A 112932-nucleotide genomic window follows, 5' to 3' on the forward strand; every position below is an offset into this window, starting at 1 on the left:
AGAAGGGCTCAAGACGCGCCATCTGCGCGTCTGTTAGCCAGAAAAGATCAGACATGTTCACCGCTCGTTTTTTGAACCGTGAATCATGCCGCCACCCAAAAATCAATGGGTCCTGACCCTAGTCTCTGAAGCGACTTCAGATGATATGGCACTGGATCTATTTTTGGAGCTAGTAGAACGGTTTCATGAGCGTAAATTTGGTCAAAAACCAGATAGAGTGGTTTAGAATTCGACCCCTATTGATTTCTCTACGCCACCAATCCGCACAACCAGCTCCTCTCCGACGACACCTACACCTACGCCTATGACGCGCGCGGCAACCGGATCAGCCGGACGGATCGGGTGACGGGCGCGGTCGAGACCTGTACCTACGATTCGCAGAACCGCCTGATCGGCTGGACCGACGGGGTCTCGGTGATCTCCTACGCCTATGACGCGCTCGACCGCCGGATCGGGGTGACCGTTGACGGCGTGACGGAGAGCTTCGTTTACGACCCCTGGAGCCCGTATTCCTCCATCGCCAACGACGTGCTGCTCGATTTCGAGGACGGCGCGCTGGTGCGGCGCTGGCTGCACGGGCCGGAGGTGGACGAGCCACTGGCCTACGAGCGCTATGCCGGGACCACGGCGGGCGGGAGCGGCACGGCGCTGGAGCTGTTCCGCAACCGCCTGGGCTCGGTGATCCTTGCGGTCTCGGTCGCGACCGGGGCCGTGGCCGCCGAGTACGACTACGACAGCTTCGGCCAGCGGCTGCTTGTGCAGGGCACGGAGGAGGTCTGCTACGGCTTCACCTCCCGCGAGCACGATGCGCTGACGGGACTGATCCACTACCGCGCGCGGGCTTACGATCCGCTGACCGGGCAATTCCTGCAGCGCGACGCAGTGGGTTTTGCCAGCGGAACACTGAATCTTTACGGATACGTCGAGGGCAACCCGTACAATTATCTCGATCCGAGCGGCCTCACCCCATCCTCCAGCTATGCTGCCCATGCCGGTCGGACGCCTGCGATGGCGCAAGGGCCCGTCGGAATCATCAGCCGGGGCCTGTTTTCGCGACTGAATTCGATGTTCGCGACACAGCGGTCGACCACCGCCCCGCGTGCGCTGATGTCGCAAGCCACGCAACAGACCGCGGTATCTGCAACATGGCAGCAGGCTTTGCGAAACTTCGGTGCCTCTGTCGACGATTTGATGCGCGCCGCGAACCAGCCATTGCGCGGAGGATTGACACAAGCAGGACGTGCGTTGACAAAACACGCAGGTGGGCAACGTGGTAGTGGGACGTTTCCGCCGCTGCGTGGGAATAACACACAGATCAGTCGTGATGCTGCAGATTTCGTGGAGAGTATCTTGAACAACCCTCTGTCTAGGTTTTCCATCCAGCCGAATGGAAGCGTTGTTGTGAGAGGGCCTACCGGTCAAGGCGCACGATTCATGCGGAATGGCCGACTCAGCGGTTTCTTGGATTGAGCTCTCCAATGGCGCGCAATGCAAAATGGGTGAGGGGCGAGCTCGAGGTTGTGCGGGTCAGCGCACACGACCTTGAGGAATTGGCCGTTGAGATATGGCAAAGCAACAACCCATTACTTCGAGTGGATCAGGAGTTGGGTAGCGATAACCTACGTGTGCTTCTGCTAAAGGATGCTCAACTCGTGGACCATGACATATATCTTGGTCTTGATGACCTGGAATGGTGCCTCGCTGCGGCCCGAGAGCGTCTTTCAGACACGTGACAGTGCTTGTCGAGGCAAGCTGCTTTCGGAATCCAAGGCCATCAGAGTGATCCTCGCAGGCTGATATCACGACAGCTTCGGGCAGCGGACGCTCGTGCAGGGCACGGAGGAGGTCCGCTACGGCTTCACCGCCCGCGAACACGACGCGCTGACCGGGCTGATCCACTACCGCGCGCGGGCCTATGACCCGCTGACCGGCCAGTTCCTGCAGCGCGATCCCATCGGCTTCGCGTCGGGCGACCTGAACCTCTACGCCTATGTGGAGAATGATCCGTACAATTGGACGGATCCGAGTGGTGAGGCTTCGGGCCAATATGGCAACCTCGCCCGTCAATCGGCGCAAATGGCGCGCAGTGCTGTTGGCAACATAAGTCGGGGCGTACTCGGGCTCGCAAATGGCATTCGGAACGCGCTTATCTCCGCTGGACCGACGATTGCTGCGGCGGATCGGGTTGCCCCTTGTGCGTCCGCAGTTGCCAATGCGGCGACGGGCAATGCCGGAGCCGCCGCTGCAGATGCCGCTGGATGCGTGGCGGGAAGCGCTGGAGGCCGCGCGGCTGGTGAAGCACTGCAGGAGGCGCGTGCAGCCCACAACGCGTTCCGAGACTCAATTGCAGATCGACTGATGCGTCGCGGATTCCAAGTTGCAACTGAGGTGACATTCCGTGGGGCTGGCGGTCGGGCGACCCGTCTTGACTTGGTGTATAGAACCCCGTCTGGTGTTGTCCGGGCCATTGAGATCAAAACAGGTGCGGGGCGGTTGACACGCAATCAACGGGACATCTTCCCTGAGATCCGGGCTGGAACGGCCAGACCTGTCGGCCAGAATGCTGGCGAGTTCCCAGGTTTGGATGTGGGTATTCCATCGGGCCCCATTCAGGTCGGGACCATCCGCTTTGGAGGGCGTTAAGCCGATGAACACCGCCGAGGTTGCCAAAAAGTTCAAGGATTTGGGTTGGAAAAACGGTTTGGACTATGATCGTTTCTCATTGCGGGAGCTAGAAGACCGGACTGTAATAACGCTTTGGAAGTTGCGGAACTATGGACCGACGATTCCTCAAGTTCTTGAGACCCAGAACAATCTTCAGGTCTCGTGGTTTAGCGATGCGGTTAAAAAAATTTCAACTCGGAAATCGCCGTATGAGACCATGCTTCGGCACAACAAGTATAATCGTACGAAAGGGCAGCCGGTGACGCCCGATATGGTGGAGGCGGCCGCAGAGCAGGCGATCGCCTGGGCCAAGGTGCAGGACCTGGACGCGCAATTACAAGCCTATCGGGTGCGCCCTCTGCATCTCACATTTGATGAATACGGTCCCGCTCACCTTGCGGCCCGAGCACTGTGTGGGGATATCGACCAGCTGCGACACTATCAGGATCGCTATGCCGCCGGACATCTCGAGGAATTCGGCCATGGTGGGCACATTCACCCAAACCGACTGCATATAAACACCGACACCATTGCTCGGGCGATCGAATACGCCGAAGGTATGATCGCGCGTGGGGAAGCTCGGTCACCGACGGTGGCGCCCTCGTCGTAAACACGTTGCTTGGGCGGGCGTGTCACGGCGCCACGAAGCAGCTGAGCAGGCCGTCCCCGCCGACCCCTATTCCTCCATCGCCAACGACGTGCTTCTCGACTTCGAGGACGGCGCGTTGGTGCGGCGCTGGCTGCACGGGCCCGAGGTGGACGAACCTCTGGCCTATGAGCGCTATGCCGGGACGACGGCGGGCGGGACCGGCACGCCGCTGGAACTGTTCCGCAACCGCCTGGGCTCGGTGATCCTCGCGGTGTCGGTCTCGACCGGCGCTGTGGCCGCGGAGTACGACTACGACAGCTTCGGCCAGCGTATGCATTGCAGGTTTTGCAGCGGACGTAGAGGCAGTTTGACAGGCAGAACTTGGGGGGTGACACAGTTGCACAATGCGGTCAGACAGGCGATCAGAAACGGGGCGTTCAGTCGAATACCATGAATGAGAAAACCGACTATTTTCTAGTTTATCTCAGCGGGACGCACGGCTCGACCGGTGTGAACCGCAATGACTATCATCCGTGGATGTGCAGAACGTGCCGGTTGCCCAGACCGGACGTGACATCGATTGATTTTCAGATCGACTCACGTTCTCCGGAACTTCCCTACATGGATGCCGATATCTATATGGAGGTTGCCTTCGCACGCAGGGACTTTCTCGAGCGCATGGGGCAGGACGTGATACGCGAATACCTCTACCTCGGAGAGCTGCGCAATTGTGATGGGGATCTATTGGAGGACTGGGTGACCTTCAGAGGGAAGAACCGCATCTTGCTTCGGGGAAGAAAGCGCGTTCACAAAGGGAAAACCGTTACCGGCTATCGGTGTTGTGACACATGCGGAGCCATCATGTATCATGGAGAAGCTCCCCACTACCTATGTCCGGCCCCGCCAGCAGGTGTAAGGATTCTCGAAGGCGGCGCCGGAACACTTGTTGTGACCAGAGACCTCTTTGAAAAGCTCTCACCGAAGAAGTCTCGCGACCTTGATTTTTATCAGCTTCCAGTCTTGGAAGAACCGCTTGATGATTTGCCTGTTGAACTCAAATGTCCGAAGCCGGACTAACTTTGATTTAGAGTGGCGAACCTTCGACGTCTTCGCCTTTCGAGCATTTACGAGTACACAGCCAATGACCCGAGACTAGTCGATTAGCGTTATCGGTCGCTCCTCTCGGACGACAGCTACACCTACGCCTATGACGATCGCGGCAACCGGATCAGCCGGACGGACCGGGCGACGGGTGCGGTCGAGACCTATACCTACGATTCGCAGAACCGCCTGATCGGCTGGACCGACGGGGTCTCGGTCATCTCCTACGCCTATGACGCGCTCGACCGCCGGATCGCGGTGACCGTGGACGGCGTGACGGAAAGCTTCGTTTACGACCCGTGGAGTCCCTATTCCTCCATCGCCAACGACGTCCTGCTCGATTTCCAGGACGACACGCTGGTGCGGCGCTGGCTGCATGGGCCGGAGGTGGATGAGCCGCTGGCCTACGAGCGCTACGCAGGCACCACTACGGGCGGGACCGGCACGGCGCTGGAGCTGTTCCGCAACCGCCTGGGCTCGATGATCCTCGCGGTGTCGGTCTCGACCGGGGCGGTGGCGGCGGAGTATGACTACGACAGCACCGGCCAGCGTATGCATTGCAGGTTCTGCAGAGGACGTAGAGGCAGTTTGACAGGCAGAACTTGGGGGTGACACAGTTGCACAATGCGGTCAGGCAGGCGATCAGAAACGGGGCGTTCAGTCGAATACCATGAATGAGAAAACCGACTATTTTCTGATCTACATGAGTGGGACACACTTCTCGACTGGTTTGAACCGCAATGACTATCATCCGTGGATGTGCAGAACGTGCCGGTTGCCCAGGCCGGACGTGACATCGATTGATTTTCAGATCGACTCACGTTCTCCGGAACTTCCCTATATGGATTCTGACCTTTTTTTGGAGGTTGCCTTCGCACGCAGGGACTTTCTCGAGCGCATGGGGCAGGACGTGATACGCGAATACCTCTACCTCGGAGAGCTGCGCAATTGTGATGGGGATCTATTGAAGGACTGGGTGACCTTCAGAGGGAAGAACCGGATCATACTTCGGGGAAGAAAGCGCGTTCACAAAGGGAAAACCGTTACCGGCTATCGGTGTTGTGACACATGCGGAGCCATCATGTATCATGGAGAAGCTCCCCACTACCTATGTCCGGCCCCGCCAGCAGGTGTAAGGATTCTCGAAGGCGGCGCCGGAACACTTGTTGTAACCAGAGACCTCTTTGAAAAGCTCTCACCGAAGAAGTCTCGCGACCTTGATTTTTATCAGCTTCCAGTCTTGGAAGAACCGCTTGATGATTTACCCGTTGAACTCAAATGTCCGAAGCCGGCCTAACTTTGATTTAGAGTGGCGAACCTTCGACGTCTTCGCCTTTCGAGCATTTACGAGTACACAGCCAATGACCCGAGACTAGTCGATTAGCGTTATCGGTCGCTCCTCTCCGACGACACCTACACCTGCGCCTATGACGCGCGCGGCAACCGGATCAGCCGGACGGATCGGGCGTCGGGCGCGGTGGAGAAGGTGCCAGGGAACCAACCGAAGAAAGCAAGGCTCTGGTTGAGCGACGGATCATGCAGTCGAGCACGCCCGGCACCTTCCGAGCCGCGTGTCGCCGGTGCCGTTGCCCGCGATGCGCTGGACAGCGGAGACCAGTTCGTGGTCGTAGATGCGGCCATAGTCGGGGCCGGTCACGGCGCGCAATTCCGTGCGGCCATTCGCGACTTCCATGGTATTGATCTGCTCGGCCCGGTGGTTCGTCAGCCCGTATTGCAGGTTAATGCCCGCCAGAGGGGCGGGCAGCTGCCGCAGATAGGCGGCAGGTGCGCCGACCAGGCTGGAGAGCTGGCCGAAGGACCAATGGGTCGGTGCGATGGGTTCATCCGCGCCGGGCAGGACCAGCCCCAGCTTCTCCGGGTTGTCGCGATGCGCCTCGACCCGGATCGCTACCGTTGCTTAGAACAGCTTGCCGCCTCGACCCGCTGCAAAAGACGCAAGGAGATCGACATCCGCGCGACTAGAGCCTCCTCCACCCGCAAACGAATAATCTTGCTTCGCAAGTTCAGTGATTTCGGTCAGCAACTCATCCGTCGGTGTCACAACATGGCCCGCGCCAATCCCAATGAGGCGAATATTCTCAAGGAGATCGTCAGATGCCATGCCTACGGCGAATTCCGCGATTTCCATTGGAATGCTGCTCACATCAGCAAGGAAGCCTGGCGACGGCAAGCTGATCCGAACGCTCGATTTCCCCATGATCGGTCCTTTTGTCGAGTTTATTGCGACAAACGCACGCAAATCGTCGTCGGGAGAACGAACCGATAACCGGTCTATGCTCAGGTGCGGAAGTTCGTCGTCGGCAAGACTGTGCTTCTGGAGCGCGCGGGTCAGCTTCCCGTTCGCGTTCGCAATGAAATCGAATTCGCTGTCGAAGATGTGCTTTGCGTCGTCCTTGATGAATGCGCTGAGCATGAACGGTTCGGTCGGATCCATCTGACCGTCTTCTTTCCACTGCTGGAAAACGCGAGCGTGAAAAACCAGTTCGACGAGATAGCGCGTCAGGGTCATGGCGTTGATCTCGCGCACCTCTTGAAAACCGTAGATACGGAACAGCGGCAGGTTGGCCTGTTGGCAGATCGAATTCTTCTTCGCGTCGTTTGACGGGTCGTGCCCCGGCCCGTCGAATTCGATTGCGACGACCGCGTGCTGATCCTCGTCCGTTATCGGAAAGTCGAAATGCGCCTGCAACGCATAGGTGCCCAATTCGCGCCGGTCGAGTTTGTCGATGTCCACGATATCGGCGACACGCACCTTCTCGTGCAGTTCAGCGCCGTGCCCCTCGATCACCGCACGGATCTGCTGTTGGATTTGGTCTTCGCTGCTATTTCTAAATCTCTTCAGCATCTCATAGATGTAACGAAATCAATGACGTCTCCCAAGCCGTTTCAGCACGACACGCGCCAGGTCGACAGGCTCGGTCTATATGTCGAGACCATGGACCCCGGCCGCGTGGGTGATGATCATCTTGATCACGCCGATGTCGATCCCGAGACTGACCGGGCCCGCACTTTACTCCGCACGCATCTTGCCATAGTCGATCAGCTTCTGCCGGTCGAGGTGCCCGATCTTCTCCTTGACCAGATCGCGCTTGAGCGTCGTGAGCGTGGCGGCCTTGGCTCGCGACGCGGCGGTTTCCCTACCTCGCACATATCGGCTATATGAAGATCGATGAGGTCGCCAAAGGTCTGGAGGCGGGAAACGGACGACTTGTTTGGCGCCAGCCCCTGATCGACGCAGGGCTCGCCGCTCGGGCAGGGCCCAACGATGGGCGTCGTCGCGGCGGAGGAACGTCTCGCTCGCGTAGCGGCCCTTTCGTCTGATCTGGACCCGGTATGCACCGGAGGGGAGCTTGGTGATGGAGGCCATTTTCGTCTTGCGGCTCATGTGTGCAATGAGTCGCCCAAAGAGGGGTAAATTCGGGGATATCGGGGCGTATTCCAGCGTGAGACACATCCGCCGCCAACAGTTTGAAGATGCTTGGAAAAATGCAAATAAATCTACACGCTAGATTATCCTGTGCCCCCATGATGGACTGGACCGACCGGCATTGCCGTTATCTGCATCGGCTCATGTCGCGGCATGTGTTGCTCTATACCGAGATGGTGACGGCGCCTGCCGTGATCCATGGCGATCGTGACCGCCTGCTCGGGTTCGACCCGGCGGAGCATCCCGTGGCGCTGCAACTGGGCGGGTCGGACCCGCGCGAACTGGCGGAGGCGGCGCGGATCGCGGCCGGTTACGGATATGACGAGATCAACCTCAATATCGGCTGCCCGTCGGACCGGGTGCAATCGGGGTGCTTCGGTGCGGTGTTGATGGAGCGCCCGGGCCTCGTGGCCGATTGCGTGGCGGCGATGATCGCGGCCAGCCCGGTGGAGGTGACAGTCAAATGCCGCATCGGGGTGGATGAGCAGCGGCCGGAGGAGGTCTTGCCCGCCTTTCTGGAGACCGTGCGGGAAGCCGGCGTGACCCGGTTTGCGATCCATGCCCGGAAAGCATGGTTGCAGGGTCTGAGCCCCAAGCAGAACCGGGACGTTCCGCCGCTGGACTATCCGCTCGTGCATCGCATGAAACGCGACTTCCCGGCTTTACACCTGTCGGTCAATGGCGGCATCACCTCGCTGGAACAGGCGCAGACGCATCTGGCCGCGGGAATGGATGGCGTTATGGTCGGCCGGGCAGCCTATCACGACCCGTCCAGCCTGCTTCTGCCCGCAGATCAGGTCATCTTCGGCGAGACACGCGCGCCGCGAAGCGCCGAGGAGATCGTGCATCTGATGCTGCCTTATATCGAGCGGCATCTGAGCGCGGGTGGCAAGCTGGCGCAGGTCACGCGCCACATGCTTGGCCTCTTTCAGGGGCGCCCGGGGGCCCGGGGGTGGAAGCGCGCGATCTCCGAAAACGCACATAAACCCGGCGCCGGGCCCGAGGTCGTTCAGGCGGCGCTGGACGAGGTCCGTCTGCGCGCGGCCTGAAAACCTCACGGACTGCGCGGGCCCGCCATCGCCATGCTCAGGTGCCGGGATTTCCGCACGCCTGAAGACCGGCGGCGCCCGAAGACGCGGGTGTCTTGGCAATACCCGGTGAGGGGGATAAGTCCCCATGCGACGCGGAGCAGGGGGAACGGACATGCCGGATATCGGCGATCTGATGACGATGGGCGCTTTGGTTCTGGTGATCGGCGCATTTGCCGGTGTCGTGGCAGGGCTTCTGGGCGTGGGTGGCGGCATCATTCTTGTGCCCGCCTTCTTCTTCGCCTTTTCCTATCTGGGCTATGACACGGCAGATCTGATGCAGATCTGTCTGGCGACATCGCTGGCGACGATCGTCGTCACCTCGGCCCGCTCGCTGTCATCGCATCACAAGAAGGGCGCGGTGGACTGGGACATCCTGCGGTCCTGGGCTCCGGGCATTGCCATCGGGGCGGGTTTGGGGGTGGTCGCCGCAAGCGGGCTGCGCAGCGAGGTGCTGATGGCCATCTTCGGCGGGCTTGGGGTGATCGTAGGGCTTTACTTCGGGTTCGGTCGCCCGGACTGGCGGCTTGGCGACGCAATGCCGACAGGGGTCGGGCGGGCCGCACTATCGCCGGTGCTCGGGTTTCTGTCCGTGCTGATGGGGATCGGAGGGGGCAGCTTCGGCGTCCCGCTGATGAGCCTTTACAACACGCCGATCCATCGCGCCGTCGCAACGGCGGCGGGCTTCGGCATGGTCATAGCTGTGCCCTCCGTTCTGGGCTTTCTGTTCGTGCAGGGCGATCCGGCGGGCAGGCCGCCCCTTACCCTTGGCTCGGTCAATCTGGTGGCCTTTCTGATCGTCGTCGCGATGACCCTGATCACGGCGCCCTGGGGCGTGAGGATGGCCCATGCGCTTGACCCCAAACCGCTCAGGCGCATCTTTGCCGTCTTCATCATGGTCATGGCGCTGAACATGCTGCGGAAGGCGTTCGGCTGGTGAGCTGGCTGCGGCGGGGATGGCAGGTTTTCGCGCCTGAACCCGCGCTTGACCGTTGGCTGGCGGCGGTGGCGCCCCACGCGCTTGCCTGCGCCGAGGATCCGTCTCTCACATCCAGATGGCTGCGTCATGGCGGAACATGGTTCGCAGGTGTCGATGTGCTGGGCAACAATGCCGATGGCGGGCTTGCGGGTTCGGGTCCGCTCCGCTGCGCCGCCCGTGCGGAGGCGGAGCGTATCGCGGGGCCGCTGCCGCTCCATCGGGGCCAGGTCTCGGTCACCTATCCTGGCTATCCGGGCCGGGACCCTGGCGAGAGCGAGGCCCGGCATCACTATCGCAGGCGGCGCGATGCGGCCCATCTGGACGGGCTCCTGCCGGTCGGGGAGAGCCGCCGTCGGATGATCCGCGAGCCCCATGGATACATTCTGGGCCTGCCACTCACCGCCTGCCCGGCGGAGAAGGCGCCGCTAGTGGTGTGGGAGGGCAGTCATGAGCTGATGCGCACCGCGATGACAAAGGCGCTGGCCGGGCGTCCCCCTGCAAGCTGGGCGAATGTCGATGTGACCGAGGCCTATCATGCCGCGCGCAAAGCCTGTTTCGAGCGTTGCGCCCGGGTGGAGGTTTCCGTGAGTCCTGGACAGGCGATCCTGTTGCACCGTCTGACGCTCCATGGCGTGGCACCCTGGCGCGCCCAAAGCCCGCCCGACGATCGGCGGGCGATCCTCTACTTCCGCCCGGAATTGCGCGGTGGGGTCCGGGACTGGCTGATGCAGCCCTAGGATCGACCGGGAAGCGCGCCCGCAGGACAGGCCGCGGTAACGCCCCACGCGATCCGGGCCGACCCTATTTTGCCAGACGCGCCGCGCGCCCGCCCCGGCGTTTCTTCAGCAACGGCGCGCGCGTGGGAAGTTCAGCCATGATCCGGGCGCGCGCATCCGGGGCCATCCTGGACCAGTTGGTGATTTCCTCGATCGACCGGTTGCAGCCGGTACAGAGCCGCGTCTCGGGATGCACCACGCAAATCTTGATGCAGGGGCTCTCGATCTCGTCGCGCTTCCAGACCTCCGGCCCGGAGGCGCGTGCATTCTGATCGTCGTCGGTCATGAAATGCCTCTGATATGGCGCAGCCGGTCCAGCGCCCCTTGCAAGATATAGCCTGCGGCCACATGATCAATGACCTCCGCGCGACGTTTTCGGGTCGTATCCGCCTCCAGCAGGGCGCGTTCGGCGGCAACGGTGCTCAGCCGCTCGTCCCAGAAGCTGATCGGAAGATCTTCGAGGCCTTGCATGCGGGACAGGTTGCGCGCGAAGGCCCGGGTCGATTGGGCGCGCGGCCCCTCCGATCCATCCATGTTGCGCGGCAGGCCAAGTACCAACCCGCAGATCTCCCGCGCGGCGATCAACTCGACCAGACGGCCGGCATCCACCGTGAATTTCGACCGCTTGACCGTCTCCAGTGGTGTCGCAACGCTCAGCGAGCGGTCGCTTACCGCCACGCCGATGGTCTTGGTCCCGAAATCAAGCCCCATCAGGGCGCGGTTCCGCGGCAGCGTTTCGGCGAAAGCCCCGATGTCGTCAAAGATCACTCCAGCGCACTTTCAAGGGTCGCGCCCGCAGGCCTGAGCACGGCCAGCGCCTCGGGCTGGCCCGCGAAGAGTTCAAGGGCCTCGTCATAGATTGCCTGCGCATCCTCCACCCGGCCCAGGACCACGAAGGCCCCGATCAGCCGGGCCCAATCCTCCGGCGGGCCGCCTTCGGTCGACAGGCGTTCGGCCAGACCGCTCACCATCCCTTCGATCATGGCCATGCGATCCTCCGGCGCCATATCTCCCGCCGCCTCGATCTGTTCTGCGGTGGGGCCGGGCCGGGGGCTGGTACTGGGCTGAGGCAGTTCGGCCAGCGTGATCGGATCGCCCGCCAGAAACGCCACCTCCTCAATCTGAAGGCGGATAGGTTCGAGCCATGGCGCATCCGGCGTGCTTTCGGCCAGCAGGTTGCGCCAGATCGGATAGGCCAGATCGGGCCGGCCCTGCTGCGCATACATCAGCCCCGCGTAATAGCGCGCGGTGCCGTTTCCGGGCTCGATCTCCAGCGCGGCGATGAGCGCTGCCTCCGCTTCGGGCGAGACATAGCCGCCCGCGGCCAGAACCATCATCTCGGCCAGATCCACGTAATGGGCGGCCGTCGCTTCGGCCCCCAGAAGGTCGATCAACCGTCCCTGGGCCAGACGTGCGGCACGGAAATTGCCCAACGCGGCCTCGTTCTGCGCCAGAAGCGCCAGACCTTGCGTGTCATCGGGCCGGCGTTCCATCACCGTGCGCAACTGCACCACCAGAGCCTCGCGCTCCGGATCGGGCTCGATCCGCGGGCGAACGGTCACGTCGGTTTCGGCCTCGGTCTGATCGGGGCGGCTCGCGCGGGCCTCTTCCACCAGTTCGACCCGTGTCTGAAGCGGCAGGTCCGGATAGCCCGGCGCGCCGATCTGCCAGTAGACGGCGAATGCGCCGGCAATCGTCGCCACAAGCCCAAGACCCAGAACAAGCGGGCCGCCGCGTGTGGCCGCGGTTCCTCCTGAACTGGCCTGCAGAGCGCGGTCGGCCTCCAGCACCCGGCGGGCGACCTCCGCCTTGACGCGGGTGGCATCCGCCTCGGACAACACCCCGCGCGCCACATCGCGCTCCAGTTCCTTCAACTGATCGCGATAGACCTGCAGATCATATGCCGCCGCCGGCATGTCGCTGCCGCGTGGCCGGAGAAATCCGGCCCAGATCGCCAGCGCCACAAATATCGAAGCCGCGCCTGCGACAATCCAAAAGCCCATTATGCGTCTCGCCCTCTCAAACGCCGTCCCGTATCATCTATGCCCTGACGCGCCGACACAAAAGATACAATCCGCCGCAGGCTGCGACAGGACCAATCTGCCGACCTGTCGCAATCCGGCCTTGAAATGCCGCGCGGGGTATCCTCTGATCCCGTCGGTTCCCGCACACCAATGCCAGTTCCAAGGGATGATCCGACCATGCGCCGCTATTCCGCCTTTGCCATCGTCCGAGAGGCTGCGCGCCACCATCTGGGGTGGGAACGGGCCTGGGCGTCGCCGTCGCCGAAAGCCCGCTATGACGCCGTGATCGTCGGGGCAGGGGGGCACGGTCTGGCCACGGCTTATTACCTGGGCAAGAACCACGGCATTACAAATCTCGCGGTGATCGAAAAGGGCTGGCTCGGCGGCGGCAATACGGGGCGGAACACGACCATCATCCGCTCCAATTATCTTCAGGACCCGTCGGCGGCGATCTATGAAAAATCCCGCAGCCTTTACGAAACCATGTCGCAGGATCTGAACTACAACGTGATGTTCAGCCCCCGCGGCGTCATGATGCTGGCCCAGACCGAGCACGAAGTGCGCGGATACCGGCGGACGGCCCATGCCAACGCGCTGCAGGGCGTGGCAACCGAGTTCATCGCTCCCGAGCGGGTGAGGGAGCTGTGTCCGATCATCAATATCGACGGTCCCCGCTATCCGGTGCTGGGCGCGCTCTGGCAACCCCGCGGCGGCACCGCCCGCCACGATGCGGTTGCCTGGGGGTATGCGCGGGCCTGCTCCGCCATGGGCATGGACATCATCCAGCAATGCGAAGTCACGGGCGTGCAATCGACAAACGGCAAGGTCACCGGCGTGCGGACCACCAAGGGCGATATCGCGACCGGCAAGCTGGGCATTGTCGTGGCCGGCCATTCGGGCGTGCTGGCCGAGATGGCGGGTTTCCGTCTGCCGGTGGAAAGCGTCGCCCTTCAGGCCCTTGTAAGCGAGCCGATCAAGCCTTGCATGGACGTGGTCGTGATGGCCAACACCGTCCATGGTTACATGAGCCAGTCCGACAAGGGCGAAATGGTGATCGGCGGCGGCGCGGACGGCTACAACAACTACACGCAGCGCGGCAGTTTCCACCATATCGAGGAAACGGTGCGCGCGCTGATCGAAACCTTCCCGATGATCTCGCGCCTCAAGATGCTGCGCCAATGGGGCGGGATCGTGGACATGACCGGCGACCGCAGCCCGATCCTGTCGAAAACGCCGCTTGAGGGGTGCTTCATCAATTGCGGATGGGGCACCGGCGGGTTCAAGGCGATCCCCGGTTCCGGCTGGGGGTTCGCCGAACTGATGGCCAAAGGTCACTCGCCCCTGACGGCGGCCTTCGGTCTGGAACGGTTCCGCGAGGGCCGGTTCGTCGATGAAAGCGTGGCGGCGGGGGTGGCGCATTGACCCGCAAGGCCACCGATCACGCATGCGCCGCGATCTTCCCCGATCCCACGCGGAATTGCGCGCCCCCGGCACCTTCCGGCCCATGGAATAGGTTCGAAGCGGCCCTTTTTGGCCGAGATCCCGCCTGTTCCCCGTCGTGGATTGAGCCTGCCCCCGCAATTGCGACGCTGATCCCCACAGAAACGGAGGATCTGTCATGTCTGACTACGATCAGAGAAACACCAACTACGATTACACCATACCGGACAGCGCGGGCAGCGCCTTCGGAACGCTTCTGGTGGTGCTGGGCATCATCGGCCTTGTTTTGCTGGCCACGATCTTCTTCGACGTCGAGGCGGGCGGCGAACGGCCATCCGATCCCGCGGCAGTCGCGACAGAAGGCGACCAGCAATAACCACACACTGAAGGCCGGGTATCTGAAGCGCGCGAACCAGTCGGCCACCGCCCGGGTGCTGGCCGGGGCGAACGGACACGACCCCGCGCCGATCCGCGATCCGGGTGCACTCAAAATGGTGCCCGAGAAGTTTTCCGGGAACCGGGACCGCATCTTCCACGTTTCTCCGCTGAACCACTTCACAGAGGAGAGACAGACATGTCCGACCAGTCGAACAGCAATTCCAACTCCGGCAACGGCGCCTTGGCGTTCATTCTTGGCGGCGTGGTTGTGGCGCTTGGTGTTATCGCCTGGGTTGTCTTCGGTGGCGGCATCGGGGACGACACGCCGGATGTCAGAATCGAAGTGCCCGGTGTCGGTGCGGTCGAAGGCACCGTCGAAGAAGGCTGACACCCCCCGCCCGAGGGCGGATCTCCATCTTTGCGCAGGCGGCTCCATCCGGGGCCGCCTTTTGCGTGACCTGTCCCGCGGGCTCTCCGGCCGGGTGACGCCGCGTTGCAAATTGCCCTGTCCCGAGGTGTCGCCATGCTGATCCTGACATGTCCCAACTGCGGCCTCACCGCCGATGAAACCGAACTCAGCCCCGGCGGGGAGGCGCATCTGAAGCGCTTCGGCCCCGGCTCGGAAGATATTGATTTCGAAGGATATCTTTTCCACCGCGCCAATCCCAAAGGGGTGCATTTCGAGCGCTGGCGCCACGCCTATGGCTGCGGAAAATGGTTTCTCGCCGCGCGGGATACCGCCACATTGGAGGTGTATGGCACCTATCCGGCGCAGACCACGGAACCGCCCGCTGAAATCATCGCCCGGATCACGGCCAGACATCCGGACTGGAGCCCGACATGAGCACCCGTCTCGCCACCGGAGGCCGTCTCGTCAATCGCGGCGCCCAGATCGAATTTTCCTTCAACGGCAAACGGTTGCAGGGCTTTCTTGGTGATACTCTGGCCTCTGCGCTGCTGGCCAACGGGCAAGTGCTCGTCGGGCGCAGTTTCAAGTACCACCGTCCGCGCGGCATCGTCGCATCCGGCCCGGAAGAGCCCAATGCGTTGGTCAATCTGGGTGAGGCGGGGCGCTTCGAGCCAAATCAGCGCGCCACCACGACCGAGCTGTTCGCGGGGCTGTCCGCCCGCAGCCAGAACCACTGGCCCAGTCTCGAATTCGATATCGGTGCGCTGAACAGCTATGCGGCGCGGGTCCTGCCCGCCGGCTTCTACTACAAGACATTCATCCATCCCCGTCCGTTCTGGAAACACGTGTTCGAGCCGATCATCCGTCACTCCGCCGGTTTGGGGGCGGCCCCGAAGGATCGCGACGCGGATCGCTATGAGCATTTCTATGTCCATGTGGATGTTCTGATTGTCGGTGGCGGCGTCGCGGGATTGCAGGCGGCGCTGAAAGCCGGAGCGGAGGGCAAACGCGTTCTCCTCATCGAGCAGACGGCGGCCTGGGGCGGCCGCGCGCCTGTGGATGGCGGCGACATAGACGGAACCATGGCGGAGGACTGGGTCAACGCCACACTGCAAACTCTTGGAAACATGTCTAATGTCACCTTGCGTCCGCGCTGCATGGGGGCGGGCGTCTATGACCACGGCTATGTGCTGGCCTATGAACATGTGTCCGATCACACGCCCGGAACGGACGCGCCGCGCCACCGGCTCTGGCGCATCCGCGCCGGTCATGTCGTCACCGCGACCGGGGCGATCGAACGCCCGCTCAGTTTTGCGGGCAACGATGTGCCGGGCGTGATGCTGGCCGCCGCGGTGCGGGACTATGTGGTCAATTTCGGCGTTTCGCCCGGCGACCGCACGGTCGTGGTGACCAATAACGACGATGCCTACCGGACGGCCATTATCCTGCATCAGGCGGGCCTGTCGGTGCCCTGCATCGTCGATGCGCGGCCACAGGCGGATGGGGAGCTGGCGATGCAGGCGAAGGCCCTCGGGATCCGGGTCGCGACCGGCACCGGTATTGCCGCCGTGAGGGGTGGCAAGCGGGTCACGGGGGTCGCGCTCTGCCGGCAGGCGGGTGAAGGTGCGACGACAGAGGAGATCGCCTGCGACGTGGTTGCCATGTCGGGCGGGTGGTCGCCGGTGGTGCATCTATGGTCTCATTGCGGCGGCAAACTTGTCTGGGACGAGGCGCGCGCCTGTTTCCGGCCCGATCCCGACCGCCCGCCGCGCGGCGCCGATGGCGAGGCTTTCGTCTCGGTGACCGGTGCCGCGAATGGCGATTTCGCCCTCGGGGAAATCCTGCCCGACGCAAGGGTGGAAGAACCGTCGGAGATGCCGCTTCTGCCTGTCTGGATGATGCCGCAGGGCGCGGGCATCGCGAAACGGGCCAAGATGTGGCTGGATTTCCAGAATGACGTGAAGGTCAGCGATGTTCAGCTGGCCGCGCGGGAGGGGTATGAAAGCGTCGAGCACACCAAGCGCTACACCACGCTCGGCATGGCCACTGATCAGGGCAAGCTCAGCAATATCAACGGTCTGGCGGTTCTTTCTCATGCTCTGAATGCGCCGATTCCGCAGGTCGGGACAACCACATTCCGCCCGCCCTATACGCCGATTTCGATGGGGGCCATCGCGGGCGAGGCGCGCGGCGACATCTTTCAGCCGGTCCGGCGCACGCCGATCCATGACTGGCATGAAGACAACGGCGCCGCCTTCGAACCGGTCGGCCAGTGGCGGCGGCCCTATTGCTTTCCGCGCGGGCAGGAGAGTCAGGCCGAGGCCGTGGCCCGCGAGATCACCGCGACGCGCAACAGCCTCGGGCTGCTCGATGCCTCGACCCTGGGCAAGATCCTCGTCAAGGGCCCCGATGCGGGCCGCTTCATGGATATGCTCTACACCAACATGATGAGCAGCCTGAAACCCGGGCGCTGCCGCTACGGGCTGATGTGCAACGAAAACGGGTTCCTAATGGATGACGGGGTCGTGGCGCGGCTGGACGAGGACATGTTCCTTGTTCACACGACGACCGGCGGGGCCGATCATATCCACGCCCATATGGAGGATTGGCTGCAATGCGAATGGTGGGACTGGCAGGTCTTCACCGCCAATGTCACCGAACAATGGGCGCAGGTGGCCGTGGTCGGGCCCAATGCGCGCAAGGTGCTGCAGAAGCTCGGAGGCGATCTTGACCTGAGCGCCGAGGCGCTGCCGTTCATGGGCTGGGCCGAGGGCCGGATCGGCGATTTCGATGCACGGGTGTTCCGCATCTCCTTCTCCGGCGAGCTGTCCTTCGAGGTGGCGGTCCCCGCAAGCCGTGGGCGCGCCTTCTGGGAAGCGCTGCACGAGGCCGGCGCGGAGTTCGGCGCCACCGCCTACGGCACGGAGGCCTTGCACGTGATGCGGGCCGAAAAGGGCTTCATCATGATCGGCGACGAAACCGATGGCACCGTGATCCCGCAGGATCTGGGGCTCGATTGGGCGATCTCCAGGAAGAAGGAGGATTATTTGGGCAAGCGGGCTCAGGCGCGCGCACACATGACCGATCCCGCCCGCTGGAAACTCGTCGGGCTGCAAACGCTGGACGGGTCGGTTCTGCCGGATGGCTCCTACGCGCTGGCGCCCGGACACAACGCCAACGGCCAACGCAACACCCAGGGCCGTGTCACGTCAACCTATCACTCACCGACCCTCGGGTACGGGATCGCCATGGGGCTGGTGCTGAACGGGCCCGAGCGAATGGGCGAGGTGCTGAGCTTTAACACGGTCGGGGACGCCACCGTCGAGGCACGGATCGTCAGCCCCGTTTTCTATGATCCCGAGGGGGAGAAACAGAATGTCTGAGATGAGCGCCTTGCCCGGGGCGGTGGCCGGAGGATTGGTCGATATCCGCGAACTGGGTCTGCAGGGCATGGTCACGCTGAAGGCCGACCTGTCGGCGCCGGAAACGGCTGCGGCGGTTCGCGCCGCGACCGGCACCGCCGTGCCGGACCAGCGCCGGATCATCGAGACGCAGACGGGGGCGGTCGCCTGGATGGCACCTGACGAATTGCTGATCCTCTGTGCCCATGGCGGGGCGGATTCAATGGTAAAATTGCTATGCAATGCACTGAAAGATATTCACTATTTAGCCGTCAACGTCTCGGATGCCCGCGCGTTTTTCGCGATTGAGGGTTCAGGCGCACGGGAGGTCGTCGCCAAGCTCGCCCCGGTCGATCTTCATCCCGATAGCTTCGGGCCCGGAGAGATGCGCCGCACAAGGCTGGCGCAGGTGCCTGCGGCGTTCTGGATGACGGGCGAAGACAGCATCCGGCTGATCTGTTTCCGGTCGGTCGCGCGCTATGTGTTCGACTGCCTTGCGGTATCCGCCAGAGACGGCGGCGAGGTCGGGTATTTCTGAACCGCCTGCCAGTTTCGGCGCGCGGGGGCGGAGACGGCCCTGCCGGCGCTGCGGAAAAATCGCGTTTTGCGGAACCTCTTGACCGCGCCGGGGTTGACCTTTCGACCCTGTGACCTCCATCTGTCACTCAATCGCTTGCACCAACAAAGAGGGGCCTGACCAATGGCATTCGAACTTCCCGATCTTCCTTACGCCCACGACGCGCTGGCCGATGACGGCATGTCGAAGGAGACGCTGGAATATCACCATGACATCCACCACAAGGCCTATGTCGACAATGGCAACAAGCTGATCGACGGGACCGAATGGGCCGACAAGTCGATGGAAGAGATCATCACCGGAACCTATGATGCTAACGCGGTGGCCCAAAGTGGCATCTTCAACAATATCAGTCAGTTGTGGAACCACAACCAGTTCTGGGAAATGATGGGTCCGGGCAAGTCCTCGATGCCGGGTGAGTTGGAAAGCCGCATCACCGATGCCTTCGGATCTGTCGACAAGTTCAAGGAAGAATTCAGCGCCGCTGGTGCAGGGCAGTTCGGCTCCGGCTGGTGCTGGCTGGTGGTCGACACCGATGGTACGCTGAAGGTCACCAAGACCGAGAACGGCGTGAACCCGCTTTGCTTCGGGCAGACGGCGCTTCTGGGCTGCGACGTGTGGGAACATTCCTATTACATCGACTTCCGCAACAAGCGCCCGGCCTATCTGACCAACTTCCTCGACAATCTGGTCGATTGGGAAAACGTGGCCAGCCGTCTCGCCAGCGCCTGACCCCCGACCTCCGCGAACATCCCCGAACCCGCCGGCGCCCCCGGCGGGTTTTTCTTTGGAACGCCCCTGCGCGATCCGGCGTTGCCTCCTATATGACTTGCAGGGACGGAGCATATCATGGCCGCGCGCGCACGATCCCGATACGGGCGGAAGGAAGCCGAGAAGAGTCCGAGCGACGACACGCAGGTCGCGCAACAGGGCCGCTCCGGTGGAACGCTGGCCCGCAAGATCGCTACCCGTGACAAGGAAAAGCGCGCCCATGAACGCCCTGCGGGTGCGACGCGCATCCGCAAATCCGACAAAACCGACAGCGAGCCGAAGGAGACCCCATGACCGATCCATCCATGACCCCGACACATGTCGATCAGATACGCCGCAACCACTCGCCGCTGACCAACGGCACCTGGGTTCTGGTGGCCGACGGAGAGAAGGCGCTCCTGTGCGAGAACATCGGCGATGCGGATCATCCCCTGCTTGAGGTGCGCCGGGAAGATCATCAGGAAAATCCCCCAAACCGCGATCAGGGCGCCCATAAACCCGGCCGCTTCAATGACGGGCCGTCGGTGCACCGGTCAGCGGTGGAAGACACGGACTGGCATCGACTGGCGCAGGACCGGTTCGCCCAGGATCTGTCGGAGATGCTCTACAAACGCGCCCACCGGCACCGGTTCGAACGTCTGATCATCGTCGCGGCGCCGCGCATTCTCGGCGAATTGCGCGGGCAGATCCACAAGGAGGTGGCCAGTCGTGTCATCGCCGAACTGCCGATGACACTGACCAATCATCCCCTCGACGAAGTTGCGACCCGCATCAGCGCCCGCCTGACCGAAGACACCAGCCCGCCGGACGGCTGAACCTGCCGCAGCGCCGCCTTGACCCGCCTGATCGTGCATGAAATGCCTGACCGAAGGCAGGTGTCGGGGCAGGTGGCATGAGCGAGGCGGGCAAGGGCGTTCTGGCGATGATCGGGGCCTGCATCATCTGGGGCCTTTCACCGATCTTCTACAAGCTTCTGTCGGATGTGCCGCCGCTGGAGGTTCTGGCTCACAGGACCCTCTGGTCCTTTGCGGTTTTCGGCCTCGTGCTGGCGCTCCAGCGCCGCATACGGGCACTGCCGCAGGCCTTGGCGGGCAGGCGGGCGCTGCTTCTGGCCTTTGCCGCGGCAATCATGATCTCGGGCAACTGGTTTCTCTTCATCTTCTCGGTGCAGGTAGGGCGCACGGTGGAGTCCGCCCTCGGCTATTACATCTTTCCCCTGGTCGCGGTGCTGATCGGCCGGGTCGTGCTCAAGGAACGCCTTGGCCGCGCACAGATACTCGCGGTCGGGCTGGCGGCTGTGGCCGTTGCGATCCTGACCCTGGGATTGGGCGTGGCCCCATGGATCTCACTCTCTCTCGCGACGACCTTCGGGATTTACGGCCTGATGAAACGTTGGACCAAGGCGGGCCCGGTCGTGTCGGTCACCGCCGAGGTGGCGCTGCTTGCACCGGTCGCGCTCGGCTATCTGATCTGGCTCGGGGCGGAGCAGGGCGCGTTCGGCCATGATGCGGTCCAAAGCACGCTCCTGATCATGGCCGGGCCGCTGACGGCCCTGCCGCTCATCCTGTTTTCCTATGCGGCCAGACGCACGGCGATGTCGACGATCGGCCTCGTGCAATACCTGAACCCGACCCTTCAGTTCGGCGTCGCGGTTCTGATTCTGGCGGAGGTCATCACCCTCTGGCACGGCATTGCCTTCCCGATCATCTGGGTGGCGCTTGGCATTTATTCCTGGGCGTCGCTCAGGCGCGCGCCGTCTCCAGCGCCGACATGATCGCGGGCACGGTGTCGATCACCCGGTAATACTCCTTCAGCGAGGCCTCGGCGAAGCCCTGCGTCACCACATGGTCCACCAGAGCGGCCAGCGGGGCCCAATAGGCGGCCGTATTCATCAGCAGGATGGGTTTTTCGTGCAGCCCAAGCTGCCGCCAGGTCAGCACCTCGAAGAATTCGTCCAGCGATCCGGCGCCGCCCGGCAGGACCACGATCGCATCGGAGTTCATGAACATCACCTTCTTGCGCTCATGCATGTTCTCGGTGACGATGAACCGCCCCAGATCGCGCTTGCCCATCTCGCGCGCCAGAAGATGGGTGGGGATCACGCCGAACGTATCCCCGCCGGCATTCTGGGCCGCCCGAGCGACCGCCCCCATCAGACCCACATCGCCCGCGCCATAGACCAGCCGCATGCCGGACTGCGCCAGCCCTTCGCCGAGGGCCGTCGCATCGGCCATGTATTCCGGGTCGGCTCCGGGGCGAGAGCCGCAATAGACACAGACGGAGAATGACAAATCTGGCGACCCTTGCACAAAGAGGTGTTTTGCCCCCTGATAGACCTGTTGATAACGTCACTCAACCCGGCGCACACGCGATCGGAACGCGACACGCTGCACCGGTGAGTAAGGTTGGATGGGGAAATGGCCTTAGGCACAGGCTCGATAAACAGCGGCTCGGCGCTGGCCATCGGTGTGGGCGCAGCAGCGCTTGCAGGGGTGATCGGCATTGTCATCTTCTCCGGATTGCTCGGCCCGGATCAGCCGGAGGGGGATGGCGTCCCCGCGCCGCTGGCCAGCCTGCCTGCGGCGGATGCGCCTCAGGCGGAAGACCCCGCTTCCCCGGTTGTGGTGTCGACGACGGTCCTGCCCGAACCGCAGGGGGAGACCCGCGCCGCCGCAGCCACAGCCGATGAGGCGGAGGCCGCGGCTGCCGCGGCCGGGGCACCCCAGGTCCAGATACGGCCCCTGATCGACCTGCTGCGGGTCGACCCGACCGGCTCGACCATCGTCGCGGGCCGCGCCGCGCCCGGGGCGGAGGTCACCCTGATGCTGGACGGTGTCGCGCTTGACACGGTAACGGCCGATGAATGGGGCGCCTTCGTTGCGATGGTGTCCGTGCCGCCGGCCGAGATGCCCCGCGCGCTGAGCCTGTCCATGGTGGAGGACACGGATGGCCCGCCGGTCGCTTCCGAGGAAAGCATCATCATCACCCCCACCGCAGCCTGGGTGGCGGCTGCAGGGCCCACACCTGCCGGCGCGGAAAGCGCCCCTGAGCCCCTTTCCGATAGCGGAGCGGAGGATGTTCAGCAGGCGGGCGCCGCCCCGGAGCCCCCGGCCGCGCCCCGGTCGCCGACCTTGCTGATCGCCGATGACAGGGGTGTGCGGGTTCTGCAACCGGCCGATCAGGCGCCCGCGGTCCTGGATCAGATCGTTCTGGATACCATCACCTACGACCCGGCGGGGGAGGTCGTGTTGTCCGGCCGGGGCCAGGCTGACAGCGGCTTGCAGGTCTATCTGGACAACCAGCCCGTGCGATTGGCCGAGGTCGACGCGGTTGGCCAATGGCGCGCCGCATTGCCCGAGGTCGATCCGGGCACCTATACCCTGCGGGTCGATCAGGTGGATGCCGCCGGACAGGTGGTCAGCCGGGTGGAAACCCCCTTCCTGCGGGAGGAGCCGGCCGTACTTGCGGCCTTGCCGGGTCCCGATGACGGGGTTTCGGTGGTGACGGTGCAGCCGGGCTTCACGCTTTGGGGCATCGCGCGGGAGACGCTTGGCGCAGGCATTCTCTATGTGCAGGTCTATCAGGCCAATCAGGATCTGATCCGCGATCCGGATCTGATCTATCCCGGTCAGGTTTTCGCGATCCCGGAAATGGCGTCGGAATAGTCCCGGCCCGTCTGGCCTTCTGCGGCGGCAGGACCTAGGTTCACAGCCTGGAGCCGCCAGCAGGACACCCGCCAGCCCATGCCAACCGATCTTTCGATCCCCGACACCTCGGAAGAGGCCCGCGAACGCCGCAGCGGGGTGCGCACGATCCGCAAGGTCGCCCCCTATCTGTGGCCCCGCGGGCAGGCATGGGTGAAGTACCGGGTCGTGATCGCGCTCAGCATGCTGGTGGTGGCCAAGCTGGTCGCCGTCTTCACGCCTTTCCTCTACAAGGCGGCGGTCGACGCGCTGGCCGGCGAGAGCGAAGGGTCCGCCGCGTGGCTGCTGGTGTTCGGCGCGGTCGGTGTGACCATCGCCTATGGCGTGGCGCGGGCCGCCAATGTCGGGTTTCAGCAGTTGCGCGACGCGATTTTCGCGCGGGTGGGTCAGCGGGCGTTGCGGCAACTCGCGCTGGAGACGTTCCGCCACATCCATGCGCTTTCACTTCGCTACCACATCACACGGAAGACGGGCGGTCTCTCGCGGATCATCGAGCGCGGGGTCAAGGGCGTCGACTTCCTGCTGCGCTTCCTGCTCTTTTCCGTGGGTCCGCTGGTTCTGGAGCTGCTTCTGACCGGGATCATTCTGGCGGTCGTCTTCGACATCAACTACCTGATCGTGCTCACCGTCACCATCGCGATCTACATCTGGTTCACTTTCAAGGTCACCGAATGGCGCGTGAAAATCCGCAAGCAGATGAACGATCAGGACACCGATGCCAACCAGAAGGCGATCGACAGTCTGCTGAATTTCGAAACCGTGAAGTATTTCGGGGCCGAGAACCGCGAGGCGATGCGCTATGACGGCGCGATGGAGGGGTATGAGGCGGCCGCACTCAAGACCTCCTATTCCCTCGCGGCGCTGAATTTCGGTCAATCGCTGATCATCACCACCGGGCTTGTGGTGGTGATGGTGATGGCGGCTCTGGGTGTGCAGGATGGCAGCCTGACCGTGGGCGATTTCGTGATGGTCAACGCCTATATGATCCAGATCACCATGCCGCTGAACTTTCTCGGCACGGTCTATCGTGAAATCCGGCAGAGCCTTGTGGATATGGGCGAGATGTTCGACCTGCTCGAACAGCCCGCCGAGGTCACGGACCGGCCGGATGCGCCGGCGCTGGATTGCCCACGGGGCGAGGTGGTGTTCGACAATGTGCTGTTCGGCTACGACACCGCCCGGCCGATCCTGAAGGGCGTGTCCTTCCGGGTCGGGCCCGGCGAGACCGTGGCGCTTGTCGGGCCTTCGGGGTCGGGCAAATCTACCATCGGGCGGCTTCTATTCCGCTTCTACGATGTGGATGGCGGGGCAATCACCATCGACGGTCAGGATCTGCGCATGGTGACGCAGGAAAGCCTGCATGCGCAGATCGGCGTTGTGCCGCAGGACACGGTCCTCTTCAACGACACGATCCGCTACAACATCGCCTATGGCCGTCCCGAGGCCAGCTTCGCCGAGATCGAGGCGGCGGCCCGCGCGGCGAAGATCCACGACTTCATTCAGGCCTTGCCGGAGGGGTACGAGACCGCCGTGGGCGAACGCGGGCTGAAGCTGTCGGGCGGGGAGAAACAGCGCGTCGGGATTGCCCGTACCTTGCTGAAAGACCCGCCCATCCTGCTTCTGGACGAGGCCACCAGCGCGCTGGACACCGAGACCGAGCGCGACATTCAGGAAGAGCTGAAGATGATGGGGCAGGGACGGTCGGTGATCACCATCGCCCATCGTCTGTCCACCGTGGTCGAGGCCGACCAGATCATCGTGCTTGAGCAGGGTGAAATCGTGGAGCGCGGCACCCATGAGAACTTGCTGGCGCAGTCCGGGCGCTATGCCGCGATGTGGCAGCGCCAGATGTCCGAGGAAGAAAGCGCGGCCTGATCGCGCCGGCGGCGCGGCGCGCATTCAACCTGCGTTCACCGGCCTGCCTTACCCCTCGCTGAGGCCTCATGCGGCCCGCCCTGGCGAACCGACTGGTGGAGACCCGCAGCGCACCCATGCCCCGCCCGGCGGACGTTCGGCCATATGCGCTGCCCCGCTTGCGGGCCGCGCCAGTCTGCTCAAGGCGCAATACCGGGCCTCGTGGCCTGCATCATCCCCCGCGCGACCGCGCGCCCCGGGCAAGTAAGGGAGCCGCGCCTATTCCGCCGCGCGTAAGGGCGGCCTCGGCTTGCCCTGATCGTCCTCGTCCTGCGCCACCCCCGGCAGGTCCGTGTCGTCGGGCCGGGGGCTTTCTGCGGGGGCAGGGGGCACCACGACCGCCTCGGTGTCGACCATCGGGGCGGGCGGAGGCAGGTCCTGCTCCCACAGGATGATCGGATTGCGGGTGTTCCGCGCCGCGCGCGCCAGGGCCCAGTCATGCGCCCGGCTGCTCATGCGGCCGGCTCCCAGCATGCCGAGCCCGCGGGCCAGCCACGACAGGATCGTGCCGGCCCAGATCCGGAGCGCAAGAAGCGACGGCGTCATCACCAGCGTCAGAACCGTGGCGAGGCCAAGCCCGAAGACCACGGCGGTCGCCAGCTGTTTCCACCATAAGGCGGTCGGGCTGTTCACCGTGTAGCCGCCGCCGCCGAAATCGAGGCTGATGCCGTACATCATCGGGGTGAGCCCCGCCATCGTCGTGATCGTGGTCAGCAGCACGGGGCGGATGCGCGCCTCCGCCGTGCGGGTGATCGCTTCCAGCCGCGGCATGTAGCGGCTGTATTCCTGATAGGTGTCGATTAGCACGATATTGTTGTTCACCACGATCCCGGCCAGCGCCACGATCCCCGTCCCCGTCATGATGATGGAGAAGGTCTGATCCATCACCAGCATCCCGATCAGAACGCCCGTGGTGGACAGAACCACCGCCAGCAGCACCAGAACCGCGTTGTAGACGGAGTTGAACTGCGCCAGCAGGATGATGAACATCAATCCAAGCGCGCCGAGGAAGGCCTGGCCGAGGAACGCCTGGCTTTCCGCCTGCTCCTCCTGATCGCCGCTCCATTCCCAACCGACGGAGCTGGGGAAGGGGGTCTCGGTCTCGATCCATTCGGTGATCCGCGCGATCCGCTCGTTCGCGTTCACGGCAACCAGGGTCAGCCCGCCGTCTTCCACACCGTCGATCAGCGTTGCCGGATCGACGCCTTCGGCCATGTGGAAGATGAGATATCCGGTGCCGTCCGGGCCGCGCATTTCGGGCGCGGCGCCTTCGGGCAGTTGTTCGATGATGCCAAGGGTCTCGCCTTCTTCGGTATCGGCGCGGAGCAGATCCGCCTCCACATCGGCCCTGACGTTGAAGACGCGGGACTGATCGACGCGGTCGATCACCGCCAGTTGCGGTGTGGGCTCGTAGGTCACGAAATTCGACAGCGGCACCAGCCCGTCGGGCGTGCGCACCCTGAGCGTATCGAGGGTGGACAGCACCCGTGCCTCGTCCGGGAAGCGCACGCGGATGTCGATTTCCTCGTCCGAGGACGGCACCCGCATCGTATCGAGCAGAATGCCGCGCGTGACGAGCTGCACCATCGCGCCCACGGTGGCCACATCGGCCCCGAAACGGCCCGCGGCCTCAACATCCACGTTGATCTGCCAGTCGATGCCCGGCAGCGGCAGCGTATCTTCGACAAGGGTCAGGGCGGGCATGCCCTCGAAATGCGCCCGCGCGATCCGGGTCGCCTCCTGAAGATCCTCCCAATTGTCGCCCGACAATTGCAGATTGACCGGTTTGCCATCGGCGGGCCCCTGGGCCTGCTCGAAAATCTCCGTCTCGATGCCCGGGATCCGGTCCAGTTCGGCTTGCAGGCGGTCGATGATGGCATTGCCGTCCCATTGAGGATCCACGATCGTGACCGGCATGGAGAACAGGCCCCAGAGCACCGGGCGCCAGACCACCGCAGTCGGGCGGTCTTCCCATGCGACCAGATCCATCTGCACCTGTCCGATGGTGTCTTCGGGCGCCGCCGCGCCGCCGGTGTTGTTGTTCAGCCCGCCATCGCCGGCGAATGCAAAGACATCGCGCACGCCCTCGGTGGCCAGAACCACCTCCTCGACCTGGGCAACCAGAGCGTCCATTTCGGGCACGGAAAGATTGCCGCGCGCGCGCACATAGACCACTGCGTTTTCCGGCTCGGTTTCGACAAAGAACTCGACGCCGTTGTTGTTATTCACGAACTGGTAGAAGACCACGCCGACAAACATCGCGATGAGCAGGAGCACGGCGACCGGGGCGACCGGATTTCCGACGATCGTGTGAATGAACGAGCCGAACCAGGTACGGCGGTATCCGGCTTGAATGGGCTTGGGCTTGCGCGCGATCTGGACCGACCCCAGCAGAACCGACATCAGGGCGGAGCTGAGAATGAACAGTGCGGCGCCCGGCAGCATGGCGACAAAGGCGGAACCCGAGCCCGGCGTGATCCCGATAATGCCGGGATTGATCGTGATCATCGCGGCCATGAACATCGCATAGCCCGCGGCCAGCGTCAGGATCAGGCGCATCCAGTAGGCCGGCACAAGCGCCTTGACGATCTCGGTGCCCTGTTCGGTGATCCGTGTGAACCGGGCCGCGACCCCGCCCAGAACAGGCAGGTAGATCAGCGCCACGATCAGCGAGGCGGACAGGACGAAAATCAGCGTGACAGGCAGCATGCCCATGAATTCGCCGGGCACACCGGGCCAGAACAGCATGGGCAGAAACGCGCAAAGCGTCGTCGCGGTGGAGGAGACCACGGGCCAGAACATGCGCTTGGCCGCATCGGTATAGGCCTGCATCGGCCTTGCCCCGGCCTGCAGGCGCTTGTCGGCGTATTCCACCACCACGATCGCCCCATCCACCAGCATCCCCACCGCCAGAATCAGACCGAACATAACGATGTTCGAGATCGAGATGCCCATCACGCCGAGCAGGATGAAGCAGAGCAGGAACGAGGTCGGGATCGCAAAGCCGACCAGCAGCGCCGAGCGTGTTCCGAGGGCCGCGAGAACCACGATCATCACCAGCGCGATGGCGGTCAGAACCGAGCCTTCAAGCTGCCGCACCATGCCGTCCACCGTGACCGACTGGTCAAGCGTGGTGTCCACCCGCACCGAGTCCTGCAACTCGATCGGCCAGGAGGCGCGCACGGCATCGACCTCGGCGCGGACCAGTTCCGCAGTGTCGATCACGTTGAAACCCTGCCGCTTGACCACCTGCAGCGCCACGGTGTTTTCGCCGTTGAACCGCGCGGTGCCGGTGCGGTCCTCGAAAGTCAGGCGGATCTCGGCCAGATCGCCCAGTGTGACGACCCGGTCGCCATTGACCGAAATGGCAAGGTTGTAGACATCCTCGGCACTGTCGAAGCTGGACGGGATCTTGACCGAGATGGCGCCGCTTTCGGTCTCCACCTCGCCGGCCGCGATCAGCTGGTTGTTGTTCACCACTGCATCGATCAGCTCCCGGGCGGTGACGTTATAGGCTTCCAGCGCAAGCGGGTCGATGACGACCTCCAGCATCTCGGCGCGGTCACCCGCCAGCCCCGCCTCCAGAATGGGCGAGAGCGCCTCCAGCCGGTCCTGCATCTCGTTGGCAAGCCGCAACAGCGTGCGTTCCGGGGCATCGCCCGACAGGGCAACGATGATGATCGGGAATTCCGAGAAGTTGATTTCCGCGATCTGGAAGCTTTCGGCGCCGGCGGGAAAATCCGCCTCGGCGGCATTCATCGCGTCGCGGACATCGGCGATGCTGGCGGATTTGTCCCAGCCGAACTCAAATTCGAGAAAGATACCGGCAAAGCCCTCGGCGGCGGTGGAGTTGATAGAGACAAGCCCGTCAAGGTCCTGAAACTCCGATTCCATGGGGCGGATCAGCAGCCGTTCGCTGTCTTCCGCCGAGATGCCGGGGAAGGGGACCGAGATGAACAGTCCCGGGATATCGATATCCGGCTCGCCCTCCTTCGGCAGACCCACATAGGCCGCCGTGCCGACGGTCAGCGACAGGATCACGAAGGCGATCACCATCCGGGCGCGGGATGCGGCCCAGTCGACAAGACCTGTCATTGGGTCAGCTCCTCATAGGTCACGTCGACGGGCACCCCGTCGGTAACGAACTCCTGCCCCACGGTGATCACCGTCGCCTGATCGGGCAGCCCGGTCAGCAGGACGCCGCGCGCGGTGTCGCGCAACATGGTCACCGGCACAAACTGGGCCCGGTTATCCTCAGTCACGATCCGCACCCCGAGTGTGCCCGCGTCGTTCAGCGTCAGCGACGATGTGGGCAAAAGATGCGCGGGCAGTCCCGCAGTCGAAATCATGATATCCGCGGTCTGTCCGTCGCGAATGGCCAGATCGGCATTCGCCACCTCGATTTCGACCCGGAAGGTACGGGTCTGCGGATCGGCAGAGCGGGACAGGAAGATCACCTCGCCCTGAACCTCCTCGCCGGTGGCCAGACGCGCGCCCGCCGCCGCCCCGACCTCAACCCGGTTGACCTGCGCCTCAGGGACGAACCCGACCAGCTTGATCGGATCGAGCTGGATCACGGTGGCGCACAAGGTGCCCGGCTGCATCAGGGAGCCAAGCTCGGCGGTGTCGCTTTCCAGCAGCCCTTCGAACGGCGCGCGGATCTCCAGACGGGTGAGTTCCTGCCGGGCCCGCTCGACCCCGGCCTCGGCGGAGCGGATGCCGCTCAGCGCCGTCTCAACCCCGGCCTCCGCCGACTGGATGGCGGCCTCGGCCGCGGAACGGGCCGCGGCGGTGCTGGCGGCGCGCGTTTCGGAGCCGAAGCCGCTTTCGCTCAGCCGCGAAGCCGCGTTGTCGTCAATCTCGGCCGCAGTCAGGCCCGCGCGCGCCTCCGCCACTCGCGCCCGCGCCTCCGGCAGACGGGACCGGGCCTCCGCCAGCCGCGCTTCCGCTTCCTCCAGCGCCGCGCCGCGCGTGCCGCGATCGATCTCGCAAAGCAACTGACCCTCTTCCACGAAGGCGCCCGCGCGGATCGGCGGCGAGATGATCAGACCGGATGTTTCCGATTGCACGTTGACCTGGCGCAGGGCCTCGGTCCGGCCGCGCAGCAAAACGGCGTTTTCCGCAATCGTCGCCTCGCTCCGCCGGGCAACCACATGAACCACATGCATGCCGTCGGCGGTCAGCTCCTGTTCGGGCGGGGCGTCGGTCTCGGCAACCTCCTGCATCTCGGCGGTGGCGCCGTCATCCCCGGTGAAGGCGCCGGCAAACCCGATCAGCCGATCCCGCTCCAATATCACCAGATAGAGCACCGCACACACAATGACGGCGGTCACAATCGGAAAAATTCGCATCAATAGCCTCACTCGCCCGCTGCCGTCGGGCCATAATCATTTGCGGTACATTTCATGACATACGCTGAACCGCTTCGTTCAGATTAGTATTTTGCTGCGCGACGCGCAAGACTGAACCGATCAGTTCAGAAATATCCGGCCATCCTGCTGACATTGGTGCCCTTTGAGGCGGGTCGGTGATGGCGGGCACCCCTGCGGGCGATCTCCGGCCTTGGCATTTCCCGGCGCTTCGCGCTAAGAGAACGGCGGGTAAGATACTTCGCCGCATCAGGGCAAGAAACGGGGCACGCGTCATGGCCAATTCCGACAGTTTCCTCAATGAGGTAAGCGAAGAAGTGCGGCGGGACCGTCTTTTCGCCCTGCTTCGCCGGTGGGGCTGGGTCGCCGCACTTGCGGTGCTGGTGCTGGTGGGCGGCGCCGCCTGGAATGAATACCGCCGCGCGCAGGCCAACAATCAGGCGCAGGCCTTCGGAGATGCGCTTTTGCAGGCGCTCGACAACAATGATGCCGATGCGCGGATGGCCGCCCTTTCCGCCGTCCCGGCCGAAACGCCCGAGGCCGAAATCATTCTGGCCCTTCTGCAGGCCGGGGAAGAGGCCGAAAGCGGGGCCGCCGCCGCCCGGCTCCGCGCGCTGGCCGGCAACCCCGATCTGCCGCGCCGCTACAGCGATCTGGCCCTTCTCAAGGCGCAGATGCTCGCCCCCGCCGAGCCGGGCGAGGCAATGGCGACCATGGACCGCTTGGCGCAGCCCGGCGCCCCCTACCGGGCGCTCGCCATGGAGCAGCAGGCCTATATCCGTCTCGGCGAGGGCGATTTCGAGGCCGGGTTGCAGATTTTGCGACAGCTTCAGTCCGAGCCGCAGACCACGCCGGGCTTGCAACAACGCACGATGCAGTTGATTGTAGCGCTGGAAGCGGGAGCCACGCTGACCGACGCCGCCGAGGCACCCGCCGCGACGGCAGAAGATAGCGTGACGGAGGGGGCGGACACGGTCCCGGACGACACTCCGGCAACGGAAGAGAGGACAAACCCGCCCGAAGAACAGACCGATGCCGACGGCACGGCGGGGACACCCGCAAGCGAATGAGCGGTATCGGGCACGGGCAGGAAGGGCAGAGGCAAATATGAGCATGTTCCGCATCGGATTTCTGGGGCTCGGCTTCGTGCTGGCCCTTGCAGGCTGTGACCGGGAGGTCATCTTGGAGGGTGAGCGGTTCGGCACCCGCGTGCCACTGGCAGAAACGCTGCCGGGCGAGGACGGCACCGTGCCGGCGGCGGACATCGCAGTCGAAGGGCCGCGCGCGATCTCCCTTCCGTCCGCCACGACCAATGCCGAATGGCCGCAACGCGCCGCGAACATCCGCAACCTGCCGCCTCATGTGACCCTGGCCGCCGCGCCGGCGGAGCTCTGGGCCACGGGCATCGGCAACGGCAACAGCCGCCGGACCCGGATCACCGCCGATCCGGTGGTGGCCGATGGGCGGATCTTCACGATGGATGCCGTGGCCGGGGTGCAGGCGACCTCCACCTCCGGGGCGGCGCTCTGGTCGGTCGATCTGACGCCGGGCTTCGAACGGGGCGGCGGCATCTCGGGCGGGGCGCTGGCGGTCGATGGCGCCACGCTTTTCGCCACGACCGGATATGGCGAACTGGTGGCCCTCGATGTCGCCACCGGCGCGGTCCGCTGGCGGCAACGGCTGGATGCGGGCATCACCGCGCCCACGATCGCGAACAACACTGCCTATATCGTCAGCCGCGACAGCCAGGCCTGGGCGATCGACACGTCGAACGGGCGCATCCGCTGGCAATTGCCGGCAGCACCCGCCGCCGCCGTGCTGACCGGCGGCGCGGCTCCGGCCATCACCGACCGTCTGGTGATTTTTCCCTTCGGCTCGGGCGAGCTTGTGGCCTCGCTCCGGCTGTCGGGCGTCCGGGTCTGGGGCACCACCGTCGCCGGGTCCAGGCGCGGGGTCGCCTATAACGATCTCAACGACATCACAGGCGATCCGGTCGTGCAGGGCGGTGTGGTCTACGCCGGAAACCAGGCGGGCAGGGTGGTCGCGCTGGAGGCTGCGTCGGGCGAACGGCTCTGGACCGCGACGGATGGGGCCTATTCCCCCGTGGTTCCGGCAGGCGACAGCATTTTCTTCGTCTCCGACCGCAACGAGCTGGTCCGCGTCGATGCCGCGACCGGGGAGCGTATCTGGGGCATCGAACTGCCGCTTTACGTCCGCGAGCGGGAGCGGCGCCGCAAGGCCGTCTTCACCCATTTCGGCCCGGTGCTTGCCGGCGGGCGTTTGGTGGTCGCGTCGGGCGACGGGGTGATCCGCATGTTCTCCCCCGAAAGCGGCGCGCTTCTTTCCACCCTGCCGATCCGCGGCGGCGCGGCGGCGAACCCGGTTGTGGCCGGTGGCGTGCTTTACGTGGTCAGCCAGGACGGACGCCTGCACGCCTATCGCTGAAATGTGGCGTCCTGCCGATGCGGCAGGGCTGCCCACCGGTCGAACCGCCGTCATGCGGCGGGCAGGAGGAGCACGAGGCATCGGCCCGGGTCGGGTCTTTCCCTGTCGAGTTATTGGGCAGCACCCCGGGCGCTGATCGGGTCGGGAGCGGTTTTTTCCCGAAAGCTGGGGGTTGGTTAACCTTTTGGTAACGAATTGCGCGTCAGGCTTGTTCAGGCGGGCACGCTCCGGCCCGCGCCACGTGTCGACGCCCTTTGCCCAACCTCGTCCCTCAGTATCCCCTGGCGAAGGGCGTCAGCGCGATGTCCGGCCACGGCACCGCGGGGTCATTCCCACTCGATCGTTCCGGGCGGCTTCGACGTGATGTCGTAGGTCACCCGGTTGATACCCTGAACCTCGTTGATGATCCGCGTGGCGGTTTCGCCTAGGAATTCATGGCTGAACGGATAATAATCCGCCGTCATGCCGTCGACCGAGGTCACCGCCCTCAGCGCACAGGCATAATCGTAGGTCCGCCCGTCGCCCATCACGCCGACGGTCCGCACCGGCAGGATCGCGACGAAGGCCTGCCAGATCTCGTCATAGAGCCCGTGGCGGCGGATCTGGTCGATATAGACCGCATCGGCCTTGCGCAGGATCTCCAGCTTCTCCCGCGTGATCTCGCCGGGGCAGCGGATGGCAAGGCCCGGACCGGGGAAGGGGTGGCGCCCGATGAAGCTGGCGGGCAGGCCCAACTCGTGGCCAAGCGCGCGCACCTCGTCCTTGAACAGCTCGCGCAGCGGCTCCACCAGTTTCAAGCCCATCTTCTCGGGCAACCCGCCCACATTGTGATGCGACTTGATTGTGACGGACGGCCCGCCGCTGAATGACACGGATTCGATCACATCGGGGTAGAGCGTGCCCTGCGCCAGATACTCCGCGCCGTCGATCCCGTCGGCATATCTCTGGAACACGTCGATGAACAGCCCGCCGATGATCTTGCGCTTTGTCTCGGGGTCGCTCACGCCGTCCAAGCGGCTCAGGAAAAGCTCGCTTTCATCGGCATGGATCAGGGGCAGATTGTAATGATCGCGGAACATCGTCACGACCTCGGTCGCCTCGTTCTGCCGCAAGAGTCCATGATCGACGAAGACGCAGGTCAGCTGCGCGCCGATTGCCTCGTGGATCAGCACCGCGGCGACGGACGAATCGACCCCGCCCGAGAGCGCGCAGATGACCTTCTTGTCGCCAACCTGATCGCGGATCTTGCGAATCGCCTCTTCGCGATAGGCGCCCATGGTCCAGTCGCCGGAAAACTCGGCCAGTTTCACGAAATTCTCGTACAGCGTCCTGCCGTTGGGCGTGTGATGCACTTCGGGGTGAAACTGCACCGCATAGAAATTCCGCTCCAGATCGGCGGTGATCGCAAAGGGGGCGTTGGGCGATGTGCCGTAAACCTCAAATCCCGGCGCAATGGCTGAAACATGATCGCCATGGCTCATCCAGACCTGCTCGCGCGCGTCGAGAAACCAGCCATTCAGAAGGTCGATGCGATCCTTCTCGGGCGTTACATAGGCGCGGCCGAACTCTGCGGTACCATGCCCCCGCTCGACCTTGCCGCCCAACATCTGCATCATGACCTGCTGGCCATAACATATCCCCAGTATCGGCACGCCCAGATCGAAGATGGCGTGGGGCGGTCGCGGCGACCCTTCATCGATTACCGAAGCCGGCCCTCCGGACAGGATCACGGCCTTGGGGGCGAAATCCTCCAGAAACGCAGGCGTGACGTTCTGATAGGGGTGGATTTCGCAATAGACATTCAGCTCCCGCAGGCGGCGGGCGATGAGTTGCGTGACCTGGCTGCCGAAATCGACGATCAGCAGGCGTTCGTGATGGCGGGGGATCGGTAAGCTGCTCATGGAACGGCAATAGGCAAGGCGGCCCGGTTCTGCAAGACCGCCGCGCTGGCTCCAACGGGCCCGTTGGCAAAAGGATCCCGGCACCAATCCGGAATTCTAAGGGTGGCAGCCGGCCGGCCCGACAGCGATGCGTGTTATCTGCAATATGCACCGACACCGCGCCCCGGACCCCGGAAACCAGGTCCGCCGCCGCCGATCAGGCGAATCGCTTCGGTATCGACCCGCTTTTCGTCGCTGAACTTCCGGATTGAGGCCCCCTTGGCGGTCCCGCACATCCCGATCCCGCCAACACCCCGTCTGCCGCACGACCAGGCGGGCGGTCATCCCGCCGGACAAGCCCGAAAGCCTTGCACACAAGCGGGTCCCGGGCGTGCGGCAAGCGGGGCAGCGCGGTCATCCTTCCGTCTGTGGGCATCTTCCATCGGGCGGCGGGGCCGTGGATGTCGCTTTCCCCCCGCAATCGCCGCAATCTGTCTGCGCACCCGACACCGGCTGAGCTAAGAACGATCCACAGGATACCCTTGGGGAGCGATCAGCCATGGCCGAACTACGGCGCAGAGCACGGGGCGGGGGCGGCGCCGCCCGGCGCGCGGAGCGGACTGCGGTGCGGATCGAAACCGCGCGCTTCATCGAACGCAACATCCCCGATCTGGAGATCCTGACCCCCGAGGCGCTGGAGATCATCGAGGCGAATGCCGAGACGATCCTGGAGGAGATCGGTGTCGCCTTCGTGGAAAACCCCGCCGCGCTGGAGCGCTGGCGGGAGGCCGGGGCGGATGTCAGCGGCGAACGGGTGCGCCTGCCCAGGGGCCTGGCGCGCACGCTTTGCGCAACCGCGCCGGCCCGGTTCACCCAGGCCGCGCGCAACCCCGAGCGTAACGTGGAGATCGGCGGGCGGAGCCTTGTCCTCGCCCCTGTCTACGGTCCGCCCTTCGTGCGTGATATCGACGGCGGGCGCCGCTATGCCACCATGGCGGATTTCGAGAAATTCGTGAAGCTCGGCTACATGTCGAAATGGCTCCACCATTCCGGTGGGACCGTGTGCGAGCCCACGGACGTACCGGTAAACAAGCGCCATCTGGACATGCTCTACGCCCATATGTCGCTGTCGGACAAACCCTTCATGGGCTCGGTGACCGACCCAGACCGCGCCAGTGACAGCATCGAGATGTGCGAGATCCTCTTCGGCAAGGAATTCGTCGCCGAAAACGCGGTCATGACCTCTCTGATCAACATCAATTCGCCGCTGACCTTCGACAATGTGATGATGGGTGCGCTTGAGAGATACGCCGCCGCCGGGCAGGCCTGCATCATCTCGCCCTTCATCGTCGGCGGGGCGATGGCCCCGGTCAGCGTCATGGGCACCCTGACGCAGGTCCTGGCCGAGGTCATGGCGGGCGTGGCCTACAGCCAGTTGATCCGCCCCGGCGCGCCGGCCATCTTCGGCGCGTTCGTCACCTCGATCGACATGAACTCCGGCGCGCCCACCTTCGGCACGCCCGAGGCGGCGCAGATCACCTATGGCGCGGGGCAGCTGGCCCGCCGCCTTGGACTGCCATACCGCTCCGCGGGCTCGTTCAACGGATCGAAACTCCCCGATGCGCAGGCCGCCTACGAGACGGCGAACTCGCTGAACGCGGGCTTGGTGTCGGGGGTGAATTTCATGCTGCACGCCTGTGGCTGGCTCGAAGGCGGGCTGGTGGCCAGCCCCGAGAAGTTCGTCATGGATGCCGACCAGTTGGGCGTCCTGCACAAGCTCGCCGCGGGCGTCGATATCTCGGCCGAAGCACAGGCGATGGATGCGATCCGCGAGGTTGGCCCGGGCGGCCATTATCTTGGCTGCGCCCATACCCAGGCCAATTTCAAGGCCGCCTTCTGGCGGTCGGACCTGCTGGATTACAAACCGTTCGAAACCTGGGCCGATGACGGCGCGCGTGACACCACGCAACTGGCCGCGGCCCGGGTCGAGAAACTGCTGGCCGATTACCAGCAACCGATGCTCGACCCGGCAACGGACGAGGCGCTGAAAGCCTATATCGCCAAACGCAAGGAACAGATGCCGGACGCGTTTGTCTAAAGCGTCGCGGCCAGCCGCGAGGCGGAATCGGCCGCGTTCAGCAGAACGGTCAACACCTCCACATGGCGGGTGGGCGAATAGCCGGCCTGCCCGGTGACACGCGCCTGATTGAGCGCGTCCTCTTCCTCCAGCAGCCAGTTCAGCCCCCGGGCGGCCACCGCATCCGGTTTTGTCGGTCTCCGGGCCAACGCGGCGGCCCCGAAACGCGCCGCCCGGACCAGCAGCTTCGGGCGGCGCAGAGTGGCAAGCGTGGCGGTGATATCGGACATCGAAAACCCCTTCCAATAGCAGATCAGACGCGATCAGCTTGGCCGCGGTCACGGGCCTGTTGCGCATTTTTCAAACCTGCGCACGGAGCTCTCCGTTTGTTTACAATTTGAAAACAATTCACAGCTTTTCCACAGATTTTAATCGTTCGGTAATCAATAAGGCCAAGATATGGCGAGGTCTTATCCACAGCATGTAACCGGAGGCGCACCAAGTGCCCCCTCAGAAAGATCAACGCGACCTGTCAGGCCTGCCCTCATGGCTGCCGCAGGGGCCGGAGCACTACTTGCTTCACGTTGCGCTCGGACAGTCGGTGCGGGGGATCGCAAGGGCGGTAAATGCGCATCCTTCGACCATTCTGCGACGCATCCGCCAGGTCGAGGCGGCCCGTGACGACCCGTTGATCGACGAAGCTCTGAACGCGCTCTCCTCGCCTTGTGTATCCGCAACGACCAAGACCGATTTTTCCAAGGAGCCCTCTGACATGACAGCCCCGTACCGGTCCCCGGTGATATCCGATGAACCGACCATCAACCGCGAGGCACGGCGGATCCTGCGCCGTCTCTGCGAAAAGGGCGCCGTGCTGGTCGTGGCGCAAGACATGGACAAGGCCGTGGTGCTGCGCCCCGATCCGGACGGCGCGCAGACCCGCACCGCAGTTGTCGACCGACCTATTGCCCAGGCTTTTGCTCTCAAAGAGTGGATCTCCACGGCGCGTCGTGGCCGGATCAGCACCTATCAGATCACGGGCACGGGCAAATCCGCCCTGAAGCGTCTGATCGACGAGGATCGCCGCCGCCGCCATGCGGGGATGGAGCTTGCAGAGGCCGCGACGCCGTTTCAGGCCCAGCATCAGGTCTGGGGGGAGCGCACGGTCCGCGACGGGGACGGCACCCGCCGGATGCGTGTCAACCTGTCGGAATCGCCTTTGGCCGGACTGGCGCGACGCAAGGGCGCGGATGGCAAACCCTTTCTGACCCTCGATCTGGTGCAGGCCGGAGAGAAGCTGCGCGAGGATTTCGAGCGGGCCCAGATGGGGCCGCGGGTCGCGCAGAACTGGCACCGGTTCCTGACCGGCGGGGATCGGGGCGGATTTCTGTCCGACAGCGGTCTGGCGGAAGGTCCGCGCGCAGCCCGGAAGCGGGTCAGCGATGCGCTGGACGACCTCGGTCCGGGGCTTGCCGATGTGGTGATGCGGGTCTGCTGTTTTCTGGAGGGGATGGAATCCGCGGAAAAGCGTCTTGGCTGGTCCGCGCGATCGGGCAAGATCGTTCTGAGGATCGGGCTGCAACGCCTGCTGCGGCATTACGAGCGCGCGCACGGCTTCGTCCCGGCCAGTTGCGATTGACCGGGCGGGCGCTGCGGTTTCCCTCGCAGGCTGAGCGCGCCCTGGCCGAGCGCGGCGCCGCCTGAAGTCGGCCAGACCGGGCCCATTTTTTTTCCGAGGCGCGCGGAGTTTCGCACAACCGCGGCGGAACCTTGCCAAGACCGATAAAACTGTCGGAGTTCCGTAAACCGGAAGTTAACGGAATCGGATTAGCCTCTCTGTACGTTTGGTGAGTGATACCGGTGTCAGCGTAACGGTAACAGAGTGAGAGAGGCGCCCCGAATGACCCAGTTTGCACCAAGCCGTGTCTGTAGATCTCTCTCCTCCGGACGTCATTCGGGGCCTCTTACCGGGCTGCTCGCCAGCACGATCCTTGAAACCGAAACCGGCTGGCGCGCGGCGGAGACGATCTGCGCGGGCGACAGGGTTCATACATTGGATGACGGTTTGCGCCCGGTCCGGCGCGTCGACCGCAACTTCTATGGCGGGGTTTTCGGCAAACCGGCAGTGGAGGTCATCCGCGTGGCCGGCGGTGTGCTGAACGCCTGTTCCGATCTTTACGTCATGCCCGATCAGCCCCTGCTGATCGACCACCCGGCGGTGGACGAGGTGCTGGCGTTGCCCTCGGCACTCGTGCCGGCCTCCGTCCTGTCCGGCTTCAATGGCTGCGGCCCGATGCGAAGCCAGACGCGGTTCGAAACCGTCTCCATCGCATTTGACGAAGACGAGATCATTTTCGCCCAAAGCGGCGTGAAGGTGCACTGTCCCGCCGCCAGGGCCGCCGAGATGGCGGAGGATCATTACATGTCGCTCAGCCCCGATCAGGCGCAGGCCCTGCTGGAACTGATCGAGGATGACGGCCTGTGGTCAAGCTGGTCCTACACCTCGGCCAGTCTCGCGCTCGACTAGGGTTCCCGCGGGCGGGCGGTGCGGATCGCCCGCAGAGCCGGCCCGGGCCTCTCCGCCATGGATGCAAGGCGCCCCCCCCGCTGATGCCCGCGACAAAACGGGGCTTGGCGATAAACCGGGGTTTGGCGAAAGAGTACATGGGCCGCCGGGCCGTTCCGCGCGCCTTTGTCATCCCCCGGCACATGATAGGGCTATTGGGTTCCCGCATCGTGATCCGACAGGGCGACCGGCACTCCGAGTACTTGGCCAAACCCGCGCCACGGGCGCAAGCCTTGCACGGGCTGCAGCCCACCTGTGCCAGATTGACAGGTTACATTGCCGGATTTCGGGGTTATTTAACGTTAAACAATCCAGCCGCCGCAGGACCGGAGACCCCCGATGCGCGATCTGAAACTGCCCGAACAGCGCCACCCGGAAAAGGCGCATCGTCCGGATAACGCTCAGCCAAAGAAGCCAAGCTGGATCCGCGTCAAGGCGCCCGTGGGCGAAGGCTACAAGCAGACCCACCGGATCATGCGGGAGCATAAGCTGACCACGGTCTGCGAAGAGGCGGGCTGCCCCAATGTGGGCGAATGCTGGTCTCAGGGCCATGCCACGATGATGATCATGGGCGAGGTCTGCACGCGGGCCTGCACCTTCTGCAACATCGCAACCGGCAAACCGCCCGAAGATCTCGACGTGTTCGAACCGGGCCGGGTGGCGGATGCGGTCAAGAAGCTGGGCCTGAACCATGTGGTCGTGACCTCGGTCGACCGGGACGATATCGAGGATGGAGGCGCCGAGCATTTCGCGCAGACGATCCGTGCCATCCGCCGCCAGTCGCCCGGCACCACGATCGAGATCCTGACACCCGACTTCATCCGCTGCGATCCCAGGGTGCTGGAGGTCGTCGTTGCGGCGAAGCCGGATGTCTTCAACCACAACCTCGAAACCGTGCCCGGTCTCTACCCCGAGGTGCGCCCGGGCGCACGCTATTTCCACTCTCTCCGCCTGCTCCAGCGCGTCAAGGAGCTGGACCCGAGCATGTTCACCAAATCGGGGATCATGGTCGGCCTGGGCGAGGATCGGCAGGCGGTGCATGCGGTGATGGATGACATGCGCGCGGCGGATATCGATTTTCTGACCATCGGTCAGTACCTTCAGCCGACCCCCAAGCATCATGCGGTGGACCGGTTCGTCACCCCCGACGAGTTCAAGGCCTATGAAAAGGCGGCCTATGGCAAGGGCTTCCTGATGGTCTCCGCCACGCCGCTGACCAGGTCGAGCTACCATGCGGGCGATGATTTCGCGCGGCTTCGCGACGCACGGCTCAAAAAACTCGGTCAGGGCTGATGGCGGAGGCGGCCCGGTTCGCGCTGGCCGCTCTGGGTGCGCTGGCCGGCTTTCTGGGGTTTCTCCTTCTTGACGGGATCGGCGCGGTGCTTGTGCTCGTCGGGGGGACCTTGCTTGGCGGCGTGATCGGGCATCTGGTCTTCAAGCGGCTCGCCACGCCGGAGCAGATCAAGCAGGATCTCCGCGCCCGGACCGACAGCGTCGACTGACGCCTATTCGCTTTCCGGCAGCGCCTTCAGATAGGCCGCGATCGCCGCGCGGTCCGCGTCCTCAAGCATCGCGAGATTGCGGATCACATCGGCCATATGTCCGCCCGCGCTGTCGAAATCCGGCGTGAACCCGTCCCGCAGATAGGCGGCGATATCGGCCTCCGACCATGACAGCCTGTCCGGGGTGATGCCGGGAATGCGCCCCTCGCCATTGGGATTGGGGGCGCCCGCCATCCACAGGTCGCGGTCGAGCCCGCCAAGCCTGTTGCGCGGGGTGTGGCATTCGGCGCAATGGGCCAACGCCTCGGAGAGGTAGCGCCCGCGTTCCGCCACCGGGTCGAGCGGCCCTGAAACCGCATAGCCGTCGGGCATGTGCAGGCGTTTCCAGACACCCACCAACCGGCGGATCGAAAACGGAAAGCCGACTTCGTGGGGCAGGGAGGGCTGGGCGGAAGGCGGCAGCGTGTCGATGAACGCGCGCAGATCCAGCATATCCTGCACCGTGGCCAGCCGGTAGGCGGTATAGGGGAAGGCGGGGTAATAATGCCGCCCGTCGGGCGAGACGCCGTTGCGCATCGCGTCCACGAAGGCCAGATCGCTCCAGCCACCGATCCCGGCCTCCGGATGGGGGGAGATATTGGGTGCGATGAAGGTGCCGAAATCCGAGGCGAAGGCCCGCCCTCCGGACAGGACCAGCCTGTCGTCGCCTGTCGCCTCCTGGGCCGCGTGGCAGGAGGCGCAGCCCCCCGCCCAAAACACCGCCTCGCCGCGACGCGCATCGCCCTCCAGCCCGCTCAGAAGCGCGGCATCGCTGCGCTCGGGGGCCGTCAGCAGCCAGAACATACCTATGGCGAGACAGCCCGCAAGCGCACATGACAGGATCAGCCGGCCCATCAGGTGTCGCCGGATCGCGGGCGCGGCCGGTTCAAGATGCGGCACCCGCCCCGGCGCAAGGACTCAGTCGGACGGCTGGCGGAAATCGTCATGGCAGGCACCACAGGCATTCCCAAGCGGCCCCATCGCACCGCGAAGCGCGTCCAGCCCGTTGCCCGCCGCGGCCTGCAGGCCGGTCACGGCCTCGCCATAGGCCTGCCAATCCGCGCCGAACCCGGCCATATCCTCCCAGATCGCGGGCAGGGCGCGCGTGTTCTCCACCGCACCATTGTCAGAGCCCGGCACCCAGTAACCACGCCCGTCGACCATGGCGAGCGCAGCCAGATTGCTGGCCGCCGTGGTCGCGGCCTCGGCATCGTATTCGGTGTTTCCGCGGGCCATGTTGCCCAGGATGCCGACATTGAAGGCCATGATCTGCATATGTCCCTGACGGGCGTTTATCGCCCCGCTGAACTCCTGCTGCGCATAGGCGGCGGCGCCGATGGCGAGCGACAGGATTGCGGCTGGCAGCGTGACGCGGCGGGCAAGTGACATGGACGTACTCCTTTGCAATGAAACGGAAGCATCTGCGACTTCATAGCACATCACGCCCCCTCTGGGCGAGTTTTGCCTGTGCGCAGGCGCAAGGTGGCGTGCCGCCCCGCGCACAGGCCGCGATCGCGCCGGGCACGGTTCTCAGAACCGCCAGCCGAAGGCCAGCTCACCGATCTGCCTGCCCAAAAGCTCCCCCGCCCCCAGTGACAGATAGGCGCCGCGGCCAAGCTCGTATTCCGCCTCGACCATGTAATAAGGCTCGTCGATTTCGGATATATCCCGCAGGGTCAGGCTGAGCGTCAGCGGTTCGATGGGCCGGAAAAACCCGCTTGCGGTGACCATGCTGACACGCATGCCGTCAACCTCGCCGATCTCTGAATAGATCAACTGCCCGCCATATCGGCCGTAATCCACATCGACCGACGCGAACATCGCCCGCATGTCACGGGTGGGCTCGGAGCTTTCCTCGTAGCCCGCGGCCAGGCTCAGCGTTTCGTCAAACCGATAGCGCGCCGCCAGCCCGACCGCGGTCATATCGGCATCATCGAACCGGTGCACGGACGCACCGAAGCTGAGATTGCCGATCTGCCCGTCATAGCGCAGGCCCCATGGCATTTCGTCGCCCTGCAGATTGGTGCGCCAGGCATTCGAACTGGTCAGGGACTGGGCCTGCGCGCCCACAAGCGAAAGGTCGTTGAACGGTGTGCGCGGGCGATAATCGTCGAATGCGGGGCGCGGAGCCCCGACAGCGAACTGTCCGATATCGGTCTCCATGAACAGGCTGAACCATGTGGCGGTGAGCGGATCGCCCGAATCCGCGCGAAAGGTCTGGATGTCCATATCGACACCCCAGGTCAGCGGGCCGCCCAAGGCTACATACCCCGCACTCAGATCCGCCCCGAAAAGGCGATCAATCGCAGTCATGTCGATATCCACGTAGGTAAGTTGCGCATGCCCGTCGATGTAGAAGCCATTGGCGTCCACCTCGGTCCAGGGCAGCGGTTGGGCACTGGCCATACCCGCGAGGGACAGGATGACGGCGGGAAGAAAGTATAGCAGTTTCATGTGAAAGCTCCGTTGCTGGTTCTGTCATTCGTCGCGACAGAACCGGCGCCGGTTCACTGAGATCGGCCGGGCTTCAGGAGTGTTGCAGAATTGTCATGCCGCGTCGCAAACGGCCACCCGGGCGCGGGCGCGCGCCATATGGCAGGTAAGACGGGGCCGGGCCGAGATGTGCGGGGGATCGACCCACCGGTTGTCAGGTAAACCGGACCGCGCCGATATAGGGCAGGTTGCGGTTGCGCTGCGCATAGTCGATCCCGTAGCCCACCACGAACTCATCGGGGATCTCGAAGCCGATCCAGTCGGCGCGCACATCCACCTCCCGGCGGGTCGGTTTGTCCAGCAAGGCGATGGTTTTCAGCTTCGCGGGTTCCCGCGTGTTCAGAAGCCGGGTCACATGGTCAAGTGTATGGCCGGTATCGACAATATCCTCCACCAGCAGCACGTCGCGCCCCCCGATCTCGCCGCGCAGATCCTTCAGGATGCGCACCTCGCGGGAACTTTCGGTGGCATTGCCGTAAGAGGAGGCTTCCAGAAAGTCGATCTCGACAGGCAGATCCAGCTCGCGCACCAGATCGGCGATGAACACGAACGATCCCCGCAACAGCCCGACCAGAACCAGCTTGTCCGTCCCCGCGAATTCGGCTTCGATCTCCCGGGCGAGGTCTTCGATCCGCGCGGCAATGGCCTTGGCAGAGATCATCATGTCGATTTCATATGGCTGCTGCGCCATTCCGCCCCCGTCGAACAGCTTGATTTTTCTGCCGAACTCTACGACATGACCCCGACACAGGAAAGATCAAAACCCAAAGCCCATGCCCAGCCATTCCGAAACCCGGCATCTGCCCTATACCGCCGATCAAATGTATGCGCTGGTCGCAGATGTGGAGCGCTATCCCGAATTCATCCCCTGGACCAACGCCGCGCGGATCAGGTCCGTCAGTCCGCTGACCGACGGCTCGGGCGAGGTGATGCTGGCCGATCTGGTGGTCGGCTTCAAAATGTTCCGTGAACGGTTCGGATCCCGGGTGACGCTGCGCCCCGAAATCCGGCGCATCGATACCGAGTATATCGATGGCCCGTTCAAGCACATGGTTTCGGCTTGGAAGTTCGCGCCTGCGAACGGTGGCTGCGAAGTCGGTTTCGAAGTGGATTTCGAATTCAAGAACCGCCTGCTGCAAGGCGCGGCGGGCATGTTCTTTCACGAGGCGATGCAAAGGATCGTGCGCGCCTTCGAAAGCCGGGCGGAGGCGCTTTATGGCCGCGCCTGATCGCCTGCCGCCGCGTGCAACAGCATGGCAAGCGCGTGGGCCACGCTGGCCGCGCGCACCTCGGCCCGTCCGGGCGCCCCGAAATCCACCGTTTCCGCAACAAGCGCGCCGCGCGTGGCCAGCCCGAAGCAGACCCGGCCTTCGGGCTTCTGCCCCGATCCGCCGGGGCCTGCGATGCCGGTGACCGAAATCGCGATATCGGCGGCCGAACGGGTCAGCGCGCCTTGCGCCATTTGCCGGGCAACCTCCTCCGACACCGCGCCGAAGCGTTCCAATGCCGGCGGCTCCACGCCCAGCATTTCGATCTTCGCCGCGTTGGAATAGGTGACAAATCCGCGGTCGAACACATCCGACGATCCGGCGATCTCGGTGATCGCGCCCGCGATCAGCCCGCCGGTGCAGCTTTCGGCGGTGGCCAGCATCCAGGCGCGTGCCCGCAAGGCGTCGATCACCGCGCGCGCCGTCATATCAGCGCCAGATGCGCGACCGCGGCCAGAACCGCCACCACAAGTGCGGCCATCCAGCCGGCCACAAGATCGTCCAGCATCACGCCCGTCGGCCCCTCCATCCGGTCGGCCCAGCCCACGGGGCCTGGTTTCAGAATGTCGAACAGGCGGAAGACGACGAAGGCCGCGATCAGTCCGGGCCACAGGCGCAGCATGTCGACCTCGGCGAACATCGCCCCGAAGGACACCGGCCAGAGCGCCACCCATTGGCCCGCCACCTCGTCGATGACGATCTCCGAGGGGTCATGATCCTCCGCGCCCCGCGTTTCCACCCCCGTCGCCCACCAGCCAAGCGCGGTGACTACCAGAGTGGCGGCAAGGAGCAGCCAGAACCCGCCCAGAAGATGCAGGCCATAGGCCAGCGGTATCGCCGCCAGACTGGCCCATGTTCCGGGGGCCGGACGCAGATGGCCGATGCCGAAAAGCGTGGTGATCGCGCCGGTCATGGCGCCACCAGCGTCACGGTGGCCAGCGCGGCGATCCCTTCTTCGCGGCCGGTAAAGCCAAGCCGCTCCGAGGTCGTGGCCTTGACCGAGACCCGGTCGGCCCCGATCCGCAGGATCCGCGCAAGCTCCGCGCGCATCGCCCCGGCATGTGGCCCGATCCTGGGCTGCTCGCAGATCAGCGTCAGATCCGCATGGGTGATCGCAAAACCCCGCTCCCCCGCCATCTCCACCGCATGGGTCAGGAAGACATGGCTCGCCACCCCCTTCCACTGCGGGTCGGAGGGGGGGAAATGGGTGCCGATATCGCCCGCCGCCAGCGCCCCGTAAATCGCGTCGGTCACCGTATGCAGGCCCACATCCGCATCGGAATGGCCCTGCAATCCGCGCGTATGCGGGATCGCCAAGCCGCAGAGCATCACATGATCGCCAGGCCCGAACCGGTGCACGTCGAACCCGTTGCCGGTGCGAATATCCATCTGCTGCCCCTTCACAAGACGTGCGGCGCGGGCGAAATCGTCCGGCGCGGTGATCTTCAGGTTATCCTCGCTGCCCGGCGTGATCGCAACCTCCAGTCCGAAGGCGCGCGCCACCTCCACATCGTCGGCAGCGCCGCCCTGATGGGCTGCATGGGCCGCGCGGATCGGGCCCAGCCGAAACCCCTGCGGCGTCTGCGCGCGCCAGAGTCCGGTCCGGTCCTGCGTGCCCGACACCATGCTCGCGCCGCGCCAAAGCGCATCGGTGACGGGCAGGGCAGGGGCCGCGCCATTATGGCAGGCCAGCGCGTCCAACACCCCGTCGATCACGTCGGGCGAGACCAGAGGCCGCGCGGCGTCATGGATCAGCACATAGTCCATCGCGTCATCGACCGCCGCCAGCCCCGCCCTGACGGACGCATCGCGGCTGTCCCCGCCGATCACATCGACCAGTGGTTGCCGCGTATCCGGCCGGGCGGCGGCAAAAAGATCGGCATCCTCGGCATGGCGGACCACGACGATCTGCCCGATTGCTGGATGGCCGGCAAAGGCGCGGAGCGTGCGGGTCAGCACAGCGTCGCCCTCCAGCATCCTGTATTGCTTGGGAATTTCTCCACCGGCCCGGATACCGCGACCGGCGGCAACGATAAGCGCGGCGGCGGTTGGAACCGGCGGATCTGCGGCGGGAACTGTCATGATGCCGTGATAGGGCTTCGGCGAGGCCGGCACAATCCGGGAGAGTCAGCCGGTCAAAATGACGGCGCTTTGCCTATTTCTTAGGCATTTGCGCATGGTCATCTTGATTTCTCTGGGGTTTTCTTTGCTCTCACGGCCCGCAGGCATTACCTCGAACCTTAATTGCACAAGGATTGAGCATTTGACAGTTTCACTGGCAGGCCGGACCCTTGCCCCCCCGGTGCTTCTGGCTCCGCTGGCCGGGATCACCGATCTCCCGTTCCGGCAATTGGTATCGCGTTTCGGAGCGGGGCTCGTGGTCTCCGAAATGGTGGCAAGCCAGGAAATGGTGGAGGCCAAGCCAAGCGTCCGGGCGCGGGCGGAACTGGGCTTCGGCCAGGCAAACACGGCGGTGCAGATTGCTGGGCGGGACGCCTACTGGATGGCCGAGGCCGCGAAGCTGGCCGAAGGGCGGGGCGCGCGGATCATCGACATCAACATGGGCTGCCCCGCCAAGAAGGTCGTCAACGGCTATTCCGGCTCCGCCCTGATGCGCGATCTCGATCACGCGCTCGGCCTGATCGAGGCGGTCGTCGCCGCCGTTTCGGTGCCGGTCACGCTCAAGACACGCCTTGGCTGGGATGACGCCTGCCTGAACGCCGCCGATCTGGCCCGCCGGGCCGAAGCGGCAGGGATCGGCATGATCACCATCCACGGCCGCACCCGGTGCCAGTTCTACAAGGGCCGTGCCGATTGGGCCGCCATCGCGCCGGTCAAGGCGGCGGTGGGTATCCCGGTCATCGCCAATGGCGACATAACCGATACCGCCACGGCGCGCCGGGCGCTGGCCGCCTCGCGGGCCGATGGCGTGATGGTGGGGCGCGGCGCCCAGGGCCGGCCCTGGGCGCTGGCGCAGATCGCCCATGATCTCTACGGCGCGCCCGCCCCCGATATCCCGCGCGGGGCTGCGCTGGCCCGGATGGTGACAGGCCATTACCGGGACATGCTGGCCTTCTACGGCAGGGATCTGGGCCTGCGCGTCGCGCGCAAGCACCTGGGCTGGTACATGGACGATGCGGGCACCGCCGCGCCGCTGCGCCGCGCCATTCTGACCGCGTCCGACCCCGCAGATGTGCTCGCGCGGCTGCCCGGGGCGCTGGCCCCGCGGCAGGACCGGGAAGCCGCATGACCGCCTGGACCACATCTCTCTGGGCCTCGCTTCCGGTGCCCGCCATCATCCTCGACCCCGAGGACCGGATCGGCGACGTGAACCCGGCTGCCGAAAGCTTCCTCAACGCCTCGCGCAAAAGCCTTGAGGGTCACCCGGTCTGGGACAAGGTGTTCGTCGACGCGCCGCTGGAAGAGGCCTTCGCCCGGGTCCGCAGCGGGCAGGCGCCACTATTCGTGAACACCGTCGATGTGGGCACGGGCAGCAAGAAACCGGTCGTCTGCGACGTGCAGATCGCGCCCCTTGCCGACCGGCCCGACCACGTGCTGGTGCTTCTGGAAAGCCGGGAGCTTGCGGGACGGCTGGACCGGGCCATGTCTTCGAAAACCGCGGCGAAATCCGCCATCGGCATGGCCGAGATGCTGGCCCATGAAATCAAGAACCCGCTGGCCGGCATCACCGGCGCGGCGCAACTGATCTCCATGCATGCCAGTGGCGAGGATCGGGAACTGACCGATCTGATCGTGGAGGAGACGCGGCGGATCCTGAAACTGGTCGATCAGGTGGAGGAGTTCGGAAACCTGCGCCCGCCCGACCGGCGCGCGGTCAATATCCACGATGTTCTCGACCGGGCGCGGAAATCGGCCATGGTCGGGTTCGCGGCTCATATGACCATCGAGGATGACTACGACCCGTCGCTGCCGCTGACATGGGCGGACCCAGATCAGTTGCTGCAGGTCTTTCTCAACCTTCTGAAAAACGCCGCCGAGGCCTGCAAATCCGGCGGCACGCTGCGCCTGCGCAGCTTTTACGAGTTGAGCCTGAAGGTGCGCCGCCGTGACGGGACGGGCGGGGCCGTTCCGCTCCAGATCGAAATCATCGATGACGGGCCGGGCCTGCCCGATGCGATTGCCGCCGACATCTTCGACCCGTTCGTGTCGGGCCGCGAAAACGGCACCGGCCTGGGGCTGGCGCTGGTTTCGAAAATCATCGCCGATCACGACGGATGGATCGCGGTCGACAGCGTTCCGGGCCGCACCGTGTTCCGCATTTCCCTTCCCGTCGCGCCCAAGGATGGCGCGCCATGACCCCGCGAGGAGACTGATCCAATGGACGGCACCGTTCTTGTCGCAGATGACGACCGCACCATACGTACCGTGCTGACCCAGGCGCTGACACGGGCCGGATGCAAGGTGCATGCGACCTCCAGCCTGATGACGCTGATGCGTTGGGTGGAGGAGGGCAAAGGCGATCTGGTGATCTCCGATGTGATGATGCCCGACGGCAACGGGCTGGAGACGCTGCCCCATATCACCGAAAAGCGGCCGGGCCTTCCGGTGATCATCATCTCGGCGCAGAATACGATCATGACCGCGATCCAGGCGACCGAGGCGGACGCCTATGACTACCTTCCGAAACCCTTTGATCTGCCCGATCTGATGAAACGTGCGGCGCGCGCGCTGGACCAGAAACGCCGCGCCCCGGCCTCCAAACCGGCCGACGCGCCCACCGGCGCGCAGGACGACCTGCCGCTGGTCGGGCGCACCGCGCAGATGCAGGCCCTCTACCGGCTGGTGGCGCGGGTCATGAACACCGATCTGCCGGTCCTTATCACCGGCGAAAGCGGGACCGGCAAAAGCCTGATCGCCAGGGCGATCCACGATTTCTCCGACCGGCGCACGCTGCCCTTCGTGGTGGCCTCCTCGGTGGATCTGGAAGGCATGGACAGCACCTCCACGATCCTGTCGCGGGCCCGCGGCGGGTCGATCCTGTTCGACGAGGTGGGCGATCTGGGCGACGAATCTCAGGGCAAGATCGTGCGCATGCTGGATGCCATGGGCGACGGCGCGCCGCGGGTGATGGCCACCAGCCAGAAGGATCTCATGGAAAAGATGGAGGCGGGCCAGTTCCGACAGGATCTGTTCTATCGCCTCGGGGGGGTCGCGATCAATGTACCGTCCTTGCGCGAACGGGTCGACGACATCCCGCTTCTGGCGACCCATTTTCTGACGCGCGCGGAATGGGATGGTGGCCCGCTCCGCCGGTTTGCGCCCGAGGCGATGGATCTGATCCGCGCCTATTCATGGCCCGGAAACGTGCGCCAGCTTGAAAACTGCATCCGCCGGCTGACCGTCACCAGCATGGTGGAGGAAATCAGCAAATCCGAGGTGGAGACGGTTCTGGGCAACCAGCCCGCGATCGAGCCGCTGATGGGCGGGGGCGAGGGCGACAAGCTCAGCGCCTCGGTCGCCAAGCATCTGCGGCGCTACTTCGACCTGCATGGCGGGCTTCTGCCGCCGCCGGGTCTCTACACCCGCATCCTCAGGGAAGTGGAAATGCCGCTGATCGAGATCGCGCTGGATGCCACCGGCGGAAATCAGGCGAAATGCGCCGATCTTCTGGGCATCAACCGCAATACGCTCAGAAAGAAGATCACCGATCTGGATATTCGCGTGACACGCCGCCGCAAATTGATGTAAAACCGCAACAGTGCCGTGGCCAATGGGGAACAACCGCGTCAGGGCATTACAAGGTTTTGCGGCGGGGCGATGAAATGCCCCTATATCAGGGGGGAACAGGTCCGGTGCGATTACCCGCTGGTGATGCGGCAAAAACCCCTTTCAACAGGCTCTTAGAGCTTCGCCAACAACGCCGCGTGCGCAATGCCGGCACGCTTGGGCTGGTGCTGCTCGGCCCCGCGCTGGCGCTGGCGACCTTCCTGGTTCTGGGCCCCTTGGGGGAAACGGCTGATTCCCCCGCGCTGCGCCTCGTGCTGCTCGCCAACATGATCTACATCCTGGTGGTGGCCGCGCTGGTTCTGCGCCAGGTCGCGCGCATCGTGGCCGCCCGGCGCGCCCGCTCGGCGGGTTCTCGGCTCCATATGCGGCTGACCGGGGTGTTTGCGATCGTCGCCCTGATCCCGGCGGTTCTGGTCGCGGTCTTCGCCACGATCACCGTGAATATGGGGTTGGAGGGCTGGTTTTCCGACCGCGTCTCGTCGGCGCTCGGCAACTCGGTGGATGCCGCGGAGGCCTATCAGCAGGAACATCGCGACGATCTGGCCGCCGATGCGGTCGCGCTGGCGGCCTATCTCAACCTCAACCGGCAGGCAGTGCCGTTCATGTCCGACGGAACGCTTGGCCAGCTTCTCCGGCAGGGCCAGTCCCGTATCCAGCGGGGCCTGCGCGAGGCGTTCGTCATCGACGGCGGCGGCGAATTGCACGTGCGCGGCGAGCGGAGCTATCTCTTCGATTATGAACGCCCCGACCCCGCCGATCTGGCCCGCGCGGAGGCCGGCGAACTGGTGATTATCGAAGACCGGGAGGTCAACGAGTTCCGGGCGCTCCTGCGGCTGCAATCTTTCGTCGACCGCTATCTCTATGTCAGCCGGGAGGTGGACGGCCAGATCATCGCGCTTCTCGATGATACTCAGCAGACGGTGCAGCTCTATCGCCAGCTCGAAAGCGAGCGGGGCCGGGTGCTGTTCAATTTCGGGGTGCTGTATCTTGGGTTCGCGCTGATCATGATCCTTGCGGCGATCTGGCTGGGCCTGTGGTTCGCCGAACGGCTCAGCCGCCCCGTGGGGCGTCTGGCCAGCGCCGCGCAGCGGGTCGGGCAGGGCGATCTGGATGTCCGCGTGGTCGAGGAACGCGGCGATGACGAAATCGCCATGCTGGGCCGCCTGTTCAACCAGATGACGCGGCAGCTCAAGGGCCAGCGCGATACGCTGGTCGAACAGAACGCCGCCACCGAAGAAAGCCGGCGTCTGTTCGACAGCGTGCTGTCCTCGGTCACGGCGGGGGTCATCGGGCTCGATGCGGAAGGCCGGGTCGATTTCATGAACCGGGCCGCGATGGGCCTGCTCGACATGGTCGAACAGCGCGATCACGGGCTGACGCTGGTCAATGCGGTGCCGGAATTCGCAAGCCTCTTCGAGCGGTTGCGCGAACGCGGCGGCGAAGCGGTGCAGGACGAGATCAAGCTGGCCCGGCGGGGCAAGCTGGAAAGCCTGCTGGTGCGCATGGCCACCCGCAGCAATACCGAGGGCGCGCTGGAAGGGTACGTGGTGGCCTTCGACGACGTGACAGATCTGGTCAGCGCGCAGCGGATGGCGGCCTGGGGCGATGTGGCCCGCCGGATCGCCCATGAGATCAAGAACCCGCTTACGCCGATCCAGCTTTCCGCCGAACGGCTGCGCCGGAAATTCGGCCCGAAACTGGGCGACGAGGCCGCCGACCTGGAACAATACACCGAGGTTATCATACGCCAGACCAATGACTTGCGGCGCATTGTTGACGAGTTTTCCAAATTCGCCCGTATGCCCGAACCCGAACGCCGCAACGAAGATGTGGCCAAGCTGCTGCGGGATTCCGTTACGCTGCAGAAGGCCGGTCAGCCGGGCGTTCGCTTCACCTGCGCCATCCCCGACGGTCCGGTCATGGCCGACCTCGATGCCACGATGATCGGTCAGGCCTTCACGAACTTGATGAAGAATGGCGGCGAAGCTACGGAAACGTTTATGGAAAAAGGCGCGCCTGAAGGCTATCGGCCGGAGCTTCGGGTGACCCTGGAGGCCGATGAGGGCGCCGTCACGATCCAGATCAGCGACAATGGCATCGGCCTGCCGCAGGACCGCGCGAAGCTGTTCGAGCCCTATGTGACCACGCGCGACAAGGGCACCGGGCTGGGCCTGCCGATCGTGAAGAAAATCGTCGAGGAACATGGCGGCACCCTCGATCTCTTGGATGCCGAACCATTTGCCGACGGCACGCATCGCGGAGCCGCCGCGCGGATCCGTCTGCCGCGAAAATCCGAATAGGAAAGGGAGGATCAATGTCTGATATTCTGGTCGTCGATGACGAGCGCGATATCCGCGAACTGATTTGCGATATCCTGCAGGATGAGGGGTTTTCGACCCGAATGGCCGGAAACTCCGACGATTGCATGGCCGAGCTGAACGCCGCGCCGCCGGGGCTGATGATCCTGGATATCTGGCTGAAAGACAGCAACATGGACGGGATCGATATCCTGAAACATGTCAAGCGTGACAATCCGGACGTGCCGGTGGTGATCATTTCGGGCCACGGCAACATCGAGATCGCCGTCGCCGCGATAAAGCAGGGTGCCTATGACTTCATCGAAAAACCCTTCAATATCGACCAGTTGATGGTGGTGATCCGCCGCGCCATGGAAACCTCTCGGCTCAGACGGGAAAACTCCGCACTCAGGCGTCAGGACGGCAAGACCGCCGAGATGATCGGGCAGGGCGCGGCCTTCAAGACGCTCAGGAGCCAGTTGGACAAGGTCACCAAATCCAATGGCCGGGTGATGCTGACCGGCCCGGCCGGCGCGGGCAAGGAGGTGGCCGCGCGCTATATCCACGGCGAATCCAACCGCGCCGATGCCCCGTTCGTCACCGTCAGTTCCGCCTCGATCCAGCCCGATCACATGGAGGAGGTTCTGTTCGGCCGGGAAAGCAGCGAACGCGGTGTGGAACAGGGGCTTCTGGAGCAGGCCCATGGCGGCGTGATCTATTTCGACGAGGTGGCCGACATGCCGCTCGGGACGCAGTCGAAGATCCTGCGGGTGCTGGTGGACCAGAGTTTCACCCGCGTCGGCGGCACCGCCAAGGTGCGCGTCGATCTGCGCGTGATCTCCTCCACGACCCGCGATCTTCAGGCCGAAATCGCCGCGGGGAATTTCCGCGAGGAGTTGTATCACCGCCTGAATGTCGTGCCGATCCAGGTGCCGAGCCTTGAGGACCGGCGCGAGGATATTCCCCATCTGGCGCGCCATTTCATCGCCCAGTTCAATTCCGATCAGGGCCTGCCGCTCCGCGATCTGGGCGAGGACGCGGAGGCGATGCTGCAAACCATGCGCTGGCCCGGAAATGTCCGGCAGCTCAAAAACGTGATCGAGCGGGTGCTGATCCTGGGCGAGGATACCGGCCCGATCGAGGCGCGCGATCTGCCGGGCCATGGCGAAGGCGCCTCGGAAGAGGAGGATATCGCCCTCTCCGCCGGTCTCACCACGCTGCCGCTCCGCGAGGCGCGGGAGCTGTTCGAACGCCATTACCTGATGGCGCAGATCAACCGGTTCGGCGGCAATATCTCCCGAACCGCCAGTTTCGTCGGCATGGAGCGGAGCGCGCTGCACCGCAAGCTGAAATCGCTCGGCGTGGTCACGACCAACAAATCCGGCGCCCGCGTCGCGCAGGTTGAAGAGAGTTAGGACGGGTTGACGATATAGGGCGTGGCCCCGCGGCGGCTGATCGCGCAGGTTTCCTCCGTCAGCCGGGGCATCACCGTGGAGGCGGCCACGGGCCCGTCCAGATTGCACGACGGCAGCGAAATCAGCGTGTAACCCCGCCCGCCCATGCATCCGACCACCGCCCGCGCCCGGGCATCGCGATTGAGATCGACCGTATAGATCTCCCCGCCCGTCCAATGGCCGGGCTCCAGCACGCACCGCCCCTCCGCGTCGCAGATCTGCCGGCCCGGGTGAAAGACACGCGGCCGGGTGCGGATCGCCCGCTCCACCGGAAAATCCTGCACTGCCGCCCGTTCGCACAGGGCAATGTCGCGGTCGCGCGTGGCAAGGCTGACGCCTTCGGCGTAATAGGTCTGCACGCCCGCGCAGCCCGACAGACCCAAGACCACAGCGCCCACCATCCCGATCCGCATCTCAAATCCTCACCATTCCGGTCGCAGGCGCAGTCTAGGCCATTTTGCGGGGTTCAGAAACGTCTCCGCCGCCTCCACGTGCAAAATACCGCCCGTCTCCGCGCCCGCCCAGGCCTTGCCGGCGCTCCGACTGCGATTGACGCCGCCTGCGCAACCTGCCAGACAAAACCTCTCGATTGGACCACATTGGGCAAAGGCACATGAAGGTCATCATTTGCGGCGCGGGTCAGGTCGGCTGGCAGATCGCGCGTCATCTTTCCGGCGAAAACAATGACGTGACGGTGGTCGACAACAACCCCGATCTCGTCCGCCGCGCCACCGACACGCTGGATGTGCAGGGTCTGGCCGGGTTCGCCTCCTATCCCGACGTGCTGGATCGCGCCGGGGCGCGCGACGCGGACATGATCATCGCCGCGACGCATTCGGACGAGGTGAACATGGTCACCTGTCAGGTCGCGCATTCTGTGTTTTCGGTCCCGCGCAAGATCGCCCGGCTGCGCGCGCAAAGCTATCTGAACGCGATCTATTCCGATCTCTACCGCCGCGATCATCTGCCGATCGACGTGGTGATCAGTCCGGAAAAGGAGGTCGCCGAGGCCGCGCTGCGCCGGCTGTCCTCGCCTTCCACCTTCGACACCGAAAGCTTTCTGGGCGGCGATGCAAAGATGCTCGGCATCCAGCTGGACGAGGATTGCCCGGTCCTGAACACGCCGCTCCGGCAATTGTCCGAGCTGTTCTCCACCTTGCGGGCCATCGTCGTCGGCATCCGGCGCGACGGCACGCTGTTCGCCCCCGAGCCGGGGGATCAGCTTTATGCCGGCGATCAGATCTACGTCTTCACTCATACGTTGGACAGCTCCCGGACCCTTGAGATTTTCGGCAAGGAGACGAAGCGTCAGGATCGGGTGGTGATCATTGGCGGGGGCAATGTGGGGCTTGCCGTGGCCAAGGAACTGGAGCAATCGGCCAACCGCATCCGCACCAAGGTCATCGAGCTCAGCCGCGAGAATGCCGAACGTGCGGCCGATGCGCTTGAACGCACCATCGTCCTGCATGGTGACGGGCTGGACATAGAGATCCTGCGCGAGGCGGGCGTCAGCCGCGCCGATACCGTTCTCTGCGTCACCGATGACGACAAGACCAATCTTCTGGCCTCTGTCCGGGCCAAGACCGCCGGCGCGCGTGTGGCCGTGGCGCTCGTGAACGACCCCACGCTTGTGCCGCTGATGAAACCCCTTGGCATCGACGCCTATATCAACCCGCGCACCACCACGGTCAGCTCGATCCTGCGCCATATCCGGCACGGGCGGGTGCGGGGCGTTTATTCCATCGGCGATGCGGAGGCCGAGGTGATCGAGGCGCAGGTTCTGTCAACCTCTCCCATCGCGGGGCAGGCGGTGCGCGATATCGACTTCCCCGAAGGCGTTCTGATCGGCGCGGTGCAGAAGGCCGGCAAGGTCATGCGCCCCTCGGGCTCCACCAAGATCGAGGAGGGCGATGCGATCGCCATTTTCGCCATGGCGGCGGATGTCCCGGCGGTGGAATCCCTGCTGCAAGTCTCGATCGACTTTTTCTGACTCGATGCGCGCCTATTTGTCCCGCCTGCCGCTGATTGTCGTGCTGATGGGGATCAGCGCGGCGGCGATGATGCTGCCCGCGCTTCTGGCCACCGGCATGGACGATCACTTCACCGGCCGGGTGTTTTTCTATTCCTCGCTTCTGTTTCTGACCCTGACCGGGCTCGTCGGCCTCGCCACCCAGACGATCCGGCCGGTCACGTCGCCGCGGGCGCATCTGATCGCGCTCCTGCTCGCCTATGTCGCCCTGCCGTTCATGCTCGCCTTCCCGCTGGCCGAGGCGGTGGGCAACACCCGCTATATCAACGCCTATCTGGAAATGGTGTCCAGCCTGACCACCACGGGGGCCAGTTTCTTCGACCCCGACCGGCTGGCGCCCGCGGTGCATTTCTGGCGTGGGCTCGTCGGCTGGATGGGCGGCTTTCTCATCTGGGTGACGGCGGTAGCGGTGCTGGCGCCGCTCAATCTGGGCGGCTACGAAGTCACGTCGGAGGCGCAGATCACCGGCCGGGTGCAGCCCGGATCCGGCCAGATGACCGCCGCAAGCCCCGCCGAACGCCTGCGGCGTCACGCGGCCCGCCTGGCCCCGGTCTATCTTACCCTGACAATGATCCTCTGGGTCGCACTGCTCCTGGCGGGGGAGTTGCCGCTGACCGCGCTGATCCACGCGATGTCGACCATGGCGACTTCGGGCATCAGCCCGGTCGGCGGGCTCGAAGGCCGCCCCTCCGGCGTCGCGGGGGAGGCGCTGATCTTCCTCTTCTTCATCTTCGCGGTGTCGCGCCGGTCCTTCGCCTCGGGGTTTTCGACCGATACCGCCCGCCGGATGGCCCGCGACCGGGAATTGCGGCTGGCGATCTTCGCGGTGGTGGTTCTGCCCACGCTCCTCTTCGTCCGCCACTGGATCGGCGCGCTGGAAGTGGATGAACTGGCCAATTCCGAAGGTGCGCTGACCGCCCTCTGGGGCAGCGTGTTCACCATCCTGTCCTTCCTGACCACGACCGGTTTCGTTTCCGAAAGCTGGGTGGAGGCGCGCACATGGTCTGGCCTGCCCACGCCGGGGCTGATCCTGATCGGGCTGGTGCTGATGGGCGGTGGGGTTGCGACCACGGCGGGCGGGGTCAAGCTGCTCCGGGTCTACGCGCTTTACAAGCATGGCACCCGTGAGATGGGCAAGCTGCTGCATCCGCATTCGGTCGCCGGGGCCGGGCGTCTGGGCCGCCGCATCCGCCGCGAAGGCGCCTATATCGCCTGGATCTTCTTCATGCTGTTCATTCTGACCATGGCGGTGGTGATGGCGGCGCTCGCGTTGACCGGGCTGACCTTCGAGGCCTCTCTGGTGCTGGCGGTCTCCGCGCTGACGACCACCGGGCCGCTTGCCGGGGTCGCCGCGGAAGCCCCGATTTCCTATATCGGGCTGAGCGATGCGGCAAAGTCGATCCTGGCCGCGGCGATGATCGTCGGGCGGCTTGAAACCCTCGTTCTGCTGGCGCTGATCAACCCCGGATATTGGCGCGCGTGATGCATTTGCAGCATAGCCGCGCTAATGCGCTGGAATCGGGGTGGAAATCTCCCGAACTTGCCCCCATACTCCATTCTGTCTGCTCACAGACTGTCAACGAACAAAGACAGCACCAACGACAAGGCAAGTTTCGAAATGGCCGAAAATAAGCAAAATCTGCAGGACGCATTCCTTAATCATGTCCGCAAAACAAAGGTTCCGGTCACGATTTTCCTGATCAACGGCGTCAAGTTGCAGGGTGTGATTACCTGGTTCGATAATTTTTGTGTTCTTCTGCGCCGCGACGGACAATCGCAACTCGTGTACAAGCACGCGATTTCCACCGTGATGCCTGCACAGCCGATAAACCTTTACGACGGGGAAGAGTGAGCGATAACTCGCTGAGCACCGACACCCAAGGCCCGATCATGCGGGCCCTTGTGCTTCACCCCGACATCCAGACCGACCGCAGCCGCCGCAGCCCCGGCCCGGCGCTGGAAGAAGCTGTGGCGCTGGCCGCGGCGCTGCCCGATCTGGTGGTCGCGGGCGCCGAGGTCGTGCGATTGCCCAAGGCGCAGCCGGGGCTTCTCTTCGGAAAGGGCAAGATCGCCGAGCTGAAAACCCGAATCGAGGAGCTTGAAGCCGGGCTGGTTCTGATCGACGGGCCGGTCACGCCCGTGCAGCAGCGCAATCTCGAAAAGGAATGGGGCGTCAAGCTGCTGGACCGGACCGGTCTGATTCTGGAGATTTTCGCGGATCGGGCCCGCACCCGCGAAGGCGTGTTGCAGGTGGAGCTGGCCGCGCTCAGCTATCAGCGCACGCGCCTTGTCAGGGCCTGGACCCACCTGGAGCGCCAGCGCGGCGGGCTCGGCTTTGTGGGCGGCCCCGGCGAGACCCAGATCGAGGCGGACAGGCGCGCGATCGACGACGCGGTCACCCGCATCCGCCGGCAATTGGGCAAGGTCGTCAAGACGCGCGCGCTTCACCGCGCGGCGCGGGCCAAGGTGCCGTATCCCATCGTGGCGCTGGTGGGCTACACCAATGCCGGCAAATCCACATTGTTCAACCGGCTGACCGGCGCCGAGGTGATGGCCAAGGATATGCTGTTTGCCACGCTCGACCCGACCATGCGCGCCGTGGTCCTGCCCGACGGGTCCGAGATAATCCTGTCGGACACGGTGGGTTTCATCAGCGATCTGCCGCCGCAACTGGTCGCCGCCTTCCGCGCCACGCTGGAAGAGGTGCTGGATGCCGATCTGATCGTTCATGTGCGCGACATCTCCCACCCCGAGACCGAAGCCCAGGCCGGGGATGTGGCCGCGATCCTGACAGAACTTGGGGTCAGGGACACCGCGCCCGCGATCGAGGTCTGGAACAAGATCGACCGTCTGCCGGCGGAGCGAGCCGAGGAACTGGACAGGATCGCCGCGCGGCGCGATGGCGTGCATGCGATCTCGGCGGTCACCGGGCAGGGGCTGGCCGACCTTCTGGCCGATATCTCGCACAGCCTCTCTCCGCCCCGCCACCGGACCGATCTGGACCTGCCACATGCGGAGGGCCGGAAACGGGCCTGGCTTTTCGAACAAGGCGTGGTGGAGACCGAGGAGCAAGGCGAAGGCGGCACCCATCTCGTCGTCAACTGGACGGACCGTCAGGAACGCGCCTTCCGGCGGCTCTGAGCGGCGTGGCCCGGGCGCTCGGTGTGGGGGCGCCGTCTGTCCGCGGCGGCTGTCGCCGCACACGCCCCGTCCGCCAGCGGCCAGCGCCGAATTGATCTACAATTGATATACCTTCACGGGCGGGGCGTCAGCATGGTCACCCCGATATTGCCGGCCCGCGCAAGCTCCGGATCCAGCGACATGGGGATGTATTCGCCCCGCCGCCACAGCTCTCCCAGATCGTCGTAATAGGGGCTGAGCGGGTGGCCGGATTGCCCGGTGGCGATGATGAAGACGGAACTGTCGGGATCGGCGAAATCATAGACGCCGCGATATCCCGCCGAATGGGTGTTCAGGAACGGATCGGGCAGGGTGCCCGGTGTCGCCGCCCGCTGCAACGTGAAGTCCCCACCCGATGTGGGTTGGCGGATGTTCACGACCCATGAAAACAAGGCTGTATCGCCCAGGACCTGGTGATCGTGCCGGGCCTCGTGGGCGGCCCCCCATCGCCAGCTTTCGACGCCGAGCCCGTATCGCTCCTCCAGCCACTGCAAGGCATCGTCAAGCGCCAGTCTGGCGATGTCGGTGCAGGTTTCACGGGCGGTTGAGGGGCGTATGTCGCACCAGATCGCCGCGCCGTCCACATCCCGGAAGACGCGCTCCAGAAACAAAGGCTCGATCTTCAGGAACTCATTGGCAAGCGGCCCGATATCGTCGCGGATCAGGCGCTGCTGCAACTCCCGCATCCAGGCCGCATAAATCAACGGTTCGGGCAGATGTTCGTTCATCTCTCCGTTCCATTCCGCCAGCAATTGCAGGGCTCGCTGGCGGCGGCGTTCGGGTGTTCCGTCGGCGGCGGCCTCGCCGCTCAGCCACAGATCGCGGGCCACCAGCGGCAGGATATTGCGCGCGGCGGCAGACACGGTGTCGAGCTGAGCCTCGATGAAGCTGTCGCGGGTATGAACCTGACGGGCCTGCATCAGGCGCTGCCAGCGGGTCACGCGCTGCGTATCGCCCCAGCTATAGGAGACGTGGAGCGGAAAATCCCGGTCCACCAGCTTGTTGTTGGTGTTGCCGAGGATACCGCCTTCTGGGTTTTCGAAGCTGGGGTTGGCGAAGTATTGTGTCACGCCCTGCCATCGGTTTTCCGCGATCCAGCCCGGCGCGGGGATGCGCCCGAGGCTTTGATGCCCGGGCAGGCGCCACGGCATATGGCCGATCGTCTGCAAGGCGATGTTCCCGTCCGCGTCCGCCAGCGTCAGGTTCTGGGACGGCGCAACGAAGGCTTCGCCCGCGGCGATCCCTTCGGCTACAGAGCCCGCGCGCATCAGCTCCAGCCCGGTTTGGATCGAGGTGTTCCGGTCGCTGAGCGCAGTCCAGGCCATGCTCATCACATGGCCGGGCGGCGTTACAGTTCCCACATTCCAGGCGTCCTCCGGCAGTACGGGGCCGTTTTCCGTCCAGCGAAGCGTGATGGTGACGGGCTGTGCATCGGCGATTTCGATGATCGTGCGGCGGGTTTCGAAATCGGCCCAGCCGTCAGACGTGCGGTATTGCCCAGGATTGTCCGGGTTCAGCTCTTCGACGAAGAGATCGATATCGTCCATGTAGGAGGACGTGATCCCCCAGCCGAGACGGTCGGAGCGCCCGGCGAGGATCACCGGCATGCCGGGTATGCTGGCCCCGATCACCCCGCCGGTCGACAGCTCCAGCCGGGCGAGATACCAGAGTGTCGGCGCGCTGAGACCGAGATGCGGGTCATTGGCAAGCAACGCCCCGCCCGCCGCCGAGCGGGCCGGCGCTGCGGCCCACGCGTTCGACGCGCCGCCCAGACCGCGCGGCGCGGTGGGATAAAGCGGATCGCGCGGCCGGCTTGCACCGCTTGCGAATTGCGGCATCGGGACATCGAAGAAGCTGGCATAATCGGGCAGGGCAGCGATGCCTTCGCCGGGAACATCGGGCATCAGATCCGCCAGCCTTGCGGCATCGCCGAGCGCAAGCGACGCCCGGGCGCGCAACACTTCCTCTTCCTGGTGGCTGGCCAGTTGCAACGCCATCATCATGGTGATCGCGATACTGTCCGCCGGTCGCCAGGGCGAAATTTCGGGCGCGAAAAGAAACAGCTCAGGCGCGCCCCGGCCAAGCGCCTCGGCCCCGACAAGCTCCAGCCACGCATTCACACCGGCGGCATAAGCCTCCAGCGCGGCGATGGTCTCCGGGGTCTGCGCCGCGACCGAGCGGGTGGCGTGACCATAGATATCGAGCCGTCGCAGCAGGATGTCGATCTCCAGCGTCCGCGCGCCGAACAGTTCCGACAGTCGCCCCTGCGCGGTGCGCCGGATCATCAGCATCTGCCAGAGGCGATCCTGCGCGTGGGAAAAGCCAAGGCCGTAATAGACATCCAGGTCCGTCGATCCGAAGATATGCGGGACATTCGCGTTCGAGCGGACGATCTCCACCGGGGCAGTGATGCCGGGCACCTGCCAGTCGGCATTGTAATCGGGCAGGCTGCGACCCGCCATCCACCAGGCGACCGCGAGGGTAAGAACCGCTATCGCAACGACCAGGGTGACAAGACGGACCAGCCAGCGAAGAAAGACGCCCATCAGGCAGTTACCCCAAGATCGGAATGCGGAATCAGCCCCGGTCCTAGCGGCAATATCGGGCAAATGCAAAGCCGGACCGGCACGGCCCGGCGTCACGCTTTCTCAAGCCGGAGGCGGCTCAGGGGATGATGCGCGAATACCGTGTGCCTTCAAGGGTCGCGCCCGCGATCAGACCGGCCTGACCATAGATCACGGCGATAACCGGATCGAGCAGCGTGGTCGTATCCACGCCCAGATTGGCGCCCTGGTCGGTCACCGCGTATTGCACATCGGCACCCACCGCCCAACCGGCACTGCGCCGGAACTCGCTCAACGCCGCATCGGTCATGAAGAAGAGCGTATGGGCGTATTGCTGCGCGCCGATCTGAAAGCCGAAGCTGCCGGAGATCGCCGAGTAGTAATCGACGGAGGCGCCGTTGATGCGCAGCGCGCCTCGACCGTAGGAGCCGCCGAACCCGAAGCCCGCCTGCGTCACCAGTGGCATGACCAGCATGCCGGCGGCGTTCAGGCTCAACTCCTGTGTGCCGGGCACTTCGTTATACATGAACTGGATTGCGCTATCGACGCGGGCATCGAGCCGCGATGCCCCGTCGGATCCCACGCCATTTCCGCAGGCTGCCAAGGGAACGGCTGCCGCGGTTACCACAAAATGTCGCCGGGTGAGTTTGCTCATCGGAAAATCCGCCTGTCTGTTATGCCTCGTTGCCCGGGTCTTTCAGCCCGGATTGCGCATATTATTACGCGCAAAGACACAAGATGTCATCCGCGAATGACACCAGACCTGCGGGTTCTTGCTTATCTGACCACTATCCGTTGAGAATTTGCGCGACCCGGGGGGCGAAATAGGTCAACACGCCGTCGCACCCTGCCCGGCGGAAGGACATCAGGCTTTCCAGCATGACCTTTTCTCCGTCGATCCAGCCGTTGGCCGCCGCCGCCTCGATCATCGCGTATTCACCGGAGACCTGATAGGCATAGGTCGGCGCGCCGAACCTGTCTTTCACCTCGCGGCAGAGATCAAGGTAGGGCATCCCCGGTTTCACCATCACCATATCGGCCCCTTCGGACAGGTCTCGCTCGACGCAGCGCAGGGCCTCCTGCCGGTTCATCGGGTCGATCTGGTAGGTCTTCTTGTCTCCTTTCAGCGCGCCGGACGCGCCCACCGCATCCCGGAACGGGCCGTAATAGGAGCTGGCGAATTTCGCCGCGTAGGACATGATCGTCACATTCACGTGCCCCTCCGCCTCCAGCGCGTCGCGCATCGCACCGATCCGGCTGTCCATCATATCCGAGGGGCCAAGGATATCGGCGCCAGCCTCGGCCTGGGCCAGGGCCATCTTCACCAGCGCCTCGACCGTCTCGTCATTCACGATGATGCCGTCGCGCACGATCCCGTCATGGCCATTGGCGTTATAGGGGTCGAGCGCGATATCGGTCATGATCGCGATGTCGGGTACAGCATCCCTGATCTCGCGGATCGCCTGATTGGAGAGGTTGTCCGGGTTCCAGGCCTCCTCGCAAAGCTCGGTTTTCAGCGACGGATCGGTATAGGGAAAGATACAGATAGCCGGAATGCCCAGCCCGTGCGCCCTCCGCGCCGCCTCCACCAGAAGATCGACACTCAGGCGCTCCACACCGGGCATCGAGGCGACGGGCTGCCGCTCGCCCCTGCCGGCGCAGACGAAGACCGGCCAGATCAGATCATTCACCGAAAGCTCCGCCTCACGGGTCAGATTGCGCAGCGCAGCCGAGGCGCGGGTCCGGCGGAACCGGGTGCGGGGAAAAGGGCCCTGATTGGCTGGCATCGGCATGCTCCTTCGTGGTTTTGTTGCCACAAATCCGTGCCATGAACCATGTCTCATCTCAAGGCTGGAAACCATGGACCCCCGCAACTATGGTGCGCCAAAACAGCTATAACAGGCAGCGCGTCCTTGGACCTTCCCTTCCTCGATCTTGCACGCGAAGTGATCGATCTCAGATCGTTCTCGAACCTTTGGTACTGGATTGTGCTGGCGGTGATGTGGTCCACGGTCAGCCACTGGGTACTGGGTGTGCCCTATGACATGGTGCAGCGGGCGAACCGCGGGCATGAGCGCAGCACTCAGGACATGGCGGTGCTGGCGCGGGTGAATGTGAACCGGATCCTCACCATCGTGGAGGTCTCGGGTGTCTGGGCCACGGCCTTTGCCGCCTTCATCCTGACGGGGCTCGCGGTTCTGGGCTGGATCTACAATGTGGAGTTCTGCCAGGCCGTGTTTCTGCTGATGTTTCCGATGACGCTGGTCGGGGCCTGGTCGGTGCGGACCGCGCGCAAGCTGCGGGCAACCGGGTTTCAGGATGTGCCCCGCCTGCTCAGATATCACCGGATCGGCGTGCAGATGCTGGGCGTGGTCTTCATCTTCATCACCGCCTTCTGGGGCATGTGGGTGAATGTCCGGGTCAATCCCCTGGGCATGTAGGGCAGGACCGCGCTTGACACCCGCGCGGGGCACGGTAGGTGACGCGGACCCATGACCCCCAACCCGGACCATATCCTGACAGGTGGCGCGCCCGAGGGCTTTGACGCCACGCTTGTCCTGCGCGAACTTGCGGCAGGCACCGGCCCCGTCTGCCATGTGGCGCGGGACGACAAGCGCCTTGCGGCCATGGCCAGGGCGCTTGCGTTCTTCGACCCGAGCGTGCCGGTCCTGCGCTTTCCGGGTTGGGATTGCCTGCCCTATGACCGGGTCTCGCCGAATGCCGAGATCGCGGCCAGCCGCATGGCAACGCTTGCCGCGCTTTCCGCAGGGCTGTCGGGGCCGTTCATCGTGCTCACGACCCTCAGCGCGGCGACCCAGTTCGTTCCGCCCCGCGCGCTGTTGCAGGACGCGGCCTTCGTCGCCACCGTCGGCGGGCGGATCGACGAAGACGCGCTCAAGACCTTCCTGGTCCGGATGGGCTTCGTGCAAAGCCCGACGGTGACCGAGCCCGGCGATTATGCGGTCCGCGGCGGCATCATCGATGTCTGGCCGCCCGGAGAAAGCACCCCGGTGCGTCTGGATCTCTTCGGCGACGTGCTGGACGGGGCGCGGCGGTTCGACCCGGCAACGCAACGCACCACCGAGAAGATGGAGCGGGTGGAACTGGCGCCCGTTTCCGAGGTGATCCTCGACGAAGCTGCCATCACCCGGTTCCGGCAGAACTACCGGATCGAGTTCGGCGCTGCGGGCACCGACGATCCGCTTTACGAAGCGGTCAGCGCGGGCCGGAAACATGCCGGCGTGGAACATTGGCTGCCGTTTTTCCACGAGCGGCTAGAAACGCTTTTCGACTACCTGCCAAAGGCCACGATCACCCTGGACGAGCAAAGCGATGCGCAGCGTCTAGCGCGATGGGAAAACATTGAAGATCAATACGATACCCGAAAGACGGCATTGACCCAGAAGGGCCGGCTCGACTCGGTCTACAAGCCCTGTCCGCCCGGGCAACTCTATCTCAATGACGCGGCATGGGACCGGGCGATCTCCGGGCACCGGGTTGTGCAGTTTTCTCCGCTGCCACAGGCAAGCGGGCCCGGCACAACAGATGCGGGCGGCCGGATCGGGCGCAGTTTCGCGCCCGAGCGTCAGCAGGAAAATATAAGCCTTTTCGGTGCTTTGGCGGACCATATTCAGGCTCAACGTGAAAAGGTGGCGGTTGTCATTGCCTCCTGGTCGGAAGGTGCGCGCGAGCGGCTGGCCGGTCTTCTGGAGGATCAGGGTGTCGTCGGCGCGGTCGAGATCACCGATGCGCGCGACATCGCCGGGCCGGGCAGTCTCAACCTCGCGGTCTGGCCGCTGGAGGAGGGGTTTACCGGCGGCGGGCTCTGCGTGATCTCGGAGCAGGATGTGCTGGGCGACCGGCTGATCCGGCCCAAGCGTAAGACGAAGCGCGCCGAGAATTACCTGACCGAAGCGCAGTCGCTGAGCCCCGGCGATCTGATCGTTCATGTCGATCACGGGGTCGGCCGTTACACGGGGCTTGAAACGGTAACCGCCATGGGCGCGCCCCATGAGTGCATCGCGCTGGAATATGCCGGGGGCGACCGGTTGTTCCTGCCCGTCGAGAACATCGAACTGCTGAGCCGCTACGGCCATGACGAGGGCCTGCTCGACAAGCTCGGAGGCGGCGCATGGCAGGCCAAGAAAGCGAAGCTGAAGGAACGTATCCGCCAGATCGCCGACAAGCTGATCCGCATCGCGGCGGAACGGGAGCTGCGCTCGGCCCCGGTTCTGGAGCCGCCGGGCGATATGTGGGACGCGTTCGCCGCCCGCTTCCCTTATGAGGAGACCGACGACCAGCTGACCGCCATCGCCGATGTGATGGAGGATTTCGCCCAAGGGCGCCCGATGGACCGGCTCATCGTAGGCGATGTGGGGTTCGGCAAGACCGAGGTCGCGATGCGGGCGGCCTTCGTCGCCGCGGCTTCGGGCCTGCAGGTGGCGGTGATTGCGCCGACCACACTTCTGGCCCGGCAGCACGCCAAGACGTTTTCGGACAGGTTTCGGGGTTTCCCGATAAATGTCAGGCAGTTGTCACGCTTTGTTCCAGCGCGTGAAGCAGGAGAGACCCGCAAGGGGCTGGCCGATGGCAGCGTGGATATCTGCATTGGCACCCATGCGCTTCTGGCCAAGGGTATCCGGTTTCGGAACCTGGGCCTGTTGGTGATTGACGAGGAACAGCGCTTTGGCGTGACCCACAAAGAGCGCTTGAAGGAAATGCGCTCGGACGTTCATGTGCTGACCCTTTCGGCAACACCGATCCCGCGGACGCTTCAGATGTCGCTCTCGGGCGTCCGCGACCTGTCGCTGATCGGCACCCCGCCGATCGACCGGCTGGCGATCCGGACCTATGTCAGCGAGTTCGACAGCGTGACCCTGCGCGAGGCGCTGCTTCGCGAGCATTACCGCGGAGGGCAGAGTTTCTACGTGGTCCCGCGCATCCAGGATCTGCCCGAGATCGAGGCGTTTCTGACCGATCAGGTGCCAGAGGTGTCCTATGTCGTGGCCCATGGCCAGATGGCGGCGGGTGAGCTCGACGACCGGATGAATGCCTTTTACGATGGCAAATACGATGTGCTGCTGGCCACGACCATCGTCGAAAGCGGCATCGACATTCCGACGGCCAATACCATGATCATCCACCGGGCCGACCGGTTCGGGCTGGCGCAGCTTTACCAGATACGGGGCCGGGTGGGCCGCGCGAAGACCCGTGCCTATGCCTATCTGACGACGAAACCGCGCCAGAAGCTGAGCCAGACCGCGGAAAAGCGGCTGCGGGTTCTGGGCAGCCTCGACAGCCTTGGGGCGGGCTTCACGATTGCCAGTCAGGATCTCGACATTCGCGGGGCGGGCAATATCGTGGGCGAGGAGCAATCGGGCCATGTCCGCGAAGTCGGGTTCGAGCTTTACCAGTCCATGCTGGAAGAGGCGATCGCCAATATCCGCTCGGGCGCGGGCGAGGCGCGCCTCGACGAGGACGGGCAGTGGGCGCCGCAAATCAATCTGGGTGTGCCGGTTCTGATCCCCGAGGCTTATGTGCCCGATCTGGATGTCCGGCTGGGGCTTTACCGGCGTCTGAGCCAGTTGACCACAAAGGTGGAACTGGAAGGCTTCGCCGCCGAACTGATCGACCGGTTCGGCAAGCTGCCGCGCGAGGTGAACACCCTGCTTCTGGTCATCCGGATCAAGGCCAAGTGCAAACAGGCCGGGATCGCCCGGCTGGACGCGGGGCCCAAGGGGGCCACGATCCAGTTTCACAACGACAAATTCGCCAATCCGGCCGGTCTGGTGGAGTTCGTGCAGGATCAGCGCGGCCTGGCCAGGATCCGTGACAACAAGATCGTGGTCCGGCGCGACTGGACAAGCGAAGCCGACAAGATCAAGGGGGCCTTCGCGATTGCCCGCGATCTGGCCCAAAAGGTGCAGGTGGCGACGCCTCCCGCCAAGGCCAAGGTCTGACCGGGCAGACGGCGACGCCCGCTCAGACCGTCTCGCGCGGCATTGCGCGCATCACGATCGTTCCGATCAGGCATAACACGCCCATGGCGATGGCCAGCGGCACCGCCGTTCCGTCATAAAGCTGCCCGATCGCCGCACCCAGTATCGCGCCCCCCACCGTCGCCAATGCTCCCATCAAAGAGGCCGCCATCCCCGCGATATGGCCCAGGGGTTCCATCGCCAGCGCGTTGAGATTACCGATGGTGAAACCGGCGGTTGCGAAGATCGTGGCGCTCCAAAGGAAGTAGAGCCAGAACTCCTGCGCGCCCAGAAACCCAAGCGCAAGGGACATCGCGACGACCGCCGACAGCACCGTCTGCAGGCCAAGTGCGCCGCGGATCAGCGGACGCATGCCCAGACGGATCACCAGCCGCCCGTTGATCGGAGCCGCCGGTGCCGACAAAAGCGCCATGACCGCGAACCAGTAGGGGAAACTGTCGCGAAGCCCGTAGGTGATGTCGAACACCTGCTGGATGGAGGAGATGGTGCCGAACAGCGCTCCGTAAACCAGTGTTTGCACAAGGATCGACAATTGCATCTGCCGCAGGCTGAGTGCCTCCCGGATCCCGGCCCACAAGGTCTTCAGCCGCAGCGGGCGCCGTATGGCGCGGGGCAGCGTTTCGGGTTGCCGGATCAGGAGCCAGCCCACCGAGATGGCCGAGAACAGCAGGAAGACCAGAAAGATCGAGCGCCAGCCGAAGCCCGCGATGATTGCCGCGCCGATCATCGGCGCGACCGCCGGAAACAGCGTGAAGACCAGCATCGCGAAGCTGACGACCTGGGCCATTTGCCGGCCGGAATAGAGATCCCGCATGATTGCCATGGCGACCACGCGCGGGCCGGCCGCGCCAAGGCCCTGCAACACCCTGGCCGCCAGAACCATCTCAAGCGTCGGGGCGACATAAGCCAGAATCGATCCTCCGATGTAAAGCGCGGCACCAGCGATGATCACAGGTTTGCGTCCGAACGCATCGGATAAGGGCCCCGCGAAAAACGTGCCCACCCCCATGCCCAGCACGAAGGAGGTCAGGATCAACTGCGCCAGCGTGGGCCTGTCCGGGGTCAGTTCCTCGGCGATGTCGGGCAGCGCGGGCAGCATCGCATCGATGGAAAAGGCGATGGTCGCGAACATCATCCCCATCAGGGCAATGAACTCCGGCATCGACAGGCGGCGCACCGACGGAGGGGCCGTGACATCACTCATGCGGACACCCGGCAGGCCCTGCGGCCGGTCCCGGACGCGCCACCACGCGGCGGCATGACCCCAAGCGAAGAAACGCGGCCGCCATGAGCGTGTGTCGCGGTCATTCCTTGGCTTTCAGCTGGTCTGAGATTTCGTCAATGACATTGGACCACAGATCGGGCGATTGCGCGCCGGTCAGGACATGCTGGTTTGCGATGATGAATGTAGGCACACCGGTGACGCCTCTGGCGCGCGCATTCGCGTCGCGGGCGCGAATGTCCTCGCTATCGGCGTCGCTGGCCAGAAGCCGCGTCACCATTGCGGCCTCCAGCCCCGCGCTTTCGGCGATCTGCACCAGGCTTTCGGCATCGCCGATGTCCTTGCCCTCGACGAAATAGGCGCGAAACAATGCCGCGACCATGGGCGTCTGCCGTCCCTCAAGCCCGGCCCAATGGATCAGGCGATGCGCGTTCAGCGTGTTGGGCGTGCGTGAGATGCGGTCGAAATTGATCTCCAGACCTGCGGCCTCCGCGTGTGTCGCGATGCGGGAGTAAACCTCGATGGCACCGTCCCTGCCGCCGAACTTCGCTTCGAGATAGTCGCGGCGATCCATGCCGCCTGCGGGCATCTCCGGGTTCAGCTGAAACGGATGCCATTCGACGGTGAAGGGATGCGCGGGCGCAGCTTCCAGCGCGCGGTCAAGCTGCGCCTTGCCGATGTAGCACCAGGGGCAGATCGGGTCTGACAGGATGTCGAGCTTGATCATGTTACCTCCTTCAGGCAGGCGCGCAGGGCTGCGCGGTCAAGCTTTCCATTTGCGGTGCGGGGCAGGGCGGCAAGCCGGGCATAGAGACGGGGTTGCTTGTAGCGCGCCAACCCGGCCTCTGCCGCGACGCGCAGGCTACCCTCTTCAATCGGGCCCGTATAGCCCATGGCGACGATAAAAACGCCCTCGCTCACCTCGATCGCCACTGCGGCGCAATCGGTCACTCCGGGTAGGTCCGCGAAGGCCGCTTCGATCTCGTGAGGCGAGACGCGGAAGCCGCCCGTGTTGAGCATATCGTCGCGGCGGCCGTGATAGGTCAACGCGCCATCCACCGCTTCGGAAACCTGGTCGCCGGTCAGAAACCAGTCGCCGGTCAGTGGCAAATGGGGTTTGCCGTCGTCCAGATATCCCAGCATTAGGCCCGGGTCTTTGCAGTGGATCGCCAGGGTACCCGTGCGGCCCTTCGACACCGGCTGCCCATCCTGGTCCAGCACCGCAATCCTGCGGCCCGTCTGCGGATAGCCAAGCGTGCCCTCCGGCGCGGGTCTGGCCGGACTGCCGGAAATGAAGGTGGAGCATTCGGACATGCCAAGCGCCTCATGAACCGGCGTGCCGGTGGCGCGCTGCCACGCCTTGCGCAATGCCTCGGGCAGTTTCTCTCCCGCGCTCAGCCCGTGGCGCAGACGGGGCAGCGCGAGATTCTCACTTTGCATGAGCATCTTTCGGTAAACACCTGGTGCTGCGGCAAAAATTGTTGCGCCATGCCGCTTGAGCAAGAGCGGCAGCGCTGACAGTTCCAGCCCTTCGGCGGGGATCAGCGCGGTGGCCCCGGCGGCCCATGGATCAAGCAGCCCGGTGCCAAGGGTGAAGGTCCAGTTGAACGCACCTGCATGAAGCAGCCGGTCTTGTGCGGTGAGCCCGTACCATCCCTCCCACATCATCCGCCGCGCCCAGACGGCACGGTGGGCATGGGCCACGGCGCGTGGCCTGCCGGAGGTGCCGGAGGTGAAAACGAGATACGCCAACCGGTCCGGATCACCCATCAGATACCCGGACGCCGGGTGGGCCGCCAGCGCCCCCAGATCCCGTGCGACCGGACAGGGCACAGGCTCAGGCAGGGCGATACCCGGTGCGGCGAGGATCAGCGCGGGCCGGATGACAGCGGCCAGACGCGTGATTTCAGGCGTCGTCAATTGCGCCGAGGTTGGGACCGGCACCAAACCGACGGCGATACAGGCAAGAAATGCGATGGGAAAATCGGGGGTGTTTCCCAGGCGCAGCAATACCCTATCGCCCGGCGTCAGGCCCATGCCCCGAAGGCCGGTGGCCATGCCCCGCACGGCGGTTTCAAGCCGTGCATAGCTCCACCTGTCCGACCCGGTTGGCGACAGAACCGCAAGCGCGATCTTGTCCGGTGTTTGCGCGGCCCGTGACAGGACATAGGCGGCCAGATTGAACGGGGCGGGGCAGGGCTCTTGCATGGCATTTGGGTATGCCGCTGCGGCACAAGGTGCAAGGCCGCCCCGCCCCGGAGCCGGAAAGGGCCGTTGGGGTTACCCGGGCGCGGGCGCGAAGAGGCGGCGGGCCAGAAGCACCGCAGCCACGGCCCCGATGACCTGCATAGCAATGAAGACCGGCATGTTTCCGGGGAGGATTCCGGCAAATGTGTCGCTGAGCGCGCGCGCGATGGTCACGGCCGGATTGGCGAAGCTGGTGGAGGAGGTGAACCAATAGGCGCCCGTAATGTAAAGCGCGACAAGCGTGGGGATTGCCGATGCCGCATGGCGGAGACCGCCGAGGATCACGAAAAGCAGGCCGAATGTGGCGACCACTTCGGAAAACCATTGCGACGGGCCGCTGCGGATCGTGCCGGACAGTTGCAGGACCGGCAATTCGAACATCAGATGCGCGATCCAAACCCCCAGGATACCCGCGCCGATCTGAACGAGGATGTAGGCCAGCGCGTGAGCTGCCGGGATCTCTCCCCTCAGAAGGAAGGCGAGGGTAACCGCCGGGTTGAAATGCGCGCCTGAAATCGGTCCCAGCAAGGTGATGATCACATAAAGAATGCAGCCAGTGGCAATGGCGTTGGCCATCAATGCCACGCCGGTGTTATCGGGCGAAAGGCTGGCCGCCATGATCCCCGAGCCGACGACGCCGATCAGCAGAAAAGCGGTGCCGATCCCCTCGGCCAGGAGTTTATTCAGCATTGTATTCTGTCCCGATCCTGGAGAGGGTCATTTGCAGCGTGTCCCGGTCATAGGTTTCAAAAGGAAACCGAAACAATGCATTGGCATGCGTTGTTAATGAGATGTATGCGGTCTGGAAGGCCTCGCTCACGTCACGTTCGGGTGCCTGCGCCGGATCGTCCACGCCCCAATGCGCCCGAACCGGCGCGCCGGGCCAGACCGGGCAGATCTCCCCCGCAGCCGAGCCGCAGACCGTGATGACCGCGTCCATTTTCGGGGCATCGGGCGCCGCGAATTCATCCCAGCTTTTGGATCGCGCGGTCGAAGTGTCGTAGCCCAGCTTTTGCAGCAGGACGATCGATTGCGGATGCACGCGGCCGGTCGGGTGCGAGCCCGCCGAATAGGCGCGGATGCGGCGCGCGCTGCGGTGGGTCAGAATGTGTTCGAGCAGGATCGACCGGGCGGAATTACCGGTACAAAGAACAAGAAAATTAAGCATTGGGTCCTGTTTGGATCTAGGTGAGTTTGCCGATCCTGTCCGCTTCGGTCTGAAGCGACATGCGATCCAGCGTTTCGAACGGGAGGGCTGCAAAGGCCCGGATACGGGTGTCGAGCGTGCGATAGGCGTCGGCAAAGGCCAGCGCGATTTCGGCATCGGTGCCCGTGGCCTTGGCCGGATCCGGCAGGCCCCAATGGGCGCTGATCGGCTGACCGGGCCAGGCCGGGCACTCTTCGTTGGCGGCATGGTCGCAGACAGTAAAGACGAAATCGAATTGCGGGGCGTCGGGCCCCTGCATCTCGCCAAGGTCCTTGGACCGAAGCGCCGCGGTGTCATGGCCGTTCCGCCGCAGCATGCCGAGGACCTGCGGATTGATCTGCCCGCTTGGTCTGGTGCCTGCCGAACAGGCCACGAACCGGTCCCCGCCCGCCTCGCGCAGCAGGGCCTCGGCCAGAATGGAGCGGGCGGAATTGCCGGTGCAGATGAAAAGCACGGTTTTCGGGTGATGCGGTTGGACGGCACCTGTCTGTGGCGCGCAGAGGTCCGGGCGGCCACGGCAGCAGTCATCCAGCAGGTAAGCGGTGAAGTCGCGGGTGCGGGCGCCATCGAGACTGTAGAAGAGCGATGTTCCGCTGCGGCGGGAGCAGACGATCCCGGCTTCGGCCAGGCTGGACAGATGGGCCGAGAGCGTGCTGGGTTTCAGGCCGCAGATTTCGGCGATTTCACCGGGTTGCAATGCATCGGGCGCACGCCGGGCCAGCAGACGAAACACCGACAGGCGGCCCTCATGACCCAGTGTGGAGAGTATCTTCGTGGCTGTTCGGGAGTCCATAATTCACGTATTCATGAAATATGGAATTAAGGCAACCCCTATCCGAACATCTCTACCAGATCGACGGTACTTTCCTGCCCGATCCTGTCAAAATGCGTCTCCAGAAAGCTCTCGCAGGCGGCCCGGCCCGCGGCCCGCAGCTGATGCAGAACCTGCGGCGTGGCCACCAGCTTGGTGGCGACCGAGAGCTGGGCCATCAGCGCGTCGTCGGCCACCATATGGACCAGGACATGTTTCATGGCGCCGGGGCTCAGATGGCCGTTGGAGAGCAGCCGCTGGACGAAGTGAATGGCCCTCAGTTCACGCAGAAGCGACGTGTTGAAGCTGATCTCATTGATCCGGTTCTGGATCGCGCGGGCGGAGGTCGGCACGTCTTCCCGATAGAGCGGGTTGATGTTCACCACAAGAATGTCGCTTGGCAATCCATTGTGAAACAACGGAAAAAGGGCCGGATTGCCAGTGTATCCGCCGTCCCAGTATGCCTCAAGCTTGCGGGTTGCAGGATCGATGATTTCGACCGCCTGAAACATTGTCGGCAGGCAGGCGGAGGCCATGATCGCTTCGGGCGTGATGTCGTCTCCGTCGAAGATGCGGATCTTGCCGCTGCGCACATTGGTGGCGCAGATATGAAACTCCGGTCCGGCGGCGCAACAGATGTCCTCGTAATGAAGCTGCTCCACGATCCGCCGCAACGGGTTCTGGTAGAACGGCCCATAGCTGTAGGGGCTGACCATGCGTGAAACGCCGTCCGAGATCGCGAAGGGCAATGAGGTTTCGATCAGCGCCGAAATGGCGGAGGGCGACGTGGCATTGAGCCAGGGCGCGAAGCGCTGATCAGTGATGGCGCCCACCTGTTCCCAGAGCCATTCCAGATTGTCGCGGGCGAGATCGCGGCTGTCCTGTGACAGGCCCGCCTTGATCGCCGCGCCGTTCAGCGCGCCCGCCGACGTGCCCGAGATGGCGGCAATCTCGATCTCAGGCGTGTCCAGAAGCGCGTCCAGAACGCCCCAAGTGAAGGCACCATGCGCGCCGCCGCCCTGCAGGGCCAGGTTGATCGGTTTTGCCCTAGCTGCCATGGGCTTCGCTCCAAAGCGCCAGCAGGTCGTCGACCAGAATGCCGTTGATCGTCATGCCGCTCAAGCTGGCGTCGTCGATCGACAGCCCGGTCAGGTTCGCATCGGCGATGACAGCGCCGCTCAGCGTAATGTCGGACAGGCGGGCGCCGGCCATGTTGGTATCGCGCACGGAGATCTTGGCCATGTTGGCGTTGCTGATCTGCGCGCCCGACAGGTTCACATCATAGTAGCGCGCACCGCTGAGGTTGACGTTTTCATGGATCAGCCCGGTGGCATTCACGTCGTCCAGGGTCGCCCCCATCAGATGGCAGTCGGAGAACCGGGCCTCATTGAGATTGACGCGGGTGAAGGTGGAGCCGCAGAGATACATGTTGTCGATCTCCAGCTTGTCGCGGCCGGCTTCCGAGGGTTCGTCGGTCATCTGTGGGCTCCTTTGTAGCGCCAACTTCTGCGTCAAGCATGGCGAGCAGGGCCATGTGTCGGGCTTTACCTGCGCCAAAATTTGCGACCGGGCCGTGCCACATGTTTCTCCGAAACACGTCTTCTCCGGCTCGTTGTGCCCGCTGTGCGGTCACAGCGCCGTCCATCCTCCATCGACGCTGATCGTGGTTCCGGTGATCTGGGCCGCGGCCTCCGAACACAGGAAGACGGCTGTGCCACCCATCTGTTCGACGGTCGCGAACTCCTTGGAGGGCTGGCGCTTCAGCATCACGTTCTTGATCACCTCTTCGCGGCCCATGTCGTATTCCTTCATCGTGTCGGGGATCTGCGCCTCCACCAGCGGGGTCAGGACGTAGCCGGGGCAGATCGCGTTGGCGGTGATCGGCTCTTCGGCGGTTTCCAGCGCCACGGTCTTGGTCAGGCCGACGATCCCGTGCTTGGCCGCGATATAGGCGGATTTGTATGGCGACGCCGTCAGGCCATGGGCCGAGGCGATGTTGATCACGCGGCCCCATCCCGCCTCCCGCATCATCGGCAGAGCGGCGGCGGTCGTGTGAAAGGCCGAACTGAGATTGATGGCGAGGATCGCGTCCCATTTCTCCGCCGGAAACTTGTCGATCGCGGCCACATACTGGATACCCGCATTGTTGATCAGGATATCGCAGGCGCCGGCCTCTTCGATCAGCTTGCGACACTGCTCGCCCTTAGACATATCGGCCTTGAGATACCGTGCCTCAACCCCGGTCACATCCGCGATTTCCTGTGCAAGCGCATGATCATCCTTGGTGTCGGTGAAGGAGTTCAGCACCACATTGGCCCCGGCCTTGGCCAGTTCGCGCGCGATGCCAAGCCCGATGCCTGAGTTCGAACCGGTGATGACCGCGGTTTTCCCGGAAAGATCGGTGGTGATGGCCATGGGCGAAAGCTCCGTCTGATTTGCGCTTTACCTACCATAATGCTGCATCTGCAAAATGAACAGGACCGCTCACGCAGACTTGCGGGGTGCGGGGCCCGCCACCGGTGCGCCACCCTCCGCGACAGGGTTAACGGAGTTTCCCGCCCGGGCACAAAAAAACGCCGGCACGAAGCCGGCGTTAAGTTATTGAGGCAGGTTTCATACAGGCAAGAAACCTATCGAGCAGTGACATCTTTATAAGCAATGGCTTGCTCAGAGTCCAACCGAAAAGTTTGTAATGGTCCCATGGCGGGGATAGCGTTGCCCCACAGGCAAACAAAGCAATCAGAGGATTGTCCACAGATGCGCGCAGATTGTTTCACCAGATTTTTCGCCACTTTAGGAGCCATCGCGATTCTCGGCACTACAGCTTGGGCCGAGCCGCAGCATGGCATCGCTATGTATGGTGACCCCGCTTTGCCACCAGATTTTGCGCATCTGCCTTATGCCAACCCCGATGCCCCGACCGGCGGGCGCGTGGTGACCGGCGAGGTCGGAAGCTTCGACAGTCTGAACCCGCATAGCCGGCTTGGCAGCGTCCCGTGGCAGTTGCGGTTTCTGGCCTACGAATCGCTGATGGGAAGATCCTATGGCGAACCCTTCTCCCTTTACGGTCTCCTGGCCGAATCGGTCGAGGCCGATCCGGAGGGGCAGTGGGTCGAGTTCCATCTGCGGCCCGAGGCGCGGTTTTCCGATGACAGCCCGGTCACAGTGGAGGATGTGATCTGGTCTTACGAGACGCTCGGCACCGAAGGTCATCCCCGCTATCGCAGTGCGTGGGAAAATGTCGCGGGGATCGAGCCGGTGGGCGAGCGCGGCATCCGGATAACCTTTGTCGAGGCCAATCGCGAAATGGCCCTGCTCATGGGAATGCGTCCGATCCTGAAGGCCGCGCAATGGGATGGGGTGGATTTCGCCACCAGCGGACTCGACATCGTTCCGATCACAACTGCGCCATACGTGATCACCGATTACGAAGCGGGCCGCTACGTCTCCCTCACGCGCGACCCGGATTACTGGGGCGCGGATCTGCCGTTCCGGCGCGGCACGAACGTGATCGACGAGGTGCGGCTGGAGTTCTTCGGCGACGCCACGGCGATGTTCGAGGCGTTCACCTCGGGCATCATCAACACGATCCGGGAGACCAATGCGGCGAACTGGGAACAGAATTACGATTTCCCGCGCATCCAGTCTGGCGAGGTCGTGAAATCGCTCATCCCGCATCAGCGTCCGACCGGCATGACCGGCTTTGTGATGAACGGCCGAACCCCGGCCTTCGAGGACTGGCGGGTGCGCGAGGCGATGATCCAGGCATTCAATTTCGAGTTCATCAACCAGACGATCAACGGCGGCTCCGAACCGCGCATCACCTCCTATTTCGCGAACTCCGTCCTCGCCATGGAGCCCGGACCGGCGCAAGGCCGCGTGGCCGAATTTCTGGAGCCCTTCGCGGATGCGTTGCTGCCCGGTGCGCTGGAAGGTTATGAAATGCCCGTCTCGGACGGCTCGGAGGCCAATCGCGCCGGAACCCGCGCCGCGCTTTCCCTGATGGAGGAGGCCGGGTATTCCATCGAAAACGGCGTCATGGTGGGCCCGGACGGGGAGCCCTTCAGCTTCGAGATCCTGCTGCAACAGGGGTCTTCCGAAAACCAGTCGATCATCAATATCTACGTGGAGGCGCTCTCCCGGCTCGGGATCAGCCCGCGCATTTCCACCGTCGACAGCGCGCAGTACCGCGAACGCACGGACGCGTTCGATTTCGACATGACCTATTATCGACGGGGCCTGTCATTGAGCCCCGGCAACGAACAGCGGCTCTATTGGGGCTGCGAGATGGCCGAAACCCAAGGCTCCCGCAATCTGATGGGCGTGTGCAACCCGGCGATCGAGGCGATGATCGACCGTATGCTGACATCGGATAGCCTGGAGGATTATCAGGCGGCCGTCCGCGCTTTGGACCGGATTCTGACCGCCGGGCGCCATGTGATCCCGATCTGGCATTCCCCGGTCTCGCGGATCGCCCATGTGCGGGAGTTGCGCTATCCCGAAACGCTGCCGATCTACGGCGATTTTCTGAACTTCCATCCGGATGTCTGGTGGTACGAGGAGGCGGAGTAGGGGGGCCGCACCCGTCGTCGTCCGGGGCGGAAACTACTCCGCAGCGTCGGGTGTTTTTTCCGCGCCGGCCGTTTTGGCGGGACCGATTTCCGGCGGGGCCGATGGATCCTGCCCGTTGTTAGGGTAGACCAGACCGGCGGAGATCACCAGTTTTGCCGCATCCTCGACGCTCATACTCAGAATCTGCACATCCGCGCGCGGCACGAACAACAGAAAACCCGAGGTGGGGTTCGGCGTGGTCGGCAGGAAGACCGATACCATGTCATTGTCATTGGTTGCCGCGATCTCGCCCTTGGCATTGGTCGAGATGAAGGCAATCGCCCAGATGCCCTTGCGCGGGTATTCCACGAGGCAGGCCTTGTCGAAATTGGCCTCTCCCTGCGCCAGAACCGTTTCGACGATCTGTTTCAGACCGGAGTAGATGCTGCGCACACCCGGGATGCTGAGCACGACGGACTCGGCCCATTTGATCATCGAGCGTCCGATCAGCCCTTTCGCGATCCAGCCCACGATGACGGTGAAGACCAGAAAGGTTGCCACGCCCAGACCGCGCACATCGACCTCAAGTCCGGTATACTCGCGGATCAGCAGGACCGGGTTGTAGGCGGTGGGGATGAACGGCAGAACCCACCCGTCAACCCACCCGACGATGGACCAGATCAGCCAAGCCGTCAGGCCGATAGGTGCGATCACCACCAGACCGGTCAGGAAGTTCCCGCGCAGCGAAGCAAAAAAACCGCGCCGGGGCGGTGGAGAGGATTCGGGCAATTGCATCCGTCAGCCGTAATAAGGGTGCATAGACCTAACATTTAAGCGGCTTGTCGCAGCCACACAAGCGGCGGATGATCTACCGGGCCGCCAATTCCGTCGCGATTCCGGCCGCAAGCCGCGCATTGTTCATCACAAGCGCAATATTGGCACGTAGCGACCGGCCATCGGTCAGTTCGAACAGGCGTTGCAGCAGGAACGGCGTCACCGCCTTGCCTGTCACACCCTGAGCTGCGGCCTCGGCCTGGGTTTGGGCGATAAGCGGCGCCAACATCTCGCGCGGTAGTTCGTCGACTTCGGGGATCGGGTTCGCCACCAGCTGGCCGCCGGGCAGGCCAAGGGCAGCTCGCATGCGATGGGCCGCCGCGATTTCTGCGGCGCTATCCATCCTGAGCGGCGCGCTCAGCCCGCTGTCGCGCGACCAGAACGCAGGAAAGGCCTCCTGCCCAAAGGCGATCACGGGTACACCCAGTGTTTCCAATACCTCCAGCGTCTTGGGCAAGTCCAGAATGGCCTTGGCTCCGGCGGCCACCACGGTCACCGGCGTTTCGGACAGTTCCCGCAAATCGGCGGAAATGTCGAAACTCTGCTCGGCTCCCTGATGCACACCGCCAATGCCACCTGTTGCGAAGACGTCGATGCCTGCGCGCGCAGCGCAGATCATCGTCGCCGCGACCGTGGTCGCCCCGACGGCGCCGGAGGCAAGCGCCACCGCCAGATCGGCGCGGCTTAGCTTCATCGCGTCGGGGGTTTGCGCCAGGGCGTCAAGCTCCGCAGGGTCCAGACCGATCCGTATCTTGCCGTTCATCACCGCGATGGTCGCCGGTATGGCGCCCGCTTCCCTGACCTGCGCCTCCACCGCCCTCGCGGTCTGCAGGTTCTGCGGATAGGGCATACCGTGGGTGATGATTGTGCTTTCCAGTGCCACAATCGGCGCGCCGCCATCAAAAGCGACCTGAACGTCGCGCGACAAGGCAATGATATCGTTCATGATGTTCTATCCAGACACATAATCCGCAGCAGCCTTGACCGCCTGTTTCAGGGCATCTTCCGGAGTGACGCCGCGGGCCTCGGCGGCAATATGGGCGGCCATGAAGGTATCGCCCGCACCGGTGACCCGCCTTGCATCGACGCGCGGCGGATCGCAGACCAGCACCTCCTTATCGATGCCGAAGGCCGCGCTGCCCGCACCATTCGTCACCAGAACCCGCCGCGCGCCTGCGGCGAGCATCGCGTTGACGGCCTCCCGGGCGGTGTCCGGCGCTGTACCGGTCAGCAATCCGGCCTCTTCGCAATTCACGTAAAGCGTGGCGCGCGGATGACCCATCAGGGGTTTCAGGCGTTCGGCCTTTCCGGGCGAGGCGGGCGCGATGCGCAAATCGCCCGCTGCAAAGGCAGGGCTTTCCGCGATCTCCGACAAAAGCGCCTCCGTCAGGTTGCCGTCGATCGCGATCAGCCCGGACCATGGCGCGCGATGATCACCAAGCCGCCCGTCGCCGAGCGGGGCCAGTATCCGGGCGCCCGCCGCCTCCAGCGAATGGGCATCCGCAATCGCCGCGATCAGATCGCCCCGCGCCTCGATGGCCATATACTGATCGGTGGGCAGATCCGGGTCGATCAGCACATGTTCGGTCACAAGGCCCATCTGGCCGCATTCTGCCAGCAGCGCATGGCCTTCAGCATCGCGGCCGACAACCGAGATCAGGGCGGGCGTCAGGTCGAACCGTCGCAGCGTCATCGCGATATTCAGCGCCACGCCGCCTGGGATCCGGCTGATCCGGCCCGGTTTGTCATTACCCGCGACCATCGCCAGATCCGACCGGCCGATCACGTCCCACAGAACCGAACCAATGCACAGGATATCAGGCCGAACACTCATCCGGCTTTCCTATCCGCCCGCGTTCTGCGCGTCCATGCCCCGATGCATCCTTGCGTGTCGAATTCGTCTGCGCGCTGCACCCTTCCGCCCGCCGTGCACTGCCTGGCCAAGCATGGGGCTTGCGCCCGGCCCCGAAACGGCCTATCTGGCGCGCACTTCACAGGCGAAGGCGGGCCTTCGGGGGAGACATCCCCGTTCGGTCCACCGGTTGGACATCCGTCCTATTCCTTCGCCGAGGCGCAAACCGGAAAAGGAACATTGGACATGGCGCTCCCTGATTTCTCCATGCGTCAGCTCTTGGAAGCTGGCGTTCACTTCGGCCACCAGACGCAACGCTGGAACCCCCGCATGGGCGAGTTCATCTATGGCGAGCGCAATGGCATCCACATTCTCGACCTGACCCAGACCGTGCCGATGCTGGACGCGGCTCTGAACGCCGTGCGGGACACCGTCGCAAAAGGCGGCCGCGTCCTTTTCGTCGGCACCAAGCGTCAGGCGCAGAAACCCATTGCGGATGCCGCAGAACGGTGCGCGCAGTTCTACATGAACCACCGCTGGCTGGGCGGAACCCTCACCAACTGGAAAACCGTCTCCAACTCGATCAACCGGCTGAAGCAGATCGACGAGGCCATGGAGCAGGGCACCGAGGGCCTGACCAAGAAGGAACGTCTTGGCATGGAACGCGACCAGACCAAGCTGCAGGCCTCCCTTGGCGGCATCCGCGAAATGGGCGGTCTGCCCGACCTGATTTTCGTGATCGACGTGAACAAGGAAGATCTTGCCATCCTCGAAGCCAAGAAACTGGGCATCCCGGTCGTGGCAGTGGTCGATACCAACTGTTCCCCCGACGGTGTCGATTACATCATCCCCGGCAATGACGACGCGGCGCGCGCCATCGCGCTCTACTGCGATCTGATCAGCCGTGCCGCACTTGACGGGATGACCGCACAGATGGAAGGCGCGGGCGTGGATCTGGGCGCGCTTGAAGAGGGCAGCGTCGAAGACGCGCTGACCGAAACGCCGGCCGAAGCGGCGCCCGCCGTCGAAGAGGCACCTGCCGAGGAGGCCCCGGCTGCCGCAGCCGAGCCCGCCGCCGAGGAAGAGGCAAAGGCCTGAGGGCCGTCACGCCACTGACATCTGGGCCGGGTACGCCCGGCCCATCCGCCGCATACGACAAGATCAGGAGATCACTCCCATGGCGATTACCGCTGCAATGGTGAAAGAGCTGCGCGACAGCACGGGCGCAGGCATGATGGACGCCAAAAAGGCGTTGACCGAAACCGATGGCGACATGGAGGCAGCCGTCGACTGGCTGCGCACCAAGGGTCTGGCCAAGGCGGCCAAGAAATCCGGCCGTACCGCTGCCGAGGGCCTTGTGGCCGTCGCAGTTGACGGTGGCACCGGCGTCGCCGTCGAAGTCAACTCCGAGACCGATTTCGTGGCCAAAAACGCCGAGTTTCAGGACATGGTTGCACGCATCGCGGCAGCGGCCACCGGCGCCGACGACCTGGAGGCGCTGAAAGGCAGTGATCTTGGTGGCAAGACCGTCGAGGAGACCGTCACCGCGAAGATCGCCACCATCGGCGAAAACATGGCGCTGCGGCGGATGGAAAAACTGTCCGGCGACAAGGTCGTGTCCTATGTGCATAACGCCGCCGCCGAGGGTATGGGCAAGATCGGCGTTCTGGTCGCCATGACCGGCAGTGACGAGGGCTTTGCCCGTCAGGTTGCCATGCATGTGGCCGCCGTGAACCCCGCCTCCCTCTCCGAAGCCGATCTGGACCCTGCGTTCGTCGAGAAAGAGAAGCAGGTCCAGATGGATATCGCCCGGGAAAGCGGCAAGCCCGAAGCCGTGATCGAAAAGATGATCGTGGGCCGGATGAAGAAATTCCTGTCCGAGGTCACGCTCCTCAATCAGGCATTCGTGGTGAACCCGGACCTGACGGTCGGCGCCGCCGCCAAGGAGGCGGGCGTCGAGATCACCGGCTTCGTCCGGCTTGAGGTCGGCGAAGGTATCGAGAAGGTCGAGGAAGATTTCGCCGCCGAGGTCGCCAAAACCGCAGCCGGGGGCTGAAATCCGTAGCAGACAGCGGGTAACAAAAGAAACGGCGCTGCCAGGGACAAGGCAGCGCCGTTCTTATCTCCCGGCACCGCACCATTGGGGATGACACGCGGCCGCCGACGGAGAGCCCGTGCCATCGAGCGAGAATACGCCCGACGGCACGTTCTTGCCGGTCTCCCGGCTGGTCGTAGGGTTTGAAAGAACCCCCGTTTCCAGTGTTCCTGGCCAAAAAAACCATCACTCACGGAACATGTTTACCTTGCGTCATTCTGGCGGTGGCTGAAAGTAAGGGATTCCTTACTTTTTGGTAAAAAATGTCCGGCTTGAGCCTGCACGTCATACCCTGTATCGCCGGAAGCACAGCTAAAGGACCGTTTCGATGAAGTTTCTCGATCTTGCGAAGGTCTACATCCGCTCCGGCGGCGGCGGCGGCGGCGCGGTGTCGTTCCGTCGCGAGAAATACATCGAATATGGCGGCCCCGATGGCGGCGACGGCGGGCGCGGCGGCGATGTCTGGGCCGAGGCGGTGGACGGTCTGAACACTCTCATCGACTTTCGCTATCAACAGCATTTCTTTGCCAAATCCGGCCAGCCCGGCATGGGCAAGCAACGCACCGGCAAGGACGGGGCGGATATCGTGCTGCGCGTGCCGGTTGGTACGGAAATCCTTGAAGAGGATGAAGAAACGGTCATCGCGGACATGACCGAAGTGGGCCAGCGGGTGCTGCTGGCCCGCGGCGGCAATGGCGGTTTCGGCAACCTGCATTTCAAATCCTCCACCAATCAGGCGCCCCGGCGCGCCAATCCGGGGCAGGAGGGGGTTGAGCGGACGATCTGGCTGCGGCTGAAACTGATCGCCGATGTGGGCCTTCTGGGCCTACCAAATGCGGGCAAATCCACCTTTCTGGCGGCGACGTCGAATGCCCGGCCCAAGATCGCCGATTATCCCTTCACCACGCTGCATCCCAATCTGGGGGTCGTCGGCGTGGACAATGCCGAATTCGTCGTAGCCGATATCCCAGGCCTGATCGAGGGTGCGCATGAGGGCAGGGGCCTCGGTGACCAGTTTCTGGGCCATGTGGAACGCTGTTCGGTGCTGCTGCATCTGGTTGACGGCACCGCCGAAGACGTGGTCGCCGACTGGCGGACGATCATCACCGAGTTGACCGAATATGGCGGCGCGTTGAACGAGAAACCGCGCGTCACCGTCCTGAACAAGATCGATGCGCTCAGCGATGAGGAACGGGCCGAGAAACGCGCCGCGCTGGACGCGGTGACCGGTGACCCGGTGCTGGAGATGTCGGGGGTGGCGCGCACCGGGCTCGTTGAGGTGTTGCGCGCCCTGCGGGCCCGGATCGACGCGGACCGGCTGCGTCTGCGGGCCGATACCGAGGAGCCGGGACCGTGGCGTCCCTGACCCCCAGCCTGAAAGAGGCCCGCCGGCTGGTCGTGAAGATCGGCTCCGCGCTGCTGGTGGATCGGGCGAGCGGTATGCTTCGCGCCGACTGGCTGCAGGGGCTGGCCGAAGACGTGGCCGAGTTGCGCGGGCGAGGGATCGATCTGATCCTCGTCTCCTCGGGTTCCATCGCGCTCGGGCGCAACGTGCTGAACCTCGGGCAGGGGGATCTGTCGCTGGAACAGGCGCAGGCCGCCGCGGCGGTCGGGCAGATCCGGCTGGCGCGCGCTTATGAAGAAATGCTGGCGCCGCACGGGATCACCACCGCGCAGATCCTGCTGACGCTCGATGACAGCGCCGACCGCCGGCGCTATCTGAACATGCGCTCGACCGTCGCCACGCTGCTTGGCCTCGGGGTGGTTCCGATCGTGAACGAGAACGACACGATCGCGACCGATGAAATCCGCTATGGCGACAATGACCGGCTGGCGGCGAATGTGGCCGTGATGGCGGGCGCCGATCAGCTTGTGCTGCTGAGCGATGTGGACGGATTCTACACCGCCAACCCGGCCCAGGACCCTTCGGCCCGCCGGTACCCCGTGATCGCGTCCATCACGCCGGAAATCGAGGCGATGGCGGGAGACGCGGGGTCGGGACTGTCGAAGGGCGGCATGAAGACGAAGCTCATGGCAGCCAAAACCGCCACAGCGGCGGGCTGCGCGATGGCGATCACCGAAGGCTCGTCGCGGCGGCCGCTGCGCGCGCTGCATGAGGGCGCGAATGCGACGTGGTTCACTGCCACACTCGATCCGCAGGCGGCGCGCAAACGCTGGATTTCCGCGATGAAACCCAAGGGGGTGGTTGTGCTCGACGCAGGCGCGGTAGCGGCTCTGGGGCGGGGCAAGTCGCTGCTGCCGGCGGGCGTGGTCCGGGTGACCGGCGGCTTCAATCGGGGCGATCCCGTCGAACTTCACGCGCCCGACGGGGTGCGCCTGGGTCTTGGCCTTGCGCGCTACACCGCCGCCGAGGCGCGGGCGATCGCAGGCCATCACAGCCGCGAGATCGAGGAAATTCTGGGCTATCCGGGCCGCGCCGCGCTGATCCATCGCGATGATATGGTCCTGTGAGCCATCCGGCTTTCCTCCCGGCTCAAATCCGCATATCCTGTGACCTCCGCGCCCTCGCGACAAGGTTTCCCGCATGAAAGACCTGACCGACAACATTCCCGCCCTGATGGCCGATATCGGCCAGCGCGCCAAGGCCGCCGCCCAGGAGCTGGCCTTTGCCTCCCCAGACGCAAAGCGGGCGGCGCTGGAGGCCGCGGCCGATGCGATCCGGGCGCGTCGCGACGAGATCGTCGCCGCCAATGCGCGGGATATGGAGCATGCGCGGGACAAAGGGCTGAGTGCGGCACTTCTCGACCGGCTGATGCTGGATGCGGCCCGTGTGCAAGGCATCGTGGACGGGGTGCGCGCGGTCGCCGCGCAGACCGACCCCGTGGGTCAGATCATCACCGAATGGGACATGGAGAGCGGGCTGCATATCAGCCGCGTGCGCACGCCCATTGGCGTGATCGGCGTGATCTACGAGTCCCGCCCGAATGTCACTGCGGATGCAGGTGCGCTTTGCCTGAAATCGGGCAATGCTGTGATCCTGCGGGGCGGCTCGGAGAGCTTTCATTCCTCGGCGGTGCTGGTGGAATGCCTGAAGGACGGGCTGCGCGCGGCGGGGCTGCCGGACGACGCAGTGCAGCGTGTGCCCACCCGCGACCGGGCAGCCGTCCAGGAGCTGCTGACGATGACCGATACGGTCGATGTGATCGTGCCGCGTGGCGGCAGGACACTGGTGGACCTCGTCCAGCGGGAAGCGCGCGTACCGGTTTTCGCCCATCTCGAAGGTATATGCCATATCTATATCGATGCGGCGGCAGACCCCGAAAAGGCGCTGAAGATCACTCTGAATGCGAAAACCCGGCGCACCGGTATCTGCGGCGCAGCGGAATGCCTGCTGATCCATCGCGACGTGGTCGACACGATCGGGCAGGGCGTGATCAAGGCGTTGCTGAACGCCAAGGTGGAGGTGCGCGTGGATGAGACCCTGGCCGGGATCGAGGGTACCGTGCCCGCCGGCCCCGACGATTGGGGGCGTGAATTTCTGGACATGATCATCGCCGCGCGGGTGGTCGACGATATCGACGGGGCCATTGCCCATATCCGCACCTTCGGCTCGAACCATACCGACGCGATCGTCACCGAAGACAATGCTGCCGCGCTGCGGTTTTTCACCCGGCTGGACAGCGCGATCCTGATGCATAATGCCTCAACCCAGTTTGCCGATGGCGGTGAATTCGGCATGGGCGCCGAAATCGGGATTGCCACGGGCAAGCTGCACGCCCGCGGGCCGGTCGGGGCGGAACAACTGACCTCCTTCAAGTATCTGGTAAGGGGCGATGGCACTGTGCGGCCCTGATCGCGCAGGGCCCGCCGCCTGAAAAACACTGGCCCGGGCGCAACCGCCTCGCTAGTCGCCCCCATGGGCCGGTGACAACCGACATCTCTTTGCCTTGTTCAGGATGACCGATATGGAAGATCGCCCCAATTCCACGCCCAGCACCCTTGTGCGCCGAACGGCCTTTCCCGACAGCGTAAGCCGCGCCGTCGTCACGCCGCTGCAACCCTCCGTCGTCTATGCCTCGCCATCGCCCGACGCGCTGGACGCGCAATACGAAGGCACCGCGAAGGGCTACACCTATGCGCGGGAAGGTCACCCGAATGCCGAGGTGCTGGCCAGCAAGATCGACATGCTGGAAGGGGCCGAGGGCGGCTTGATCGTCGGGTCCGGCATGGCGGCGGTTGCCGCAGTTCTGATGGGCCTGCTGAAAGCCGGGGATCATGTTGTGGGAGGTGACCAGCTTTACGGCCGGTCCCTGCGGATGCTGACGCAGGATCTGCCGCGCTTCGGGATCAATGCGACGTTTGCCGACCCGACCGATGCCGAAGCGATGGCCGCCGCGATCAGGCCGGAAACGCGGCTGATCCTTGTAGAGGTCGTCTCCAACCCGACGCTGCGCGTGGCCGATATGGAGGGGATTGCCGCCCTTGCCCGGGATCGCGGCGTACTCTTGATGGTGGACAACACCTTCACCACGCCGATCGGCTACAAGCCCTTCGATCACGGTGCCGATCTGGTGATCCATTCGGTGACAAAACTGCTGGCCGGGCATTCCGATGTGACGCTTGGTTATGCGGCTGCAAGAAACCCTGAACATCGCAGGGCGATCTATGATTTCGCCACGACCGCGGGCATGACGCCCAGCCCCTATGATTGCTGGATGGCCGAGCGGGGGCTTTATACCTTTCCGCTCCGCTTTGGCCGGGCGGAGGCCAATGCGCGCGCCCTTGCCGACCATCTGGCGCAGCTTCCGGGCGTGGAGACGGTGATCTATCCGGGCCGGCGCGACCACCCTGACCATGCGCGCGCCCGGAGCCTGTTGGGCGGGCGCGATGGCAACATGCTCAGCTTCGTCATCGGCGGCGGCCGCGCCGAGGCCAACCGCATGATCGAGGCTGTGCCGCAACTGGCCTTTGCGCCGACGCTCGGCGATGTGGGCACAACGGTGTCCCACCCGGCCAGTTCCTCCCATCGGGCGCTGACGCCGGGCGCGCGGGAGGCGCTTGGCATGACCGAGGGGTTTTTCCGCGTCTCGGTCGGGATCGAGGAGATCGATCTGCTCAAGGCCGATTTCTCGCAGGCGCTTGGCGCGCTCTGAGGCATTGCCCCGCCGCTAAAGCGCGTGCAGCGGGGATGAGCCGTCCAGCACCACGACGTCGAAACTGAGATCCGGGGCCAGCGCCGCCACCTCGCGCCGGATCAGATTTGCGCTTGGCAGCGTGTCCACCAATGCAAGGTAGCGACCGCGAAAACCCGCCTCGCTCAGATATCGGGCCATATCGATCGCATCGAAGACCTCCGTCACCAGAGGCGACAGGACAAGCGCGGGCGCATCGGGCCCGGACAGGACCGCGTCCCGCAGATGATCGTAGGAAATGGCGATCATGTCGCAGTCCGGATCGCGCAGATGGCGCGGCAGGCGGTCAATGACTTCGGGCGTCAGCGCCACGGCATAAATCCGGCGCAACCGCTGGTCGGTTGCACCGCTGGCGGCGGCGCGGTCGCTGCGCCGTCTGATCGGGCCGTCCATCATGTGTCTGTTCATGCCTTTCGGCATGTCCTCCGGTCGATCTGCCAGGGACGGGCAGCGGGGGTTTGCGGACCCGGTCTGAAGGACCCCTCCCGCCGCTCGGTTGCAGATGAAGGGGAACTAGCGCCTGACCCGCGCGGGGAAAGAGCTGCGGACTCACTTTTTCGCGAAATGCTCCTCTGCATCGGGCCCGACGGGGCAGGGGTCTGGGCAGACATTGTGAAGCGCACAGAAAATCGCTATCGCGGCCGGTGACGCCGCCTGCCTGCATTTCGCTCCGAGAGGCCCCACCATGCCCTATGTCATTGCCGGCAATCTGCTGGAGACCGTGCCCGAGCCCATGGTGCTGCTTGATACCGAGGGCACCATCGCAGGCGCAAACACGCCCGCCCGCGCCCTTCTGGGGGACTGGATACGGGGGCGCAACTATGTCACCGCCCTGCGCCAGCCCGCGCTTCTGAGCCGGATCGAAGCCGCGTTCGAAAATGGCACCGGCAGCGAGGCGCGCTTCGTTCAGAGCGATCAGGCCGGGGAGACCGTGTTCCGGGTCACGATCCGGCCGGTCACCAAGTCCACCGTGCGCTATGACGGCGTGTTGCTGCATTTTCAGGATATCACCCATCTGCGCGAGGCCGAGGAGATGCGTCGGGATTTCGTCGCCAATGTCAGTCATGAGTTGCGCACACCGCTGACTGCGATTCTGGGGTTCATAGAAACGCTGAGGGGTCCGGCCCGCAACGACGCGGTCGCGCAGGAGCGGTTTCTGGGCATCATGGAGGACGAAGCCAGGCGGATGAACCGCATGATCCAGGATCTGCTCTCGCTCAGCCGGGTGGAGGGGCAGGAGCGCATGCGCCCGCAGGAAACCGTCGATCTGGCAGATGTGCTGAGCGGCGTCGTGGCTTCGCTGAAACCCGGAGCCGAGGAGACGGGCAATCAGTTGCAGATAGACGGGGAAGGGGGGCCGCTTCCGGTGACCGGCGATGCCGATCAGCTGACGCAGGTGTTCCTGAACCTGACGGAAAATGCGCTCAAATATGGCGGCGGCGGGCGGCCCGTCATTCTGCGGGCCAGCCGGACCATGGGGACCGGGACGATGAAGGGGCCCGTGATCCGGGTGGATGTGATCGACCGCGGCGACGGGATCGACCCGCTTCACCTGCCGCGCCTGACCGAACGATTCTACCGCGTCGATACCCACCGCAGCCGGGACATGGGCGGCACCGGACTGGGCCTTGCGATCGTGAAACATATCGTCAACCGGCACCGCGGGCGGCTGCGAATTTCGAGCGAACCGGGGCAGGGCAGCGTCTTTTCGGTCATCTTGCCAACGAGTTGAATCGTCCTGTGCGGCGGACGACCGGGAATGTCGGCGATGGGCCCGAGGGACGCCGGCGGCAGTGTCATAAAACCGTTACGAAGCTGTCACAAAAGCATTGCGTGGCCCCGATACCTGCCGGGGGGAGAGCGTGTGATACCTGCACGTTCGCGACGATCTGAAACCCTAGGGGAGTCTCCTTACATGTCACTTGCTAAACTGACCGTATCCGCGCTGGCTATTGCCGCCGTTTCGGCCACTGCCGCTGTCGCTCAAAGCCGCGACAACGTGCAGATCGCAGGCTCGTCCACCGTGCTGCCTTATGCGGCCATCGTGGCGGAAGCTTTCGGTGAAAACTTCGAATTCCCGACCCCGGTTGTCGAATCCGGCGGCTCCTCCACCGGTCTGCGCCGCTTCTGCGAAGGTGTTGGCGAAAACACCATCGACATCGCCAACGCCTCCCGCTCGATCCGTGAAAACGAAATCGCGACCTGCGCCGAGAACGGCGTGACCGACATCATCGAAGTCCGCATCGGCTATGACGGGATCGTGTTCGCCAGCGACATCGACGGCAACTCCTTCGAGTTCACGCCCGAGCACTGGTATCTGGCGCTGGCCGCCGAACTGCCGGTTGACGGTGCGCTGGTTGCCAACCCGAACACCAACTGGTCCGAAGTGGGCGACCTTCCGGATCAGGCCATCGCGGCCTACATCCCGGGCACCCGTCACGGCACCCGCGAGGTGTTCGAGGAAAACGTGATCCTGCAGGGCTGTGAAGACAGCGGCGCGATGGAAGCGATCATGGAGATCAATGGCGGCGACGAAGACGCGGCCGAAGAAACCTGCATGGCGATCCGCACCGATGGCGTCTCCACCGATATCGATGGCGACTATACCGAAACGCTGGCCCGCATCTCCGCCAACCCCGAAGGCATCGGCGTGTTCGGTCTGGCCTTCTACGAGAACAACACGGACCGTCTGCAGGTTGCCACCATGTCCGGTGTCGAGCCGACCGTGGAAACCATCTCCACCGGCGAATATCCGGTTTCGCGCCCGCTGTTTTTCTACATCAAGGCAGCGCATATCGGCGTGATCCCCGGCCTGAAGGAATTCGCCTCCTTCTTCGTGTCCGACGATATCGCAGGCCCGTTCGGCCCGCTGGCCGCCTATGGCCTCGTCTCCGACCCCGAACTGGCCGAGACCCAGGCCAAGATCGAAAACGAAGAGACAATGTAAGCTAGGCTTGCAACCGGCGGGGCGGCGCGTTTCCGCGGCCCCGCCAATCCTGTTTCCCGATCCCGAAAGTCAACTATATGCCACTGCTTTGGATCCTTGTGATCGTCCTGTGCCTTGGGGTTGCGGGCTATGTTCTCGGCCGGCAGCGCGCCATGGCCAGTGCAGGGGGCGACCGTCGCATTCTGCATTCGCTCCCCAGCTATTACGGGGCCAATGTCTCGATCTTCACGATTGTGCCCGCGCTTCTGGTACTGACCATCTGGCTTTTCGTGCAGCCGGTGGTGATCGAGCGGCAGGTGACGTCCATGATCACCGATACGGCGATCGAGGATGCCGGATCGCGCGGTCTGGTGATGACCGATGTGCGCCGCGTGGCCGAAGGGCTGGAAGTGGCGATCGAGCAGGGCGCGCTGACCAGCGAGGAAGCGCAGAACATCCGCACCGAGTTCACCAATGTCCGGTCGCGTCTGGGCGAGGTCGGTGTGGCGCTTGGCGGCGAGGTGACGCCGGAAGTGCTGGATGCCGCGCAGCGCTACCGCGAGCTGAACCGGATCGGCAACCAGATGATGACCATCGTCGTGCTGATCCTGGCCGCACTCGGTCTGGGCTATGCCTATGCCCGCACCCATCAGGAATTTCGTGCCCGCAACACGGTTGAATACGCGATACTCACGATCCTCGTCCTTGCGTCCACCATCGCCATTCTGACCACCGTCGGCATTGTGCTGTCGATGCTGTTCGAGACATTCAACTTCTTCCAGCTCTACCCCGCGCAGGATTTCTTCTTCGGAACCGAATGGGCGCCGACCTTCGAAAGCGATGCGTCCGAACTGGGCCTGCTTCCGCTGTTATGGGGCACGATGTATGTATCGGTCATCGCGCTTCTCGTGGCGGTGCCGATCGGGCTTTTTGCCGCGATCTACATGGCGGAGTATGCCAGCGCCCGGGTCCGTTCCTTCGCCAAGCCGCTGATCGAGATCCTGGCCGGCATCCCGACCATCGTGTACGGCCTTTTCGCCCTGATCACCGTCGGCCCGCTTCTGCGCGACTACTTCGCCGAACCGCTTGGGCTTGGCACCTCCTCCTCCTCGGTGATGACCGCGGGGATCGTGATGGGCATCATGCTGATCCCGTTCGTCTCCTCGCTGTCCGACGATATCATCAACGCCGTGCCGCAATCGCTCAGGGATGGCAGCTTCGGCCTTGGCGCGACCCATTCGGAAACCGTAAAGCAGGTGATCCTGCCGGCTGCGCTGCCGGGCATCGTGGGGGCGATCCTGCTCGCCGCGAGCCGCGCCATCGGAGAGACGATGATCGTGGTCCTCGGGGCAGGGGCGGCCGCCCGGCTGGACCTGAACCCGTTCGAGGCCATGACCACCGTCACTGTCAAGATCGTGGGTCAGCTGACCGGCGACACCGATTTCTCCAGTCCCGAGGCGCTGGTCGCCTTTGCTCTGGGTCTCACCCTTTTCGTCATCACGCTCGGGCTGAACGTGATGGCACTCTATATCGTGCGCAGATACCGGGAGCAGTACGAATGAGCGATGCAACCGCACCCTCGCCGACGGCGCCGACATCCTCGCTTCTGAAGCAGGATGACCGGACCCGCCGCCGCAACCGCGCCGAAACACGCTTCCGCGCTTATGGCATGGCGGCCGTGATCGTCGGTATCCTCGCACTGGTCCTGCTGCTGACCTCGATCCTGTCGAATGGTCTCAGCTCTTTCCGGCAGACCTTCATCACCTTCCCGGTGACGCTGGCCGAGGAAAGGCTTGATCCGCAGGGCAACCGCAACCCCGAGGAGATGGCGCGGGTCACAACCTTCGGTTACGCTCCGCTTCTGGGACAGAGCTTCGTTGAGCATGTTCAGTCGATGGGGATCGAGACCGACCTGGGGCCCCGCGAAATGGCGGCTATGATCTCGGATGAGGCCCCCGGGCAATTGCGCGCCATGGTGCTGGCCAATCCGGACATCGTGGGCGAAACGATCACGCTGGAATTGCTTGCCGGCGGCCGGATAGACGGGTTTTTCAAGGGCCGCGTCACCATGGCCAGCGCCGAGCGCGACAACAACGTTTCGCCCGAGCAATTGCTGTTGGCCGAGGCGCTGCGCGAGCAGGGCGTGATGGATACCCGCTTCAACTGGGACTTCATCACTGCGCCCGACGCCTCCGGCCAGCGCCCTGAGGCGGCCGGTCTGGGCGTAGCGATCCTGGGGTCGTTCTACATGATGATCGTGGTTCTGGTCCTGGCGCTGCCGATCGGAGTGGCGGCGTCGATCTATCTTGAGGAGTTCGCACCGAAAAACCGGTTCACCGACCTGATCGAGGTGAATATTTCCAATCTTGCGGCCGTGCCGTCCATCGTCTTCGGTATCCTCGGCTTGGCGATCTTCATCAACTTCGCGGGACTTCCGCAATCAGCGCCCATCGTCGGCGGGCTCGTACTGACCCTGATGACGCTTCCCACGATCATCATTGCCACCCGCGCATCGCTGCGCGCGGTGCCGCCTTCGATCCGCTCCGCTGCACTTGGCCTTGGCGCCTCCAAAATGCAATCGGTGTTCCACCACGTCCTGCCGCTGGCCGCACCCGGTATCCTGACCGGTACCATTATCGGCCTTGCCCAGGCCCTTGGCGAAACCGCGCCGCTTCTGCTGATCGGCATGGTGGCATTCGTTCGCGAATACCCATCTGCCCCGCCGGACGGCTTTTTCGACCCGGCCTCGGCATTGCCAGTGCAGGTCTATAACTGGACACAACGCTCCGACCCTGCCTTTGTGGAACGAGCATCGGGCGCGATCATCGTGCTGCTTGTGTTTTTGATTTTCATGAATGCGGTCGCAATTCTGCTGCGCCGCCGGTTCGAGCGCCGCTGGTAAGCCCGATGGAGGACGCACATATGAACGACATGCGAGCAGTGGAGCGCGACGTGGACACCAATGACCTGAAAATCACCGCCCGCGGGGTGGACGTGTTTTATGGCGACACGCATGCGATCAAGGATGTCGATGTGGATATCGTCGACAACACCGTGACCGCTTTCATCGGCCCGTCGGGATGCGGAAAATCCACCTTCCTGCGATGCCTCAACCGGATGAACGACACAATCGACGTGGCCCGGGTTGAAGGCTCGATCATGCTTGACGGCGAAGACATCTACGATCCAAAGGTCGATCCGGTGCAGTTGCGCGCCAAGGTGGGGATGGTGTTTCAGAAGCCGAACCCGTTCCCGAAATCGATCTACGACAACGTGGCCTATGGCCCACGGATTCACGGGTTGGCCAAGGACAAGGCCGCGCTTGACGAAATCGTCGAGAAATCGCTGCGTCGCGCCGCGCTCTGGGACGAGGCGAAGGACCGTCTGGACCAGCCGGGCACGGGCCTGTCCGGGGGCCAGCAGCAGCGGCTCTGCATCGCGCGTGCGGTGGCGACCAACCCCGAGGTTTTGCTGATGGACGAGCCATGCTCGGCGCTTGACCCTATCGCCACGGCGCAGATCGAGGAACTGATCGACGAGTTGCGCTCCCGCTATTCCGTGGTCATCGTGACCCACTCGATGCAGCAGGCGGCCCGAGTCAGCCAGAAGACCGCGTTCTTCCACCTGGGCGAACTGGTCGAGTTTGGCGAGACGGGGCACATTTTCACCAACCCGAGCGATCCCCGGACCGAAAGCTACATCACCGGCCGTATCGGGTAAGAGGCAGGCAAAAGACATGGCAAATCAAGAGCATATCGTCGCATCCTTCGACCGTGATCTCGAAGGAATCCAGGCGATGATCATGAAGATGGGCGGGCTTGTCGAAGACAGTATCGTCAAATCCGCCGAAGCGCTGGAGACCCGCGACGAGGATCTTGCCCTGACGGTCAAGAACGGAGACAAGGCGATCGACGCGCTGGAGGAGCGGGTGAACGAGGAGGCCGCGCGCATCCTGGCCCTGCGCCAACCGACCGCCTCGGACCTGCGCACGGTGTTGAGCGTGTTCCGCGTCTCGGCCAATCTGGAGCGGATCGGCGATTACTCCAAGAACATCGCCAAGCGCTCTTCGGTCGTGATCCAGATGCAACCGATCAACGGGACCGCGGCAGCGCTCAAGCGCATGGCCCGCGTCGTCGAGTTGATGCTCAAGGACGCGCTCGACGCCTATATCCAGCGCGACGCGGATCTGGCCGCCGATGTGCGCGAGCGCGATCTGGAAGTCGATCAGATGTATTCCGCGTTGTTTCGGGAATACCTGACTTTCATGATGGAGGATCCGCGCAACATCACCGCCTGCATGCATCTGCATTTCATGGCCAAGAACATCGAGCGCATGGGCGACCATGTCACCTCGATCTGTGAACAGGTCATTTATCTGGTAACGGGCGAGATGCCCGATGAGGACCGCCCGAAACAGGATCGGACACCTTATGAAGAAGGGGCAGGGGGCTGACAGATGGCAGGCGAACCTCTGGTACTCGTGGTGGAGGACGAACCGGCGCAGCGCGAGGTGCTGGCTTACAATATTCGAGCCGAAGGCTTCCAGGTCGTCACCGCCGAGGCCGGAGACGAGGCGTTGGTTCTGGTCCGTGAAACGCCTCCCGATGTTATCATTCTGGACTGGATGTTGCCCCATGTCTCGGGCATCGAGGTGTGCCGGCAGCTGAAAAACGGCACCGATACAAGCCGGATCCCCGTCATCATGCTGTCGGCCCGCTCCGAAGAGGTCGACAAGGTGCGCGGGCTGGAAACCGGTGCCGATGATTATGTGGTCAAACCCTATTCAGTGGCCGAGCTTCTGGCGCGGCTGCGCACGCAGCTTCGCCGCATCCGCCCCGCCGCGGTGGGTGAGCGGCTGGAATATGACGACATCCTTCTGGATATGACCGAACACCGGGTCTACAGGGCCGGCGCCTCCCTTACCCTGGGCCCGACCGAGTTCCGCCTGCTGACGGCGTTCATGGAGCGTCCGGGTCGCGTCTGGAGCCGGGAGCAACTGCTCGATCGGGTCTGGGGGCGCGACATCTATGTCGACAGCCGGACGGTCGATGTGCATGTTGGCCGCCTGCGCAAGGTGCTGCGAAGCTCCGGCAGCGATGACCCGATCCGCACGGTCCGTGGCGCGGGCTATGCCTTGGGTTAGGTTCAACCAGTAAGTATCTGCCTGAATTCATTAAAACAGATCTTCTCGGGCCATCCAACCCACATTACGAACGCGGGGTTGGTAGTTTTCTCATCAAGCGACACGGGCTGACTGGCCGTGGGCTCGGTTCCGAAAGTCCGGAGATTGGAAGCCGATGCATTGTTACCCGGGGCCCGTGTCACAATTATGTTTGCGCGCTGTCGCTTCACTGCCGATTTCAGCGGTTGTTTGAACACTCAGACACTCAGCTGTCGCGCCCGGGACCAGGTTTCAACTCGGAGGGGGAGCTACCAGAGCGCAGCCATTATCGCTCACATAGTATTCGCATAATCAGGATTATGTAAATAAAACTGGCAGAATCGATCCCTGATACGACATAGCACAACTCTGGGCTGAATCGCCTTGAATACCCTGCGCCCCGCAGATCGGTGTTTCAAAACTGGTCGTGCATCCTGATGTAAGACGGCAAGGACGATTTCAACGTCTCCCCATAACCCGTTGAAAAAATATGGATCTGTTCTTGAGTAACTCCGCCAGTATTCTGCCGGCATCTGAAATTTACGAAACCGGATCAGCGCCCGGCTCGACATCTTTTATCTATCCAATCTATAGTCTTAACAACATTGGGGAATGTGATGAAAATCTTGGTCTTGAACGGGCCCAATCTAAACCTTCTCGGTCAGAGAGAACCGGAGATTTACGGAGCGGCAACGCTGGCCGATATCGAGGCGGAATGCGTCAAGACCGGCCGCGAGATCTCTGTCGAGGTGCAGTTCCTTCAATCGAACCATGAAGGCGCCCTGGTCGATGCGATCCAGGACGCTGTCGGCCGCTTCGACGGCATCGTGCTCAACGCCGGCGCCTATACCCACAGCTCGATCGCCCTGCGCGATGCGATCAGCGCAACCGCCCTGCCCGTGCTTGAGCTGCATCTCAGCAACACCCACGCCCGCGAGACATTCCGGCATCGCTCAATGATCGCGGGCGTCTGTATCGGTGTGATCGCGGGGTTTGGCGCGGCGGGCTATCCGCTTGCGCTGAGGGCGCTGGCCGGACATTTGAGGCCCGGTACATGAAGCGCCTGCAGCCCTATCTCGCGATGCGCTCGGTCGAGGAATTGTGGGCACACCACACGCGTGTCATGGCAAAGTTCGGCTTCGACCGTCTGTTTTATGCCTATAGCGCGTTCCGAAATCTCAAGACACTCGGCAATCCCGAAGATGCGCTCCTGTTGACCAATCATCCGACCGATTACGTCGAGGAATATGTCAACAAAGGGCTGTTCCGGGATGGTCCGATGATGAAATGGGCGGCGCGTAATGTTGGCGCGGTGAGCTGGCGGCAGGTGCGCGAGGAAGTTGCCCGCCGGGAGATGAGCCCGGGCGAGCGTCATGTGTTTGAACTGAATCAGCGTTTCGGGCTCATTGCCGGCTATACGATCAGCTTTCCCATGGCGATCAAGCACGCCAGCGCCGGCATCGGCCTGACTGCGCGCGAGGGCCTTGATCAGGACGATGTGGATGCGATCTGGCAACGCGACGGCGAGATCATCGAGATCATCAATCACGTGGCCCATCTGTGCATTTCACAACTGCCAGCGACCGGGCAAAGCCGGATGCTGACCCGCCGGCAGACAGAGGTTCTGGAACTCGTGGCCGATGGCAAGACCATTCAGGATATTGCCCTGCTTCTGGAACGCAATGCGGCCACAGTGGAGAAGCACCTGCGCGGTGCGCGCGACACGTTGGGGGTCGAGACAACGGCACAGGCCGTGCGCAAAGCCTCGATCCTGAACCAGATTTTCCTGCTGGAGCCGCCGCACCCTGCCCCGCAATCGCAGATGTCGCTTCAGTAGCGGCCTGCCCGGAGCATCGCGCCCGCTGCTTACAGACGTTTGAGATAGGTCCATGTTGCGACCTTGGCGTTTCGGGCGACGGAAAACGCCTCCGCATCGCCGAGATAGTCGAAACCCGCATTCGTCAACACCCGGGCACTTGCCGGATTGTCCTGAAACACGCTGCCGAAGATGGTGGAGTTTTCGAGTGGATTGCCCTCCACGAGAGCCTTCACAGCCTCCGAGGCAAGGCCCGTGTTCCACATACCCGGTGCAATCCAGTATCCGATCTCCGACTGCCCCCTGTCCATCTGCCGAAGGGAGATCACGCCCAGAAGCTCGGATCCGCCTGCGTTCGAGGCGTCCATGACCCAGACATGCTCGCTGCGGTCGCCGGCCTGCGCGCCGGCAATGAACATCTCCGTCGCACCCGGGGGCAGCGGATGCGGGATGGTCGTCGTCATCTCGGCCACGCGCTTGTCCGATGTGTACATCTTCATCAGACCTGCATCGGAGCCGCGTACCGGGCGCAGCACAAAGCGCGGCGTGTCGATCACGGCCTGGGCGATGATGGCTTCCTGTTTCATCCTGTCCCCTCCTCGAACCAGATGTCCTTGGCCCCCTGCCTCCCTCCTCAGGTGGCGATCGGCCTGCGGGCACACAAGGGGGTGTAACGCCTTGTTATGTCCGAAATGAAAAAGGGCCGGCGTTTCCGCCGACCCTCTCTGAATTATGTTCAGGCTCGGCTTACTCAGCTGCGTCTGCGCGCGGCATCACGGAAATGAAGGTGCGGCCCTTGAAGCCCTTGGAAAAGGACACGTGGCCTTCGTCGATTGCGAAGATCGTGTGATCCTTGCCCATTCCGACGCCTTGGCCCGGCCACCATTTGGTGCCGCGCTGACGCACGATGATGTTGCCCGGTATAACGGCTTCGCCGCCGAATTTCTTCACACCCAGACGGCGCCCGGCTGAATCGCGCCCGTTGCGCGAAGAGCCACCTGCTTTTTTATGTGCCATGTGTCTCTCTCCTTACTCGGCCAGTTTCTTGGCCTGGTCTACCCAGCCTTCACGCTCGATCCGGCCTTTGAACGACAGCTTTTCGTCCATCTCGGCGATATCGCTCTCGCTCCAGCCCGCGATCTGGGCGAAGGTCGTGACACCCGCGGCGTGCAGCTTCTTCTCCAGCGCCGGACCAACGCCGGAAAGCTGTTTCAGATCGTCACCACCGGCCGTTTCGGCTTTGGGCGCGGCCTTCTTCGCAGCCGGTTTTTTCGGGGCCGCCTCGGCCGCCGGTTCAGCTTTCGCCTTAGGCGCGGCCTTTGCCTTTTTCGGCGCAGGCTCGGCAACCGCCGGCGCGGAACCCGCCCCGATCGCCGCCATCACGCCGGATTTCTCGGCACCCTTCTCAAGGATCTCGGTGATCCGCAAAAGGGTCAGTTGCTGGCGGTGTCCCTTCGTGCGCTTCGACGAATGCTTACGCCGGCGCTTCACGAAGTGGATCAGCTTCTCGCCCTTGATCTGGTCGATCACTGTGGCCTGCACCGCGGCACCCGCCACATTGGGGGAGCCCACGACCGGCGCATTGCCGCCAAGCATCAGAATCTCGTTGAACTGAACGGTGTCACCCGCCGCAGCGGCCAGCTTTTCAACGCGCAGAACATCGCCTGACTGCACCTTGTACTGCTTGCCACCGGTCTTCAGGACCGCAAACATATCGTCTTCCTTCTACCCCGCGCCCTGTGGCCCCCGTCATCCGGGTGTTTTCGCGGCTCTGGCCGCGCCTCGGGCTGCGTGCCCCGATCGGGACATCTTCGACAAATCAAAACCGCCGCAAGGTTCCCCCCACGGCGACAGAGGCCTGCATATGCCTCAGGCACGCCCCCCTGTCAAGCGGTCGGGCCCGTTGTTTCGGCGGCGAACCGCGGCGCGGCCCCTGCCCTCTTCCCTCATGTTTCCTCCCCCGCGACGAAAAGCGCGGCGGCGGCGCCCAGATCGTAGCTGACGGCTTCGAACATCGCATCGAAGGCGGCGAAAAGGGCGCGGTTCAGGGCCTGCCCCGCGGAGCTGTTCGACAGATCGATATAGGCCTGCAGATCCGCGTCGCTCAGCTCGTCATAGGCCATCAGCTGATAGGAGTAGAGCCAGAGCACCGTCTCCTCCCGGATCTCGGGCTCCTGCCCCCAGATTTCCGCCAGCATGATGTCTTCGGGCAGGTCGATCTCGAACGCGTCGCCGTCAGCCAGCCCGCGATAGAAGGCGAAATTCGAGTTGAGCGCGCCCGCAACGTTCAGATCAACAAGGCTGTTGGCGTCGTTGAAGGTTTCCAGCAGCTCCAACCGGGGGCTCATCGCGGCCAGCTCCTCGCGATAGATGATGTTGGCCGCCTCTTCCACCACCGGATCCATGATCTCGCGCCGCGCGACAACCTCGCCCTCGACAATCCGCTGCCCGATATCGGAGGCGAAAAACGCGGCAAGATCCGCGAACTCTTCCTCGCTGAACGCATCGGCGGGCAGCGCGGTCTCGAAGGCGGATGTCAGACGATCCAGATTGTAGATCCGTGAGACGATTGCCCGCCACGCGGCACCGCCCTGACCGGGGAACATCTCGGCTTCTAGATCCTGACCGTATTCGATCCCCTCGATCGACATGATCTCCAGAACGTCATAAAGCCCCATCGCCTGAAAAAGCGCGTGAAGATCCGGATTTTCGCGCGCCAGGGCGCTGTTCGGCACCACCTGCGCCTGCAGCGGCGCGTCCGGGGTGGTCTGGGCCACGCCGGGCGCGGTGAATGCCGGCAACATAAGCGCGGCGCAGGTGATCAGGGCACGCAGCATGGGTTCTCCTGTGATGACCGAAAGACCAGATTGACCATAAACATGGGTAACGGTCGGGGGGAAATCCACCGCCAAAACGCAAATGTCTCGAAGAGTTGAGCGACGCGCCGCATGGAGGCCTGCCGGGGACGGCGGCCAAAGATGTTCACGCCCCCTTGCGCGGGCCCGCGCCTGCCGCTATTCCACCGCTTCACGACCCCCATGAAGCGCGGAGAGGTGCCGGAGTGGTCGAACGGGGCGGTCTCGAAAACCGTTGTGGGTGCAAGCCTACCCAGGGTTCGAATCCCTGTCTCTCCGCCACAAAATCCTGACTTTATTATGATTTTATGATTTTTTTGGGTCGCCCCCCGCGCTAATCGGATTGTCCGAAGTCGGTCGCGCAAGCCTACGCCTTGTCCGTTGTGAAACTGGTCGGGGAAGCGCCGACCGGTGCAAGCCTTCAACCTTCTTGCCAATCTGGGCCCGCCGCACCGTTGGGAAAATGCGGTTTGAAACTTGCCAGCCGATCATCAAGCTGACGCTTCAGGTAAGACATCGTCGCCGTGTCTTTCCGCGTCAATCGGCTTTGTGCAAGCTGACATGTGCCCCATCTCTGTTCTTCGTTTCACGGAACAGAGCAGAGGACCGCTCAACTGGCGGAGGATCAAGTGGTGGGGGAGGAATGTCCGATTATGAAAGCTCGGTAACGAAATCCCACCGATCGCCTCGGAAGGTCGACCGCGTGAACTCCACGGCGCGCTCTCTGCAATAGCCGATGCGAGTGATGAGCAGGCCCGGCGCGCCCGGCGTCACCTCGAGCAGCTTGGCCATGGCGGGGTCGATGGCAACGGCGGTCAGGCGTTGGACAGCGCGGACAGGGCGCATGCCCCGTCTGTCCATCGTCTCATAGAGCGAATCCGACACAAGTTCGGGGGTTGCGAGAGCATCGGCGACAACTGTCGTCGCCTCCACGGCAAGCGGCTGCCCGTCAGCAGACCTGAGCCGTTTGATCCGCGTCACCGGCGAACTCGGTCCGAGGCCGAGGGCGATAACCTCTTCCGGGCTCGCTCGGCCGACGCTGCTGGAAATCACGCGCGAGTTGCCGGTCATACCCCGGGCAGCGAGGTCCTCGGAAAAGCTCGTCAGCACCGACAGCGGCTGCGAGAAGCGTCGCGCAACGAAAGTCCCGGCGCCGCGCCGCTGTTCGACGAGACCGCGCTGCCGCAGTTCCTCGATCGCTCGACGCGCCGTGACGCGGCTGACGCCATGCATCTCGGCCAGCGCACGTTCAGCAGGAAGCGCCGTGCCCGGAGCGAGTTCGTCGCTCTCGATCTGGCGAACGAGCATTTCGGCCAGGCGGCGGTAGCGCGCCTGCTTGGGTATAACGGCCTCGGTCACATTACGGCCTCCAATGGCAGGTGGTCCTCACTGCGCCAGCCGTGCGCCGCCATGATCTGTAGCCCGTCGAGAGCATTGCCCTTTGCCGGTATGACGCGTGCCTTCAGATCGGGCGGCAGCCGGGACGCAACGACACGTGCCAGACCACCCAGAAGCGCGATAGGCTGGCCCGTGTCGACGGCCCTTACCGCAATGGCCAGTTCCTCTACCGCCTGGGCGAGCAGCTCGCGGGCAACCCTATCGCCAGCTTCCGCCTCGGTCACGATCAGCGGCACCAGCGAGGCGAACCGGGTGGCGTCTGCATCGGCGAGCCAGAGTTGTATGGCATTGAAATCACGCCCGACCTCAAGCCGGAGTTGATTGAAGAGCGAACTGGGCTCCGGATGTCGTCCGTCGAGATGCCGGGCCAGGAGGGCCACGGCACGGTTGCCGAGCCAGCCTCCACTGCCTTCGTCGCCGATCTTGTAGCCCCAGGCGCTGGACGAGACGACCGTACCATCGGCCCGGAGCGCGAAGGCGGCGACACCTGTGCCGACCGCAAGAACGATCCCGGGCAACCCGGCATGGGCACCCACGAGCGAGGCAACTCCGTCCGTGACGATCACGATCTCCGCCATGCCGAAAGGGTCGGAATCCCGGAACGCGGCCTGCTTCTGTGGCGAGCGGCCACCTGCGAACCCGCACCAAAGCCGTGCGCCGGCGACCGGGCGCGCTGTCATCTCCGAGAGCGTTTCAAGGCCTGAGCTTACACTCCGCCAAGCCTTGTCTACGCCGTAGGTCAGGTTCGAGGGACCTGAGGTCGCTTCGGCCAACACCCCCCCATCGGCATCCACGGCGCGCAGCCGCGAGCCGGAGCCCCCGCCGTCGATCACGACCAGTGGTATGGGGTTTTTCATGCGGAACCGATCCTCTCGGGTAGCGGCAAAGCCTCGCTCCAAACCTAGTCAGGCAGAGGTACCAAGACAATACCAGACATCATATTGGTATCATAAAATCATAAATTGGTCTTGCTATTGGTATTAATTATGGCAACCTGAATTCCGATGCGAGTCGCTATGCTTCCCGATCTCAATGACACGGGGCGCGGAGGTCCGCAGACAATATCCCTGCGGGCATCTGGCACGCGCCGTCTCCGGCCGTGTATCTTGCAGGCCATGCCGGGCGAAAACAACAGTGGAGAGCGAAATGAAGCACATGATGAAGATGACTACGGCCACAGTGGCCCTTTGCTTCGCCAGTGGCGGCGTGCTGGCACAGGACGCAACGTTGACGATCGAGAGCTGGCGCGCCGAGGATCAGGCGATCTGGGACGATGTCCTGATTCCCGCATTCGAGGCCAGCCACCCTGGCATCCAGGTCGACTTCGCGCCAACCGCCCCGACAGAATACAATGCGGCGCTCAACGCCCGGCTCGACGGCGGCACCGCGGGTGATCTCATCGTCTGCCGGCCCTTTGACGGCTCTCTCGCGCTTTATCAGCGCGGTCATCTCGCTGACATCTCCGACCTTGACGGTCTCGACAACTTCCCCGACTTCGCCAAGGCGGCCTGGCAGACTGATGATGCCAGCGCCAGCTTCTGCGTGCCGATGGCCTCCGTGATCCACGGCTTCATCTACAACGCCGACGCTTTCGCTGAGCTTGGCATCGAAGAGCCCGGCACGGTGGAAGAGTTCTTCGCCGTTCTCGACACGATTCAGCAGGACGGCACGTATACGCCGCTTGCCATCGGCTCGGCTGACCAGTGGGAAGCCGCAACCATGGCCTACACCAACATCGGTCCGACCTACTGGAACGGCGAGGAAGGCCGCCAGGCGCTGATTGACGGCAGCGCAAAGTTCACCGACCCCCAGTATGTCCGTCCCTTCGAGGTGATGGAGCGGTGGGCCGACTACATGGGCCGCGCTTTCCAGGCTCAGGGTTACACCGACAGCCAGAACCTCTTCACTCTCGGTCGCGCCGCGATCTATCCAACCGGCTCGTGGGAGATCGGCGGCTTCAACGACCAGGCGTTTTTCGAGATGGGAGCCTTCCCGCCGCCGGTCGAGGCCGAGGGCGACACCTGCTACATCTCCGATCACACCGACATCGGCATCGGCATGAACACCGCAACCGACAATCCCGAGGCCGCGCGTGCCTTCCTCGAATGGATCGCAAGTGCCGAGTTCGCGCAGCTCTATACCAACGCGCTTCCGGGCTTCTTCTCTCTTTCGAACGCCCAGTTTGAGGTGGAGGATCCGCTGGCCCAGGAAATGATCTCCTGGCGGGAGGAATGTGAGAGCACGATCCGCGTTGCCCACCAGATCCTGTCCCGGGGAGAGCCCAACACCTGGAACAACATGTGGACTGTCAGCGCCAACGTCTTCAACGACGCTGCAACACCCGCAGAGGCTGCAGCAGCGCTGCAGCAGGGTCTCGAAGCCTGGTACGAGCCACAGCAGAACTGATCCCTGTTCCCCGCGCCTTCGCATCCGTGCGAAGGCGCGGCCGGGACGGTGCGCGGCAAGGGAGGGTGGACCGTGTCCGAGGCTACGACAGAACAGGAGAAAACCGCGCGCGAGGCCAAACCGCCCAAGCGCAGGAAGCGCCGCGTCGGTGGTGGATGGCACATCTTCGTATTCATAGCCCCAGCGGTGCTGATCTACACGATCTTCTCGATCTATCCGCTGGTTGAAAGCCTCAGGCTCAGCCTCTTCGACGGGCTCGATGATGGCAGCGCGGTCTGGAACGGCCTAGGCAACTACGTCACTCTCCTCTTCAATCCGACCTGGGCCACGCAGTTCTGGAACGCACTTTGGAACAACCTGATCCTGTTCTTTATCCACATGGTCGTGCAGAATCCGATCGGCCTCCTGCTCGCCGCGCTGCTCAGCCTTGCGCCCCGTTTCGGTTCCACCTACCGGACGCTGATCTTCATCCCCACGCTGCTCTCGGTCGTCGTCGTCGGCTTCATCTGGGAGCTTATCCTGTCGCCTCTCTGGGGAGTGTCCGAGACGCTTCTCGGTGCCGTTGGTCTCGCCTGGCTATACCAGCCCTGGCTGGGGCTTGAGTCCACCGCGCTCACAACCGTCTCACTCATCTCGGTCTGGCAATATGTCGGCATTCCGATGATGCTGATCTACGCGGCGCTTCTGTCCATCCCGGACGAACTGATCGACGCCGCCCGTGTGGATGGTCTGAACGGCTGGTGGATTTTCTGGAAGGTGAAGCTGCCGCTTATCCTTCCAACACTCGGCATTGTCGCGATCCTCACCTATATCGGCAACTTCACGGCCAGCTTCGACCTGATCTATTCGATACAGGGTGCGCTTGGTGCGCCGAACTACTCCACCGACGTCATGGGTACGCTTCTGTTCCGGACCTTCTTCGGCCAGCAGCTTCAGATCGGCGACATCCACATGGGTGCCACGATCGCCAGCATGATGTTCTTCATTATCCTCATCGGCGTAACGATCTACCTCGTCCTCGTTCAGCGCCGACTGCAACGCTACGAGATGTGAGGGGGTCCGAATGACCAACATCGCAAGCACCGGGCGCGCACGCGCCGGCCGCGCACGGGGCCTCTCCACCAAGGCCGCCGTCCACACGGTCCTGCTGGGCTACACGATCATCGCGATCTTCCCCGTGATCCTTGTGATCCTGAACTCCTTCAAGAATCGCCGCGGGATCTTCTCCGACCCGCTCGGCCTGCCGCGGGGCGAAACCTTCAGCATGGAGGGATACGCCACGGTCCTGACGCAGGGCGACTTCGCGACCTATTTTGCGAACTCCATCATCGTCACGGTTTCGGCCCTGTTCCTGATCCTGCTATTGGGCGCTATGGCCGCACACGCGCTGGCCGAATACCGGTTCAGGCTTAACACGCTTCTGGGCATCTACCTGATCCTCGGGATCATGGTGCCGATCCGGCTCGGGACGGTCGCGATTCTCGAACTGATGGTCGATCTCAACCTCGTCAACACATTGCTCGCACTCATCCTCGTCTACACAGCGCAGGGTCTGCCGGTGGCGGTTTTCATCCTGACCGAGTTCATGCGAACCCTGTCACGCGACATCAAGGACTGCGCGCGGGTCGACGGGCTCAGCGAGTACCGGATCTTCTTCGAGGTCGTGGTGCCGCTTATCCGGCCGGTTCTCGCAACAGTTGCCGTCTTCTCGATGATCCCGATCTGGAACGACCTTTGGTTTCCGCTCATCCTCGCCTCGGGGGACGCGACCAAGACGGTCACGCTCGGGGTGCAACAGTTCATCGGACAGTACACGGTCAACTGGAGCGCGGTGCTGGCCTCCCTCTCGATCGCCATCCTTCCCGTTCTGGGGCTGTATGCTCTGTTCTCCCGCCAGCTCATCGCTGGCATCACCTCCGGCGCCGTAAAGGGCTGAACCAAGTTTCGAAGTGGTTACAGGCATGTCCGATCTTGTTCTCAAAGACGTCCGCAAGGCTTATGGCGAGGCCCGGGTGATCCATGGCATCGACCTTGACATCCGTGACGGAGAGTTCGTCGTCTTCGTTGGTCCCTCAGGTTGTGGTAAATCTACGCTCCTGCGCATGATTGCGGGGCTGGAGACCGTCACCGGAGGCGATGTCATCATCGGCGGCGAGAAGGTAAACGACATCGTGCCTGCCGACCGCGGTATCGCAATGGTCTTCCAGTCCTATGCGCTCTATCCACACAAGGACGTCTACGGCAACATGGCCTTCGCCCTTCGCCACGCCGGCGAAGACAAGGCCGTGATCGACGAGCGTGTGAAGAAAGCCGCCGAGATCCTCGGGCTAGAGGCGCTACTCAAACGCAAGCCGAAGGAACTGTCGGGCGGTCAGCGCCAGCGCGTTGCCATCGGTCGCGCCATTGTCCGCGATCCGGAGATCTTCCTTTTCGACGAGCCGCTATCGAACCTCGACGCCGCCCTTCGGGTGCAGATGCGCGTCGAAATCCTGCGTCTGCACCAGCGTCTCAAGACGACGATGATCTACGTCACCCATGACCAGGTCGAAGCCATGACGCTCGCCGACCGGATCGTGGTACTTCGGGACGGACGGGTGGAACAGGTGGGGACGCCGCTGGAACTATACCATCACCCCTGCAACCGGTTCGTGGCAGGCTTCATCGGTTCGCCAAAGATGAACTTCCTTGCGATCGATCCCATCGACGATGGCAGACGCGTGAGATACCGCCAGAGCGCCCCGATCGACCTGCACGTCAAGACGCGTAGCGGTGCCGTCCCGACCGAGATCGGCATTCGTCCCGAACATGTCAGACTGGTCGAACCGGGAAAGGGTGCCTTTGACGGAACCGTGTTCGTGGTCGAGCGCCTCGGGGGCGAGACCTTCCTTCATGTAGACTTCGGGCACGAGGAGCCTTTCGTGGTGAAGGCCGACGGTGGTGTTCAGCTTCGAAGCGGCGATGTCGTCGGTCTCGTTTTCCCGGCCGAAACCTTGCACCTGTTCGATGCAGAAGGGGTTGCTTTCGAGCAAACAGAACGCCACGCCCTGCTCGGCTGATGCCTCCAGAAACGGCAGCGACCCGCCCCTCTGAGACTGTATGAAAGAGTTCTTCGAGGTCGATCTTGAGCAACCAGGAGCATCTGCCATGCTCCGCCGCCGCTTCACGGGGCCGACACTCCGAACGCAACGCGCAACTGGCGGCATGCGGGCGGATGAATTACGGGATGTTGTCGACGATCCATCTCCGGAGGCTCATCAACGTCCCATTCGGTACAATGTGCTGCCCCGATGGATGCAGCGGCATCACCCACCCATCCGGCAAAGGGGCGTTGCCAAGGGCCATACAAGACCCCGGGATCGCCTCACATGCCCCCCGATTTCGCCTGATCGATCATCTCGACGACACGCATCCGCACACCTGCCGGGATTGCGCCGTGATCGAGCCTCAGGAATCCCGTTACAATCAGATTGCGCGCGGTGTCCTCATCAAGGCCCGTGGCCATCAAGTAATCGAGCTTATCGCTGTCGATCATGCCGACGCTGGCCTCATGGCTCAACATCGCGCCCTCGGCCCGTGCCCGCAGGGACGGCACGGCCATGATCTCGCCGGTATCCGACAGTTTCAGCCCGTCGCAGCCCAGAAACCCGTTCGTGCCCGCCGCATCGCCAACCAGCATCGCGCTGTTCACGATCCGCCCCCCGACCGAGACCATGCGCGCCACATCCTCGGACCGCGCCCCCTCCCCCGCCAGATGGGTTTCCGTCTCGATGACCCGCTCCGTGCCTTCGGGGGCGAAGACGATGGCCTGGCTGACGGCGTTGGTGTCGGCAGCCAGGATCGTGTGCGACCGGCTCAGGTGATGCGCGAGCGGGGCCATCATGATCGCCGTGGACCGTCTGCGCGCACCCTCCTCCAGATGGGCATAGCCGTAGGAATAGACATCCATGGCCGCGCCCCAATGCTCGATCGTCACCGAACTGCAGGACGCGCCCTTGCGCATGTAGCTTTCGCTGATCGAGATATGCCGCCCCTTGTGGACCGACCCCGGCACCGCCGCGCCCGAGATCATCTCGACCTCCGCACCCTCGTCGATCAGCGTGACGTCGTGGGTGAACTGGCGGCCCTGCGGCGTTTCCAACAGGGTGAAGCACTGGACCGGCAAGCGGACCTTGGCTCCGGGTTTCACCCAGACGAAATGGCCAAGCGGGTCGTGCATGTGCTCGGCCACCATGGCGATATGCTCGTTTTCGTCCGGGGAGACGAGGCCGAACATCAGGTCCTGCACAAAATCGTAGGTCCTCAGCGCCTCGGACAAGGGCAGGATTTCGACACCGAGATCGTTCGACAACGCCATCCGCATCTCGCGGTCGGCCAGAACGCTCGTTGCCGCGCGTGCCGAGGGGTCGTCGAAACCGACATCGTGCAGGATGTCGCGTTCCTCGTTGCTCAATTGTGCCTTGTCTTGCGTCCTGATCGTCATCGTTGCCTCCATGTGTCCGGGTTCCCTGGCATCAGGCGGGAACGCTGTAACCATCGGTCTGGATATGAGCGAAAAGCGCTTGCGGATCGCCCGAATGCAGGATGCGCCCGTCTTTCATGATATGGGCCCGGTCAGCCTTCACGTGGTTCAGGATCAGGCCGGTGTGGGTGATGACCAGCCCGGAACAGGTCCGCCCCTCCCTGTCGGGGCTGCGCACGGCGTGCGCGATGGCCTCACCCACCGCGATGACATGTTCCAGATCCACCCCGCTTTCAGGCTCGTCGAAGAGCAGAAGCCTCGGATCCTGAAGCACCAGCTTCAGGACTTCCCAACGTTTGATCTCGCCGCCCGAAAATCCGACATTCATGTCGCGGCCCAGAAACGCGGTGAGATCCAGCGCGGCGGCCTCCGTCTCCAACCGGTCCTCCGCGCCGATGGCGGCAGCGAAGCTCCTGAGGGTGACACCTTCCAGGCTGGGCGGGCGCTGATAGGCAAGCCCGATGCCAAGCCGCGCGCGCGCCTCCAGCGGGAGCGACTGGATGGGCGCGCCGTCAAAAAGGATCTCTCCCGCAACGATCCGATAGGGCGGCAGACCGAGGATCGTCGCAAGCAGGCTGGATTTCCCCGATCCATTCGGGCCGAGAAGGACGTGCAATTCTCCCTCCGGCAGGGTCAGGTCGATATCCGCGAGAACCTCCACATCGTCGATCGCCACGGTCAGGTTTCTGATTTCGAGCATGACACACCTCCTTTCTTTGCATATGTCGCCATGGTCTGGTGCGGGACACGAGGGGCCGGGGCGACACGGTGCAGGATGCAAGCGCACCTCACGGCGTTCCGGCCGTCTCTGCCACGGGGGCGACGCCGACGATCCGGGCGGCGCATTCATCTTGCGGCGAGAAGCCCGGCCCGAACCGGCAAGCCCCGACGATGAAGACATATTCCGTGGCCTCGTCGCACGGCGCATGGGGCGCCTCGAACAGGGCGCTGCCGCTTTCGCGCGGGGCGAGGTTCAGAAAGGACATGCCACGGCTGCGCCCCACCTGCTCGCCGTCCTTCATGGAGGCCACGAAACCGTTTATTTCGGTCAGGGTCTCGTCGCTTTCGTTGGTCATCCTCAGGGTCACGCCGCAATAATACTCGCGGAAACTGGTGCCCTCGAACTCAAGCCGGTAGGACGGCTGCGGCGGGATGGCGTCGGTCGCTACGGTAAACCCCGGGGCGTCCAGAGGCTGGACGATGTCGGGCTCGCGCGTACCCCATTGAAGGACAAGGTCGGGGTCAACCGTCAAAAGCGCCTCGGCATTCGGCATGAACCCCTCGCCAACGATATCGGAAGGGATGTCCCGCAGGCCCGGAAACCTCTCCCCGTGGATCCCCTCCACGATGGCGGTCTGCGAAAGCCTGTGCATGGACACCATGGGCTCCGGCGTGCCGGTCACGGCCACGGCCATCGAAGCGGCGGAGATCGGGATCGTCGCCAGCCGCTCGGACAGCCCCGGCAACGAGACGTCGTGCCCGAGCTGGCCGGTGAAGGTGATCTCGTCGGCAAGTGCTGGCCATGCAGTCGCAAGGCCAAGGAAAAATGGCAGGAGAAGTCGGCTATGTCGGCGTGGCATCTGAAGCCTCCTTGTCACGAAAATGGGGGCGAGTCAGCTGCCGGGCCGGTTGCTGCACCAATCCTGATAAAAATAATCTTCTATTGCAATCCCAAGACTCGCACAGCAGGGGCCTGCGCCCGTAGGCACCTGAGACGGCGGGCATGCAAACCAGTGCGCACTGCAAATCCGGAAGCATTCCGATGGCCACACTGCCCGGGCGCATCGGCGCAGCATACGCGGATGTATGAGGATCTAGTCCAGACGATCCCTTTCACTGAATTTGCGATGGCCGCTTAGGTGGCGCCCTACCACTCTCTTCGGATTGGGGCTGCCCTGATTGCGGCGGTCAAATCAGGGTGTCCTGAACCGATCTGCCCCCTGCCCCCCCCGCTATCCCGTAGCGACCCAACCGGGCATGGCGAAGACGACTTTCGTAATCAGCCGGTTGAACTCCGCCGCTTCTTGCGGGTCGAGCGGGGCCAGCATCTCGGCCTGTCTCTCGTGGAAAAGCGGCAGCACCTCGGCCAGCAGCGCGCGTCCCTTGACGGTCAGCGTCAGTGGCTTGGCGCGTTTGTCGGCGGTATCAGTGTCGCGCCCGATGAGACCCTTTTCCTCAAGCTCGGTCACAGCCCGACTGATCGAGTTCTTGGGCAGCCCCGTCACAAGACAGATGTCGCGCGCCACCAGCCCGTCTTGATGGCAGAGACTGAACAGGATCACGAAGCCCGGGCGCGACAGCCCGAACCGGTCCTGAAGCTCGGCATAGATCGGGCCGGTAAAGAAGTTCGCCAGAAAGCTCACCCGCCAGATGGGCGACAGATCGGTGTCCATAAGCATCGTCAGCGACAGCCGGCCGAACCGGTCAGCCATCGCCCGCGCCGCATCGAAGCCTGAGTCGTTGCCCTTGGTCATGCCGCACCCTAGCCCAACCCGGTCCCATTTGGAACTTTACAAAAGGTTCCATACGGAACTATAAAATCATTTACAAGCGTTTGAGTCGTATTGTCTCCAACGCCGAGGGGAGGAAAGAGATGACCAAGATGACCGCACTGGCCAGCGCGATTGCGCTTGGCCTTTCCGCAACAGCATCGTTGGCGCAGGAGTTGCGCGCCGTGGGTGCATTTCCGGAGAATTTCGTGTTCACCCGCGAAGTGGCGCAACCCTTCGCCGATCTGGTCGCCGAGGAATCGGGCGGCAGCGTGACGATCTCCTTCACCGGGCCCGATGCGGTGCCACCGCTGGAACAGTTCGAACCGACACAGGCCGGCGTGTTCGACCTGCTCTTCACGCATCCGGCCTATCACGCCGGCACTACCTCGGTCGGGCTGGCGGTCGACGCGATCGGCGCCGATCCGGCCGCGCGGCGCGCGGCGGGGATCATCGATTTCATCGATGCGCACTATCAGGCATTGCATGGGATGAAACTGCTCTCGGCCCCTCCCACCGGGTCGGTTGGCTTCCGCTATTACCTCCGCGAACCGATTTTCGGAACACCGCCATTCGACGGCCGCAACATCCGTGGGACGGTCTCCTATCATCCGATGATCGAAGCCCTTGGCGGGGCGGGCGTGGTTATGGGCGGTGGCGAGGTCTACTCGGCCCTTCAGACCGGCACCATCGACGGCGCAGCCTGGGGCCTGACCGGCGCGTTGGATTTCAACTGGCACGAGGTCGCGGGCTACATGACCGAACCCGGTTTCGGACAGGTGGGACTGATGATGTTCATGAACCTGGACGCCTGGAACGGACTCGATGCCGAGGCGCAGGCCGCCATCGAACGTGCCGCGATCCGGTTGGAGACCGACAGCGTTGCACGCTTCGACCTGCTGGCGGCCGACGAACGCGCGGCCCTTCTGGAACTTGGCATGCAGGTAACCGACTTCGCACCCGAGGACGCCGCTCAATTGGATGCGCTCTGGGCTTCGGGTGTGTGGGCCGTTGCCGAAGGCGCCTCGCCCGAGGCTATTGCGGAGTTGAGATCGCTGGCCCAAGCCGCCAATCTGTCCGACTGACATGCGCCGCCTCGGCGACCTGCATGACGCGACTTCTCGCTGGTTGTTCGCTCTGGCGGGGGGCGCTCTGGTGGCGGCGGTCTCTCTCTATGTCTTCGAGGTCATCATGCGCTACGGGCTGGGCGCGCCGACGAC

At 63.9% G+C, this 112932-nt stretch carries 106 protein-coding genes, 1 tRNA gene and 2 pseudogenes (1 of these 109 only partly in view); 64 read left to right on the plus strand and 45 right to left on the minus strand.

Annotated features, from left to right (window positions below; translation table 11 throughout):
- The first annotated feature begins 342 nt into the window (after positions 1-342).
- The 7 genes and pseudogenes from D9R08_RS13535 (at position 343) to D9R08_RS13570 (ending at position 5651) form a co-directional block, all read left to right on the plus strand.
- On the plus strand, positions 343-1470 hold the full coding sequence (locus D9R08_RS13535; RefSeq protein ID WP_121898612.1) for an RHS repeat-associated core domain-containing protein: 1128 nt from the start codon (positions 343-345) through the stop codon (positions 1468-1470).
- Between the two features lie 345 nt (positions 1471-1815).
- Positions 1816-2643, plus strand: a pseudogene (locus tag D9R08_RS13545) (RHS repeat-associated core domain-containing protein); the annotation flags it as partial.
- A gap of 4 nt (positions 2644-2647) precedes the next feature.
- Positions 2648-3274 carry a DUF6990 domain-containing protein gene (locus D9R08_RS13550; protein ID WP_121898615.1) on the plus strand — a complete coding sequence of 209 codons (627 nt, stop codon included), beginning with the start codon at positions 2648-2650 and terminating at the stop codon, positions 3272-3274.
- Positions 3275-3293: 19 nt separating this feature from the next.
- Complete coding sequence (locus tag D9R08_RS13555) at positions 3294-3707, plus strand: hypothetical protein (protein WP_121898616.1); 414 nt, start codon at positions 3294-3296, stop codon at positions 3705-3707.
- Positions 3704-4330 carry a hypothetical protein gene (locus D9R08_RS13560; protein WP_147450683.1) on the plus strand — a complete coding sequence of 209 codons (627 nt, stop codon included), beginning with the start codon at positions 3704-3706 and terminating at the stop codon, positions 4328-4330. Before D9R08_RS13555 ends, D9R08_RS13560 begins: the two co-directional genes overlap by 4 nt.
- A gap of 282 nt (positions 4331-4612) precedes the next feature.
- The gene (locus tag D9R08_RS13565; protein ID WP_233557469.1) at positions 4613-4966 is read left to right on the plus strand and encodes a hypothetical protein; all 354 of its coding nucleotides are present in this window, start codon (positions 4613-4615) and stop codon (positions 4964-4966) included.
- A 58-nt stretch (positions 4967-5024) separates the two neighbouring features.
- Positions 5025-5651, plus strand: a complete 627-nt coding sequence (locus tag D9R08_RS13570) for a hypothetical protein (protein ID WP_121898618.1) — start codon at positions 5025-5027, stop codon at positions 5649-5651.
- 244 nt (positions 5652-5895) lie between these two features.
- On the opposite strand, the pseudogene D9R08_RS13575 reads toward D9R08_RS13570, so the two are convergent.
- From D9R08_RS13575 to D9R08_RS19270, 3 genes and pseudogenes are all read right to left on the minus strand, one after another.
- Positions 5896-6269 (minus strand): annotated as a pseudogene (locus tag D9R08_RS13575) (DUF932 domain-containing protein); the annotation flags it as partial.
- 3 nt (positions 6270-6272) lie between these two features.
- Entirely contained in the window at positions 6273-7220 is a 948-nt protein-coding gene (locus D9R08_RS13580; RefSeq protein WP_121898619.1) for a DUF2726 domain-containing protein, read from the minus strand.
- A 165-nt stretch (positions 7221-7385) separates the two neighbouring features.
- Positions 7386-7523 (minus strand): hypothetical protein, encoded by a 138-nt coding sequence (locus D9R08_RS19270; RefSeq protein ID WP_199709363.1) that lies wholly within the window; start codon positions 7521-7523, stop codon positions 7386-7388.
- Positions 7524-7900: 377 nt separating this feature from the next.
- Between D9R08_RS19270 and dusA the strand changes: the two genes are divergently transcribed.
- The 3 genes from dusA to D9R08_RS13600 all read left to right on the plus strand — a co-directional run bounded on the left by dusA (position 7901) and on the right by D9R08_RS13600 (position 10606).
- Positions 7901-8851, plus strand: a complete 951-nt coding sequence (gene dusA, locus D9R08_RS13590) for a tRNA dihydrouridine(20/20a) synthase DusA (protein ID WP_233557470.1) — start codon at positions 7901-7903, stop codon at positions 8849-8851.
- A 154-nt stretch (positions 8852-9005) separates the two neighbouring features.
- Positions 9006-9830, plus strand: coding sequence for a sulfite exporter TauE/SafE family protein (locus D9R08_RS13595; protein ID WP_121898620.1), 825 nt, complete (start codon positions 9006-9008; stop codon positions 9828-9830).
- Complete coding sequence (locus tag D9R08_RS13600) at positions 9827-10606, plus strand: phytanoyl-CoA dioxygenase family protein (RefSeq protein WP_233557472.1); 780 nt, start codon at positions 9827-9829, stop codon at positions 10604-10606. The genes D9R08_RS13595 and D9R08_RS13600 overlap by 4 nt, the downstream gene beginning before the upstream one ends.
- Before the next feature lie 64 nt (positions 10607-10670).
- Here D9R08_RS13600 and D9R08_RS13605 read toward each other — a convergent pair whose 3' ends face one another.
- Genes D9R08_RS13605 through ccmI form a run of 3 tightly spaced genes read right to left on the minus strand, consistent with a single transcriptional unit; the run spans position 10671 to position 12648 of the window.
- Positions 10671-10931, minus strand: coding sequence for a DUF1289 domain-containing protein (locus D9R08_RS13605; RefSeq protein ID WP_121898621.1), 261 nt, complete (start codon positions 10929-10931; stop codon positions 10671-10673).
- Positions 10928-11413, minus strand: coding sequence for a Holliday junction resolvase RuvX (ruvX, locus tag D9R08_RS13610; protein WP_121898622.1), 486 nt, complete (start codon positions 11411-11413; stop codon positions 10928-10930). Before ruvX ends, D9R08_RS13605 begins: the two co-directional genes overlap by 4 nt.
- Entirely contained in the window at positions 11410-12648 is a 1239-nt protein-coding gene (gene ccmI, locus D9R08_RS13615; protein ID WP_121898623.1) for a c-type cytochrome biogenesis protein CcmI, read from the minus strand. Before ccmI ends, ruvX begins: the two co-directional genes overlap by 4 nt.
- 198 nt (positions 12649-12846) lie before the next feature.
- Here ccmI and D9R08_RS13620 point away from each other — a divergent pair, with 198 nt between their 5' ends.
- From D9R08_RS13620 to rarD, 10 genes are all read left to right on the plus strand, one after another.
- Positions 12847-14091 (plus strand): sarcosine oxidase subunit beta family protein, encoded by a 1245-nt coding sequence (locus D9R08_RS13620; RefSeq protein ID WP_121898624.1) that lies wholly within the window; start codon positions 12847-12849, stop codon positions 14089-14091.
- 196 nt (positions 14092-14287) lie between these two features.
- Positions 14288-14485, plus strand: a complete 198-nt coding sequence (locus D9R08_RS13625) for a hypothetical protein (RefSeq protein ID WP_121898625.1) — start codon at positions 14288-14290, stop codon at positions 14483-14485.
- A 198-nt stretch (positions 14486-14683) separates the two neighbouring features.
- Positions 14684-14875 carry a hypothetical protein gene (locus D9R08_RS13630; RefSeq protein ID WP_121898626.1) on the plus strand — a complete coding sequence of 64 codons (192 nt, stop codon included), beginning with the start codon at positions 14684-14686 and terminating at the stop codon, positions 14873-14875.
- Between the two features lie 135 nt (positions 14876-15010).
- Positions 15011-15331 carry a sarcosine oxidase subunit delta gene (locus D9R08_RS13635; protein WP_121898627.1) on the plus strand — a complete coding sequence of 107 codons (321 nt, stop codon included), beginning with the start codon at positions 15011-15013 and terminating at the stop codon, positions 15329-15331.
- Positions 15328-18279 carry a sarcosine oxidase subunit alpha family protein gene (locus tag D9R08_RS13640; RefSeq protein WP_121898628.1) on the plus strand — a complete coding sequence of 984 codons (2952 nt, stop codon included), beginning with the start codon at positions 15328-15330 and terminating at the stop codon, positions 18277-18279. The genes D9R08_RS13635 and D9R08_RS13640 overlap by 4 nt, the downstream gene beginning before the upstream one ends.
- On the plus strand, positions 18272-18835 hold the full coding sequence (locus tag D9R08_RS13645) for a sarcosine oxidase subunit gamma (RefSeq protein WP_121898629.1): 564 nt from the start codon (positions 18272-18274) through the stop codon (positions 18833-18835). Before D9R08_RS13640 ends, D9R08_RS13645 begins: the two co-directional genes overlap by 8 nt.
- Positions 18836-18997: 162 nt before the next feature.
- Positions 18998-19606, plus strand: coding sequence for a superoxide dismutase (locus D9R08_RS13650; protein WP_121898630.1), 609 nt, complete (start codon positions 18998-19000; stop codon positions 19604-19606).
- 117 nt (positions 19607-19723) lie between these two features.
- Entirely contained in the window at positions 19724-19939 is a 216-nt protein-coding gene (locus tag D9R08_RS13655; RefSeq protein WP_121898631.1) for a hypothetical protein, read from the plus strand.
- On the plus strand, positions 19936-20460 hold the full coding sequence (locus D9R08_RS13660; protein WP_233557473.1) for a host attachment family protein: 525 nt from the start codon (positions 19936-19938) through the stop codon (positions 20458-20460). Before D9R08_RS13655 ends, D9R08_RS13660 begins: the two co-directional genes overlap by 4 nt.
- A 77-nt stretch (positions 20461-20537) precedes the next feature.
- Positions 20538-21419: an EamA family transporter RarD gene (rarD, locus tag D9R08_RS13665; RefSeq protein WP_121898632.1), complete on the plus strand. Its 882-nt coding sequence runs from the start codon at positions 20538-20540 to the stop codon at positions 21417-21419.
- Here the strand turns inward: rarD and D9R08_RS13670 are convergent.
- Complete coding sequence (locus tag D9R08_RS13670) at positions 21388-21879, minus strand: LOG family protein (RefSeq protein ID WP_233557493.1); 492 nt, start codon at positions 21877-21879, stop codon at positions 21388-21390. The genes rarD and D9R08_RS13670 overlap by 32 nt on opposite strands.
- Before the next feature lie 183 nt (positions 21880-22062).
- On the opposite strand from D9R08_RS13670, the gene D9R08_RS13675 reads away from it, so the two are divergent.
- Complete coding sequence (locus D9R08_RS13675; RefSeq protein ID WP_121898634.1) at positions 22063-23310, plus strand: LysM peptidoglycan-binding domain-containing protein; 1248 nt, start codon at positions 22063-22065, stop codon at positions 23308-23310.
- A 78-nt stretch (positions 23311-23388) separates the two neighbouring features.
- Positions 23389-25224 carry an ABCB family ABC transporter ATP-binding protein/permease gene (locus D9R08_RS13680; RefSeq protein WP_121898635.1) on the plus strand — a complete coding sequence of 612 codons (1836 nt, stop codon included), beginning with the start codon at positions 23389-23391 and terminating at the stop codon, positions 25222-25224.
- Positions 25225-25482: 258 nt separating this feature from the next.
- On the opposite strand, the gene D9R08_RS13685 is transcribed toward D9R08_RS13680, so the two are convergent.
- Positions 25483-29358: an efflux RND transporter permease subunit gene (locus D9R08_RS13685; protein WP_121898636.1), complete on the minus strand. Its 3876-nt coding sequence runs from the start codon at positions 29356-29358 to the stop codon at positions 25483-25485.
- Complete coding sequence (locus tag D9R08_RS13690) at positions 29355-30614, minus strand: efflux RND transporter periplasmic adaptor subunit (protein ID WP_121898637.1); 1260 nt, start codon at positions 30612-30614, stop codon at positions 29355-29357. The genes D9R08_RS13685 and D9R08_RS13690 overlap by 4 nt, the downstream gene beginning before the upstream one ends.
- Positions 30615-30907: 293 nt before the next feature.
- Between D9R08_RS13690 and D9R08_RS13695 the strand changes: the two genes are divergently transcribed.
- Together D9R08_RS13695 and D9R08_RS13700 are read left to right on the plus strand one after the other, a co-directional pair.
- Positions 30908-31702: a hypothetical protein gene (locus D9R08_RS13695; protein WP_199709364.1), complete on the plus strand. Its 795-nt coding sequence runs from the start codon at positions 30908-30910 to the stop codon at positions 31700-31702.
- 37 nt (positions 31703-31739) lie between these two features.
- Positions 31740-33077, plus strand: coding sequence for an outer membrane protein assembly factor BamB family protein (locus tag D9R08_RS13700; RefSeq protein ID WP_233557475.1), 1338 nt, complete (start codon positions 31740-31742; stop codon positions 33075-33077).
- A gap of 326 nt (positions 33078-33403) precedes the next feature.
- On the opposite strand, the gene guaA is transcribed toward D9R08_RS13700, so the two are convergent.
- On the minus strand, positions 33404-34978 hold the full coding sequence (gene guaA, locus D9R08_RS13705) for a glutamine-hydrolyzing GMP synthase (protein ID WP_121898639.1): 1575 nt from the start codon (positions 34976-34978) through the stop codon (positions 33404-33406).
- Positions 34979-35516: 538 nt separating this feature from the next.
- On the opposite strand from guaA, the gene D9R08_RS13710 reads away from it, so the two are divergent.
- Positions 35517-37055 (plus strand): trimethylamine methyltransferase family protein, encoded by a 1539-nt coding sequence (locus D9R08_RS13710; RefSeq protein ID WP_121898640.1) that lies wholly within the window; start codon positions 35517-35519, stop codon positions 37053-37055.
- On the opposite strand, the gene D9R08_RS13715 is transcribed toward D9R08_RS13710, so the two are convergent.
- Positions 37052-37324 (minus strand): DUF6477 family protein, encoded by a 273-nt coding sequence (locus tag D9R08_RS13715; RefSeq protein ID WP_121898641.1) that lies wholly within the window; start codon positions 37322-37324, stop codon positions 37052-37054. The genes D9R08_RS13710 and D9R08_RS13715 overlap by 4 nt on opposite strands.
- Before the next feature lie 212 nt (positions 37325-37536).
- On the opposite strand from D9R08_RS13715, the gene D9R08_RS13720 reads away from it, so the two are divergent.
- From D9R08_RS13720 to D9R08_RS13735, 4 genes are all read left to right on the plus strand, one after another.
- Complete coding sequence (locus D9R08_RS13720) at positions 37537-38670, plus strand: DUF6456 domain-containing protein (RefSeq protein WP_233557476.1); 1134 nt, start codon at positions 37537-37539, stop codon at positions 38668-38670.
- A 261-nt stretch (positions 38671-38931) separates the two neighbouring features.
- Positions 38932-39558: a Hint domain-containing protein gene (locus tag D9R08_RS13725; RefSeq protein ID WP_121898642.1), complete on the plus strand. Its 627-nt coding sequence runs from the start codon at positions 38932-38934 to the stop codon at positions 39556-39558.
- A gap of 378 nt (positions 39559-39936) precedes the next feature.
- Positions 39937-40890, plus strand: coding sequence for a lipoyl synthase (lipA, locus tag D9R08_RS13730; protein WP_121898643.1), 954 nt, complete (start codon positions 39937-39939; stop codon positions 40888-40890).
- A complete protein-coding gene (locus D9R08_RS13735) occupies positions 40890-41099 on the plus strand; it encodes a hypothetical protein (RefSeq protein ID WP_121898644.1) in 210 nt (69 codons plus the stop codon). Before lipA ends, D9R08_RS13735 begins: the two co-directional genes overlap by 1 nt.
- 3 nt (positions 41100-41102) lie before the next feature.
- On the opposite strand, the gene D9R08_RS13740 is transcribed toward D9R08_RS13735, so the two are convergent.
- The 4 genes from D9R08_RS13740 to hpt form a co-directional block, all read right to left on the minus strand.
- Entirely contained in the window at positions 41103-41993 is an 891-nt protein-coding gene (locus D9R08_RS13740) for a c-type cytochrome (RefSeq protein ID WP_121898849.1), read from the minus strand.
- Between the two features lie 63 nt (positions 41994-42056).
- Positions 42057-42527, minus strand: a complete 471-nt coding sequence (locus D9R08_RS13745) for a c-type cytochrome (protein WP_121898645.1) — start codon at positions 42525-42527, stop codon at positions 42057-42059.
- Between the two features lie 141 nt (positions 42528-42668).
- The gene (locus tag D9R08_RS13750) at positions 42669-43592 is read right to left on the minus strand and encodes a porin (protein WP_121898646.1); all 924 of its coding nucleotides are present in this window, start codon (positions 43590-43592) and stop codon (positions 42669-42671) included.
- A 193-nt stretch (positions 43593-43785) separates the two neighbouring features.
- Complete coding sequence (gene hpt, locus D9R08_RS13755; RefSeq protein WP_121898647.1) at positions 43786-44322, minus strand: hypoxanthine phosphoribosyltransferase; 537 nt, start codon at positions 44320-44322, stop codon at positions 43786-43788.
- 82 nt (positions 44323-44404) lie between these two features.
- Between hpt and D9R08_RS13760 the strand changes: the two genes are divergently transcribed.
- Positions 44405-44860 carry a type II toxin-antitoxin system RatA family toxin gene (locus D9R08_RS13760; protein ID WP_121898648.1) on the plus strand — a complete coding sequence of 152 codons (456 nt, stop codon included), beginning with the start codon at positions 44405-44407 and terminating at the stop codon, positions 44858-44860.
- Here the strand turns inward: D9R08_RS13760 and D9R08_RS13765 are convergent.
- From D9R08_RS13765 to D9R08_RS13775, 3 genes are read right to left on the minus strand one after another with little or no spacing between them, the layout of a single operon-like run.
- A complete protein-coding gene (locus D9R08_RS13765) occupies positions 44845-45327 on the minus strand; it encodes a CinA family protein (RefSeq protein WP_121898649.1) in 483 nt (160 codons plus the stop codon). The two genes, D9R08_RS13760 and D9R08_RS13765, sit on opposite strands and share 16 nt — an antisense overlap.
- Positions 45324-45812, minus strand: a complete 489-nt coding sequence (locus tag D9R08_RS13770) for a phosphatidylglycerophosphatase A family protein (RefSeq protein WP_121898650.1) — start codon at positions 45810-45812, stop codon at positions 45324-45326. Before D9R08_RS13770 ends, D9R08_RS13765 begins: the two co-directional genes overlap by 4 nt.
- Positions 45809-46981, minus strand: coding sequence for a bifunctional 2-C-methyl-D-erythritol 4-phosphate cytidylyltransferase/2-C-methyl-D-erythritol 2,4-cyclodiphosphate synthase (locus D9R08_RS13775; RefSeq protein WP_121898850.1), 1173 nt, complete (start codon positions 46979-46981; stop codon positions 45809-45811). Before D9R08_RS13775 ends, D9R08_RS13770 begins: the two co-directional genes overlap by 4 nt.
- Before the next feature lie 181 nt (positions 46982-47162).
- On the opposite strand from D9R08_RS13775, the gene dusB reads away from it, so the two are divergent.
- The 5 genes from dusB (at position 47163) to ntrX (ending at position 54359) form a co-directional block, all read left to right on the plus strand.
- Positions 47163-48149, plus strand: coding sequence for a tRNA dihydrouridine synthase DusB (gene dusB / locus D9R08_RS13780; protein ID WP_121898651.1), 987 nt, complete (start codon positions 47163-47165; stop codon positions 48147-48149).
- Positions 48146-49216 carry a two-component system sensor histidine kinase NtrB gene (locus tag D9R08_RS13785; protein WP_121898652.1) on the plus strand — a complete coding sequence of 357 codons (1071 nt, stop codon included), beginning with the start codon at positions 48146-48148 and terminating at the stop codon, positions 49214-49216. Before dusB ends, D9R08_RS13785 begins: the two co-directional genes overlap by 4 nt.
- Before the next feature lie 21 nt (positions 49217-49237).
- Positions 49238-50608, plus strand: a complete 1371-nt coding sequence (locus tag D9R08_RS13790) for a response regulator (protein ID WP_121898653.1) — start codon at positions 49238-49240, stop codon at positions 50606-50608.
- Between the two features lie 74 nt (positions 50609-50682).
- The gene (locus D9R08_RS13795; RefSeq protein WP_121898654.1) at positions 50683-52947 is read left to right on the plus strand and encodes a sensor histidine kinase NtrY-like; all 2265 of its coding nucleotides are present in this window, start codon (positions 50683-50685) and stop codon (positions 52945-52947) included.
- A 14-nt stretch (positions 52948-52961) separates the two neighbouring features.
- Positions 52962-54359 carry a nitrogen assimilation response regulator NtrX gene (gene ntrX / locus D9R08_RS13800; RefSeq protein ID WP_121898655.1) on the plus strand — a complete coding sequence of 466 codons (1398 nt, stop codon included), beginning with the start codon at positions 52962-52964 and terminating at the stop codon, positions 54357-54359.
- Here ntrX and D9R08_RS13805 read toward each other — a convergent pair.
- Positions 54356-54811 (minus strand): hypothetical protein, encoded by a 456-nt coding sequence (locus D9R08_RS13805; RefSeq protein ID WP_121898656.1) that lies wholly within the window; start codon positions 54809-54811, stop codon positions 54356-54358. The two genes, ntrX and D9R08_RS13805, sit on opposite strands and share 4 nt — an antisense overlap.
- 200 nt (positions 54812-55011) lie before the next feature.
- Here D9R08_RS13805 and trkA point away from each other — a divergent pair, with 200 nt between their 5' ends.
- From trkA to hflX, 4 genes are all read left to right on the plus strand, one after another.
- A complete protein-coding gene (gene trkA / locus D9R08_RS13810; RefSeq protein ID WP_121898657.1) occupies positions 55012-56388 on the plus strand; it encodes a Trk system potassium transporter TrkA in 1377 nt (458 codons plus the stop codon).
- A gap of 4 nt (positions 56389-56392) precedes the next feature.
- On the plus strand, positions 56393-57910 hold the full coding sequence (locus D9R08_RS13815) for a TrkH family potassium uptake protein (RefSeq protein ID WP_121898658.1): 1518 nt from the start codon (positions 56393-56395) through the stop codon (positions 57908-57910).
- Positions 57911-58045: 135 nt separating this feature from the next.
- A complete protein-coding gene (hfq, locus tag D9R08_RS13820) occupies positions 58046-58279 on the plus strand; it encodes an RNA chaperone Hfq (protein ID WP_025312876.1) in 234 nt (77 codons plus the stop codon).
- Between the two features lie 38 nt (positions 58280-58317).
- Positions 58318-59568, plus strand: coding sequence for a GTPase HflX (gene hflX / locus D9R08_RS13825; protein ID WP_121898851.1), 1251 nt, complete (start codon positions 58318-58320; stop codon positions 59566-59568).
- A 113-nt stretch (positions 59569-59681) separates the two neighbouring features.
- Here hflX and D9R08_RS13830 read toward each other — a convergent pair whose 3' ends face one another.
- The 3 genes from D9R08_RS13830 to hemB all read right to left on the minus strand — a co-directional run bounded on the left by D9R08_RS13830 (position 59682) and on the right by hemB (position 63958).
- A complete protein-coding gene (locus tag D9R08_RS13830; RefSeq protein WP_121898659.1) occupies positions 59682-62153 on the minus strand; it encodes a penicillin acylase family protein in 2472 nt (823 codons plus the stop codon).
- 118 nt (positions 62154-62271) lie between these two features.
- Entirely contained in the window at positions 62272-62826 is a 555-nt protein-coding gene (locus tag D9R08_RS13835; protein WP_121898660.1) for a lipid-binding SYLF domain-containing protein, read from the minus strand.
- Positions 62827-62959: 133 nt separating this feature from the next.
- Positions 62960-63958 (minus strand): porphobilinogen synthase, encoded by a 999-nt coding sequence (hemB, locus tag D9R08_RS13840; protein WP_121898852.1) that lies wholly within the window; start codon positions 63956-63958, stop codon positions 62960-62962.
- 126 nt (positions 63959-64084) lie between these two features.
- On the opposite strand from hemB, the gene D9R08_RS13845 reads away from it, so the two are divergent.
- Together D9R08_RS13845 and mfd are read left to right on the plus strand one after the other, a co-directional pair.
- On the plus strand, positions 64085-64612 hold the full coding sequence (locus D9R08_RS13845) for a component of SufBCD complex (protein WP_121898661.1): 528 nt from the start codon (positions 64085-64087) through the stop codon (positions 64610-64612).
- A gap of 51 nt (positions 64613-64663) precedes the next feature.
- On the plus strand, positions 64664-68131 hold the full coding sequence (gene mfd, locus D9R08_RS13850; RefSeq protein WP_121898662.1) for a transcription-repair coupling factor: 3468 nt from the start codon (positions 64664-64666) through the stop codon (positions 68129-68131).
- Positions 68132-68153: 22 nt separating this feature from the next.
- On the opposite strand, the gene D9R08_RS13855 is transcribed toward mfd, so the two are convergent.
- The 9 genes from D9R08_RS13855 to D9R08_RS13895 all read right to left on the minus strand — a co-directional run bounded on the left by D9R08_RS13855 (position 68154) and on the right by D9R08_RS13895 (position 76072).
- Positions 68154-69374: a multidrug effflux MFS transporter gene (locus tag D9R08_RS13855; RefSeq protein WP_121898663.1), complete on the minus strand. Its 1221-nt coding sequence runs from the start codon at positions 69372-69374 to the stop codon at positions 68154-68156.
- A gap of 100 nt (positions 69375-69474) precedes the next feature.
- On the minus strand, positions 69475-70119 hold the full coding sequence (locus D9R08_RS13860; RefSeq protein ID WP_121898664.1) for a DsbA family oxidoreductase: 645 nt from the start codon (positions 70117-70119) through the stop codon (positions 69475-69477).
- On the minus strand, positions 70116-71600 hold the full coding sequence (locus tag D9R08_RS13865) for a class I adenylate-forming enzyme family protein (protein ID WP_121898665.1): 1485 nt from the start codon (positions 71598-71600) through the stop codon (positions 70116-70118). The genes D9R08_RS13860 and D9R08_RS13865 overlap by 4 nt, the downstream gene beginning before the upstream one ends.
- A 72-nt stretch (positions 71601-71672) precedes the next feature.
- Entirely contained in the window at positions 71673-72329 is a 657-nt protein-coding gene (locus D9R08_RS13870; protein ID WP_121898666.1) for an aquaporin, read from the minus strand.
- Positions 72319-72807, minus strand: coding sequence for an arsenate reductase ArsC (locus D9R08_RS13875; protein WP_121898667.1), 489 nt, complete (start codon positions 72805-72807; stop codon positions 72319-72321). Before D9R08_RS13875 ends, D9R08_RS13870 begins: the two co-directional genes overlap by 11 nt.
- 16 nt (positions 72808-72823) lie before the next feature.
- On the minus strand, positions 72824-73639 hold the full coding sequence (locus tag D9R08_RS13880) for a metalloregulator ArsR/SmtB family transcription factor (protein ID WP_121898668.1): 816 nt from the start codon (positions 73637-73639) through the stop codon (positions 72824-72826).
- Between the two features lie 38 nt (positions 73640-73677).
- A complete protein-coding gene (locus tag D9R08_RS13885; protein WP_121898669.1) occupies positions 73678-74715 on the minus strand; it encodes a patatin-like phospholipase family protein in 1038 nt (345 codons plus the stop codon).
- Positions 74705-75136, minus strand: coding sequence for a pentapeptide repeat-containing protein (locus D9R08_RS13890; RefSeq protein WP_121898670.1), 432 nt, complete (start codon positions 75134-75136; stop codon positions 74705-74707). Before D9R08_RS13890 ends, D9R08_RS13885 begins: the two co-directional genes overlap by 11 nt.
- A 150-nt stretch (positions 75137-75286) precedes the next feature.
- Entirely contained in the window at positions 75287-76072 is a 786-nt protein-coding gene (locus D9R08_RS13895) for a 3-hydroxybutyrate dehydrogenase (RefSeq protein ID WP_121898671.1), read from the minus strand.
- Between the two features lie 342 nt (positions 76073-76414).
- Here D9R08_RS13895 and D9R08_RS13900 point away from each other — a divergent pair, with 342 nt between their 5' ends.
- A complete protein-coding gene (locus D9R08_RS13900; RefSeq protein ID WP_121898672.1) occupies positions 76415-78229 on the plus strand; it encodes an extracellular solute-binding protein in 1815 nt (604 codons plus the stop codon).
- A gap of 33 nt (positions 78230-78262) precedes the next feature.
- On the opposite strand, the gene D9R08_RS13905 is transcribed toward D9R08_RS13900, so the two are convergent.
- The 3 genes from D9R08_RS13905 to D9R08_RS13915 form a co-directional block, all read right to left on the minus strand.
- Complete coding sequence (locus tag D9R08_RS13905) at positions 78263-79003, minus strand: DUF502 domain-containing protein (protein ID WP_121898673.1); 741 nt, start codon at positions 79001-79003, stop codon at positions 78263-78265.
- Between the two features lie 73 nt (positions 79004-79076).
- The gene (locus D9R08_RS13910) at positions 79077-79988 is read right to left on the minus strand and encodes a pseudouridine-5'-phosphate glycosidase (protein WP_121898674.1); all 912 of its coding nucleotides are present in this window, start codon (positions 79986-79988) and stop codon (positions 79077-79079) included.
- A 6-nt stretch (positions 79989-79994) separates the two neighbouring features.
- Positions 79995-80876 carry a PfkB family carbohydrate kinase gene (locus D9R08_RS13915; RefSeq protein ID WP_121898675.1) on the minus strand — a complete coding sequence of 294 codons (882 nt, stop codon included), beginning with the start codon at positions 80874-80876 and terminating at the stop codon, positions 79995-79997.
- Between the two features lie 264 nt (positions 80877-81140).
- Here D9R08_RS13915 and rpsB point away from each other — a divergent pair, with 264 nt between their 5' ends.
- The 6 genes from rpsB to D9R08_RS13945 all read left to right on the plus strand — a co-directional run bounded on the left by rpsB (position 81141) and on the right by D9R08_RS13945 (position 88103).
- Complete coding sequence (gene rpsB, locus D9R08_RS13920; RefSeq protein ID WP_121898676.1) at positions 81141-81992, plus strand: 30S ribosomal protein S2; 852 nt, start codon at positions 81141-81143, stop codon at positions 81990-81992.
- Between the two features lie 79 nt (positions 81993-82071).
- Complete coding sequence (tsf, locus tag D9R08_RS13925) at positions 82072-82950, plus strand: translation elongation factor Ts (RefSeq protein WP_121898677.1); 879 nt, start codon at positions 82072-82074, stop codon at positions 82948-82950.
- A 367-nt stretch (positions 82951-83317) separates the two neighbouring features.
- The gene (gene obgE, locus D9R08_RS13930; protein WP_121898678.1) at positions 83318-84355 is read left to right on the plus strand and encodes a GTPase ObgE; all 1038 of its coding nucleotides are present in this window, start codon (positions 83318-83320) and stop codon (positions 84353-84355) included.
- Complete coding sequence (proB, locus tag D9R08_RS13935; RefSeq protein ID WP_121898679.1) at positions 84343-85461, plus strand: glutamate 5-kinase; 1119 nt, start codon at positions 84343-84345, stop codon at positions 85459-85461. The genes obgE and proB overlap by 13 nt, the downstream gene beginning before the upstream one ends.
- Positions 85462-85534: 73 nt before the next feature.
- Positions 85535-86803 carry a glutamate-5-semialdehyde dehydrogenase gene (locus D9R08_RS13940; protein ID WP_121898680.1) on the plus strand — a complete coding sequence of 423 codons (1269 nt, stop codon included), beginning with the start codon at positions 85535-85537 and terminating at the stop codon, positions 86801-86803.
- Between the two features lie 112 nt (positions 86804-86915).
- Complete coding sequence (locus D9R08_RS13945) at positions 86916-88103, plus strand: trans-sulfuration enzyme family protein (protein ID WP_121898853.1); 1188 nt, start codon at positions 86916-86918, stop codon at positions 88101-88103.
- Between the two features lie 15 nt (positions 88104-88118).
- Here the strand turns inward: D9R08_RS13945 and D9R08_RS13950 are convergent, their stop codons facing one another.
- The gene (locus tag D9R08_RS13950) at positions 88119-88550 is read right to left on the minus strand and encodes a hypothetical protein (protein WP_147450685.1); all 432 of its coding nucleotides are present in this window, start codon (positions 88548-88550) and stop codon (positions 88119-88121) included.
- A gap of 277 nt (positions 88551-88827) precedes the next feature.
- Between D9R08_RS13950 and D9R08_RS13955 the strand changes: the two genes are divergently transcribed.
- From D9R08_RS13955 to D9R08_RS13995, 9 genes are all read left to right on the plus strand, one after another.
- On the plus strand, positions 88828-89874 hold the full coding sequence (locus tag D9R08_RS13955) for a sensor histidine kinase (protein ID WP_121898682.1): 1047 nt from the start codon (positions 88828-88830) through the stop codon (positions 89872-89874).
- Between the two features lie 183 nt (positions 89875-90057).
- Positions 90058-91089, plus strand: a complete 1032-nt coding sequence (locus D9R08_RS13960) for a substrate-binding domain-containing protein (RefSeq protein WP_121898683.1) — start codon at positions 90058-90060, stop codon at positions 91087-91089.
- Between the two features lie 77 nt (positions 91090-91166).
- On the plus strand, positions 91167-92630 hold the full coding sequence (pstC, locus tag D9R08_RS13965; RefSeq protein WP_121898684.1) for a phosphate ABC transporter permease subunit PstC: 1464 nt from the start codon (positions 91167-91169) through the stop codon (positions 92628-92630).
- Complete coding sequence (gene pstA / locus D9R08_RS13970; RefSeq protein WP_121898685.1) at positions 92627-93970, plus strand: phosphate ABC transporter permease PstA; 1344 nt, start codon at positions 92627-92629, stop codon at positions 93968-93970. Before pstC ends, pstA begins: the two co-directional genes overlap by 4 nt.
- Positions 93971-93990: 20 nt before the next feature.
- Positions 93991-94788, plus strand: coding sequence for a phosphate ABC transporter ATP-binding protein PstB (gene pstB / locus D9R08_RS13975; protein WP_121898854.1), 798 nt, complete (start codon positions 93991-93993; stop codon positions 94786-94788).
- Positions 94789-94804: 16 nt separating this feature from the next.
- Positions 94805-95521: a phosphate signaling complex protein PhoU gene (phoU, locus tag D9R08_RS13980; RefSeq protein WP_121898686.1), complete on the plus strand. Its 717-nt coding sequence runs from the start codon at positions 94805-94807 to the stop codon at positions 95519-95521.
- 3 nt (positions 95522-95524) lie between these two features.
- Positions 95525-96211 (plus strand): phosphate regulon transcriptional regulator PhoB, encoded by a 687-nt coding sequence (gene phoB, locus D9R08_RS13985; RefSeq protein WP_121898687.1) that lies wholly within the window; start codon positions 95525-95527, stop codon positions 96209-96211.
- 635 nt (positions 96212-96846) lie between these two features.
- On the plus strand, positions 96847-97287 hold the full coding sequence (gene aroQ, locus D9R08_RS13990; protein WP_121898688.1) for a type II 3-dehydroquinate dehydratase: 441 nt from the start codon (positions 96847-96849) through the stop codon (positions 97285-97287).
- Positions 97284-98066, plus strand: a complete 783-nt coding sequence (locus D9R08_RS13995) for a helix-turn-helix transcriptional regulator (protein WP_121898689.1) — start codon at positions 97284-97286, stop codon at positions 98064-98066. The genes aroQ and D9R08_RS13995 overlap by 4 nt, the downstream gene beginning before the upstream one ends.
- Before the next feature lie 29 nt (positions 98067-98095).
- On the opposite strand, the gene D9R08_RS14000 is transcribed toward D9R08_RS13995, so the two are convergent.
- The 4 genes from D9R08_RS14000 to D9R08_RS14015 all read right to left on the minus strand — a co-directional run bounded on the left by D9R08_RS14000 (position 98096) and on the right by D9R08_RS14015 (position 100882).
- A complete protein-coding gene (locus tag D9R08_RS14000; protein ID WP_121898690.1) occupies positions 98096-98632 on the minus strand; it encodes a GNAT family N-acetyltransferase in 537 nt (178 codons plus the stop codon).
- Between the two features lie 160 nt (positions 98633-98792).
- On the minus strand, positions 98793-99062 hold the full coding sequence (gene rpmA, locus D9R08_RS14005) for a 50S ribosomal protein L27 (RefSeq protein ID WP_121898691.1): 270 nt from the start codon (positions 99060-99062) through the stop codon (positions 98793-98795).
- Between the two features lie 12 nt (positions 99063-99074).
- Complete coding sequence (locus tag D9R08_RS14010) at positions 99075-99758, minus strand: 50S ribosomal protein L21 (protein WP_121898692.1); 684 nt, start codon at positions 99756-99758, stop codon at positions 99075-99077.
- A 233-nt stretch (positions 99759-99991) separates the two neighbouring features.
- On the minus strand, positions 99992-100882 hold the full coding sequence (locus tag D9R08_RS14015; RefSeq protein WP_121898693.1) for a DUF2059 domain-containing protein: 891 nt from the start codon (positions 100880-100882) through the stop codon (positions 99992-99994).
- 210 nt (positions 100883-101092) lie between these two features.
- On the opposite strand from D9R08_RS14015, the gene D9R08_RS14020 reads away from it, so the two are divergent.
- A tRNA-Ser gene (locus tag D9R08_RS14020) sits at positions 101093-101182 on the plus strand.
- Between the two features lie 369 nt (positions 101183-101551).
- Here D9R08_RS14020 and D9R08_RS14025 read toward each other — a convergent pair.
- Both D9R08_RS14025 and D9R08_RS14030 read right to left on the minus strand, forming a co-directional pair.
- Complete coding sequence (locus D9R08_RS14025; protein ID WP_121898694.1) at positions 101552-102259, minus strand: GntR family transcriptional regulator; 708 nt, start codon at positions 102257-102259, stop codon at positions 101552-101554.
- Positions 102256-103155 carry a BadF/BadG/BcrA/BcrD ATPase family protein gene (locus tag D9R08_RS14030; protein WP_121898695.1) on the minus strand — a complete coding sequence of 300 codons (900 nt, stop codon included), beginning with the start codon at positions 103153-103155 and terminating at the stop codon, positions 102256-102258. The genes D9R08_RS14025 and D9R08_RS14030 overlap by 4 nt, the downstream gene beginning before the upstream one ends.
- A 298-nt stretch (positions 103156-103453) precedes the next feature.
- Between D9R08_RS14030 and D9R08_RS14035 the strand changes: the two genes are divergently transcribed.
- From D9R08_RS14035 to D9R08_RS14050, 4 genes are all read left to right on the plus strand, one after another.
- Positions 103454-104704 carry an ABC transporter substrate-binding protein gene (locus tag D9R08_RS14035; protein ID WP_199709384.1) on the plus strand — a complete coding sequence of 417 codons (1251 nt, stop codon included), beginning with the start codon at positions 103454-103456 and terminating at the stop codon, positions 104702-104704.
- A 162-nt stretch (positions 104705-104866) separates the two neighbouring features.
- Positions 104867-105757 carry a carbohydrate ABC transporter permease gene (locus D9R08_RS14040; RefSeq protein WP_233557495.1) on the plus strand — a complete coding sequence of 297 codons (891 nt, stop codon included), beginning with the start codon at positions 104867-104869 and terminating at the stop codon, positions 105755-105757.
- Positions 105758-105767: 10 nt separating this feature from the next.
- On the plus strand, positions 105768-106640 hold the full coding sequence (locus D9R08_RS14045; RefSeq protein WP_121898696.1) for a carbohydrate ABC transporter permease: 873 nt from the start codon (positions 105768-105770) through the stop codon (positions 106638-106640).
- Positions 106641-106665: 25 nt separating this feature from the next.
- Positions 106666-107760 carry an ABC transporter ATP-binding protein gene (locus tag D9R08_RS14050; RefSeq protein WP_121898697.1) on the plus strand — a complete coding sequence of 365 codons (1095 nt, stop codon included), beginning with the start codon at positions 106666-106668 and terminating at the stop codon, positions 107758-107760.
- 305 nt (positions 107761-108065) lie between these two features.
- Here the strand turns inward: D9R08_RS14050 and D9R08_RS14055 are convergent, their stop codons facing one another.
- The 4 genes from D9R08_RS14055 to D9R08_RS14070 all read right to left on the minus strand — a co-directional run bounded on the left by D9R08_RS14055 (position 108066) and on the right by D9R08_RS14070 (position 111697).
- A complete protein-coding gene (locus tag D9R08_RS14055; protein WP_121898857.1) occupies positions 108066-109184 on the minus strand; it encodes a SufD family Fe-S cluster assembly protein in 1119 nt (372 codons plus the stop codon).
- Between the two features lie 31 nt (positions 109185-109215).
- Positions 109216-109923 (minus strand): ABC transporter ATP-binding protein, encoded by a 708-nt coding sequence (locus D9R08_RS14060; RefSeq protein WP_121898698.1) that lies wholly within the window; start codon positions 109921-109923, stop codon positions 109216-109218.
- 88 nt (positions 109924-110011) lie between these two features.
- Positions 110012-110803 carry a TroA family protein gene (locus D9R08_RS14065; protein ID WP_121898699.1) on the minus strand — a complete coding sequence of 264 codons (792 nt, stop codon included), beginning with the start codon at positions 110801-110803 and terminating at the stop codon, positions 110012-110014.
- A gap of 372 nt (positions 110804-111175) precedes the next feature.
- Positions 111176-111697 (minus strand): MarR family winged helix-turn-helix transcriptional regulator, encoded by a 522-nt coding sequence (locus tag D9R08_RS14070; RefSeq protein WP_121898700.1) that lies wholly within the window; start codon positions 111695-111697, stop codon positions 111176-111178.
- 119 nt (positions 111698-111816) lie between these two features.
- On the opposite strand from D9R08_RS14070, the gene dctP reads away from it, so the two are divergent.
- Complete coding sequence (dctP, locus tag D9R08_RS14075; protein ID WP_121898701.1) at positions 111817-112797, plus strand: TRAP transporter substrate-binding protein DctP; 981 nt, start codon at positions 111817-111819, stop codon at positions 112795-112797.
- Between the two features lies 1 nt (position 112798).
- Positions 112799-112932: the start of a TRAP transporter small permease gene (locus D9R08_RS14080; RefSeq protein WP_121898702.1), read on the plus strand. The gene runs 343 nt beyond the window's last position; the window shows 134 of its 477 coding nt (coding positions 1-134); the start codon lies at positions 112799-112801; its stop codon lies off the right edge, out of view.

Source organism: Rhodophyticola porphyridii, from assembly GCF_003688285.1.
GTDB lineage: Bacteria > Pseudomonadota > Alphaproteobacteria > Rhodobacterales > Rhodobacteraceae > Rhodophyticola > Rhodophyticola porphyridii.

What these genes read in the sequence shown, in the direction of transcription:
- D9R08_RS13805 (WP_121898656.1), bottom strand. Translation starts at nt 54,811, where the DNA reads ATGCGGATCGGGATGGTGGGCGCTGTGGTCTTGGGTCTGTCGGGCTGC.
- D9R08_RS13900 (WP_121898672.1), top strand. Translation starts at nt 76,415, where the DNA reads ATGCGCGCAGATTGTTTCACCAGATTTTTCGCCACTTTAGGAGCCATC.
- D9R08_RS13790 (WP_121898653.1), top strand. Translation starts at nt 49,238, where the DNA reads ATGGACGGCACCGTTCTTGTCGCAGATGACGACCGCACCATACGTACC.
- D9R08_RS13855 (WP_121898663.1), bottom strand. Translation starts at nt 69,374, where the DNA reads ATGAGTGATGTCACGGCCCCTCCGTCGGTGCGCCGCCTGTCGATGCCG.
- hemB (WP_121898852.1), bottom strand. Translation starts at nt 63,958, where the DNA reads ATGCCAGCCAATCAGGGCCCTTTTCCCCGCACCCGGTTCCGCCGGACC.
- D9R08_RS13620 (WP_121898624.1), top strand. Translation starts at nt 12,847, where the DNA reads ATGCGCCGCTATTCCGCCTTTGCCATCGTCCGAGAGGCTGCGCGCCAC.
- D9R08_RS13890 (WP_121898670.1), bottom strand. Translation starts at nt 75,136, where the DNA reads ATGACCGACGAACCCTCGGAAGCCGGCCGCGACAAGCTGGAGATCGAC.
- D9R08_RS13635 (WP_121898627.1), top strand. Translation starts at nt 15,011, where the DNA reads ATGCTGATCCTGACATGTCCCAACTGCGGCCTCACCGCCGATGAAACC.
- rpmA (WP_121898691.1), bottom strand. Translation starts at nt 99,062, where the DNA reads ATGGCACATAAAAAAGCAGGTGGCTCTTCGCGCAACGGGCGCGATTCA.
- D9R08_RS14050 (WP_121898697.1), top strand. Translation starts at nt 106,666, where the DNA reads ATGTCCGATCTTGTTCTCAAAGACGTCCGCAAGGCTTATGGCGAGGCC.
- D9R08_RS14035 (WP_199709384.1), top strand. Translation starts at nt 103,454, where the DNA reads ATGATGAAGATGACTACGGCCACAGTGGCCCTTTGCTTCGCCAGTGGC.
- D9R08_RS13940 (WP_121898680.1), top strand. Translation starts at nt 85,535, where the DNA reads ATGAAAGACCTGACCGACAACATTCCCGCCCTGATGGCCGATATCGGC.
- pstC (WP_121898684.1), top strand. Translation starts at nt 91,167, where the DNA reads ATGCCACTGCTTTGGATCCTTGTGATCGTCCTGTGCCTTGGGGTTGCG.
- D9R08_RS13945 (WP_121898853.1), top strand. Translation starts at nt 86,916, where the DNA reads ATGGAAGATCGCCCCAATTCCACGCCCAGCACCCTTGTGCGCCGAACG.
- D9R08_RS13885 (WP_121898669.1), bottom strand. Translation starts at nt 74,715, where the DNA reads ATGGCAGCTAGGGCAAAACCGATCAACCTGGCCCTGCAGGGCGGCGGC.
- dusA (WP_233557470.1), top strand. Translation starts at nt 7,901, where the DNA reads ATGATGGACTGGACCGACCGGCATTGCCGTTATCTGCATCGGCTCATG.
- D9R08_RS13865 (WP_121898665.1), bottom strand. Translation starts at nt 71,600, where the DNA reads ATGCAAGAGCCCTGCCCCGCCCCGTTCAATCTGGCCGCCTATGTCCTG.
- D9R08_RS13700 (WP_233557475.1), top strand. Translation starts at nt 31,740, where the DNA reads ATGAGCATGTTCCGCATCGGATTTCTGGGGCTCGGCTTCGTGCTGGCC.
- D9R08_RS13595 (WP_121898620.1), top strand. Translation starts at nt 9,006, where the DNA reads ATGCCGGATATCGGCGATCTGATGACGATGGGCGCTTTGGTTCTGGTG.
- D9R08_RS13725 (WP_121898642.1), top strand. Translation starts at nt 38,932, where the DNA reads ATGACCCAGTTTGCACCAAGCCGTGTCTGTAGATCTCTCTCCTCCGGA.
- D9R08_RS13875 (WP_121898667.1), bottom strand. Translation starts at nt 72,807, where the DNA reads ATGCTTAATTTTCTTGTTCTTTGTACCGGTAATTCCGCCCGGTCGATC.
- dctP (WP_121898701.1), top strand. Translation starts at nt 111,817, where the DNA reads ATGACCAAGATGACCGCACTGGCCAGCGCGATTGCGCTTGGCCTTTCC.
- D9R08_RS13910 (WP_121898674.1), bottom strand. Translation starts at nt 79,988, where the DNA reads ATGAACGATATCATTGCCTTGTCGCGCGACGTTCAGGTCGCTTTTGAT.
- mfd (WP_121898662.1), top strand. Translation starts at nt 64,664, where the DNA reads ATGACCCCCAACCCGGACCATATCCTGACAGGTGGCGCGCCCGAGGGC.
- D9R08_RS14000 (WP_121898690.1), bottom strand. Translation starts at nt 98,632, where the DNA reads ATGAAACAGGAAGCCATCATCGCCCAGGCCGTGATCGACACGCCGCGC.
- D9R08_RS13580 (WP_121898619.1), bottom strand. Translation starts at nt 7,220, where the DNA reads ATGCTGAAGAGATTTAGAAATAGCAGCGAAGACCAAATCCAACAGCAG.
- D9R08_RS13560 (WP_147450683.1), top strand. Translation starts at nt 3,704, where the DNA reads ATGAATGAGAAAACCGACTATTTTCTAGTTTATCTCAGCGGGACGCAC.
- D9R08_RS14060 (WP_121898698.1), bottom strand. Translation starts at nt 109,923, where the DNA reads ATGCTCGAAATCAGAAACCTGACCGTGGCGATCGACGATGTGGAGGTT.
- D9R08_RS14045 (WP_121898696.1), top strand. Translation starts at nt 105,768, where the DNA reads ATGACCAACATCGCAAGCACCGGGCGCGCACGCGCCGGCCGCGCACGG.
- ntrX (WP_121898655.1), top strand. Translation starts at nt 52,962, where the DNA reads ATGTCTGATATTCTGGTCGTCGATGACGAGCGCGATATCCGCGAACTG.
- D9R08_RS13655 (WP_121898631.1), top strand. Translation starts at nt 19,724, where the DNA reads ATGGCCGCGCGCGCACGATCCCGATACGGGCGGAAGGAAGCCGAGAAG.
- pstA (WP_121898685.1), top strand. Translation starts at nt 92,627, where the DNA reads ATGAGCGATGCAACCGCACCCTCGCCGACGGCGCCGACATCCTCGCTT.
- D9R08_RS13625 (WP_121898625.1), top strand. Translation starts at nt 14,288, where the DNA reads ATGTCTGACTACGATCAGAGAAACACCAACTACGATTACACCATACCG.
- D9R08_RS13830 (WP_121898659.1), bottom strand. Translation starts at nt 62,153, where the DNA reads ATGGGCGTCTTTCTTCGCTGGCTGGTCCGTCTTGTCACCCTGGTCGTT.
- D9R08_RS13775 (WP_121898850.1), bottom strand. Translation starts at nt 46,981, where the DNA reads ATGACAGTTCCCGCCGCAGATCCGCCGGTTCCAACCGCCGCCGCGCTT.
- trkA (WP_121898657.1), top strand. Translation starts at nt 55,012, where the DNA reads ATGAAGGTCATCATTTGCGGCGCGGGTCAGGTCGGCTGGCAGATCGCG.
- phoB (WP_121898687.1), top strand. Translation starts at nt 95,525, where the DNA reads ATGGCAGGCGAACCTCTGGTACTCGTGGTGGAGGACGAACCGGCGCAG.
- tsf (WP_121898677.1), top strand. Translation starts at nt 82,072, where the DNA reads ATGGCGATTACCGCTGCAATGGTGAAAGAGCTGCGCGACAGCACGGGC.
- obgE (WP_121898678.1), top strand. Translation starts at nt 83,318, where the DNA reads ATGAAGTTTCTCGATCTTGCGAAGGTCTACATCCGCTCCGGCGGCGGC.
- D9R08_RS13660 (WP_233557473.1), top strand. Translation starts at nt 19,936, where the DNA reads ATGACCGATCCATCCATGACCCCGACACATGTCGATCAGATACGCCGC.
- D9R08_RS13695 (WP_199709364.1), top strand. Translation starts at nt 30,908, where the DNA reads ATGGCCAATTCCGACAGTTTCCTCAATGAGGTAAGCGAAGAAGTGCGG.
- D9R08_RS13955 (WP_121898682.1), top strand. Translation starts at nt 88,828, where the DNA reads ATGCCCTATGTCATTGCCGGCAATCTGCTGGAGACCGTGCCCGAGCCC.
- D9R08_RS13745 (WP_121898645.1), bottom strand. Translation starts at nt 42,527, where the DNA reads ATGTCACTTGCCCGCCGCGTCACGCTGCCAGCCGCAATCCTGTCGCTC.
- D9R08_RS13860 (WP_121898664.1), bottom strand. Translation starts at nt 70,119, where the DNA reads ATGATCAAGCTCGACATCCTGTCAGACCCGATCTGCCCCTGGTGCTAC.
- D9R08_RS13960 (WP_121898683.1), top strand. Translation starts at nt 90,058, where the DNA reads ATGTCACTTGCTAAACTGACCGTATCCGCGCTGGCTATTGCCGCCGTT.
- D9R08_RS13760 (WP_121898648.1), top strand. Translation starts at nt 44,405, where the DNA reads ATGCCCAGCCATTCCGAAACCCGGCATCTGCCCTATACCGCCGATCAA.
- D9R08_RS13765 (WP_121898649.1), bottom strand. Translation starts at nt 45,327, where the DNA reads ATGACGGCGCGCGCGGTGATCGACGCCTTGCGGGCACGCGCCTGGATG.
- D9R08_RS13690 (WP_121898637.1), bottom strand. Translation starts at nt 30,614, where the DNA reads ATGCGAATTTTTCCGATTGTGACCGCCGTCATTGTGTGTGCGGTGCTC.
- D9R08_RS13905 (WP_121898673.1), bottom strand. Translation starts at nt 79,003, where the DNA reads ATGCAATTGCCCGAATCCTCTCCACCGCCCCGGCGCGGTTTTTTTGCT.
- aroQ (WP_121898688.1), top strand. Translation starts at nt 96,847, where the DNA reads ATGAAAATCTTGGTCTTGAACGGGCCCAATCTAAACCTTCTCGGTCAG.
- hfq (WP_025312876.1), top strand. Translation starts at nt 58,046, where the DNA reads ATGGCCGAAAATAAGCAAAATCTGCAGGACGCATTCCTTAATCATGTC.
- pstB (WP_121898854.1), top strand. Translation starts at nt 93,991, where the DNA reads ATGAACGACATGCGAGCAGTGGAGCGCGACGTGGACACCAATGACCTG.
- D9R08_RS13735 (WP_121898644.1), top strand. Translation starts at nt 40,890, where the DNA reads ATGGCGGAGGCGGCCCGGTTCGCGCTGGCCGCTCTGGGTGCGCTGGCC.
- D9R08_RS13645 (WP_121898629.1), top strand. Translation starts at nt 18,272, where the DNA reads ATGTCTGAGATGAGCGCCTTGCCCGGGGCGGTGGCCGGAGGATTGGTC.
- D9R08_RS13915 (WP_121898675.1), bottom strand. Translation starts at nt 80,876, where the DNA reads ATGAGTGTTCGGCCTGATATCCTGTGCATTGGTTCGGTTCTGTGGGAC.
- D9R08_RS13670 (WP_233557493.1), bottom strand. Translation starts at nt 21,879, where the DNA reads ATGGCCGATGCGACGGCCCTCGGCGAAGGGCTGGCGCAGTCCGGCATG.
- hpt (WP_121898647.1), bottom strand. Translation starts at nt 44,322, where the DNA reads ATGGCGCAGCAGCCATATGAAATCGACATGATGATCTCTGCCAAGGCC.
- D9R08_RS13815 (WP_121898658.1), top strand. Translation starts at nt 56,393, where the DNA reads ATGCGCGCCTATTTGTCCCGCCTGCCGCTGATTGTCGTGCTGATGGGG.
- D9R08_RS13640 (WP_121898628.1), top strand. Translation starts at nt 15,328, where the DNA reads ATGAGCACCCGTCTCGCCACCGGAGGCCGTCTCGTCAATCGCGGCGCC.
- D9R08_RS13710 (WP_121898640.1), top strand. Translation starts at nt 35,517, where the DNA reads ATGGCCGAACTACGGCGCAGAGCACGGGGCGGGGGCGGCGCCGCCCGG.
- D9R08_RS13650 (WP_121898630.1), top strand. Translation starts at nt 18,998, where the DNA reads ATGGCATTCGAACTTCCCGATCTTCCTTACGCCCACGACGCGCTGGCC.
- D9R08_RS13550 (WP_121898615.1), top strand. Translation starts at nt 2,648, where the DNA reads ATGAACACCGCCGAGGTTGCCAAAAAGTTCAAGGATTTGGGTTGGAAA.
- ccmI (WP_121898623.1), bottom strand. Translation starts at nt 12,648, where the DNA reads ATGGGCTTTTGGATTGTCGCAGGCGCGGCTTCGATATTTGTGGCGCTG.
- D9R08_RS14055 (WP_121898857.1), bottom strand. Translation starts at nt 109,184, where the DNA reads ATGACGATCAGGACGCAAGACAAGGCACAATTGAGCAACGAGGAACGC.
- D9R08_RS13750 (WP_121898646.1), bottom strand. Translation starts at nt 43,592, where the DNA reads ATGAAACTGCTATACTTTCTTCCCGCCGTCATCCTGTCCCTCGCGGGT.
- D9R08_RS13685 (WP_121898636.1), bottom strand. Translation starts at nt 29,358, where the DNA reads ATGACAGGTCTTGTCGACTGGGCCGCATCCCGCGCCCGGATGGTGATC.
- D9R08_RS13680 (WP_121898635.1), top strand. Translation starts at nt 23,389, where the DNA reads ATGCCAACCGATCTTTCGATCCCCGACACCTCGGAAGAGGCCCGCGAA.
- D9R08_RS14010 (WP_121898692.1), bottom strand. Translation starts at nt 99,758, where the DNA reads ATGTTTGCGGTCCTGAAGACCGGTGGCAAGCAGTACAAGGTGCAGTCA.
- D9R08_RS14070 (WP_121898700.1), bottom strand. Translation starts at nt 111,697, where the DNA reads ATGACCAAGGGCAACGACTCAGGCTTCGATGCGGCGCGGGCGATGGCT.
- D9R08_RS13740 (WP_121898849.1), bottom strand. Translation starts at nt 41,993, where the DNA reads ATGGGCCGGCTGATCCTGTCATGTGCGCTTGCGGGCTGTCTCGCCATA.
- D9R08_RS13770 (WP_121898650.1), bottom strand. Translation starts at nt 45,812, where the DNA reads ATGACCGGCGCGATCACCACGCTTTTCGGCATCGGCCATCTGCGTCCG.
- D9R08_RS13785 (WP_121898652.1), top strand. Translation starts at nt 48,146, where the DNA reads ATGACCGCCTGGACCACATCTCTCTGGGCCTCGCTTCCGGTGCCCGCC.
- guaA (WP_121898639.1), bottom strand. Translation starts at nt 34,978, where the DNA reads ATGAGCAGCTTACCGATCCCCCGCCATCACGAACGCCTGCTGATCGTC.
- D9R08_RS13675 (WP_121898634.1), top strand. Translation starts at nt 22,063, where the DNA reads ATGGCCTTAGGCACAGGCTCGATAAACAGCGGCTCGGCGCTGGCCATC.
- D9R08_RS13715 (WP_121898641.1), bottom strand. Translation starts at nt 37,324, where the DNA reads ATGTCCGATATCACCGCCACGCTTGCCACTCTGCGCCGCCCGAAGCTG.
- D9R08_RS13895 (WP_121898671.1), bottom strand. Translation starts at nt 76,072, where the DNA reads ATGGCCATCACCACCGATCTTTCCGGGAAAACCGCGGTCATCACCGGT.
- D9R08_RS13835 (WP_121898660.1), bottom strand. Translation starts at nt 62,826, where the DNA reads ATGAGCAAACTCACCCGGCGACATTTTGTGGTAACCGCGGCAGCCGTT.
- D9R08_RS13870 (WP_121898666.1), bottom strand. Translation starts at nt 72,329, where the DNA reads ATGCTGAATAAACTCCTGGCCGAGGGGATCGGCACCGCTTTTCTGCTG.
- phoU (WP_121898686.1), top strand. Translation starts at nt 94,805, where the DNA reads ATGGCAAATCAAGAGCATATCGTCGCATCCTTCGACCGTGATCTCGAA.
- D9R08_RS14065 (WP_121898699.1), bottom strand. Translation starts at nt 110,803, where the DNA reads ATGCCACGCCGACATAGCCGACTTCTCCTGCCATTTTTCCTTGGCCTT.
- rpsB (WP_121898676.1), top strand. Translation starts at nt 81,141, where the DNA reads ATGGCGCTCCCTGATTTCTCCATGCGTCAGCTCTTGGAAGCTGGCGTT.
- D9R08_RS13795 (WP_121898654.1), top strand. Translation starts at nt 50,683, where the DNA reads ATGCCCCTATATCAGGGGGGAACAGGTCCGGTGCGATTACCCGCTGGT.
- D9R08_RS13605 (WP_121898621.1), bottom strand. Translation starts at nt 10,931, where the DNA reads ATGACCGACGACGATCAGAATGCACGCGCCTCCGGGCCGGAGGTCTGG.
- D9R08_RS13950 (WP_147450685.1), bottom strand. Translation starts at nt 88,550, where the DNA reads ATGAACAGACACATGATGGACGGCCCGATCAGACGGCGCAGCGACCGC.
- D9R08_RS13570 (WP_121898618.1), top strand. Translation starts at nt 5,025, where the DNA reads ATGAATGAGAAAACCGACTATTTTCTGATCTACATGAGTGGGACACAC.
- D9R08_RS14030 (WP_121898695.1), bottom strand. Translation starts at nt 103,155, where the DNA reads ATGAAAAACCCCATACCACTGGTCGTGATCGACGGCGGGGGCTCCGGC.
- D9R08_RS13880 (WP_121898668.1), bottom strand. Translation starts at nt 73,639, where the DNA reads ATGGACTCCCGAACAGCCACGAAGATACTCTCCACACTGGGTCATGAG.
- hflX (WP_121898851.1), top strand. Translation starts at nt 58,318, where the DNA reads ATGCGGGCCCTTGTGCTTCACCCCGACATCCAGACCGACCGCAGCCGC.
- rarD (WP_121898632.1), top strand. Translation starts at nt 20,538, where the DNA reads ATGAGCGAGGCGGGCAAGGGCGTTCTGGCGATGATCGGGGCCTGCATC.
- D9R08_RS13630 (WP_121898626.1), top strand. Translation starts at nt 14,684, where the DNA reads ATGTCCGACCAGTCGAACAGCAATTCCAACTCCGGCAACGGCGCCTTG.
- D9R08_RS13995 (WP_121898689.1), top strand. Translation starts at nt 97,284, where the DNA reads ATGAAGCGCCTGCAGCCCTATCTCGCGATGCGCTCGGTCGAGGAATTG.
- lipA (WP_121898643.1), top strand. Translation starts at nt 39,937, where the DNA reads ATGCGCGATCTGAAACTGCCCGAACAGCGCCACCCGGAAAAGGCGCAT.
- D9R08_RS14015 (WP_121898693.1), bottom strand. Translation starts at nt 100,882, where the DNA reads ATGCTGCGTGCCCTGATCACCTGCGCCGCGCTTATGTTGCCGGCATTC.